General features: G+C 38.9%; 66 protein-coding genes, 10 tRNA genes and 2 pseudogenes. 24 read left to right on the top strand and 54 right to left on the bottom strand.

From position 1 onward, the window contains the following. Positions 1 to 158: 158 nt before the first annotated feature. Positions 159 to 2,849, bottom strand: coding sequence for a TonB-dependent receptor (locus tag I6F40_RS14400; protein WP_197193113.1), 2,691 nt, complete (start codon positions 2,847 to 2,849; stop codon positions 159 to 161). 619 nt (positions 2,850 to 3,468) lie between these two features. Next, complete coding sequence (locus I6F40_RS14395) at positions 3,469 to 3,894, bottom strand: hypothetical protein (protein ID WP_197193112.1); 426 nt, start codon at positions 3,892 to 3,894, stop codon at positions 3,469 to 3,471. Between the two features lie 339 nt (positions 3,895 to 4,233). Here I6F40_RS14395 and ccoN point away from each other — a divergent pair, with 339 nt between their 5' ends. From ccoN to ttcA, 11 genes are all read left to right on the top strand, one after another. Next, positions 4,234 to 5,667 (top strand): cytochrome-c oxidase, cbb3-type subunit I, encoded by a 1,434-nt coding sequence (gene ccoN, locus I6F40_RS14390; protein WP_024594372.1) that lies wholly within the window; start codon positions 4,234 to 4,236, stop codon positions 5,665 to 5,667. 12 nt (positions 5,668 to 5,679) lie between these two features. Then, entirely contained in the window at positions 5,680 to 6,354 is a 675-nt protein-coding gene (ccoO, locus tag I6F40_RS14385) for a cytochrome-c oxidase, cbb3-type subunit II (protein WP_197193111.1), read from the top strand. Positions 6,355 to 6,359: 5 nt separating this feature from the next. Next, positions 6,360 to 6,545, top strand: coding sequence for a cbb3-type cytochrome oxidase subunit 3 (locus tag I6F40_RS14380; protein WP_010554061.1), 186 nt, complete (start codon positions 6,360 to 6,362; stop codon positions 6,543 to 6,545). Further along, the gene (gene ccoP, locus I6F40_RS14375) at positions 6,542 to 7,594 is read left to right on the top strand and encodes a cytochrome-c oxidase, cbb3-type subunit III (RefSeq protein ID WP_197193110.1); all 1,053 of its coding nucleotides are present in this window, start codon (positions 6,542 to 6,544) and stop codon (positions 7,592 to 7,594) included. Before I6F40_RS14380 ends, ccoP begins: the two co-directional genes overlap by 4 nt. Before the next feature lie 149 nt (positions 7,595 to 7,743). Continuing rightward, complete coding sequence (locus I6F40_RS14370; protein ID WP_197193109.1) at positions 7,744 to 8,235, top strand: FixH family protein; 492 nt, start codon at positions 7,744 to 7,746, stop codon at positions 8,233 to 8,235. Positions 8,236 to 8,243: 8 nt separating this feature from the next. Next, positions 8,244 to 10,619, top strand: a complete 2,376-nt coding sequence (locus I6F40_RS14365; RefSeq protein WP_197193108.1) for a heavy metal translocating P-type ATPase — start codon at positions 8,244 to 8,246, stop codon at positions 10,617 to 10,619. Then, on the top strand, positions 10,616 to 10,783 hold the full coding sequence (gene ccoS / locus I6F40_RS14360; protein ID WP_002963071.1) for a cbb3-type cytochrome oxidase assembly protein CcoS: 168 nt from the start codon (positions 10,616 to 10,618) through the stop codon (positions 10,781 to 10,783). The genes I6F40_RS14365 and ccoS overlap by 4 nt, the downstream gene beginning before the upstream one ends. Next, positions 10,776 to 11,447 carry a sulfite exporter TauE/SafE family protein gene (locus I6F40_RS14355; protein ID WP_197193115.1) on the top strand — a complete coding sequence of 224 codons (672 nt, stop codon included), beginning with the start codon at positions 10,776 to 10,778 and terminating at the stop codon, positions 11,445 to 11,447. Before ccoS ends, I6F40_RS14355 begins: the two co-directional genes overlap by 8 nt. A gap of 67 nt (positions 11,448 to 11,514) precedes the next feature. Further along, positions 11,515 to 12,252, top strand: a complete 738-nt coding sequence (locus I6F40_RS14350; protein ID WP_197193107.1) for an FNR family transcription factor — start codon at positions 11,515 to 11,517, stop codon at positions 12,250 to 12,252. A gap of 103 nt (positions 12,253 to 12,355) precedes the next feature. Beyond that, positions 12,356 to 13,282, top strand: coding sequence for a universal stress protein UspE (uspE, locus tag I6F40_RS14345; RefSeq protein ID WP_197193106.1), 927 nt, complete (start codon positions 12,356 to 12,358; stop codon positions 13,280 to 13,282). A gap of 264 nt (positions 13,283 to 13,546) precedes the next feature. Further along, positions 13,547 to 14,461: a tRNA 2-thiocytidine(32) synthetase TtcA gene (gene ttcA, locus I6F40_RS14340; RefSeq protein WP_197193105.1), complete on the top strand. Its 915-nt coding sequence runs from the start codon at positions 13,547 to 13,549 to the stop codon at positions 14,459 to 14,461. An 82-nt stretch (positions 14,462 to 14,543) separates the two neighbouring features. Here the strand turns inward: ttcA and I6F40_RS14335 are convergent, their stop codons facing one another. The 8 genes from I6F40_RS14335 to I6F40_RS14300 all read right to left on the bottom strand — a co-directional run bounded on the left by I6F40_RS14335 (position 14,544) and on the right by I6F40_RS14300 (position 31,431). Then, positions 14,544 to 15,605 carry a hypothetical protein gene (locus I6F40_RS14335; protein WP_197193104.1) on the bottom strand — a complete coding sequence of 354 codons (1,062 nt, stop codon included), beginning with the start codon at positions 15,603 to 15,605 and terminating at the stop codon, positions 14,544 to 14,546. A gap of 56 nt (positions 15,606 to 15,661) precedes the next feature. Further along, the gene (locus I6F40_RS14330; RefSeq protein WP_197193103.1) at positions 15,662 to 16,732 is read right to left on the bottom strand and encodes a hypothetical protein; all 1,071 of its coding nucleotides are present in this window, start codon (positions 16,730 to 16,732) and stop codon (positions 15,662 to 15,664) included. Between the two features lie 294 nt (positions 16,733 to 17,026). After that, a complete protein-coding gene (locus tag I6F40_RS14325; protein ID WP_197193102.1) occupies positions 17,027 to 18,352 on the bottom strand; it encodes a methyl-accepting chemotaxis protein in 1,326 nt (441 codons plus the stop codon). 119 nt (positions 18,353 to 18,471) lie between these two features. Then, a complete protein-coding gene (recD, locus tag I6F40_RS14320) occupies positions 18,472 to 20,520 on the bottom strand; it encodes an exodeoxyribonuclease V subunit alpha (RefSeq protein WP_197193101.1) in 2,049 nt (682 codons plus the stop codon). Beyond that, positions 20,517 to 24,095: an exodeoxyribonuclease V subunit beta gene (gene recB, locus I6F40_RS14315; protein WP_197193100.1), complete on the bottom strand. Its 3,579-nt coding sequence runs from the start codon at positions 24,093 to 24,095 to the stop codon at positions 20,517 to 20,519. Before recB ends, recD begins: the two co-directional genes overlap by 4 nt. Next, entirely contained in the window at positions 24,082 to 27,381 is a 3,300-nt protein-coding gene (gene recC / locus I6F40_RS14310) for an exodeoxyribonuclease V subunit gamma (protein WP_197193099.1), read from the bottom strand. Before recC ends, recB begins: the two co-directional genes overlap by 14 nt. A gap of 434 nt (positions 27,382 to 27,815) precedes the next feature. After that, on the bottom strand, positions 27,816 to 30,185 hold the full coding sequence (locus tag I6F40_RS14305; RefSeq protein ID WP_197193098.1) for a TonB-dependent receptor domain-containing protein: 2,370 nt from the start codon (positions 30,183 to 30,185) through the stop codon (positions 27,816 to 27,818). A gap of 202 nt (positions 30,186 to 30,387) precedes the next feature. Further along, positions 30,388 to 31,431: an alkene reductase gene (locus I6F40_RS14300; protein ID WP_197193097.1), complete on the bottom strand. Its 1,044-nt coding sequence runs from the start codon at positions 31,429 to 31,431 to the stop codon at positions 30,388 to 30,390. Positions 31,432 to 31,656: 225 nt separating this feature from the next. Between I6F40_RS14300 and I6F40_RS14295 the strand changes: the two genes are divergently transcribed. Beyond that, a complete protein-coding gene (locus I6F40_RS14295) occupies positions 31,657 to 32,046 on the top strand; it encodes a DUF2750 domain-containing protein (RefSeq protein ID WP_197193096.1) in 390 nt (129 codons plus the stop codon). Between the two features lie 68 nt (positions 32,047 to 32,114). Here the strand turns inward: I6F40_RS14295 and I6F40_RS14290 are convergent, their stop codons facing one another. From I6F40_RS14290 to I6F40_RS14280, 3 genes and pseudogenes are all read right to left on the bottom strand, one after another. Continuing rightward, positions 32,115 to 32,495, bottom strand: coding sequence for an alpha/beta fold hydrolase (locus tag I6F40_RS14290; RefSeq protein ID WP_442960719.1), 381 nt, complete (start codon positions 32,493 to 32,495; stop codon positions 32,115 to 32,117). Between the two features lie 284 nt (positions 32,496 to 32,779). Then, positions 32,780 to 33,250, bottom strand: a pseudogene (locus I6F40_RS14285) (alpha/beta fold hydrolase); the annotation flags it as partial. Positions 33,251 to 33,357: 107 nt separating this feature from the next. After that, positions 33,358 to 34,683 carry an OprD family outer membrane porin gene (locus I6F40_RS14280; protein ID WP_197193095.1) on the bottom strand — a complete coding sequence of 442 codons (1,326 nt, stop codon included), beginning with the start codon at positions 34,681 to 34,683 and terminating at the stop codon, positions 33,358 to 33,360. Positions 34,684 to 35,341: 658 nt separating this feature from the next. Between I6F40_RS14280 and I6F40_RS14275 the strand changes: the two genes are divergently transcribed. Further along, positions 35,342 to 38,020: a CHASE domain-containing protein gene (locus tag I6F40_RS14275; RefSeq protein ID WP_197193094.1), complete on the top strand. Its 2,679-nt coding sequence runs from the start codon at positions 35,342 to 35,344 to the stop codon at positions 38,018 to 38,020. 70 nt (positions 38,021 to 38,090) lie between these two features. On the opposite strand, the gene I6F40_RS14270 is transcribed toward I6F40_RS14275, so the two are convergent. The 21 genes from I6F40_RS14270 to I6F40_RS14170 form a co-directional block, all read right to left on the bottom strand. Next, positions 38,091 to 38,180 (bottom strand) — tRNA-Ser (locus I6F40_RS14270). Between the two features lie 177 nt (positions 38,181 to 38,357). After that, positions 38,358 to 39,398, bottom strand: coding sequence for a quinolinate synthase NadA (gene nadA, locus I6F40_RS14265; RefSeq protein ID WP_197193093.1), 1,041 nt, complete (start codon positions 39,396 to 39,398; stop codon positions 38,358 to 38,360). A 141-nt stretch (positions 39,399 to 39,539) separates the two neighbouring features. Further along, positions 39,540 to 39,615, bottom strand: a tRNA-Lys gene (locus I6F40_RS14260). A gap of 63 nt (positions 39,616 to 39,678) precedes the next feature. After that, a tRNA-Lys gene (locus I6F40_RS14255) sits at positions 39,679 to 39,754 on the bottom strand. Between the two features lie 83 nt (positions 39,755 to 39,837). Further along, a tRNA-Lys gene (locus I6F40_RS14250) sits at positions 39,838 to 39,913 on the bottom strand. Between the two features lie 24 nt (positions 39,914 to 39,937). Further along, positions 39,938 to 40,013 (bottom strand) — tRNA-Lys (locus tag I6F40_RS14245). Between the two features lie 135 nt (positions 40,014 to 40,148). Then, positions 40,149 to 40,224: transfer RNA gene (locus I6F40_RS14240), tRNA-Lys, on the bottom strand. A gap of 84 nt (positions 40,225 to 40,308) precedes the next feature. After that, positions 40,309 to 40,384: transfer RNA gene (locus I6F40_RS14235), tRNA-Lys, on the bottom strand. An 83-nt stretch (positions 40,385 to 40,467) separates the two neighbouring features. After that, a tRNA-Lys gene (locus tag I6F40_RS14230) sits at positions 40,468 to 40,543 on the bottom strand. Positions 40,544 to 40,613: 70 nt separating this feature from the next. After that, positions 40,614 to 40,689 (bottom strand) — tRNA-Lys (locus I6F40_RS14225). Positions 40,690 to 40,915: 226 nt separating this feature from the next. Then, positions 40,916 to 41,665, bottom strand: coding sequence for a tol-pal system protein YbgF (gene ybgF, locus I6F40_RS14220; protein WP_197193092.1), 750 nt, complete (start codon positions 41,663 to 41,665; stop codon positions 40,916 to 40,918). 13 nt (positions 41,666 to 41,678) lie between these two features. After that, a complete protein-coding gene (gene pal / locus I6F40_RS14215) occupies positions 41,679 to 42,221 on the bottom strand; it encodes a peptidoglycan-associated lipoprotein Pal (protein WP_166379433.1) in 543 nt (180 codons plus the stop codon). A 34-nt stretch (positions 42,222 to 42,255) separates the two neighbouring features. Then, on the bottom strand, positions 42,256 to 43,614 hold the full coding sequence (gene tolB / locus I6F40_RS14210; protein WP_166379435.1) for a Tol-Pal system beta propeller repeat protein TolB: 1,359 nt from the start codon (positions 43,612 to 43,614) through the stop codon (positions 42,256 to 42,258). A 9-nt stretch (positions 43,615 to 43,623) separates the two neighbouring features. After that, positions 43,624 to 44,550, bottom strand: coding sequence for a cell envelope integrity protein TolA (gene tolA, locus I6F40_RS14205; RefSeq protein ID WP_197193091.1), 927 nt, complete (start codon positions 44,548 to 44,550; stop codon positions 43,624 to 43,626). Between the two features lie 4 nt (positions 44,551 to 44,554). Beyond that, on the bottom strand, positions 44,555 to 44,983 hold the full coding sequence (gene tolR / locus I6F40_RS14200; RefSeq protein WP_007580386.1) for a protein TolR: 429 nt from the start codon (positions 44,981 to 44,983) through the stop codon (positions 44,555 to 44,557). Continuing rightward, positions 44,970 to 45,674, bottom strand: coding sequence for a protein TolQ (gene tolQ / locus I6F40_RS14195; protein WP_007580384.1), 705 nt, complete (start codon positions 45,672 to 45,674; stop codon positions 44,970 to 44,972). The genes tolR and tolQ overlap by 14 nt, the downstream gene beginning before the upstream one ends. A gap of 975 nt (positions 45,675 to 46,649) precedes the next feature. Next, complete coding sequence (ruvB, locus tag I6F40_RS14190; RefSeq protein WP_197193090.1) at positions 46,650 to 47,657, bottom strand: Holliday junction branch migration DNA helicase RuvB; 1,008 nt, start codon at positions 47,655 to 47,657, stop codon at positions 46,650 to 46,652. A 7-nt stretch (positions 47,658 to 47,664) separates the two neighbouring features. Then, entirely contained in the window at positions 47,665 to 48,282 is a 618-nt protein-coding gene (gene ruvA / locus I6F40_RS14185; protein WP_002960647.1) for a Holliday junction branch migration protein RuvA, read from the bottom strand. A gap of 2 nt (positions 48,283 to 48,284) precedes the next feature. Beyond that, positions 48,285 to 48,809: a crossover junction endodeoxyribonuclease RuvC gene (ruvC, locus tag I6F40_RS14180; RefSeq protein WP_002960649.1), complete on the bottom strand. Its 525-nt coding sequence runs from the start codon at positions 48,807 to 48,809 to the stop codon at positions 48,285 to 48,287. Between the two features lie 131 nt (positions 48,810 to 48,940). Next, on the bottom strand, positions 48,941 to 51,442 hold the full coding sequence (locus tag I6F40_RS14175) for an ABC transporter permease (RefSeq protein ID WP_197193089.1): 2,502 nt from the start codon (positions 51,440 to 51,442) through the stop codon (positions 48,941 to 48,943). Beyond that, the gene (locus tag I6F40_RS14170; protein ID WP_165728877.1) at positions 51,432 to 52,145 is read right to left on the bottom strand and encodes an ABC transporter ATP-binding protein; all 714 of its coding nucleotides are present in this window, start codon (positions 52,143 to 52,145) and stop codon (positions 51,432 to 51,434) included. The genes I6F40_RS14175 and I6F40_RS14170 overlap by 11 nt, the downstream gene beginning before the upstream one ends. Here I6F40_RS14170 and I6F40_RS14165 point away from each other — a divergent pair, their 5' ends adjacent. After that, on the top strand, positions 52,146 to 52,769 hold the full coding sequence (locus I6F40_RS14165) for an arylesterase (protein ID WP_197193088.1): 624 nt from the start codon (positions 52,146 to 52,148) through the stop codon (positions 52,767 to 52,769). A gap of 111 nt (positions 52,770 to 52,880) precedes the next feature. Next, positions 52,881 to 52,957: transfer RNA gene (locus tag I6F40_RS14160), tRNA-Pro, on the top strand. Positions 52,958 to 53,132: 175 nt separating this feature from the next. On the opposite strand, the gene I6F40_RS14155 is transcribed toward I6F40_RS14160, so the two are convergent. Then, positions 53,133 to 53,969 carry a hypothetical protein gene (locus tag I6F40_RS14155; protein WP_197193087.1) on the bottom strand — a complete coding sequence of 279 codons (837 nt, stop codon included), beginning with the start codon at positions 53,967 to 53,969 and terminating at the stop codon, positions 53,133 to 53,135. A 357-nt stretch (positions 53,970 to 54,326) separates the two neighbouring features. Between I6F40_RS14155 and I6F40_RS14150 the strand changes: the two genes are divergently transcribed. From I6F40_RS14150 to I6F40_RS14140, 3 genes are all read left to right on the top strand, one after another. Next, complete coding sequence (locus I6F40_RS14150; protein ID WP_024593047.1) at positions 54,327 to 55,985, top strand: Hsp70 family protein; 1,659 nt, start codon at positions 54,327 to 54,329, stop codon at positions 55,983 to 55,985. 88 nt (positions 55,986 to 56,073) lie between these two features. Beyond that, complete coding sequence (locus I6F40_RS14145; protein WP_024593048.1) at positions 56,074 to 58,176, top strand: CDC27 family protein; 2,103 nt, start codon at positions 56,074 to 56,076, stop codon at positions 58,174 to 58,176. Continuing rightward, a complete protein-coding gene (locus I6F40_RS14140) occupies positions 58,169 to 58,924 on the top strand; it encodes a DUF1266 domain-containing protein (RefSeq protein WP_024593049.1) in 756 nt (251 codons plus the stop codon). Before I6F40_RS14145 ends, I6F40_RS14140 begins: the two co-directional genes overlap by 8 nt. 91 nt (positions 58,925 to 59,015) lie before the next feature. On the opposite strand, the gene I6F40_RS14135 is transcribed toward I6F40_RS14140, so the two are convergent. Both I6F40_RS14135 and I6F40_RS14130 read right to left on the bottom strand, forming a co-directional pair. After that, on the bottom strand, positions 59,016 to 59,264 hold the full coding sequence (locus I6F40_RS14135; protein WP_007580368.1) for a hypothetical protein: 249 nt from the start codon (positions 59,262 to 59,264) through the stop codon (positions 59,016 to 59,018). 103 nt (positions 59,265 to 59,367) lie between these two features. Further along, positions 59,368 to 61,005 carry a cyanophycinase gene (locus tag I6F40_RS14130; RefSeq protein WP_197193086.1) on the bottom strand — a complete coding sequence of 546 codons (1,638 nt, stop codon included), beginning with the start codon at positions 61,003 to 61,005 and terminating at the stop codon, positions 59,368 to 59,370. Between the two features lie 263 nt (positions 61,006 to 61,268). Here I6F40_RS14130 and I6F40_RS14125 point away from each other — a divergent pair, with 263 nt between their 5' ends. The 3 genes from I6F40_RS14125 to I6F40_RS14115 all read left to right on the top strand — a co-directional run bounded on the left by I6F40_RS14125 (position 61,269) and on the right by I6F40_RS14115 (position 63,267). After that, complete coding sequence (locus tag I6F40_RS14125) at positions 61,269 to 61,856, top strand: hypothetical protein (protein WP_197193085.1); 588 nt, start codon at positions 61,269 to 61,271, stop codon at positions 61,854 to 61,856. 96 nt (positions 61,857 to 61,952) lie between these two features. Beyond that, entirely contained in the window at positions 61,953 to 62,867 is a 915-nt protein-coding gene (locus I6F40_RS14120; protein WP_197193084.1) for a zinc dependent phospholipase C family protein, read from the top strand. A gap of 1 nt (position 62,868) precedes the next feature. Then, positions 62,869 to 63,267 carry a hypothetical protein gene (locus tag I6F40_RS14115; RefSeq protein ID WP_197193083.1) on the top strand — a complete coding sequence of 133 codons (399 nt, stop codon included), beginning with the start codon at positions 62,869 to 62,871 and terminating at the stop codon, positions 63,265 to 63,267. Positions 63,268 to 63,346: 79 nt separating this feature from the next. Here I6F40_RS14115 and I6F40_RS14110 read toward each other — a convergent pair. Then, positions 63,347 to 63,745, bottom strand: a pseudogene (locus I6F40_RS14110) (EAL domain-containing protein); the annotation flags it as partial. 79 nt (positions 63,746 to 63,824) lie between these two features. Beyond that, positions 63,825 to 66,674 carry a UvrD-helicase domain-containing protein gene (locus tag I6F40_RS14105; RefSeq protein WP_197193082.1) on the bottom strand — a complete coding sequence of 950 codons (2,850 nt, stop codon included), beginning with the start codon at positions 66,672 to 66,674 and terminating at the stop codon, positions 63,825 to 63,827. 283 nt (positions 66,675 to 66,957) lie between these two features. Between I6F40_RS14105 and I6F40_RS14100 the strand changes: the two genes are divergently transcribed. Beyond that, the gene (locus tag I6F40_RS14100) at positions 66,958 to 67,695 is read left to right on the top strand and encodes a hypothetical protein (protein ID WP_197193081.1); all 738 of its coding nucleotides are present in this window, start codon (positions 66,958 to 66,960) and stop codon (positions 67,693 to 67,695) included. 114 nt (positions 67,696 to 67,809) lie between these two features. After that, positions 67,810 to 68,730, top strand: a complete 921-nt coding sequence (locus I6F40_RS14095) for a M14 family metallopeptidase (RefSeq protein ID WP_197193080.1) — start codon at positions 67,810 to 67,812, stop codon at positions 68,728 to 68,730. 67 nt (positions 68,731 to 68,797) lie between these two features. Here I6F40_RS14095 and ccoG read toward each other — a convergent pair whose 3' ends face one another. From ccoG to I6F40_RS14045, 10 genes are all read right to left on the bottom strand, one after another. Next, entirely contained in the window at positions 68,798 to 70,180 is a 1,383-nt protein-coding gene (ccoG, locus tag I6F40_RS14090) for a cytochrome c oxidase accessory protein CcoG (RefSeq protein ID WP_197193079.1), read from the bottom strand. A gap of 145 nt (positions 70,181 to 70,325) precedes the next feature. Next, positions 70,326 to 71,744: a sigma-54 interaction domain-containing protein gene (locus tag I6F40_RS14085; protein ID WP_197193078.1), complete on the bottom strand. Its 1,419-nt coding sequence runs from the start codon at positions 71,742 to 71,744 to the stop codon at positions 70,326 to 70,328. A gap of 93 nt (positions 71,745 to 71,837) precedes the next feature. Next, complete coding sequence (locus I6F40_RS14080; protein ID WP_197193077.1) at positions 71,838 to 73,142, bottom strand: ABC1 kinase family protein; 1,305 nt, start codon at positions 73,140 to 73,142, stop codon at positions 71,838 to 71,840. 68 nt (positions 73,143 to 73,210) lie between these two features. Continuing rightward, positions 73,211 to 73,765, bottom strand: coding sequence for a DUF1439 domain-containing protein (locus tag I6F40_RS14075; RefSeq protein WP_165728869.1), 555 nt, complete (start codon positions 73,763 to 73,765; stop codon positions 73,211 to 73,213). An 86-nt stretch (positions 73,766 to 73,851) separates the two neighbouring features. Beyond that, the gene (locus tag I6F40_RS14070; protein WP_197193076.1) at positions 73,852 to 76,533 is read right to left on the bottom strand and encodes a DUF349 domain-containing protein; all 2,682 of its coding nucleotides are present in this window, start codon (positions 76,531 to 76,533) and stop codon (positions 73,852 to 73,854) included. Beyond that, positions 76,523 to 76,804 carry a YeaC family protein gene (locus I6F40_RS14065; protein WP_007378333.1) on the bottom strand — a complete coding sequence of 94 codons (282 nt, stop codon included), beginning with the start codon at positions 76,802 to 76,804 and terminating at the stop codon, positions 76,523 to 76,525. Before I6F40_RS14065 ends, I6F40_RS14070 begins: the two co-directional genes overlap by 11 nt. A gap of 1 nt (position 76,805) precedes the next feature. Continuing rightward, the gene (locus tag I6F40_RS14060) at positions 76,806 to 77,132 is read right to left on the bottom strand and encodes a hypothetical protein (protein ID WP_024593065.1); all 327 of its coding nucleotides are present in this window, start codon (positions 77,130 to 77,132) and stop codon (positions 76,806 to 76,808) included. Between the two features lie 139 nt (positions 77,133 to 77,271). After that, the gene (locus I6F40_RS14055; RefSeq protein WP_197193075.1) at positions 77,272 to 78,774 is read right to left on the bottom strand and encodes an alanine/glycine:cation symporter family protein; all 1,503 of its coding nucleotides are present in this window, start codon (positions 78,772 to 78,774) and stop codon (positions 77,272 to 77,274) included. Between the two features lie 376 nt (positions 78,775 to 79,150). Beyond that, the gene (locus I6F40_RS14050; RefSeq protein ID WP_165728872.1) at positions 79,151 to 80,278 is read right to left on the bottom strand and encodes a M14 family metallopeptidase; all 1,128 of its coding nucleotides are present in this window, start codon (positions 80,276 to 80,278) and stop codon (positions 79,151 to 79,153) included. 183 nt (positions 80,279 to 80,461) lie between these two features. Next, positions 80,462 to 81,904 (bottom strand): glyceraldehyde-3-phosphate dehydrogenase, encoded by a 1,443-nt coding sequence (locus I6F40_RS14045; protein ID WP_007580346.1) that lies wholly within the window; start codon positions 81,902 to 81,904, stop codon positions 80,462 to 80,464. Positions 81,905 to 82,078: 174 nt separating this feature from the next. Between I6F40_RS14045 and I6F40_RS14040 the strand changes: the two genes are divergently transcribed. Next, the gene (locus tag I6F40_RS14040) at positions 82,079 to 82,879 is read left to right on the top strand and encodes a DUF2989 domain-containing protein (RefSeq protein ID WP_197193074.1); all 801 of its coding nucleotides are present in this window, start codon (positions 82,079 to 82,081) and stop codon (positions 82,877 to 82,879) included. A gap of 239 nt (positions 82,880 to 83,118) precedes the next feature. Here I6F40_RS14040 and ihfA read toward each other — a convergent pair whose 3' ends face one another. From ihfA to I6F40_RS14015, 5 genes are all read right to left on the bottom strand, one after another. Beyond that, positions 83,119 to 83,418, bottom strand: a complete 300-nt coding sequence (gene ihfA / locus I6F40_RS14035) for an integration host factor subunit alpha (protein ID WP_002960690.1) — start codon at positions 83,416 to 83,418, stop codon at positions 83,119 to 83,121. 2 nt (positions 83,419 to 83,420) lie between these two features. Beyond that, the gene (gene pheT / locus I6F40_RS14030; protein WP_197193073.1) at positions 83,421 to 85,808 is read right to left on the bottom strand and encodes a phenylalanine--tRNA ligase subunit beta; all 2,388 of its coding nucleotides are present in this window, start codon (positions 85,806 to 85,808) and stop codon (positions 83,421 to 83,423) included. A 15-nt stretch (positions 85,809 to 85,823) separates the two neighbouring features. Further along, positions 85,824 to 86,804, bottom strand: a complete 981-nt coding sequence (gene pheS / locus I6F40_RS14025; protein WP_197193072.1) for a phenylalanine--tRNA ligase subunit alpha — start codon at positions 86,802 to 86,804, stop codon at positions 85,824 to 85,826. A 347-nt stretch (positions 86,805 to 87,151) separates the two neighbouring features. Next, complete coding sequence (gene hda / locus I6F40_RS14020) at positions 87,152 to 87,862, bottom strand: DnaA regulatory inactivator Hda (protein WP_197193114.1); 711 nt, start codon at positions 87,860 to 87,862, stop codon at positions 87,152 to 87,154. Further along, complete coding sequence (locus I6F40_RS14015; protein ID WP_197193071.1) at positions 87,862 to 88,917, bottom strand: DUF2066 domain-containing protein; 1,056 nt, start codon at positions 88,915 to 88,917, stop codon at positions 87,862 to 87,864. The genes hda and I6F40_RS14015 overlap by 1 nt, the downstream gene beginning before the upstream one ends. Between the last annotated feature and the right edge of the window lie 647 nt (positions 88,918 to 89,564).

Below are 89,564 nucleotides of genomic sequence, written 5' to 3'. Positions count from 1 at the left end.
CTCAGTAGTAAGGTGTAATTCTTTAATAAATTCAGACATAAAAATAGGCCACAACTTCTGTTGTAGCCTATTATGAGCCCTTTGAAAGATCGTTCAATTAGCTTAAACGATCTGCATTAAGTAAATACTGAGCCTTAATACGATTAATGTGCTAGATATTATAGTTTAATATTGATACCAGCAAATAAACGACGACCTAATGTGTCGTAAGTGTACGGATCAGTATTTGAATCGTAATTACCTGTGTAGTACGGAGGCTCTTTATCAAACATGTTATTAATACCAGCAGAAACAGTTAACACGTCATTGATCATGTAAGAACCACTAATATCATGATACACAATTGATGGTGTCGTTGGTGCTACACATTCACTCTGATCAAGTCTACAAGTAAAGCTATCCATCCCAGCAACGTAACGTGCTTCGTAAGTAGCATCCCAGCTATCACCACTTACTGTTAAGTGAAGATTTGATTTAATATCAGCATAGCCACCGCTACCATTTGTAATGTAACCTTGATAATCAATTACAGCACCAGTATCAACAACATATTCATCTAAATACGTTGTATCCAAGCCTGTTTTCCATGCTAAACCTAATGCATCAAATGAATACTTTAAGTTTAAATCTATGCCTGATGTTTTCTCAGAACCAATATTACGTAATTGATTATTAAATACGATACGACCATCTGTACGTACAAAAGCACCTGTATTTTCACATAATGCCGTTCCAGTACCGTTAGGATTGATACACTGATCTACAACAAATTGGCTCGTGTAGGTACTAATTGCATTTTCAATTTCAATATCGTAATAATCTACAGTCATTGAAAAACCGTCAAGCCATTGTGGCTCATAAACAACACCAAACGTTAGTGTGTCTGCTTCTTCAGGTGTTAAAGCAGCATTACCACCCACAGTAACTTCAGCTTGATCATCAGCACCAGGGTAAGTAACGCCATCATAAGATATTGCTTTACCAGAATATAATTCATCTACTGTAGGAGCACGGAATGCTGTTGAACGAACAGCACGCATCATTAGTTCATCTGTTGCTCGCCAAGTTAGACCTAGTTTCCAAGTATTATCTGAACCAAATGTGCTGTAGTCAAATGCACGTATTGCTGCACTTAGCTCAACACTTTCAGCAAAAGGAGCATCAGCAAGTAATGGTATTGCAAATTCAACATAGGCTTCATCTACATTAAAACCACCACTTGTTGGATCAATGCGAGGATCGTTACCTAAGCCTTGTGCCGCTATTGAATCTGGATCCTGCCATGCTTTTTCTTGACGGTGTTCAACACCTGCTGCAAACGCAGCATAACCGGCAGGTAGCTCAAACATTTCACCTGAAAGAGAGCCTGATACAATAAATAGCTGACTCCCGCCAGATTCTTGCTCTTTATAAATATATTGACTCACATTGGATTGAGCCCAAGCAGCTTCACTTAAAGGATTGAATGTTCCGGCTTCTACATCTGCTGTTAGAGATGAGACATTATGAAGATTACTTGTTTTACTTACTGAATCATTACGGCCGAAGTTAGCTGAAATATCCCAAGAGTAATCATTAATTACACCTTCAGCACCCACTACAATTCGAACAGTATCAACTGTTTGAGAGTAGTTGCGTGTACCGCTTTCACTCATTCTGCGACGGTAACTAATTGGGTCACCAGCAGCGTAGTTTGTAGCTGTTGTCACATACTTACCATCAGCATCCTTTACAAATGCGTTATTTGCAACTTCACGTTTGTCGTAGGTTTGTCCTAATAGACTGTCACCCATAGTGCTTGGGTCATAATCAAACGCAAAGTTAATTGGTTGTGGCGCTAATTGCTGCTCTGACCAACGTTTAGTGTAAGTAAATTCACTAAAAAAGCTTGTATCGTCAGATAGTTCATACGTTCCAAGACCTGTAATATTTAACCTGTTCATTGGTGTGTATAAGTAACTGCTACTTGCGTAGTTATATGCATCTGCAGCTGTTGAATAGCGATGCAAACTCCCACCTAAACCGCTCAAGCCACTATCATTAGCAACTCCAGTTTGTTCAATTTCATTTTTTTTATTCAAAATACCAGTAGTCACATTACTTTGAATATGGCCACCTTCACTGAATGAAGAGCCACCACAATATAAACCGTTTTCATCTTCAAGTATTGGACAACTTGAAAAATCACGATTACTTTGGCTTGCTTCACCACGATTTGTATATTGTGCACCAAAAACAATATTACCTTTATCGAATGAAGTACCAACTGTAAAGTCAATAGAATTTTCAGTTGCATCGTGCTTTGATGTCATTGCAGTGTTTACGTTTAAATCTAAGCCTTCAAAATCATTTTTCAGAATGATATTTACAACACCAGCAACTGCGTCGGTACCATAAACAGCAGATGCGCCATCTTTAAGTACTTCTATCTGCTTGATCATAGAAACCGGGATAGTGTTTAAATCAACTGTAGAAGCAGCGCCAGTACCTGAGTTAATCATACGGCGTCCATTTACAAGTACCAAAGTACGTGCAGAGCCTAACCCGCGTAAGTTAATAGATGCATTACCGCCTGAACCATTATTAACACCAGGATTAGTCATTGCACCGCCTGTAGCGGTCATTTGCTGAAGAACACTATCAACCGATGTAGCGCCAGAAGCTCTGATCTCATCAGCACCAATTAGTGTAACTGGGCTAGCGGTTTCCATGTCAGAACGCTTAATACGAGAACCCGTTACTTGAATTTTTTCGATTGATTTTGCAGCTTCGTCTGCTGCTAAAACTTGCACACTTGAGAACATTGGGATCGCTGCAATTACAGCTAAACCAAGAGTTGATTTTTTCATGAAAGAACCCTACTTGTTGAAATTTACCTTTATTGGTAATGCTCACTTGTTATAAGAATAGTGAGTTAGGCGGGCAACTTAGGCGCCTTTAACTGAACGAAAACTTAACGACTGTTTATTTTATATATAACAACAAAATAGAACAACTTTATTAGGAACATACGTTACAACTTGTTTCATTGTTAACAAATAAATACATAACCATATCAAGGCATTGAGTGCAAATAAAAAATTAAGCAATACAGATGAAATCAAACCGCACCACTTTGTAATTAAATGTAATTAATCGAATGATGTACCAAATTTAGATAAATTAACAAGTTAATCACAGTGCATTATTAAAACCGCAAAACTAAATGTTAATTACTAACCATATTTATGCATGCTTAGCGATTAAATAGTCTGATTTAGCTACTTTAGGACGTTTTTTGATTAGATTTTTTATTCAGTCGCAATTAAAGTTGAACTTTTTTAGAGCACTCATTCACCATTGAAGCTTTATCAGTATCAAAACCTAAAAAGGCAATTTTATTGATCTTGTCACTCAAATAATCGTATGTATAAGAAACGAACTCACACCAAAAATGTAAGCTGTATGCAAGAGTTTGCAGCCGCAACTTTAATAAGTTACGTAAAAAGAATAATTGAGAGTTTGTATTACAGAGGTGGCATTATCTTTAACGGTTAACTCTAAATTCCAGAGCATATTTTGCTCGGAACAAATGCCAACCATTGCATTACTTTGCCACAGGCCATCGTGTTGTTTAAATTGTTGAGGAATGTAGCCCATATACATAGTAATGCCTTTAAGCTTGGCATCTTCAATTGTAACGTTTGCAGGTAAATCACTAAAAATAGTAAATGGGGTCTCGGGGGAAAGGGTTTTCTCGCTTAACCATACTTTAACATCATTTGAAAAAGTACACGGTAAATTGACTTCGCACTGGGCGTTTTTAAGAAATTTTTCATCTGTATTTTTAGAAAAATCACACGCTGTTAATAAAAAAAACACCGCCGTGAATAAACTTAACCTATATATAAGCATAACAATTTCGCACTAAAAAAAAGCAAATACTAATAATCGCGACTGCAAATAACAAGTGCGAGTGTTACTATTAGACCAAATAAGGCACAAACTGTATCAAAAAATAAACAACAAGCTCACAAACATTGATTGATGTCATAATTTTATGTAATTGACCTATCTTTTTTAGGCCAAAAAATTTATCATTTCACCCGCAAAAAATAAGGGTTTCTCAAGTTTTTTTTCTGAAGCTTTCATGTATTGAAAGTTTTAGATAACACGCTTGAGAAAATAGTAGGCCCCACTTTTAAAGGTGGGTAATTCATTTCTAAACGCATTTATTGCAGCGGAAGCCAGAAAATGAGCCAAACAGTAGCATCACAAACTGAGTATAACTATAAGGTTGTACGCCAATTCGCTATTATGACAGTGATTTGGGGCATCGTTGGCATGAGTATTGGGGTTCTGATTGCTGCCCAATTAGCTTGGCCAGCACTTAACTTTGATACACCATGGTTAACTTACTCTCGACTACGTCCGTTACACACGAACGCAGTAATTTTCGCATTTGGTACCAGTGCACTTTTTGCGACGTCTTATTACGTCGTACAACGTACTTGTCAAACGCGTCTTTTCTCAGACAAACTTGCCGCCTTTTCTTTTTGGGGTTGGCAGCTAGTTATTGTATTAGCTGTAATAACGCTACCTTTAGGTATTACTAGCTCAAAAGAATATGCAGAACTTGAATGGCCAATCGATATTTTAATCGCTGTGGTTTGGATTGTTTACGCAGTTGTATTCTTTGGTACTTTAATCAAGCGTAAAGTGTCGCATATTTATGTTGCTAACTGGTTCTACGCTGGCTTTATTATTACTGTTGCAGTCCTTCATATTGTAAACAGTATGGCAGTGCCTGTGTCGTTAACTAAATCATACTCAATCTATGCAGGTGCGGTAGATGCGATGGTTCAGTGGTGGTATGGTCATAACGCTGTAGGCTTCCTACTAACTGCTGGTTTCTTGGGTATGATGTATTACTTTGTACCAAAACAAGCAGGTCGTCCGGTGTATTCATACCGTTTATCGGTAGTTCACTTTTGGGCTTTAATTTCATTATATATCTGGGCTGGTCCTCATCACCTTCACTACACAGCGCTTCCTGATTGGACGCAAAGTTTAGGTATGGTTATGTCTATTATCCTATTCGTACCGTCTTGGGGTGGTATGATTAACGGTATTATGACGCTATCTGGCGCGTGGCATAAACTACGTACCGACCCAGTACTGCGTTTCTTAGTTGTTTCATTGTCTTTCTACGGTATGTCTACGTTTGAAGGTCCTATGATGGCAATTAAATCTGTAAATGCGTTATCTCACTACACAGATTGGACAATCGGCCACGTACACTCAGGTGCGCTAGGTTGGGTTGCTATGATTTCAATTGGTGCTATTTATCACTTAATTCCTGCATTATTCGCGCAAGGTCGTATGTATAGCGTTAAATTGGTTAATACCCACTTCTGGTTACACACTGTAGGTGTTGTTTTATACATTGTTGCAATGTGGATTTCAGGTGTAATGCAAGGTCTAATGTGGCGCGCAGTAAATGCTGACGGTACATTGATGTATAGCTTTGTGCAGTCTTTAGAAGCGTCGCATCCTTTCTATATTATGCGCTTTGTAGGCGGTGTATTCATCGTAACAGGTATGTTAGTTATGGCTTATAACGTTTACCGTACTATTTCAGCTGAGAAAGAATCTCTGAAACTAGACGCGCAAGCACAATTAGCATAACGGAGTGAGATGATGAGCAAGAAAAATTCACAAAACAAACATGAAATAGTAGAAAAGAACGTTGGCCTTATGGCTATTCTGACTGTTTTTGCTATTAGCTTTGGCGCGTTAGTTGAGATCACTCCGCTAATGTTCCAAGACGATACAACTAAGCCTGTAGAAGGTTTACGCCCTCTTAACGCTTTAGAAATGGAAGGCCGCGACCTTTACGTGCGTGAAGGTTGTTCTAACTGTCACTCGCAAATGATTCGTCCTTTTCGTGATGAAGTTGAACGTTATGGTCACTACTCTGTAGCCGGTGAATCTGTTTGGGATCATCCGTTTTTATGGGGTTCTAAACGTACTGGTCCTGACTTAGCTCGTGTTGGTAAGCGTTACTCAGATGATTGGCACTATGCTCACTTAGTTGATCCACGTGCAGTGGTTCCTGAGTCGAACATGCCAGGCTTTCCTTGGTTAGCAGAGAATACGGTTGATACCAGCCTCACTCTGAAAAAACTACAAATTTTCCGTGATACTTTTGCTATTAACCCAGAAAACCCTAAACATCCGGGTCTAGGTTATGGCAGCGACGAAGAGCTTCTAGCTGATGTTGATAAAGTTAATGCTATGAATGACGGCAAAGGCGCAACAGAAATACAAGCTCTCATCGCGTATTTACAGCAACTTGGCACCCACTTGAAGTAAAAATTATGGATTACGGAACATACAGAGGCATTTTGACTCTGGTAATTTTAGTATTGTTTATTGTGATTGTTGCATGGGCATATAGCAAGCGAAGCAAAACTCGTTTTGACAGCGCCGCTAATGCCATTTTCGAAGATGAAAAAAAACATGACAACACACTCTCTAACGAGGAAAAGGAGTCTGAAAAATGACTAGCTTTTGGAGTATTTGGGTTATTGTATTAACCCTTGCATGCTTATGCATCATTTTTGGCCTGTTAGTTTGGAACTTAAAAAACTACGCTGGCGTAAAAGAAGGTGAAAGCTGTGGACATGAATTTGACGGCATTGAAGAGCTAAATAATCCACTACCTAAATGGTGGACTTACATGTTTTTCGCAACCTTTATTTGGTCTGTATACTATCTTGCGGCTTACCCGGGTTTAGGCAACTGGGAAGGTTTAGGTAAATGGACGAGCTCTAATCAAGGTATTACCTCTTTAGCTGAATCTAAAGAAGCGATTGCTAAAGCGAAAGAAGAAGGTCGCTTTGTAAAACTTGATAAAGAGTACGAAGCTGCACAAGAACGCTTCGGTCCTATTTTTAATAGACTGGCGCAGGTACCTGTTTTAGATTTAGTTAATTCTAAGTTTGAAGGTGACGCTGCGCAGCAAGTTGCTCTTGAAAATGGCGACAAACATGAGCAAACAGATGGTCAATTAGCCATCGAAATTGGTCAGCGTTTATTCTCACAAAACTGTGCGCAATGTCACGGCTCTGATGCACGTGGTGGTACTGGCTTCCCTAACCTAACTGATAAAGATTGGTTATATGGCGGCACACCAGACAAAATTAGAGAAACACTGCTTAATGGCCGTATTGCAGCAATGCCAGCTTGGGGTCCAGCTCTTGGCGAGCAAGGCGTTAAAGAAATGACAGCACATGTGCTGAGCCTTTCTGGTCGTACTGTTAACCAAAAAGATGCAACCGCAGGTGCAGCAAAATTTGCAATGATGTGTGCTGCATGTCATGGCGCTGATGGTAAAGGGTCTGTTGCTAATAATATAATGGTATCCGGGGTATCTCCTGGCGCGCCAAACTTGACTGATAACATATGGTTATACGGTGGCTCTCAACGTGCAGTTGAAGAAACACTTAACCACGGTCGTGCTGGTGTAATGCCAGCATGGAAAGATATTTTAGGTGAAGAAAAAATTCACTTATTAACTGCTTATGTTTATAGCTTATCGCAAGATAAATAAGCATACAGTTAATAAAATGTTTATAAATTAATTTATTTAATTCAATAGATTAATCCAGATCAAAAAAGCCTCCACTGTGAGGCTTTTTTTTAGTCTTTTACGTATAATTCCTATAAAATAACGCTTCCTAAACTAATTTTAGAGACACTATGCAACCTACTCCGTGGTATAAAAATTTTTGGCCTTGGTTTTTAATCTTTTTTCCGTTAGTTGCCATTATTGGCTGTATTAGCTTATTTATTACAGCAATAGGTAACGGCCCAGACATGGTTGTTGACGACTACTACAAAAAAGGTAAAGCAATCAACTTAGAACTGACTAAGTTTGAGAAAGCAAAGGCACTTTATTTACATGGTGAGTTAAATGTAACTAACGAACGTGTAAGCTTTAAATTTACAAAAGGCGACAGCAGCAATGTGCATGTGTTAAAACTCTCGTTTTACCATCGCACCATAAAAGCGCATGATTTTACAGCTACTCTAACGCCTAATGCGAATCAAGAATTTACTGCACTACTTGATAATTACACACCAGGTGCTTACTCAGTATTTATTGAACCAATTGATGGCAGTTGGAAAATGAAAGAAAATATAACGTTACCAACTGAACAGACCGTTTTAGTTACTCCTAATTATAAGTAGTCATAACTATGTCTAACTCTTGTTTTCATTGCCTTGAGAGTGTGCCAAATGGATTTAGTGCAAGCGTTATAATTGACGACAAAGCCCAGCCAATGTGTTGCATTGGCTGCCAAGCTGTTGCACAAAATATTGTTGACCAAGGTATGACCGATTACTACAAATACCGCACCGTACGTGCCGGTAAAGTAGAACAGCTAGTACCTGAGCAACTCGCATTTATAAAAAGTTATGACAACGAAGACATCCAAGACGAATTTATAGCGACTAACGATAATATCTCAGAGGTATTACTGAGCGTTGAAGGTATAACCTGCGCTGCTTGTGCATGGCTTATCGAAAAACAACTTTTAAATTTAAACACAGTTAAACGTGTTGATGTAAATACATCAACCAACCGCGCGATGATTCAGTGGGATAAAACCAGAACCCCATTGAGTGAAGTAATTACCTCCTTAGCTAAGATTGGTTACAAAGCCTATCCATTTCAAGCCGATACTGAAGCACAACAAAAACAGCAAACTGCAAAAGCCTATATTCGCCGTTTAGGTGTAGCAGGCTTGATGACCATGCAAGTAATGATGTTTGCATTTGCCATGTACTTTGGCATGTTTTCAGGTATGGACAGTAATTTTGAGCAGTATTTTAGGTGGATCAGCTTAGTACTTGCCTCTCCCGTTGTTCTATATAGCGCACTGCCCTTTTTAACCAATGCTATAAATGGCTTAAAAGCTAAACAACTCAATATGGATTTACCTGTCTCGCTGGCTATTTTTGGTGCATTTGGTGCAAGCTGTTACGCTACATTTATGGAAGTGGGCGAGGTATATTTTGAATCTGTATGTATGTTTACCTTTTTGCTGTTATTGGGAAAATACCTTGAATTTAGAGCACGTTTAAAAGCGAGCGAGTTTACTGCAAACTTACAAAAACTACTGCCATTAACAGCGCGCACTATTAACGAAAGTGGTGACGAGCTTATAATTGCAGCAAAAAAACTAAAACTTAATGACATCGTACTTATTAAAGCGGGTGAGACAATTCCTGCCGATGGCGAACTCATTAAAGGTAAAACCACGGTTGATGAATCAATGATGACCGGTGAACATCTACCCGTAACTAAATTTATTGGTCACAATGTTTATGCCGGTTGCGTTAACCACGATGGTGTTATTGAAATAAAAATCAATAAAATTGGCCAAAATACACTTTTAAATCAAATTATACGCCTACAACACAACGCACTTACTAAGCGGCCTAAGCTGGTTGAAATTACTGATAAAGTAGCACAGTGGTTTATTGCGTGTTTACTCATATTTGCTTCGCTTACTGCTATTGGTTGGTACCAAATTGATCCAGAACACGCATTTTGGATCACTATTTCGGTTTTAGTTGCTACCTGCCCGTGTGCCCTGAGTTTAGCCATACCTACCGCGCTTACATGTGCAGTGGCAACGCTTACCCGCAAAGGCGTATTAATAAAACAAGCGCATGTGCTTGAAACGCTCTCACAAATTACTTTATTTGCATTTGATAAAACAGGCACACTTACGCAAGGTAAATTTAGCCTTGATGAAGTAGATATAATCGATAAACAATATACAAAAGCGCAAGTGCTAGATATAGCAGCCATGCTAGAGCGTTATTCTGAGCACCCTATCGCCAGTGCATTTGATGAGATTACGTCAGCTCACCGCTGTCTTAATAACGTTGAAGTACATCCAGGACTGGGAATTAGCGCACAAGATGCAACTAATCATTACGCAATTGGTAAAAGTGGTTGGTTTAATAGCAAAAAATCGAATGCACAAGCGAGCTTGTATATAAATAAGCAAGTTGTTGCACGCTTTTACTTTGTTGATAAAGTAAAAAGCGATGCTAAAAAGCTCATAGACTCACTTCAATCGCAAAACTTAACCTGTCACATGTTAACCGGCGACGCGTCAGATGCTGGGCAAAAAGTAGCTAAGCAACTTAAACTTGAAAGTGTGCAACTTGGATGTTCTCCACAAGATAAACAAACCGCCGTTGAGCAATGGTCTTCACAAAACGAAGTGGTTGCAATGGTTGGTGATGGTGTAAACGACAGCCCGGTATTTGCCAGTGCGCATTTATCTATCGCTATGGAAACCGGCGCAGACATATCAAAAAATAGCGCCGATGTAGTGCTCCTTAATAGCGATTTAGCCTCAATCGATCACTTACTTAATGTCGCTAAACAAACCAGGCGCATTATTAAGCAAAACCTTGCGCTTTCTTTATTGTATAATGCTTCTATATTACCACTTGCAGCATTGGGCTTAGTTGCTCCGTGGATGGCTGTGATTGGCATGTCTGCCAGCTCAATTATTGTGATAAGCAATTCACTAAGGCTATTAAAGTTATGAGCATAATTTACATTTTGATTCCTATCGCCATTTTATTTGTAATTATCGCTATTGGTGTATTTTTTTGGGCTGTAAAAAGCGAGCAGTTTTCTGACTTAAACAAGCAAGGTCATAGTATTTTGTTTGAAGATGACAAAGAGCAACACAACAAAAGTAATGATTGACCCTCTTTATACCAGCGCATTTTTAATGGGACTAATCGGTAGCGGTCATTGCATTGCTATGTGTGGTGGCATTGCAAGCTCATTACAACTGGCTAGTGATAAACGCAAAACATTTACCTATTCATTTGCCTATAATGTTGGACGTGCTCTGAGCTACATGGCAGCAGGCGCACTTGTTGCTGGTATTAGTAGCCAATTTGCAAGGCAAAACACCTCCTTTTCTTTAGTACTTTCGTTCATTGCAGCTATTTTTATGCTCCTTGTCGGCGTGTATATAATGCGCTTGGGCCCTACTTTACAATGGTTAGAGAAAATTGGTAAAACCTTGGTGTGGCAACACATTGTTAAGCTAAATAAATATTTAATGCCTATTAACTCTTCTTTTAAAGCCCTAGGTTACGGTGCTTTGTGGGGATGGCTACCTTGTGGGCTTGTATACTCAGCGCTTACATGGGCGATGACTAGCCCAAGTGCCCTAGACGGTGCCTTAGTTATGCTTTGCTTCGCTTTGGGTACTTTTCCCGCGATGATCACGTTAGGCGTTACCGCGCAAAAACTAAATACTATTATTAACCATCCATGGACCCGAATTGTATTAGGCAGTGTTATAATTTGGTATGGTATCTACTTATTGATTATTGCAACTGACAAGCTGGTACATTAATCTATTCGCAATATTAACCTTTAAGGTTATTTTGCAGTCGTGTATAAAAATTTAAACGGATTAAATTATGGATTTCTCTCAAAGTCGCGCTAAAGGTAATTGTGCTATTAGCTGTAATAACTGCAGTATTAGTCAATTGTGTTTGCCATTTTCACTCAATGGCCAAGAAATGGACAAGCTTGACGAAATTATTGAGCGAAAAAAACCACTCCATAAAGGCGACTATCTATTTGAATCAGGTGCACCTTTACAGGCTATTTATGCGGTTCGTTCTGGTTCATTTAAATCGTACACGTTATCGGAGCGAGGTGATGAGCAAATTACCGGCTTTCATTTAGCGGGCGACCTAGTTGGCTTTGACGCAATAAGTAAAATGACTCATCCCAGTTTTTCGCAAGCACTTGAAACGTCAATGATATGTGAAATCCCATTCGATACTCTTGATGAACTATCAGGAAAATTACCAAAGCTTCGCCAACAAATAATGCGCTTAATGAGCAGTGAAATTACATACGATCAAGAAATGCTGTTATTACTCAATAAAAAATCAGCAGAGGAACGCTTAGCTAGTTTCATTTATAACCTGTCAGAGCGTTTTGGTGAGCGTGGTTTTTCGCGTAAGGAATTTAGATTTACGATGACTCGCGGTGAAATAGGCAATTACTTAGGCCTTACAGTAGAAACCATTAGCCGTTTATTAAGCCGTTTTCAAAAAGCTGACTTAATTAAAGTAGAGGGTAAATTTATTACTATTTTAGATAATGATGCCTTGGCTAAAACAGCAGCAATAGTTAAGCCTCGCTAAATTAAATAGTTTGATTTAGAACAACAATTTATATGCTACCCCTTTAACTGTTTTATATTTACGTTACACTAAATGTACACCCGTTAGGTAAATGGAGTAGCATATGAACACTATTAAACGCATTATTGCGGTTATTGACCCCACCAAAGATGATCAACACGGTTTAGCACGTTCAATAGATTTAGCTAAAAAGTCTGGCGCAAGTATTACCGCTTTTATGACGGTTTATGACTTTTCTTATGAAATGACAACCATGCTCTCAGGCGATGAACGCGAAGCTATGCGTAATGCTGTGCTTAAAGAGCGCAGGCTTTGGCTCAATGATTTAATATCTCCTTACAAAAATGTAAATATTGAAACTCAAGTTATATGGCACAACCGCCCATACGAAGCCATAATTGATACTGTAATTAGGCAAAAATACGACTTAGTCATTAAAAGCACACATCAACATGGTGCACTTAAATCCGTTATTTTTACCCCGACCGATTGGCACTTAGTACGCAAATGCCCAGCTCCGGTATTATTTGTAAAAGAAATGGCATGGCCAGCAAACGGTAATATTTTAGCTGCAGTAAATGCAGTTAGTGAAAACGAAGAACATGTAGCACTTAATAAACGCGTTATTAAAGATGCACAATATTTATGTGAACTTGCCAACGCAAAACTTAATTTAGTTAATGCTTATCCTGCAACACCCATAAATATAGCAATCGAAATTCCTGAGTTTAACCCAGGACTTTATAACGAATCAGTTAAAAAGCACCATCATGAATCAACCCATGCACTTGCTGCAGAGTTTAATTTAAATCCAGAGCAATGTTTTATTGAAGAAGGCCTGCCAGAGGATGTAATCCCTGATGTAGCGAAGCGGTTAAATAGCGAATTAGTTGTTATTGGTACTGTAGGTCGCACGGGCTTAAGCGCCGCTCTTGTAGGTAATACAGCTGAGCATGTAATTGACAGTTTAGACTGCGATGTACTCGCATTAAAACCCGATGGTTACGTAAGCCCGCTGGCAAAAAATTAAATTAGGGGGCTGCTTATCAACATGTAGATATATTAATTGCCATTACTCCAGAAAAAACAAGTGAAATCGAGTAAAGCTTCCGCGCCCTACCACCTCTTCTTTATTTACAAGTAGGCAAGGAGAGCACCCGTTATTTGCAATAAATACGATGTTTAATTTTCTTTAAATTACATCCTAAACTCGCATATTCAGGTGGTTTGGGTATAATACGCCCCTTTATTTTTAGCAAATAACTTTGCTGTATTGTTTTACTAGGGGGCGTAATTGTCACACTCAGATCAAGCTAAAGCTCAATTTAACTTAAATAAGCTGCAAAAGCGTTTACGTCGCCAAACTGGTCAAGCCGTTATGGACTTCAATATGATTGAAGAAGGTGACCGTATAATGGTGTGTTTATCAGGTGGCAAAGACAGCTACACAATGCTTGAAATGCTTCAGCATTTAAAACGTGTAGCACCTATAAAGTTTGATCTGGTTGTTGTAAATCTTGATCAAAAACAACCCGATTTCCCTGAACATGTACTACCTCAATACCTTGATAAACTAGATGTTGAATATAAAATTGTAGAAGAAGATACCTACAGTATTGTTACCGATATTATTCCTGAAGGTAAAACAACCTGTTCACTTTGCTCTCGTTTACGCCGTGGTATTTTATACCGCACAGCAAAAGAGCTAGGCGCCACTAAAATAGCCCTTGGGCATCACCGCGATGACATGATTGAAACCTTATTTTTAAACATGTTTTATGGTGGGAAACTAAAAAGCATGCCGGCTAAATTAATGAGTGATAACGGTGAGCACATGGTTATTCGCCCGCTTGCATACTGCAAAGAAACTGATATAGCCCAATACGCATTTGCACAAGGCTACCCTATAATCCCGTGTAACCTTTGTGGCTCGCAAGAAAACTTACAACGTAAGCATACAAAAACTATGCTCGCTAAATGGGATGCAGAGCACCCTGGCCGTATTGAGAGTATTTTTACAGCCATGCAAAACGTCGTGCCTTCACATTTAGCTGATGCCGACTTATTTGATTTTGAAAACTTAAAAACAGGTGAAGTAATTGATGGTGGCGATATCGCCCTTGATAAACCAGACATTCCTAAAGTGCCTGTTACTAATGAGCTTGATGAAAAAGAAGCACCAAGTGTAGTTACTATAAATCTAAGCTAACATATCTAAGCTAACAAATTTAAGGGGGTTGTATTTATGTACAACCCCCTTAAATTTACTAATTCAGCATTGCGTTCTATTTTTAACTCTCAGCTAAGCCTTGTAAAAATTCCAAACTTAACTTTTCTTGTGCATTAGCCTGATATGGTAATTGCTGCAAGCTATCGTACGAGAAATCGTTAATATCAAAATGACTTATTTCACTATTCCCAAAGCTATTTCGCTCACCTGGGCTTGGCGACATTCTCTCAATAACAAAGTCGCTTAAGCGCATATCTGTAATGCCTTGTGGTAACACCGACCAATGAGCTTTCAAATTAAGAGTTTGGCTTCCCGTCGTTAACCGCTCTTTAGATACTAAATGAGCAAGTGGTGTATCGCCACTGTATAAATTAGCCCTAACACGATACAAACCACTTTTTACTACCGCTATGTTAGCTGGCAAAATCATGTTTTCGTTTTGTGCATAAGCAGTTTCAAAACCTGTTAAAGTTGCACTTGGCGGCATATATTGAATTTGCGCAACCACTGGAACTTTTTTACCGGCAACATCGCCCTCTACAAACACTTGTAAGCTACGAGGGTAATCATCTTCTCCTTTAAATGTAATAATTACTTCACCGTCACGCGCATTGCCTGTATGGGTATTTAACACTTCTTTTGTATCTGTATTTGCAAGCTCAACGACCACTTTCCCAAGCCCTTGAGCGCTTACCATTATTGTTATTTCTTCTGGGTATACAAAACGATATTGCTTAAGACTTAACGTTAAAGCATCACCACTTTCATCAATAGGGCTCGATACGGGGTAGAATTGATTTGGCTTTAATCGGTCTTCATCTAATGGACTCAATGGCTGAGAATAAGGAGGAAATTTAAGTGCACTTTCATATTGCATAACCACTTGCTGCGCTGCTTTTGTTAAGTCTTCATTAAACGCGATTTGTTTTTTTGATTGTGTTTTTTTTGCTGTAGGTACATCTATAGGTATCACTTTTACAGGCGATAAATCAGCTACGCTCGCACTGTGTTTAACCTGAGGTGTTATTGGCTCAGCAACTTTATGAGCATCATTTTTACCTGTAAACCATAGTGAGAATAAAATAGTGCTAATAATTAAAGCAACGACATAAAATTTTTTCATTTTTATATTTCAATCTTTTATAAGGCGTATAGTTTTTTTACTAGACGCCTTGTATGTTATGGAATCACATTATAAATAAGTGCTGATGCACTTAAATTATTTGAATCCTTAATATAACGATATTGTTTTTTCCAAAACCAACTACCTGTGGTTTTATCAAACGTATTAAACCCTACGTTATTACCTTCAACATTTACGTTATTCATGGCTATCGTTACATTACCTTTACGCTGCGCGTTATGAATTTCGTTATGGCTATAACTGTCACTCATCATCATTGGATAATGGTTTGGCATAAAGCTACTAACAGCATCACCTTGCGATTTTAAATGCCCATCTGTATCAATACTGCTGCTACAACTTCCAAACGAGCCAGCCGAACTGGCACCACATGAGGAGTGCGATGCCACAACCGAATCATCATTACCTTTTAAAAATCCACCTGTTAAACCTAAATAAGCATTACCATCTGCCACAAAGCGTAATCTAGGTGTACGTGCATCAGGAAATGGAGATATTTGACGAGCATTATTTACTTTTAAATCGTGTAATACGCCAACGGCCTCGGTTACATCACTTCCTAGCCACCATTTGAGTGCTGCATCGACCGCAAAGTTCCATGATGCGCCAGTTAAAGCACTAACAGCTACGTCAGCCAGCTCACTTCCACCACCCGCGCCTGCTAAATCAAACGTAGCAACAATATTAAGCGGCTCTAAATCTTCGTTTTCTAACCAGTTTTCTTGATTATCAATAATATGGCGTGCAACTAAGTCTCCTGTTGAATGTGTTACAAATACACACCCATCACTGCATAAATTAGAGCGTGAAATTTGCTTTAACTTTGGCCACACCCAATCGGTAGCAATTTTACCTTCAATACGTTCATAAGCAGGCCAATCAATTCGCTCATCTGCACGATTATTCCAGTACGATTGCCAATATGTTTCACCATCATTAATTACATCGCTTCCTGATTTATTGGTTATTTGCGAGGTTTGTAAGCCATGAATTAATATAATTTTGTAGTCTTTACTCGCTGCAGAAAAGCTCATTAATATAGCTAAACCCGCAACGATCAGGCGGCTCGGCTTAATTAATTTGTGTGTGCGCTTTGTGTTGTTCATACAATTCCTTAATGTTGTGTACTTAATATTTTATTATCATTTAAGGTGTTCATGTTGGTTTACATAAGCTTGTCAGCTTAGGTGTTCACTAGTATTAGGAACAACTAACGAAAATGCAACAATATATTATCATTACATATGGGTGAAAATTTATTTCAACCTAATTAATGAGTTAACAAAGCTATACTTGTTAAATTTGAAATTATCAGATGATTTTCAAGGGGGGTGTTGAGGTAGTAAGATTAAAACGAGCACCATTAAAAGTGCCCACTTTAGAATAAGGACGTAACTAATCTAGCCGTTAGCTTTGAGTTCACTGGTAAATTGTCCAATCGCATTCACAACTTCTTGTGCACCTTGTTGGATCTCTTGCATCACTTCACCCGATTCTTTAGATAACGCCAATCCTTGCTCTGCCTTCTCTTTACCTTTTTCTATTACAGCCACCGTATTTTGGGTTTGTGATTGGTTACGCTGTACTACTTCTACAATTTCTTCTGTTGCTTTTGAGGTACGCGATGCAAGCAATCGAACCTCGTCTGCAACCACAGCAAAGCCTCGCCCCTGCTCGCCAGCTCTAGCCGCTTCAATTGCCGCATTTAGTGCCAATAAATTTGTTTGTTCCGCAATGCTACTAATGCTTTGTACAATACTCGATATTTGCTGCGACTGCTGATCAAGCGCTGAAATCTCACTCGCAGCTTGCTCCATGTTAATAGCCAACTCCGTCATTACAGCAACCGTATCTTGTATAACGCTCGCGCCTTGTTCAGCTTTTTTGTCAGTTTGGGTTGAGGTGCTATAGGCAATTTCGGCCGCTTGTGAAATTGCAATCTCTTGATTTACTTGATCAGTGATAACAGTCGCAAACTTCATCACTTTATAAAGCTCATTAGCATCATTAGATATCGGGTTATATGACGCTTCTAGCCATACAATATTGCCATGTTTATCAACACGCTTAAAACGCTCAGCAATAAACTTACCTTCTCTTAATTTAGCCCAAAATTGCAGATACTCTTGGGAGTTATACTCTGAAGCCTCACAAAACGTACGATGATGCTTACCTAGTATTTCACTTTCTTGGTAACCCATTGCAGCCAAAAACTGATCATTTGCTTTTAAGACATGGCCCTCTAAATCAAATTCAATTACCGCCATAGAGCGATATATCGCTTTAATAGTATCGCTTTGCTCGCGGGAGGCTGTGATTGTTTTGGTTAAATCACTAGCGAATATAGAAAAATAAAGAAGCTGATCTTGCTCACCTTTCACTGGGTGTACAATTAAGCGTAGCCACTCTGCTTCGCCATCAAAACGGGTAATTTGTAATGTCCCCCCCCAATGGCCTTCGGCTTTAATTGCTTGTTGTAAGCTTGTAAAATCTTTAGATTGGCGTGACTGCTCAGTAATAAAATCATTAAAGGGATTATTAGTTAACGTATCTTCGTCATAGCCAAGCTTTTGCAAAAATAAATCATTGGCATGAGAAATACGCCCATCATAAAGAATGTTTAGTACTAACATCTCTCGGTAAAGCCCTTCCCACACTTGTTTTAACGGATAGAGCTCTGCTTTTAAAGAGGTTATTTCATTTTGTTTATTTTTAGAAAAAAACATTAATATCCTTACTAATACATTCAATATAAAATTAATTTTAGTATAGAAGACATTTATTATAACGCGATAAATAACAAGTAGTTTGAAGCTAAATTATTAATCAAAAATACAAACTAAGCTTAAAATTGTAACCTTTCATACAAACCAGATGCTCTTGATACACTTTTATTCATTGCAAGTAGTAGTACTTTTTTATCAGCCACCAGCTCGAAGGTGTTTTTAGCACGGGTTATTCCCGTATACACTAATTGTCTGTTAATACCCATGCGCGCTTGTTTTAGCGGTGGCAGTACCATAGCGGTGTAACTAAACTCTGAGCCTTGTGATTTATGAATGGTCATCACATATACTTTATCGTGCGCAGGGAGTCGTGCAGGTGAAAATGCTCGCTGATTACCTTGCTCATCAATAAATATGGCTTTAAGTTGCCCACTTTCATCGGGCATCAAAATACCAATATCACCGTTAAATAACTTAAGTTGGTAATCGTTTTGGCTCACCATAATAGGCATACCCGTATAGTGGTGAGTATTAGGACTTACCGTAATTAGACCTTGCTGTTGCAATATGCGCTCTATTCGTTGATTTAAACTATGAACGCCGTAATCGCCCTCTCGTACCGCTGCTAAAAGCTGATAACTAGCAAAAGCGGCATGCACCTGTGCAACACTTGCACCTTGGGCTATCAAGTTAAGGTACTTTGCATAATGACTTCCTGCACTTTTAACGAGCTTTTCAATCGGTTTTGCTACAAAGTCGTAATCTAAAGTTACATTGTTAAAGCGCCCTTCAGTACTTTCTTGCTCTACGTAATTTAAAATACCGGTGTTATTGGTGTTTACCGCAAGTGCGAGTTGACCAATGCCGCTTTGTGCGTCAAATCGATAACTGTGCTGTAAAAAGGCAATGCAATCCGCGAGTTTAAATTGACTCGTACTTTGCGCTTCGAGCTTAGGCTCATTATTAAAACATAAGCTATTTAGCTCATCACAACGTGCTTGCGAGTAGCTTGGCGTTTGCCCAAGTGTTAAACTTTGGCATAAATCGCTCATTACGCTGCCGGTATCAACCGAGGCAAGCTGATCTTTATCACCTAAAAGTATTAATCGAGCATGTGCAGGCAGTGCTTCTATTAATTTAGCCATCAGTGATAAATCGACCATACTGGCTTCATCAATAATTAGTACATCTAAATGCAGCGGATTGCTTTTGTTATGCCTAAATTTATTAGTAAACGGTTTTACACCCAATAAGCGATGAATAGTTTGCGCGTTTTGCGGTATTAACGTTTTTATATTATCAGGAATTGTTGTGAGCTTATTTTTAGCACCCAATATTGATTCACTCAACCTAGCAGCGGCCTTACCTGTAGGGGCCACAAGTTTAATGCTAAGTGGTGCTATTTTATAAAGCGACTGTAAAATAGCGAGTAGCTTAGTCACTGTAGTAGTTTTACCTGTGCCAGGACCGCCCGTGATCACACTAAAGCCTTTGGTTGCGGCGATCGCGCACGCCACTTTTTGCCAATCAGTTTCAATTGTTGAATCCGCAGGAAAATAGGTATTTAAAAGTTCAGCCAATACTTCATTATTAATATTGAGCTTTCGCTCGCTCATACTTAATAGTCTATCTGCGAGTGTTTGCTCATAACCTGCAAGGCGCGCAAAATAAAGTCGCTCGTTAAATAGTTGCAATGGTTTATTTTCGCCTACGCTTTCATGGCTTTGTAAGTAACTGAGCGCTGTTTGTACATTAAAGTCATCACTAAACGGGCTTAGCGTACTGGGTACATTGCCATCGAGTTTATTAAAGTCACTTTTGCGCAAGTTAAAAGGATTGCTCCAATCAACTTCATTTAAGGTTAGGCAGCTATGCTGGCTTTGCTGCGATAAGCACAGCAATAAAATAATATAAAACAGTTCATTGTGAGTTTGCTCAATGTCATTAGCACACAGTAATTCAGCGAGCTTCACATCAACTACACGCAGTCGATTTTGCGCTAATAAATACTCAAGTAACGGGACTTCGGTAATCGTATTATTTAACACAATGTCCTCTAATGGGGCATCTTGTGCTACATTTTTTGAAGTAAGAGGCTCTGCGGCTTCATTATTAAGTGTCTCGTCAATATCGTCAAACAATCCAGGTTGCTCATTTAAATCGCTCATAGCATAGCTCCTTGGCTAAATAAGCCATCTAAAATAGTTACTTGCTCTACAGTTAGCTTTTTAAAGTACACGCCTTGCCCTGCCGGCATTCCACGTAAAAACGTGTAATACACGCCGCCTAAATGGGTTTCTATTGAGTAACCAGCTATACGTTGTTTTAATAAACGATGCAGTGCTACGGTGTAAATTAAATACTGTAAATGATACTGATGACTGCTCATAGCTTGCTCAAGCATATCGCCTTCGTAATCAGCTGGCGTACTGCCTAAATAATTAGACTTATAATCTAAAATATAATACTTGCCTTGGTAGCAAAATATTAAATCGACAAAGCCTTTTAACAAGCCCTTTACGTGCGAAAATTCAAGCTTACTTTGCGTAAAGCCAAAATGTTTAACCAGCATTTCGTTTAGCTTTGGTGCACTTAAGCTCTCAAGTGGTAAATTAAACTCCATTTCGACTAGGCAGTCATTGGGTGTAAGCACACCTAATGAAAGAAGGCTGTTTTCTAGAGAGCTTTTATCTAGGGGGCACGCAAGAACATCAAGCACCCACTTTTCAGCCACTTCTCGCCATTGCTCACCTATGTGATACTTTTCAAGGCTGCGCTTAACTACCTCAGATAAGTTTTGCTCGGTATTAGTTGGGTGAACTATTGGGCTAATAAAATCTATTTGTTCAAATATTTCGTGCAAACAGCTACCCGGCTTTGGCCCTTTAGGAAAACTATAAGGTGATGGCAGTTCGTCCTCTTGCACTGCAAACTCGTCTTTTTCGTGATCTTCATCACTTCGCCCTGGGGCTAATTGGTCGCTATGCTTTTTAAAGCTTAACGCACTAAAGCTGGTTGCTCGCCAGTTACGCTCAATATTTGCCGTTACTCTATTAACACTTAATGTTTGCTGCGCAATTTTACTATTACTAAAACAAAGCGTGCCCTGCTCTAATAATGTTTGTGAGGTAAATTGCTGATAGCTCATCGCACTATTAGCGTCGCAAAACTCACTTAAATGCGTGCGCCATGTTTGGCTACTGGCAAGTTCAAGCCCTGCAAATAAAACATGCCCAAGTGCACTACTTTGCATAGCCAAGCGGCTACTTTGTCCTTGCCCAATGTTATAAACACCAAGCGCACAAAAATGTACGGCGCGAGTAAGCGCTACATAAAGCAGGCGTAAATCTTCAGCTAGGCGTTCTTGCTCTGCTTTTTGCAGGGCATCTTCGTCTTTACTTAAATCGTAAACTAGCTTGCCATTATTATGATAAAGCGCTTCTTTTGTTTCGCGATAGCCACTGGCAAACGGCATAAATACCAGTGGGTATTCAAGCCCTTTTGAGGCATGCATAGTGACAATTTTAACTAAATTGGCGTCACTTTCTAGGCGCACTTGTACTGTTTCGCCATCTTGTTGGCTTACCTTTTGTGCAAACCATCGCAGCAAACGCAGCGTGCCTTCAAGCTCTATTTGTTTTTGCTGAAGTATTTCGCCCAAGTGCCTAAAGTCCGTCAGCCAACGCTCAACGTTATACCCTAAACCTTGCCATTTAGCGCTAAGCTGGTTATGGCTCATTAAGCGCTCAAGCATGGCCATAGCGCCTTGCTTGTTCCAAATGTGGCTAAGTTGTGCAAAAAAGTTTAAATGCTCTTGCCATTTATTTTCATCATCGGCGAGTGCATGTATTTCGTTATAACTTAAACAAAATAATGGACCAGCTAAAACACCGCGCAGCAATGACTCGTCATATTGACCATGCAGCGCTGTTAAAAAGTTAAGTAGGTGATGGCTAAGCTCTTGGCTAAAAACGCTTTCTCGTGATAAATACACGCTGGCTATTTTGGCTTCGCTAAGCGCTTTTTTCATTATTTGCGCTTCAACACGGTCGCGCACTAATATACAAATATCGGCAGCGCTTACAGGGTTACTGCCAATACACGCGTCCCCCTGTTTTGCTTTTTCAAGCAGGGTCACTATTTTATTCGCAAAGTGAGTGGCTAAATGTGCTTGCCCTACACCTTTGTTAGTTGGTTTGTTTTTTTCGTCTGCGGCTTCATCTACAAATACATTAAATTCGAATGCGGTAGCGGGTTTGCCATCAATTAAAAAAGAGTCTTCTGCCTTTTTACCTTTAGCAGCTACTGCGTTAAACGGTATAGCATCGTTATAAATAAAGCTATTAGCGTGTTTGCCAAATAAGCTATTAACGCTATTTACTATATCGGTACTTGAGCGAAAGTTAGTACCCAGCGTAAATTGCTGATCAATCTGCACTGCCTCTTTTGCGCCAATATACGTAAAAATATCAGCGCCCCTAAAGCCATAAATAGCCTGCTTAGGATCGCCTATCATGGCAAGCGTGGTATTTTGTTGCCCGTAAATTCTACTAAAAATACCGTACTGAATCGGATCGGTATCTTGAAATTCATCAATCATGGCAACCGGAAACAACTGCGCAATTTTTTGCGCCAGTACGTCGCCTTGCTCGTTATTAAGTGCACTGTGTAAATTAGTCAATAAGTCATCGGGGGTGATCACGCTTTGCTCTTGCTTGCGTTTCACTATGGCGGCTTTTACCCAGCGTGCGGCGTGTTGTATAACCGCTATTTTAAGCCCTTGGTTTATTGTGTTATTAAGGGCGGCAAGCTCGTCAAACTGACTCAGTAATGGATGCGTAAATAATGGCTGATTTTTTTTATAATTACCTGCATCGCTTAAGTTTTCGCTACTCCACACTTCAAACGAATACTTGCTAGTGCCAAACTCAAAAAACAAATCGCCACCTAAACAAAATGCTTCAAGCGCAGCAAGGCTGCCTTTTCGTGCTGGCGTTTTAGACCCACTTAAACCCGAGCCTTTAATAGCTCCTATAAACTCTTGCTCTAATACTGCTTTTTTAAATGCGGGTACACGGGTTATGTATTCATCGCGTGCTTTCCATACATCATCTAAATTTATTTGTGGTGTAATGTGCGCATTAGCTTTATTTAAAATGCTCGCCACTTGAGAAAACAAAGCCTCTGGTGCGGCAAACACATCTAAAATAGCATCGGTGCGTTCTTTATTAAGTGGGTATACAAACGCACGCCAAAAATCTTTAATGGTTTCGAGCAGTATGTCGCGCTCATCTAAAATAAATTCGAGATTAAACGCCACACCCGACTCAAACGCATGTTGTTTTAGCATCCGCTGACAAAAGCCATGAATAGTAAAAATAGCGGCTTCGTCCATTGATTTAGCAGCTGCATCGAGTAAATCAAAGGCGCGGTGTTTATCGTCAATTTTGGCAATTACGCCTTCAATGAGTTCGTCATTTGGGTTTTGCCCAAGCAATGCGTCGCGCGCAGTAATAATTCGGCTGCGTACGCGGTCTTTAATTTCTTGGGTGGCAGCGTCGGTAAAGGTTACTACCAAAATTTGCTCAACACTGAGCGGCGTATTTAACTCACCTTCTATTTGCATACCTAGTAAGTAACGTAAATACAGCCCCGTAATCGTATAGGTTTTGCCGGTACCCGCACTGGCTTCTATTAAACTTTGACCAATGAGCGGCATAGTAAGAGGATTAAGCGCTTGCATGGTCACTCTCCTTTGCGTGTTCAAATAAAGGCGTGAGCAATTTATCACTCCATTTTATAAATTCTTCTTGGCAGTCGTTTAGCGATTGCACCGTTAAGCGAATATACGGGTTTTCGCCCTCGCCTCGCCCTATGTATTGCGGGCTAAATTTGCTCATTGCTTTTGTTATATCGCCGCCGCTTTTAACGTATTCATAACCACTTACCGGAAAAAACGGCACCGGCTCTGCGCGCAGTGCTTTATATAACTCAAACCAATCAAGTAGCAATGCATCGGCATCGGCTTTGCCTATGGGCGCAAAGGTAATTTGCTTATCAAGCCCAAGTAACAATGTTTCTACTTGTTGATCCATACTTTGCGCTGCAAGGTGATAAATAAAGCCTTTAATTAAATCTTTCGCTTTAATACTCGCGCTGCGATAAAACACTTGTTTTTGCAAATAAACATGATTGAGCCAGCCCTCTATTTTGGTGCCTTCAATGGTAAGCAAAACTTCTATTGGCTCACTTTTTCCGCCTTTAATGTGCTCTTTTACTTGCCCTGCAAGCGCATCAACTCGGTGCTCCATACTCTCAAATATGAGGCTGCCTACATTGGCTTGAGGTAACTCACCTCGCTGCAGTATTTGTTCGGTACTTAGTGGTTGCTCGTTTATATTGGCTTTAAGTATTTCATCAAGGTAAAAATAACGGCGCAGCGCATCTAAACTAAATGGCTCCTCGTCTTTTGCTACTTCGTTAAATTGTGGCAGGCGTAAACCTAGTGTTTGTTGATAAAAGCTCTCCTGTGCGCTGCACACACTTCTAATAAACACATCAAGATCTAACTGCTCTGGCACAACAACATCAAGCGCAATAACCGGCTGTGGTTTAATTGACTCACTTGGCAGCCAAATTGGGTTGTAACTGTGGTTGCTCAGCACAGTATTGGCTTGCTCATCGGCTAAATAATAATGACTATTAAAGGGCTGTAAATGCTGCTGATTGATTAGACATGCGGGCAGCGTTTTATCGCTTTTATCGCTTAATACAAAGCTGCGCCCTATGTATTCTAACAGCTCGCTTACAAGGGTTGATGGCATGCGCGGTTGGTTATCAAAACACGAGCGACCAATGTAACTCATGTATAGGTTGTCGCGGGCACTCAGTATCGCCTCTAAAAATAAGTAACGGTCATCTAATTTACGTGATCGGTCACCTTTTTGCTTTTTAGAGTAAGGCACTAAGTCAAAACCAATGGGTTGTACGTTACGCGGGTAGTCAGCATCGTTTAAGCCCAGCATGCATACCACTTTAAATGGTACGGCGCGCATGGGCATAAGCGTACAAAAGTTTACTTGCCCAACCAAAAATCGCTGCCCTACGCCTTTTTCTTGAATGCCTTGTTTAACTAAGTAACTAACAATACGCTGCGAAACCGCTTTGCTGTAATCACCATTGTCGTGGTGTTTTTGTAACTCTTCGAGCACGTTTTGAAGTACTAATAAATCCCAGCTGTCGTCGCTTTCACTTTCGTATATGGCGTTTAATAGCTCGCTTAAAATATGCGCTTTATTGGTGAGCGTATCATCGGGCGTTAGCTGCTCTTTAAAGCTTTGCAGTACATCAATAAAGTGCACGAGCTTGTTGAGTGTATCAAGCGCCATGCCTTCTACTTCATCAGCGCTGTAAATACCGTTAAACGGGCATTGTTCGTCGCGCATGGCAATACCAAGCAGTAAACGGTTGAGCCCATGTTGCCAGGTATTTAAATCGATAGCGGGCAAATCAAAGCTGCTTTTATGCGCTGCGTTTATACCCCATTTAACGCCTACACGTTCAAGCCAGTATTGAATTTGCTCGTATTCGTGCGCTTCAAGCCCAAATTTTTCGGCTATTTGCGTCACTTGTAATAAATCGAGAATATCCGACACACCAAAGCGCGAAAACGGTAAGTTAGCTAAACTCGCAAATGAACTAAGGACGGGTTTTTCTTGCTCTATGGCTAAATCGGCCAGTGCGTAAGGAATGAAGCGGCTGCCTTGTGCCCCGCCAAATACGGCTTCAATGTAAGGGCTGTAAGTGCCCACATCGGGCATCATGACGATTATGTCTTTGGGGGTAAGCGTTGGGTTTTGATTAAATAAGTTAAGTAAGTAGTCGTGCAAGCGCTCAACTTCTCTAAGCGGTGTATGGCAATCGCTTAGCGTAATACTGGTGTCGGTTGCACTGATTGGTAACTTACCTTCGTCGTTTATAAACCACTCTTTGTTATCGGTCAGCGATTCACCTTTAAACGCAAGCTGATAAATCTCGCTTTGTACTTGCCCTAGTAAGGTGTCGTCAAACACATCAATAAAACCATCTATCCAACGGGCATCTAACTGTACGAGTTGCTCAAAATAGTCGCGACCTAATTTACCCCACGACGATAACAACGGATTACCTATAAAGTAGTATTCTTCATCTGGATTGGTTTGTTTTTTTTGTTGCGCTTCCACCAGCGGCATTTTGGCGTATTTAGCGCTTATTTTAGCTGCTGTTTTTTCATCTATAATATCGCCCCAGTAATGCTCACTCGGGTTAAAAAAGAATAATATAACCTCGGTTTTTTTACTCAGCGCTTCAAATACGTCTAGCTGGGAGCTGGCAATCGCCGATATACCAAATAAGCTAATGCGTTGTGGCAGTAAGCTATTGTCCATAGTCTCAAGTGCTGCTAGTAGCTGCCCTTGCATATTAGCGCGATGAAATTGGCTTTGCCCAAGGTCTTGGCTTAGCTTTACAATGCGTCGCCATAAGTCAGGTTGCCATGGGGCAATGGTTACATCCACGTCATCAAGTTCATCTTTTCCGCTATCCCATGTGGCTATCCAGTGCGGTCGGTACATTAAATATTGGTCGTACACATCGGCTATTTTTTCGCACAGCGCAAAGGTTTTTTGCCCGTCAATATCGCCTTCTAAATAGGTCTTTAGCGGCAAATATAATGGCTCGTCAATACAGTTTGGTAAAATTGCAAACAGTTTCCAAGCAAGGTTAGGTTTATTAAACGCCGACTCTTTAGGGACATTTGGCAGCAATTGCTGATACAACTGCCAAATAAAGCTCGATGGCAGCGGAAAATCGACCTGCGCTGCAACCCCTAAGTTTTCGCTCAAACCTATTTTTAACCACTGCGACATACCCGGCGATTGCACTAGCACCACTTCTTTGTCGAACGGGCTTTGCAATGGGTTTACTTTTAACAGCTGGTGGAACTGCGCTTGCAGGGCTTCCATCCGGTTTGATTGAATAATATTTAGCATATAACACTGACCTTGCTTGAGATAAAACCAGTGTAAGATATTTTCAATATTAGGGGTAGTTATTCACTAAAATTGGTTCTAATAAATCAATGCGTTAGTCATTAAATAGTCAAAAAGCCCATCAGTGATGGGCTTTGTTTTAATTCAATTGTTAATCCTAGGGTCTGTTGATCTTTCAAGGTTAAATTTGCAACAGTCTGTTTGGTATTTAGGCAAGGCAGAGCCTATGTAGTGTAGTTATTCCCCATAAATGGGCGATAACGTAGCATTAATGCCAAACAGGCGCTGCCCAAAGGGTTCTTTCTAGGGGCTATTTACTCTTTGTTGCTCGGTTTTTACTTAGCCCCTAGGTTACAAACCTCGCGCCGCGATTAAATAGCCCCTAGTTTGAACAAATTTTAATCCGCAAAGATCAACAGACCCTAGACTTTAACTTAAAAGTCAGCGGTAAATGTAACTGCTGCGGAGCGAGGCGCACCAATGTAATAAGTAGAGCCGTTACCGGTACCACCTGCTAAGTAGCTTTTGTCGGTAACGTTATAAACAACAAATGATACGTCAATGGCTTTAAACGGGCCGGCATCTACGTCAGTTGAATAACCTGCATTAAAATCAAGTACGGTGTAGCCGTCTACTTTATTACGCGCGCGCGTGTCTTCATCTTGCCATGCACCTAAGCGCTCACCGGTGTATTTAGCCGATAAACCAACGCGAAAGCCATCGCTAAAGTAATCGGTAGACACCACAAATAAATCTTCTGATGAATCTATTATGCTGTCGCCTTTTCTAAAGCTCGGTACTACATCATTACCACTTTCATCTCTTAATATTATACCCTGTGAATCGTATGCATTTGGATCATCCGATGAATACTCAGAACTGCTATTCGTATACGACGAGTACACGCTCCAGCTTGGTGTTAGCATATAGCTTGCTGCAAGCTCGAGCCCATTTGAGTCAATACCCCCTACATTTACGTACGAGCCATTTGTACCAATCGTGTAATCAATGCCGTCTGTGCCACTACCAGGGGCAATAAAGGTAATGCGATTATCAAACTTAACACTGTAAGCCGTTGCTGTAATAGTTAATCTGTCGGCTTGGTAACGTACACCAAAGTCGATATTGTCGGCAGTTTCTGGCTCTATGTTTGTAAGTGTTGAGCTGTCCCGCTCAAGCACACCGTCTTTTATTGCGGAAAAATTCTCGCTGTAACTGGCAAATAATTCTGTGCTGTTATTTAGCTGATACAATACACCCCCGCTAAATAGCACGTCTGAGTCGCTATCTACTTTATCTGATCTTTCGTTAGCAAAGTGGTCGTACTTTTGTAATTCAACTAAATATTGTTTTGCACCAATATTTAATATTAAGTCACCAAAATTAATCGAGTCTTGTAGGTACCATTTGAATGTATCGGTATCAAAAGTGTTTTTGTATTGTGTCCAGTAAGGCGTGCTATCAAAGTGATGATAGATACGCGCGTCAATTACTTTGTGCCAATCACGCGACTCGTCACGCTCGCTTTGCTCATACCAAAAGCCCGCTTCTATATCGTGATCACCAAATGTAGCTTGGTAATTTGCCGTTACACCTAAACGATCTTTGTTGTAATGCGTATGGCGGTAAGACATAACAGGCGTTGCTGTTGCATCGTAACACGCAGGATTTAAACCAGGACCCGACTCCCATGGCCAGCTCAAACTTTGCGTACAATCGGCATTTGGTGCAAGCGGGTTGCCTTCACTATCAGCAAAACCATAAGGGCCTGCATTAGTGCCGCCCTCGGTTGTTGGGTCGCCATTTTCATCAACAGGCGTTGTTAAGTAAGGTGGGATCCAATCGCCGCGACCTGAATTTTTATGATAATAAGGACTAACGGTTAATAATGAAGTTGGCGAAATCGCGTATTCAAATTTTAAATAGCCTAAGGTATTTTCACGAAGCGTTCCCCAACCTTCTGCAAACATTTGGTCAAAATGCGGAACTCCCGTCCAATTCCATGTTAGCTGATCCCAATCGGGTGTTTGTTCAAACTGCTCAAGGCTTACGCTGTTATAGTTTGTCTCGCTTACATCATCGTAAGACAAACGACCAGTGAGTGTTAAGTCGTTAAAATTAGATACAAACTTAACCTCAGCGTGTTGGTTGTCTTTGCCCCCATTACTGCCAGAACCAATCCAGCGGCTTGTATCTGTTTGCGAGTAACTTACGTACGCTTGTGTGTTATTAAAAACAGTGCCTGTTTCGTGTTTAATGTAATAACGCGTGGCATCGTGGCTGCCTGATGTATACGCAAAGGTAGTGCCTTTTTCAAGGCTTGGGTCTTTACTTACAAAGTTAAATGTCCCGCCTAGTGCTTCAAGTGAAGCCGATTTAATATCAGACGTACCTTGACCAACTTCAACCGTTGCTAGGTTTTCGCTATCTAGGTAACGGTTAGCTTTAGCACCACCGCCATAATTAGAGCCACCATTGGGAATGCCATCAACGGTCATACCTAATTGTTGTTGGTTTCCATCAATACTAAAACCACGCATGGTGATCGTAGTAGACCAATCGTCGCCACCAAATGCATCACCTTCGTTTATGCTAATACCTGGTAAATTATCAATAACTGATAATATGCTCGATACCGAACTTTGTTGCTCAAGCATTGCAGGCTCAATAACATTGTTAGCGTAGCTTGTTGGTTTAGCAACCACTGTTACTTCTTCTATGGTGTTGTCGTTAGCATGAACAGATGTTGATACAGCCATGGCAATAGCCATGCTCAAAAGCGATTTGTTTTTTAAAGCGTACATTGTTGTCCCGTTTAGTTTTAATTATGAAATATGAAAACGCGGACAGTATGAATTTTAAATATGACAACGAGGATGAACTTTATTTACATAAAAATTAAACAAATATGGAAGATTTATGGCGGGAATATGTACAAAAAAAGACACCCAAAGGTTTAACTTTGGGTGTCTTAATTATTTTCTAGAACTTATTACAAATAGTAATTTATTTCAATTCAGCTAGCATTTCATCGCTGTATGGTACTAACTCTTCACCGTTTGCAATTTTGCTAATGTAATCTGGGTTTGCAATAAGTGGGCGACCAATAGCGATTAAGTCAAACTTAGCATCGTTAATAGCTTCTTTTGCTGACTCAAAACTATAACTACCTACGCCTACTAATGTACCTTTGTAGCCTGCGCGTAAAAATTCAGAGATGCTTTTGCCTTCAAGCGAGTCAAAGCGCATGCTGTCGTCAAAAATACCGCCGTGTAAGTACGCTAATTCTCTGCTTTCAAGTTCTGTTAATAAGTAATCAAATACCGCTTTATCGCGGCTATCTTCGCTCATATTAAAGTAAGCACCCGGTGTTAATCTAAGTGCAGTACGATCACTGCCTACAGCAGCAATAACCGCATCGGTTACTTCTAGTGCAAAACGCGACATGTTTTCAGGCGTTTGACCATATTCGTCGCTGCGTGTATTTGCAGCGTAATGTAAAAATTGGTCCACTAAATAACCGTTAGCACCGTGAATCTCTACCCCATCAAAGCCTGCTTCAATTGCGTTTTCAGCAGCTTTTGCGAAATCAGCAACTAGACTTTTAATATCATCAGTAGTGGCTGCTTTTGGTGTGATGTATGTAAGCTCACGCATACGAGGGACAGAGCCTTCAACGCCAATTGCTGATGGAGCAAGTACATCGCCATCAAAAAAGTGAGGGTGTGCAACACGGCCAACATGCCATAGCTGTGCAAACATTTTGCCGCCATTAGCGTGCACAGCGTCAGTTACTTTTTTCCAACCTTGAATTTGCTCGCTGGTAAATAAACCCGGAGTATTTGGGTAACCTTGTCCATCTGGACGAATAATAGTTGCTTCACTAATAATTAAACCGGTTTCGGCACGGCTAGCATAATATTCAACCATATCTTGTGTTGGCACTAGGTTATCGTCAGCCATACAACGCGTTAATGGCGCCATAAGTACGCGGTTTTTAAGCTCAATCGTGTTATTTAATTTAAACGGAGCAAGTAGATCAGTTGTCATTTTTCAATCCTTCATTAAGTATATGCTTACTACAATGTGGCCTTTTTACAAACATTCAAGCTTATTTTTGAATGATCGCTCAAATTAGTGAGAAATTATACTGATCAATCTACAAATTAGATCTGCATTGCTGAAATTAAATAGCAACTTTTCAACACTCTGTCATATAACTCGATATACTTGTGTGCATATAATTTAGATATAGTAATTAAAAGTGAGCTAATTATGACAACGCCAAATTTAAGCGAAAAACACGCAGTAATTTTAGGACTTGGAGCAAAAAAACGCTTAGCCTATATGTTCGAAACCGTACAACAGTTTAAGCAAGTATGGATTTTAAACGATGATGATGGCTGCGTTATGCTTGCCAACGAAGATGACGACTGTGTTCCTGTTTGGCCAACTCGCGAATTTGCAGAGGCATGGGCTACTGGCGAATGGGCTGGCTGCAGCGCTAAAGCAATCCCACTTGCTGACTGGTTTAGTCGCTGGACACCGGGTCTTGAGGAAGATGACTTACTTATTGCTGCCTTCCCTACAGAGGAAGATGATGGCACGATATTGTTTTCAGATGAGTTTGAAAAACAATTAAAAGCGCCAAAGCAAAAATATTAAGGTTCAAAGCCTAAATACTCAGAGTTCTAAAATTTATAAACGCGGCACTTAATTTAGTAGCCGCGTTTTTATTGGCAATATCTAAAGTTCAAATAAGCCTGCGTAATTGCATCTGGATTTTCTACTTGCGGATAATGCCCAAGCTCTACAAACTCTTGTACGCGCGCATTGGGAATAAGCTTTTTATAATGCTCAATCATATGCTTACCAGAGATGGGGTCTTCTGCGCCTGCTATAAACGTAAGTGGTATATTACTATTTATGATGGCACCAACCCAGCGTGCTCGGTTTTGCTGCCTCTGCTTTATATAACTAATGAGTTTGGGCATTACGGCTAAGCCATCTTTATAAATTAGCAGCTCCCAAAGTGTGTCTACCACTTGTTTTGAAGGCGGTGTACTTTTACCAAAAATAGTAAGTAGATTATTGGCAAATTTTTGTTTATTCATTAATTTTGGTACTACCCAACCTAGGGCGTGTTGATCTTTTCGGGTTGAAATTTGTTCAATCTAGGGGCGATTAAATCGCGGCGCGAGGTTTGTAACCTAGTGGGCTAAGTAAAAACCGAGCAACAAAGAGTTAATCGTCCCTAGAAAGAACCCAAAGGGCAGCGCATGTTTGGTATTTATGCTGCGTTATCGCCTATTTATGGGGAATAACCACACTACACAGGCTCTGCCTTGCCTAAAAAACAAACATGCTGCTGTAAATTTAACCACCACAGTTCAACACACCCTAGCTTTGAAAGTAAAAGCTTTTGTATAAATAAGGGTTTATGAACCTCAGGAAATAACCCACCATTTAAAAAACACACACTGTTTATTTTAAAGTCACTTTGGCTAACGACTTGCCTTGCTAACAACTCTTGAGCCACAGTATCACCATAATCATGAGCTAGTATATGCACGCCATTAATATTTAAATGCTTTAAAAATTTCGTGTATAAGTCGGCTTGCTCGGTAATTTTATAAATAGCGTTTATTGGTTTATCTGACAAACCAAAACCTAGCATATCGAGTGTAATTACAAAATAATGTTCACTAAGGGTTTGCCACATACCTCCCCAATCCCAGCTAGCACTTGGAAAGCCATGTATTAAAAGCAGCGCAGGCTTAGTTATATCGCCAGCTGTTTTAGTAAAAATTTGATGACCATTAATTTGAGTAAATTGACCCTGTGATTGCCACTGTTGAAGAGAAAACATATATTAGCTTAATTTTTATTATTAATTTGTTAGTTTTATCATAAAGGTAATTAAAAAAGGAAACAAAACCAATGCATAAAATTTGCATTGGCTTATTAAAAGTCATGTTAAAATTTAATAGTGTAATCTACATAAACTCGATGGTCAGCTCTATCGCCTTTAACACCATCAACACTGCCTGACTTTTCGGTTGTATAATCTACAAATAACCAACGTAAGCTTAAGCCTTTTATTTTCTCAACTTTATAGCGGGTATCTACAGCCCAATATTTTTCGTCGGCTGTGCCACCTAACTTACCCAACGCAGAGTTTTCAGCATCGCTGCCGTCTGTGTAGTAAAATTTAGTTGTTAAGCCAGGCGATACTGCTTTCAAATCAATTCCTAAACGAGCTTGCCATGATGTTTCATTTTGGTTTGTTAAATCGGCACCGATTAATGAGCGAGTTGGAAATGGGTTTGTACCATGATCACCTCTGAAATTATCTTCAATCCAAGCATCACTCACTTTAGTAAATGCCGCACCTACACTCCAAATATCTTTTTTCCAATCAGCATCTAGGTAATAGGCAAATCCATCGTTTTTACTTTTGGTTAAGCCTGTTAATGCACCAGGTGTATCTTCATCATCTAAATCGCCGCCCTCTGCGCCTGTTACAAATAAATCACCATCATCTTGTGAGGTAAATATGCCAGTTGAAAGGGTTAACTTACTTTGTTCAAATTTAATGTCGTAACTGATTTTTAATGCGATTTTACTTAGATAATCGTGCGAATTTAAGTATTCAGCCTCTAATATTAGATTGTCTTTTTTATGCGTAGCACCTACGCCCCAAATTACACTAATAGCGCCAGTTTCCGATTGATCGGTAGAAAAGTCTTCCCATCTATCGTCGTGTCGACGGCTCCATTTGTCGTAAACGTAACCGTATAATTTAGTGTTGCCAATTTTATAATCGCCAAAAACACCTCTAAAAGTATTAGGAATAGCCCGACTCCCAGAGCTTTTAAGTAACATACTTTTGGTTTTTTGCCCGCCCACTTTAACGTAACCGTTATTGCCCAATTTAAAATCTAAAAAATATTGACCAAATTTAGAAAAGCTATCGTCAACTCCACCGCTCTCACTACCTGCTGGTAAAATATTACCTGCGGCTGAACCCGTAGAATTAATATTCATTACGGTGTAAGTCGATACACCCACACTCAATAAATCGTTTATATAACCCGATGTGTAATTGAGCTCTATACCTTGAGCAAAAGTTGAATCGTCACTTGCGTCGTTATCGTAGTCACGATCAAAATAAATTGATCTAAGTTTTATATTAAATTCATCTTGTTCTGTCAGCCCATTAACAGCGGCATACGAAGGAATAGAAATACATGTTAATACTGCGGCTATTGCCGCAAGTAATTTAGATACTCGGTGAGCCATAGTTATCTCCGTTACCTTATTTTGTTTAAGTTTTCACTGTGCAGTACATAGCAGCGTGTATTTTTTCGACCTACACGGCAAACATGTCATAAGGTAATTACATTTTAAGTAATCACGTTTTCTTTCACGCTACTAAAATATAGAACAATATAAGTTTTTAATGTTTTAATTTTCATATTATGAAATATTAAGTGTTTGTTTTGTTTCGGATGAATTACAAAAGTAAGGTGAGCATGGTCTCTTGCTTACTCGTACCTATGACGATAGCTCCCTTTAAAAACATCATAACATTGGTAAAATTTTACTTTATTTAAACTTATCAAAGTAAAGTTATGAGCAAAAACTAAAAGCTATCTGTTGTTTTATGAGCAGCAAATTTCCACTAAAAAATCAATAAATATAAAAATCAGCACCCTTTAGCCAATACTTTTGTTGTTGGCTATAAAGTAGCAAAGAACATGTAAATTATTATATTTATATACATGTTCATTTTATCTTGATGAGTAAAATCAACTCTTACATTACATCTACTCTAAACCTTTATTAAATATATATATTCTAATTAATAACAAAGTTGTATCCTGAATAATAAGTGCTATATTTATTTCGATGATAAAACAGATATACGTTCAGTATATTCATAATAAAGGATGGGTTAATGTTTTCAGGACGACCGATTAGTAAAAGATTATTAATCTCAGTGCTTACTCATGCTATTTTTTTCATCAGTGGTATTGTATTAACTTACTTTGCCCACACTGCACATCAAGATGCTGTTAATAACAAAATAAATGAAGCTCTTAACAACCGCCTTTCTTCACTATCAACAGGCGTTACTAGCAGATTCGACTTATATAAATATGGGCTATACGGTTTAAAAGGATTTATACATGGCATTGGCGTTAATAATTTAAGCTACCAAACAATTTCTAATTACTCTAACAGTCGCAACTATGCCCAAGAGTTCCCAGGTGCGAATGGTATTGGTTTTATAAGAAAAGTGAATGCCGAAAACTTAGCCCAATTCTTAAAAACTGCAAAATACGATCGACCTAGCCAAATATTCAAACTAAATAAACTAGCTAACGAAAGTGGTGAGCACTTTATTATTCAGTATATATTTCCTGAGCAAAGTAATTCACGGGCTCTAGGACTCGATATTGCATCGGAAAGTACACGTAAAGAAGCAGCATTAAACTCTGCAATTAATAATCAAGTTCAATTATCGGCACCTATAACGTTAGTCCAAGCAGATAAAGAATCTCAACAGGGTTTTTTAATTTTATTGCCCGTTTATAACAACATTATTATTCCTACAAATAAAAGCCAACGTTTAGAGCAATTGCTTGGATGGACTTACTCTCCTTTACTCATCAATAATATTTTAAACTCACTTTCACAAGCCGATGAAAATAGATTAGTGATCAGTGATATAGGTAAAAACGCTAATGTCGATTTTTTTAGTTATGGAACTGTAAGCGAGACTGCTAGTTACCAATCAACTAAAGTGATTGAAGTTATGGGGAGAACATGGAAAATTACACTTAGTGCCTCAGATGCGTTTATTAAAACACTCCATTTACCAAATAAATACCAGGCTATTGTCAATGGTATTTTTTATACGCTTATTTGTATATTTATAACCTTTATCGTTCAGCTATTTTTTTACCGTAGAGAACAAAGAACACAACGAAGAATCACTAAAGCTAAACAAAATAAGCATCTGCTGCAACAAACAAATTTAAAATTAGAAAAAGAAGTAAAATTACGCACTAAAGAAATTGCCGATATAAGTATGCTTCAACAAAGTATTTTAAACAGTGCCAGTTATTCAATTATTGCGACCGATATAAACGGCTTAATTACTTTATTTAATCCCGCCTCTGAAAAGTTATTAGGCTATAAAGCGCAAGATATTATTGGAATTGAGAATCCGGGCATTTTTCATTTAAAAGAAGAAATTATAAAAAAAGCTAAACAACTTAGTACTGAATTGAATAAACCCGTATCTCCTGGTTTTGAAGTGTTTATCTTAAAAGCAACGGCTACAGAGCCTGATATCAATCAGTGGACATACATTTCTTCTACAGGCGAGCACATACAAGTTAATATAAGTGTTACCTCTTTATTAAATAACGAAAATGAAATTGTTGGCTATTTGGGTGTAGCATACGATTTGACCGAACAAATTAATCATGAACAAGCCCTTGGGCATGCTAAAGAGTTAGCTGAACAGGCATCACAGGCTAAATCTGAATTTTTAGCAAATATGAGTCACGAAATACGCACACCTATGAATGGCATACTAGGTACATTACAGTTACTACAAGAGCAGCCATTGAATGAAAAATCAAAAGAGTATTTAAAAAAATCACTTTATTCGACCCGCTCACTCACCACTATTATCAATGATATCCTCGACTTTTCTAAAATTGAAGCCGGGAAGCTTTCATTAGAATATAAATCGTTTGACCTTTTTGAACTTATTCACCACTTAGAGTCTGATCTTGGCCTGCAAGCCAGTGATAAAAATATATATCTTAAATTTATAATTAATATTGAGCATAAGCATTGGGTAGGCGACCCCGTTAGGCTCAGACAAATATTTTTAAACCTAATATCTAATGCGATTAAGTTTACGTCGCAAGGTGGCGTTACAGTAACGTTTTGGCTAACCGACGAAAACAAAATATGTTGTTGTATATCCGACACCGGAATTGGAATTTCTGAGCAAGCAATAGAGCGATTATTTGAGCGCTTTGAACAAGCAGAGCAGTCAACCACGCGTGAATATGGCGGTACAGGTCTTGGCTTACCTATTACTAAATCATTAATAGGTTTAATGAATGGCGAAATTAAAGTAACAAGCCAATTAGATTCAGGTAGTCAATTTTATGTGTACTTATCATTAAAACAAGCACAGATTGATGAAAGCACATTAATAACAAAAAATGTTGAGCTTCCTGACCTATCTGGAAAAACTATTTTATTAGCTGAAGATAATAAAATAAATCAGCTTGTTGCATCTGCGATGCTTGAGCCTACAAAAGCCACCATTATTATTGCCAACAATGGGTTAGAAGCAATCTCATTATACGAGTCACACAAGCCAGACATTATCTTTATGGACATTCAAATGCCTAAAATGGATGGTCTTCAGGCATGTAAAAAAATTAAGGCGCTTAATAATGAACAAATTGTTATCGCGTTAACCGCTAATGTTTTTACAGAGCAAAAAGAAATATACAGGCAGTTATTTGATGGTTACGTTTCAAAGCCAATTGAAAAAAATGAGCTTGTAAGCATGTTATCAACACTCTATTTAGTTAATAGTTAGTCATTACAAAGGCATTAAAAAACCCAGTTACTAATACCTTTCGATATTAGTAACTGGGCTCTAAGAATAATGGTGGAGGGAGAGGGATTCGAACCCTCGTTAGGGATAAACCTAAACACACTTTCCAGGCGTGCGCCTTCAGCCACTCAGCCATCCCTCCACAGTGCTGCAATTGTGTAATGCAACAGCGCGCTATAGTATGAAATAGACTCTTAAGGTGCAAGGAATTTTTAAATTTGGGCCTTTAAATGCTTACTAATCAAGCAACACATACCTATAGGCACAAAAAAACGGCTAAATCTAAGACTTAACCGTTTTTAATTTATACTTTTAAAAGTTACTTAGCCATGCTCGCAGTAAATTCAAGCATGCGATTAAGTGACTTAAGTGCGCCTTCGCGTAAATCCATATCAACGAATACTTCTTTACCTTTAGGGCTTATGAGGGCTTCCTCAATCGCTTTTAAGCCATTCATTGCCATCCAAGGGCAATGTGCGCAACTTTTACATGAAGCGCCCTCACCTGCCGTTGGAGCCGCAAAAAACTCTTTATCTGGGCATAGTTGCTGCATTTTATAAAAGATGCCGCGATCGGTTGCTACAATAAACTTTTTATTGTTCATTGTTTGCGCTGCTTTAATTAATTGGCTCGTAGAGCCAACCGAATCGGCAAGTGCAACAATTTCTGCTGGTGACTCAGGATGAACTAATACGCCTGCATCTGGGTGCAGTGCTTTCATATCTTTTAGAGCTTTAGTTTTAAATTCGTCATGTACGATACACGCACCATTCCACATAAGCATATCAGCACCGGTATTTTTTTGAATATAACTACCAAGGTGCTTATCTGGGCCCCAAATGATTTTTTCGCCTTGCTCATCAAGGTGCTCTACTATTTCAAGTGCACATGATGAGGTTACAATCCAATCTGCACGTGCTTTAACAGCCGTAGAGGTGTTTGCATATACAACCACTTTACGGTCAGGGTGCTGATCGCAAAACGCAGAGAACTCGTCTATCGGGCAGCCAATGTCTAACGAACACGTCGCTTCAAGCGTAGGCATAACAACCGTTTTATTTGGCGTTAAAATTTTGGCGGTCTCGCCCATAAATTTTACGCCCGCGACGATAATCATATCTGCATCGTGACGTGCGCCAAAACGCGCCATTTCTAGCGAGTCGGCAACGCAGCCGCCGGTTTCTTCAGCAAGTGCTTGAATTTCAGGATCGGTATAATAATGGGCAACAAGTACAGCATTTTTGTCTTTTAGTAATTGTTTTATACGCGCTTTATATTCGCCTTGCTCGTCTTGTGTTAACGGTGCTGGCTTAGGGGGGAAAATATAACCTTCAGGCATAATAGTTTGAGCTAGACTCATGTTCTCGACCACTTATCTACAGTGCATTAATTAGGGCGAATTATACGAGAATATGAAAGCAAATAACAGCAAACTAGTAAGGCTGTTTATAAAAAATAAAGTGGGAAATTAAAAAAGAATATAAAGGAAAGTATTAGAGAGTGGTGGGTCATGATGGATTTGAACCATCGACCAATTGATTAAAAGTCAACTGCTCTACCAACTGAGCTAATGACCCGCTCTAATATAAATCTGCTTTGTAAAAAGCTGCGTAAATCCGCCGATTAATACTTTCATAGAATGGTGGGTTATGATGGATTTGAACCATCGACCAATTGATTAAAAGTCAACTGCTCTACCAACTGAGCTAATAACCCGCTCTATGCACTTATTCAATTAAGAATGAAGCCTACGTATATACGCCGACTGATGCCAAACACTATTCACAAGGAATAAAGAATGGTGGGTCATGATGGATTTGAACCATCGACCAATTGATTAAAAGTCAACTGCTCTACCAACTGAGCTAATGACCCGCTCTTATATAACTTTTCATAGAATGGTGGGTTATGATGGATTTGAACCATCGACCAATTGATTAAAAGTCAACTGCTCTACCAACTGAGCTAATAACCCGCTCTATGCACTTATTCAATTATGAATGAAGCTTACGTAAATCCGCCGATTTATACCAAACAGTATTCACAAGGAATAAAGGATGGTGGGTCATGATGGATTTGAACCATCGACCAATTGATTAAAAGTCAACNATGGTGGGTCATGATGGATTTGAACCATCGACCAATTGATTAAAAGTCAACTGCTCTACCAACTGAGCTAATGACCCGCTCTATTGTTGCGTTTAAATGCAACTTATTACTTTACGTAAATCCGTCGATTGGAACCAATCACTATTCAAAGGAATAAAGAATGGTGGGTTATGATGGATTTGAACCATCGACCAATTGATTAAAAGTCAACTGCTCTACCAACTGAGCTAATAACCCGTTCCAGTTGCTAACTTATTTCTAAGTTAAGCCTGCGTAAATCCGCCGATTGATGCCAAACACTATTCACAAGGAATAAAGAATGGTGGGTCATGATGGATTTGAACCATCGACCAATTGATTAAAAGTCAACTGCTCTACCAACTGAGCTAATGACCCGCTCTGACGTTGCGTTTTATAACAACTTAGTATTCTACGTAAATCCGCCGATAAAAGACCATTCTAAGAATGGTGGGTTATGATGGATTTGAACCATCGACCAATTGATTAAAAGTCAACTGCTCTACCAACTGAGCTAATAACCCGCTCTTTTCGTCGCATTTCGAGTGGGGTAACCATTCGTTTGCTGCGGGCGCTTATAATACTTATTTATAAAATGAGTGCAACCGAAATTGTCTCTTTTTTTAAGTTTTTATGTCTAGATGCACAAAATTAAACCGTTTGTGCTCAAACTACATGCAAATCCAAGATTCTTCGAGAGTTTCCATGTAGTTTGCTCGCCTTAACTAGAAATTTAATCGCCAGTGAACTTTAGTTTCCTAAACGATCAGTTGCTAGTTTTGCAGCAGTTGTACTCGGGTATTGATTGATAAGATCGCTCAATATTCTCTGTGCTTGTGCTGTTGAACCTTGATCCTGTAAAAGCGTGCCTAACTTTAACATTGCATCAGGGCGTTTATTTGAATTTGGGAATTCGTTAACAACCACTTTAAAGTGCTCCACCGCTTTTACGCCGTCATTCTTAATAGTAAGCAACTGCCCTAGCCAATAATGCGCGTTAGACGCATAGACAGAATTTGGATAAGTAGTTAAAAACGTTTGAAACTCAGGAATTGCTTGATCATAGCGTTTATCTTTCATTATTAACGCGACAGCACGCTCATACGCTTCGTTTTCAGACAAATCATTGCTGTAGGTCTGTGCATCGTTTGGCTGCGTATGATTAGCTACAGGAGCTGCTGCTGGCTGTGTATAAGCTTGGCTCACGCGGTTTTCAATTTCTTGATACAGCTCACGCTGACGCTGCAGTACTTTTTCGAGCTTGTAGCTTTGCTCTTCGGTTACACCTCGAATTTGGCTTACTTCGTCTTGTAACAAGTTAAGCTGTTGCTGTAACTCAACTTGCAAAAAGTTACGCGACTGCATCATATTCTCAAGCGACGCTAATCGCTTCTCAATACTTGATTGTGAACTCGCAGCTTCTGAAACAGGAGCGGGAGCAGCCATTAACTGGGTGCTCCCGCTCAATATCATGGCTGCCAAAATGATTTTCGGCTTCATAATATCTCTTATCTTAGTAAACTAGTACCGCACGGCGGTTTTTAGCGAAAGCTGATTCAGTGCGAGACTTAACCATTGGCTTCTCTTCACCGTAGCTTACTACTGACATTTGGCTAGCTGAAACACCTAAGCTTAATAGGTATTTTTCAACTGCTTGGCCACGGTGCTCACCTAGTGCAATATTGTACTCAGGAGTACCGCGCTCATCTGCGTGGCCTTCGATTAGTACTTTAACAGATGAGTTTTGAACTAAAAACTCAGCATGTGCACGAAGTAAGTCTGCATACTTGCTTTCAACTGTTGCAGTATCAAAATCGAAGTAGATTACTTGCTCTTGACGAAGTGCTTCATATTTTTGACGAAGTTGCTCTTCGGCTTGTTGTTCTGGAGAAATTGTCGCTACTTCAACTGTATCATTGTTCATTGATTGCTCAACAACGCCTTGATTTGATTGATTTGCAGCACCTTCGTCTATATCTGAAGATGAGCTACAAGCTGCTAATGTCATTACTGGCACAGCAATTAGCAGGCCTTTAAGTATTTTGTTAAGTTGCATTGAGTAGATTCCTATTTTGAGTAAACCAGTAATATTACTGTAAGTATGGCGACCAAGCTGGTGCCTTTACTTGTCCGTCTAGCACAGGTAACCGTGCTTTAAAACGGCCGTCCATCGATACTAGCGCAAGTACCTGTTTATTATTATGAAGCGTGCTATATATAATCATCGAACCATTTGGCGCTATGCTCGGTGATTCATCTAGGCGTGTTCTTGTTAATACTTGGAACGCACCTGTAGCCAGCTCTTTCTTAGCAAGATGGTACTGCCCGTTAGTACGGTTAACCATCACTAATTCTTTTCCATCTGGAGATATAGAACCGGCAAGATTCATATCTCCATCAAAGGTGAGTCGTTGTGACCGACCTGTTTTTAAATTTAACTTATAAATCTGAGCATTACCACCCCTTTCAGATGTAAATACGATATCTTGACCATTTGGATGCCAAGATGGCTCAGTATCTATGCTACGGTGATTTGTTAAGCGTGTTTCTTTGCGTGTAGCTAAGTCAAGCATGTAGATTTCTGTTGCACCCGTTTTATCCTTAGAAAGCACTAATAATAGCCTTTTACCATCTGGTGAGAACTGCGGGGCACCATTAATACCACGGTAACTTGCTATTATTTCGCGTTTACCGGTGTATATATCTTGAATATAAATCTGGCTTTGACGGTTTTCAAACGTTACGTACGCTAGCTTAGTACCATCTGGTGACCATGCTGGCGACATCAATGGCTCTTTTGAGCGAAGTAACACCTGCTCATTAAAACCATCATAATCAGCAACAACGAGTTGATACGGCTTAGGGTCATTATCTCGTACTATTACATAAGCAATTTTAGTTAAAAATGCACCTTTCTCGCCAGTCAATTTTTCGTAAATAACATCACTGATTCGGTGCGAGTAACGGCGGAAGCCACTTTCACCAATAACACTTTCACGCGCTTCTAAAATATGACCTTGGCTTTTAATTAATTTACCATTGCTCATCATTTGTGTATTGCCACCGGTAATTTGGCCGCGAATAACATCAACCAACTCATAACGAACCAAGTAACGCCCATTAGTTTGCTGTTCAACTTCGCCGACCAATATGGCTTCAACCCCTTTATTAACCCAAGATGCGTAATCAATCTCGCCATCTTTACTTGGCTGTTGTGGCATTTGCGCTACATCTACAGGTTTAAATTTTCCGCTGCGCATTAAATCGGCAGCAATAACACTGCTTAATTCTTCAGGGATTGGACCTATACCTTGATATTTAAAAGGTACTATAGCGATAGGTCTTGCACCATCTACACCCTCAGTTATTACAATTTCAAGGGCTGCATTAGCAACACCCATAAACCCAAAAAGTAACACTAAACAGGCTGTCTTTATTTTGTTGAACATATCATTCCTTTAAAATTCTGGCTTGATTGTTAAATTGATATTCTTAAGTTGTTCGAATACGTCTTTATCTTTAGATACCGGTAATGTGTCGGCCATACGCACAGCTCTTAATGCAGCTTCACATACCAACTTGTCGCCGCCTAATGATTTAACTTGAGTCACCAAACCATTAAAGCCTAAACGAATATTGACTCGGCACTGTTGGTTTTTCATTTTTTGATCAATCAGAAGGTTTTGCTGAATACGCGCCATAATTAATGCACGGTACTTATCAACTTCGCTCACCACTTGTTGCTGACGTATTTTACTACGGGCAGCCTGCTCTTTGGCAAGTTGCTCTTGTAACATTTGCTCTTGCATTGCTTGCTGGCGTTTACGTTCTGCCTCGGCTGCACGCTCTTTAGCTTCCTCTTCACGTTTTTTACGTTCAGCTTCTGCTTTTTTAAGTGCGTCTTCTTCGGTTTTACGTTTATCAGCAGCTGCTTTTGCTGCACTTTCAGCTTCTTGCTTTTGCTTCTCAGCTTGCTTAGCTTTAGCGCGCTCTTTTTGCTCGATAGCACGTGCTTTTTTAGCTTGTGCTTGCGCCTCGGCAGTTTCTTTTTCTTTAGCTTTACGCTCTAGCTCTAGCTTTTTAATATGCCTAGATTCAGATTCGCGTTGCTTACGTGCATTTGCCGCTCTGCGTTCTAAATCGCGGATACGTTTGTCTTCAGCACTTTTTTTATCTTTTTCTTTCTTTTGAAGCTCAGCAATTTTTTGCTCAACTTGCTTTTGATCAACTGTAACAGCCGACACCGCTTTATCTGGCGTAGGTATAGCCGAATTAAGCGTTACTTCCATTACTTTAGGTGCTGGCGGATGAATATTTGCAGACGCATACAAAAAACCACCAATTCCTAAATGAAGTACTATCGATTTTACTACTGAACTATTCATACAGCTACTTCCCCTCAAAGGATTCAGTCATTAATCCTACTGATGGTACGCCTGCGTTTTTCAAAAAATCCATTAGTAATAATACTTCTTGATACGACACCTTACCCGAGCCTTTGATCATGACCGGCACATCAGGGTTTTTCATTAACTGTAATTTTATAACCGCAGCTACATCAAGTGCTTCCATAGGTTCTTCTGGATCAGTACCTACGCTTACATAATATTTACCCTCTGCATCAATTGAAGCAATAATGGGCGGAGTATCTTTAGTATCAACTAAATCAGACTCTTCCATTTTAGGTAAATCAACTTTTACACCATGTGTAATAAGCGGTGCTGTTGCCATAAATATAATAAGTAATACCAACATTACATCAATGTAAGGTACTACATTAATTTCTGCGACCGGACGGCGCTTTTTACGCTGATACATTCGCTTGTGCCTCTATTTGTGTAGCTGCTTGACGGTGTAAAATATTAGCAAACTCTTCCATAAAGTTAATATAGTGAGACTCAAGCTTTTCAACACTGTTTGAAAAACGGTTATAAGCAATAACGGCCGGGATTGCCGCGAATAAACCCATAGCAGTCGCAATAAGTGCCTCTGCAATACCGGGTGCTACCATTTGTAATGTAGCTTGCTTAACTTCACCTAGTGCAATAAAGGCATTCATAATACCCCACACTGTACCAAACAAACCGATATACGGACTAATAGAACCTACCGTTGCTAAAAACGATAAGCTAGATTCAATTTTTTCAATTTCACGAGAAAGCGCAACACGCATAGAACGGTGCGTCCCTTCCATAACAATACTCGCACTTTGAAATGTATTCTTTTTATGACGAGCAAACTCTTTAAAGCCTGAAGTAAATAAGGCTTCAATTCCTTGAGACTGACCGCTGCGTGACGATATTTCGTTATACAATTTGCTTAAATCAATACCGGACCAAAATTTTTGCTCAAATTTCTTAGCATTTGATAGTGCATCTGATATTGCTTTTTTACGCTGAAATATAATTGTCCACGACATTACAGACATGGCAACTAGCCCTAACATTACTAACTGAACAAGCAAACTTGCTTCTAAAATTAGATCTAAAAAATTAAGCCCTGATCCCACGTTAAACTCCTAAGTAATTTCAAAATACGGCAAATTGATTAATTTGTGTAGATATGACCGCTTACACGGCCAAAAGTTGCATCTAGTGTATCTACTCCATTTCAAGCTGACAACGATATTGCTATGAATAGGCAACAAAAAACGTTAAAAAACAGCTTTAGTTAGCATTTCCCTTTGCTTCAGCAGTTTATTTAATCTTTTAAATAAACTCGCTAACTATAAATATGCGTAAATATATAAGCAAAACGTCATAAAATGCGTCGTTTATTCAAAATAAGAGCATAAACACTCAAAAGTTGTCAGCCCCGTCTTAATGTAATAGTAAAACTAATACCGAGCCACAATGAAAGTCATCACTTAAGCTATAAATTTCATAACCTTATAAATTTAACGATTAATTAACGCGCAAGATTAAAACAACAATAAAATTCACCGGATTAGTTTTTATAATCTGAAAATACAAATTTTCTAGTTTGAATAAAAAGGTGATCTTACGTATTATTCTCCCATACCGAACTAGCGCACTGAATGAGATAGCTTCATTAAGCCAAGTTCTTAGTAATATGATATTTTATCGTATTACATTGTTTTACTCTTTCTGGATAAAACCAAATTAAGTAAAACGTAGTTCCCTGGATTACTTCCTTCAACTTGTTGTTTGCCCGCATTTTTTGCGGGCTTTTTTTGCCTGCAATTTACTACGCTACACACTATATTTATAAACTAATAATCGCTTTACTCAATCTACGATAAGTAATTCGCTTACTAGTTTGAGCGAAAGGCAGGATAGCTTCGCGAGTCTTAACGCCCTGTGAATTAACAGTTAACCATAAAGCGCATAAATTTTTAAGTAACATTTGCAACAGTGTGTTGAGGTTTTGGGTAAAATACCAACTTGTATAAATATTTGAAAGAAAGGGGTACTAAGTCAATTACCTGCTGCGCAATAAACCACAGCAAGTAATGTGTATGAGGCTAGTCTTTTTTAGGAAGTAAACCAAAGTGATGGTATGCACTGTCAGACACTATTCGCCCACGCGGAGTACGCTGAATAAATCCTTGCTGAATTAAAAATGGTTCTATCACATCTTCTATTGTTTCACGCTCTTCACCAATAGCTGCAGCAACATTGTCGAGCCCTACTGGGCCGCCCATAAATTTTTCAATTATGGCGAGTAAATATTTGCGATCCATATAATCAAAGCCACTTTTATCTACGTCAATCATATCAAGCGCTTGCTTAGCTACTTCGGCGTTTACTGTACCGTCAGATTTTACCTGTGTGTAATCGCGTACACGACGTAATAAACGGTTTGCAATACGTGGTGTACCGCGCGAGCGTTGTGCAATTTCGGTTGCGCCATTGTCACACATTTCTAAACCAAGATAATGTGCAGAGCGCCCGACTATGTGCGACAAATCTTCTACAGAATAAAACTCTAATCGCTGCACAATACCAAAACGGTCACGTAGTGGCGATGTAAGCGAGCCTGCTCGCGTAGTGGCACCAATAAGTGTAAATGCAGGTAAGTCTAATTTAATAGAACGCGCAGCTGGGCCTTCACCAATCATTATATCAAGCTGGTAGTCTTCCATTGCTGGATACAGTATTTCTTCAACTTGCGGGCTTAGCCTGTGTATTTCATCGATAAAAAGTACATCGCCTTCTTCTAAATTGGTAAGTAGTGCAGCTAAATCGCCTGCTTTTTCAAGTACAGGGCCTGATGTTGTTTTAATACTTACGTGTAATTCGTTGGCGACAATATTTGCAAGCGTGGTTTTACCAAGCCCAGGTGGGCCAAATATTAATAAATGATCGAGCGCTTCACCACGGGTTCGGGCAGCTTCAATAAAAATTTCCATTTGTTGCTTAACATGAGGCTGGCCTCTGTAGTCGGCTAAAAGTTTAGGCCTTATTGCACGATCTATAGAGTCTTCATTTGTTTTTTCAGTCGCATCAATTAAGCGATCCGCTTCAATCATGGGTTACTCACAACATTGATTTTAAAGATTCTCTAATAAGAACCTCAGTAGACATATCGGGTTTGCTTATCGATTTTACTGCTTTTTGAGCTTGTGGCAATTTATAACCTAATGCAAGCAGTGCCGATACGGCATCATCGGCTGCGTTATTAGCTATTGTCGCATCGCTCATTGGCTCTATTACTGCGCTGTCGCTAAATGGCGTAAATAAATCATTACCCCAATCTTTTAATCTGTCTTTCATTTCGAGTACTAAACGCTCGGCTGTTTTTTTACCTACACCGGGTAATTTAACTAGCGACGTTGAGTCTTCGTTATTTACACAGCTTACAAATTGCTTTGCCGACATGCCCGATAAAATAGCTAAGCCAAGTTTTGGACCAACGCCATTTGCTTTTAATAGCTCTCTAAACAAGGCACGCTCAACTTTATTATTAAAACCAAATAATAGCTGAGCATCTTCACGCACTACAAAGTGGGTGTAAACAATCGCGTTTTCACCAATTTTTGGTAAATCGTAAAAACAGGTCATTGGCATTTGTACTTCGTAACCGACACCACTTACTTCGAGTAATATTTCTGGTGGCTGTTTTTCGACTAAAATACCATTTAAGCGGCCTATCATAGTTATTTCCTTAATCGTCCTCTAACGGTTTTGCTTGCGCTACCCGCTAGTTTAATTAAATTTTGTTCTGAGTGAGCGTGGCAAATCGCAATAGCGAGTGCATCAGCTGCATCGGCCTGTGGCGTACCGGGTAGTTTTAAAATATTTTTTACCATGTGTTGCACTTGAGTTTTATCTGCACCACCGTTACCTACTACTGCTTGCTTAATTTGCCTAGCTGAATATTCAAATACGGGCAAGTCGGCCATTGCAGCGCCTACAATAGCAGCGCCTCTAGCTTGGCCAAGCTTTAAAGCAGAATCGGGGTTATGCGCCATAAATACTTTTTCGATGGCAAAGGTTTCTGGTGAAAACTGCTCAATAAGCTGTGTAATGCCTTGGTAGATCATTTTAAGTCTAACCGGAAAAGGATGATCAGCTAGCTTAATACAGCCACTGCCTAAGTATGTAAATTTAGAACCTTGGTGGGCAACAACGCCATATCCGGTCAAACGTGAACCAGGATCGATCCCTAAAATAATGGCCAAACTTGCATTCTCATTATTGTTATTTTTAAATTACGCTAATAATGCCAGAGCACTGTATAAATTACCAGTACAAAGAAAACAAAAATGCCCACGTGTTAGGTGGGCATTAGAAGGAGCATGTTAGTTTAAGCTTACCCTAGGGCACGCACTAATCCTTGAGTGTTTTGTTTAAGTGTTCGAGCAATCATTAAATAGCCTAAACCTGCTACAAATACTCCGCCCGCTACCGGCCCAATAATCCATATATGTGGGTGTAGCTTACCGGCTAAATCAAACATTTGTTGCTGCACAATTAAAAGTGCTATATCACTAAAAAATGCTGCGACTAAACCGGCTAAACCACCGAGTAATAAAAACTCATACAAGGTCGCGTTTTTAATTAATCGGCTTTTAGCACCAAGTGTTCGTAGTATTACAATTTCTTGCATACGTTCACCCAAGCTAGCTTGCACTTGCGATATAAGTACAAGCGCTCCACACAGCACTACAATAGCCAGTACAAAGCCAATGGCGAGCGATACTTGCGAAATAGTTGTTTGTATTTGCTTAACAAAGTTATCAATGTCAATGGCTGTAATAGTTGGGTAAGTGCGCAGTAACTGGCTAAAGTCACGCTTTTGCTCTGGGTTTATGCGTACCGACGAAATATACGTTGCCGGAAAATCTGCAAGTACATCTGGGCTTAAAATAATAAAAAAGTTAGGTTTAAGCGTAGCCCAATTAACTTTACGAACACTGGTAATTTTAGCGTCGAACGACTGCGAACCAATTAAAAATGTAAGCGTGTCGCCTATTTCAACATCTAAACGCTCAAGCATCGACTCCTCTACTGAGGCTTCGGCTGTTGCATTTTCACCAAACCACGCGCCTTGTGTTACTTCGTTTTGATCTGGTACATCCTTAAGCCATGTAAGGTTTAGCTCACGGCCAATACCGGCACGTGCTTCTTCGTCTTTTTTCTCGTTGTCTTGCAGCGATACAGAACGTGCTACCAACTCGCCGTTCACCGCATTTACGCGCCCACGAATAGTGGGATAAAACTCTGATACTTGAATATCTTTTTGAGCTAAATATTCATTAATTGGCTCAAGCTCATTTTGCGTAATATTAACTAAAAACGCATTAGGCGCATCGGCAGGAAGTTGCGACTGCCAATCAGATATCATGTCGTTTTTAAGTACCACTAAAAACAGCAGTAATTTAATCGCTAACGAAAAACTAATTAACTGTACCGCGTTCACATTTGCACGCTTTTGAATAGATGCAATTGCAAGCGACCAACTGTTACCTGGCTTAAGCCCTAATTTTCGACCGCCACCAAATATTAATTTAGATATCAAAAACAACACACCAATTAGCGCAAGCGTTGAGGCAAACAAAATAAGCGTTATTTTTATGTTGTTACTAAATAACCACATTAATAAAAACACAGTTAGCGCACTCATGCCTAAATGCACACGACTTACTGCCAACTTGTCACCTAAGTTACGGCGCAGCACTCTAAGCGGTGGAATATCAAATAAATCAAATAACGGTTTAATAGAAAACATAACAGCACAAATTACGCCAGTGCTAATAGCCACCAGCCACGGTTTAAAGCCACCTAAAGGTAGCTCTGTGCCCATACTTTTTGATAAGTAACTTGTTGCTGTTTCTTGCAAGCCATAACCAATTAAAAGCCCAATGCTTACCGCCATTGCACATACAAGCAATAAATGGAGCATGTATATTTTGCGGATCATTGAACGGCTACCGCCTAGCGTTTTCATCATCGCTACTGGGTCGTATTGTCGTTCACAATAACGTTTTGCTGAAACGGCTATAGCCACTGCGGCTAAAATAATACCTAATAGGCCGGCAAGTAATAAAAAGCTCTCTGCACGGTTTAAACTATTTGAAATAGGTGATTGACGGTCTTTAACGCCGTACCATTGTTGGTTTTCTTTCATTTGTGGTTTAAGCCACTCGTAAAAGCTATTTATATCGGCCTCACTACCTGCATAAAGTTGGCGATAATAAACACGACTACCTGGCTGCACAACTTCGGTTTTTGCCACATCGCCAATATTAATAAGCACGCGGCGGCTGCTCGAAAATACATTAAATGGCGCATCGGGCTCTTCTACAATCACTTTTGAAACATTAAATAATGCAGCGCCAAGCTCTACTTGCGCGCCTATATCAATATTTAAACTGTAAAATACTGATTCACTTAGCCACACATTACCAGGCGTTGGTCCGCTATTAGCAACCTTAGTTTCACCTGTTAAAGTGTCTTTAACTTTTAACTGCCCTTTTAGCGGATACGCATTAGATGCCGCTTTTACTGAGCTAAACTGCATTTCATCATCGGCAAACAACATAGTGTCGAAATACACCATTTGTGCCGTTTTTAAATTTTGGCTTTGTGCTTTAGTAATAAAAGCAGTGTCGAGAACATGATCGCTTGCAAGAACACGGTCTGCAGCAATAAAAGCACTGCTTTTTTGCGCAATACTTTGCCCTATTCGCTCAGTAACCATCGACAGTGTAAGCACGGTTAAAACAGCAAGTGCGATAGCCGCGCTTATAACGGTTAACTCACCACGGCGAAATTCTCGCGAAAATAACTTAAGCGCTAACTTAACCCACATCGGCAACGTCCTCTACTTCGCTTTTTACCAGTAAACCCGCTTCTATTTGAATAATATGCTCACATTTTTGTGCAAGCCCTTCATCGTGAGTAACTAAAATAAGCGTAGTGCCATGTTGAGTATTTAAATCGAATAATAAGGATTCAATCATTTTACCGTTTTTGCTGTCTAAGTTAGCCGAAGGCTCATCAGCAAACAGTATTTTAGGTGTACCAATAAATGCTCGCGCAATAGCAACACGTTGTTGCTCACCGCCAGATAGCTGCGACGGATAATGATCAATTCGATGGCTCAAACCTACTTTTTCAAGTAAGGCAATTGCTTGCTCTTTCGCATCACTTTCGCCAGCAAGTTCTGCTGGAAGCATAACGTTTTCTAGTGCAGTTAAGCTTTGTACTAACATAAACGATTGAAACACAAATCCAATTTTAGCCGCGCGCAGTGCAGCACGTTCTTCTTCATCTAAATTGTGTAATGGCTCGCCATCTAAAAATATTTCGCCGCTGCTTGCAGTGTCCAGCCCTGCTAATAAACTGAGTAACGTAGATTTACCAGAGCCCGATGTGCCAACAATAGCAACAGACTCGCCATGCTTGACATTAAAGCTGATGTCGCTGAGGATGGGCAGCTCACCTTCAAAGGTAGAGACTACTTTAGACAAACCATTAACCTGAATTATATTTAATTGAGAAAGCGCTGACATATGACTCATTCAATCCTACGTTTAGTATTCATTTTATTTTTAGTTACCAAACCGCTGAGCGCAGCAGCCGACAACACGATTTTAATACTCGGTGACAGTTTAAGCGCAGCCTACGGACTTCAACAAGAAGAAGGCTGGGTAAAATTGTTACAAGATAAATACGACGACGAACAAGCCGACATAGAACTTATCAACGCCAGTATTAGTGGCGAAACATCTGGCGGCGCGCTGCGCCGTTTAGATGCATTGCTTGAGCAATACGAACCCTCTCATGTACTTATTGAGCTAGGTGCTAACGACGGTTTACGTGGTTTTCCAGTTAAAAAAATGCAAACTAACTTAACGTCTCTTATTCAAAAAAGCCAAGCAGCTAATGCGATGACCGCATTAATGGAGATTTACATTCCCCCTAATTACGGCCCGCGCTACAGCAAAATGTTTACAGACACTTTTACAGACGTTAGCGAAGAAACAAATGCATATTTAATGAACTTTTTTATGCTAGATATTGCCAGCCAATCTGATCTAATGCAAAACGATAGTTTACACCCTAACAAAAAAGCCCAGCCATTAATACGAGATGAGATGTATGACTCGATCAAAAAGTGGTTAAATAAAGACTAGCCAATTAATACACCGCAAGAGTGCTACTTTATGCCTCTTGCGTAATAAACATCCAAACAAACAATCGCTTATTGATTTTTAAAAAAATACACGTACTATTGCATACAAAGTCGGTATGTGGCGCAGCTTGGTAGCGCACTGTCATGGGGTGGCAGGGGTCGAGAGTTCGAATCTCTCCATACCGACCAATTAAATCCTTCCTAGAATAATGAGCTATAAATAATACTATATACTTTATCCTATTATTAAATTGTAGTTATTGCTTACATATCGCACATTTATCGAACTCTACCTATTTCAATTTATTTCCACACTTGCGGTCTGGCTGCGTGGAATATAGGAATAGAGCTAATGGCACCAAAATTACATTCGATCCATATGATTCCATAAGTACCTTTGCTTACTGTTAATTTCTATCTCTAAATTTAATACTGCTAGATGGATTCTATGAATAGTCTTTTTCATCTCATCAAATATTTTCATATTCACATCCCTATCAGTAAAGATATTCTCACCACTTTTTGTTCGTCCATTTCGATGAACACAATCATGCCTATAGCTAATAAGCCTCTCTAAGGAACTTCTATTTTCTTTACCAATGACATCATTAATTTTTAGATTGAATACCCCTTCGAATAATGCAGATACAACACCTATGTTATGAAATAAAAGTTCATCTAGCCTTGAGTTGACTTTTTGAAGTGGTAAATTCTTATTGGTTAAAAAGTCCACTAAAGTAAACTTTTCACTCTTCAAATCCTTTGAGCTTTCAATAAACTTCAAAAAGCAACCGAAGTTACTATTTATATAAAACTTAAATAGATCAGATAAATATGTTTCTAAAATTGTTATTGAGTGTGTGAAAAAAAGTCGTCCTATGAAATCTGTATAGTTTACATCAGCTTCTTGAAGCTCATTTAACGAATAAATTGCATTTATATATGCTCTTTTCAGTGTGTAATCATCATCGGTTGCTAGAAGTGCTTCGTTATTCGCAACAAAAAACGCAGCTGAACTAACGTCATAATTAACTATAATATTTCTGTTATCACCACACCGTTTACAGGCATTTGTTATTAAATCTTCACCTATATTATCTTTAGAACTACCAGGTGTAGGCACATTAAAATCGTCTATATAATGTTTAAAATAAACTTCTTCACCACATTTGCTACATGCAAATTGAATGTAAAGTTCCATAATCTCTCCTTGCTAAACTTTAAGGTTTTATAATACCCCCCTTAATGCTGTTTGAAAGTAAGTTACTCTTTAATATTTAATAACCTGACTTCACTAACAGTAAATCTGCACAGTTCTTAAGTAATACCTAGAATGTGGCTGTTCTTCAATTAAGTTTTCCTTATACATTAAATAAACACCCGCTCGTTGACATTTTGAATAAAATAAAGTTAAGCGTATAATTTTCAATCAGATATTAATAATAGGTTTTTAATTAAACTGTACAATGGCATCGGTGCGAAACTAAGTTGAATTTAAGGCTCTGTATTAAGTAACTTAGCATAGCGATGATTTAAGTCATTCAGTAAGGGAAATAAAATGAAAATAGGGATAGATCTCGGTACAACTCATAGCGTAGTGGGAATATGGCAAGATAACGCGGTTAAGTTAATTCCGGATATGGAGGGTAATGTGCTCGTTCCTTCAATTGTTGGCTTGTCGGAAGACAATTATATTCTTGTAGGCCAAGCCGCTAGGGATCGATTAGCAACACACCCTGCACATACCATTTCAGAATTTAAACGTTTTATGGGCACTGATAAAACCTTTTCATTGGGCGAACAAAATTATAGCGCAACGGAATTATCTGCCATTTTATTAAAAAGCCTAAAAGAGCAAGCCGAACATTATTTGCAAGAGCCAATCACTGAGGCTGTTATTTCGGTACCTGCCTATTTTAATAATAAACAACGCCAAGCAACGCAACAAGCCGCTTTGCTTGCAGGTTTAAAAGTTGAGCGATTACTTAACGAACCCACCGCCGCCGCACTCGCTTATGGGCTCGATAATAAAGACTGTGAGCAAACTTACTTAGTACTGGACCTTGGTGGCGGTACATTTGATGTGTCGGTTATTGAGGTGTTTAACGATATTTTTGAAATACACGCCTCAGCAGGTGATAACTACCTAGGCGGTAACGACTTTACTAACGTAATTGAAGAAGACCTTTATAAGAAAAATGATTTATACAGAGGTTTTTTCTCAGATAGTGAAAATCGTAATATTTGGTCTTTGTGTGAGCGCTTAAAGTGCCAATTAACTAACGAGCCAGTAGCGAGTTTTAACTTTGAATATAAAGAAAAAACATACCCATATACTCTCACGCTCGAAGATTACCGTACATTGTGTAGCGAGTTAATAGAACGTATTAAGTTTCCTATTAACCGTGCTATGTCTGACGCCGATTTAACACTTGAAGACGTTGATGGGCTTATTCTTGTTGGTGGCGCTACACGTATGCCTATTTTTCAGCAGCAAATTAGTCGTGTATTTTCACGTATACCACAAACCCAATATAACCCTGACCATGCTATTGCCACCGGTGCTGCAATTCAGGCAGGTATGAGCGCACGTGATAAAGAATTAAAAGATGTAATAATGACTGATGTTTGCCCATTCACTTTAGGAGTTGAGGTAAATAATAAACATGGTCAGTCTGAGTTTTTACCTATTATAGAGCGTAACGCAACTATTCCCGTAAGCGAAACTCGTTCTGTTTATTCAGCTCACCCAGAACAAGAAAAAGTCCTAATTAAAATTTACCAAGGTGAACATTACCTCCCTAAAGATAATGTTTTTTTAGGTGATTTAGAAATAGAGCTTGAGCAGTTAAATATAGTACAAGAGTTATATTTAACTTATACCTACGACCTGAATGGTGTACTTGAGGTTGAAGTGACTAATGTTGCAAGTGGCAAAAAATACCGTACTTATGTAGGTGAAAATGAAGAAAGCCTGAGCGAAAGTGAATTGCGTGAACGTTTTGCACGACTTAACGCACTTAAGGTTTTGCCTAAAGATAAACTGGTAAATACTGCATTTAAAGCAAAATTAGAGCGCTTGTTTCAAGAAAACCTAGGAGATAAAAGGCGTGAAATTGGCGAGGCTATTGGCCAATTTATGGAAGTATTGGAAACACACGATAACCACAAAATAGAACGTATGATCGAAAATATAAAGCGCTATCTTAGTTATTAAAATTAGCTATTAAAGTTAGTTATTAAAGTTAACTAATAAAAAATAGTTTCAGTTAAAAAATTACATGCATTAAATAAAGAGTGAAGTAATGAACCATTGGAAAATATTAGGCATTGAAGCCACAACAGATAAACGCCTTATTAAACTCGCTTATACAGAGCTGCTAAAAAAAACATCGCCAGCTGAGTTCCCTCAAGAATTTAAAGATTTACGCAAAGCATACGAGTTAGCCATTAAAGAGGCTAAACAACCTACTCAAAATGAAGACAAAGCACCCAATCAAGTATTTGAAGACGAGTACGAAAAACAAGGGGTTACTAACGAGTCATTTTTTGATGAAGAAGCGCCCTCCTCTGCATCTACAGAAGTTGAAATTGTTAAGCCTCAACCAATTGAACTCAATTGTGTTCGCTCTATTGCAGAGCTGCAAATAGCGCTCAATGAATTATATTGTAATGTGTCATCTCGTAGCGATGTTGAACAATGGAAGTTATTATTTTCAGCCCCATTATTTTGGGATGTTGATCAAAGTCAGCAAGTCTTATTCACTTTAATTGATTTCTTGTCAGAGCATTACTTTTTATCTGCCACGGTATTTAAGTTTTTAGATGAGAGTATAAAAATCTCTAGCGAACTCGTCACTAGTAAAAATAATCACTACCGTGAACTTGCTATTGCACTGCACCATTATATTCAGAGCCTACCACTGCGTATAGAATCACCATCAAATATTGATGAGGATATTAGCTTTGAACAACTGCATCAGCATCTTCAGTTACGTAACTTAATAGAAGAACAATGTATATATTCTAAGCTGACAGCAAAGCAGCTAATGATATTAATGCAGCGAGTCAATTTGGTATTTTATAATGACGAGTCACTTTATCTTTATGTGGCTAACTATTTATGGACATTGGATGCATACACAGAAATCAGTAAGTTAGTTGGCTCGTTACCGCCACCTACCGATGCAAGCATAGAACACCTGCGAGATTTACAAGCACACGCAGAATTTAAGCTTGAAAACTATGATATTGCACTCACTATTTATCTTGCGCAGCGAGAACTTATAAAAAGTTTTTATGCGATGAAGATGACTAAAGAGATTGGTCTGTGTTATTTGCACCTTAAAGATTATGAAAAAGCTTATATATTTTTAAACTCTTATTTTTATATTCGTCCTGAGGAAATAGACCTTCGCTCTGCTTTGATTATCGCTCGTCGACACTACATAAAAGATCTTAAAAAAAATGAGGAAAGTAACGCGCTTAAAATAGCGACGTTGCAATTTGAAAATGGTCGCTATCAAGATGCGTTAATAACGACTCAAACATACTCTTTGGTTTTTGACGCTAATTGTAATTATTTGCAAGCTTTATGCCTTGCTAAGCTAGAACGCTTAGATGAAGCATTTGACGTTTTTATCGCCTTTATGAATCTTCATTTACAAAAGCTGGTAGATCCTTGGCCACTACTCGTTGATTTATTTATCTACTGCCCAGACTCAATTGATTTTAATTTGATAATGGAAACTATAGCTAAAAAAATACAGCCATCTCCTAATAAGTTTTACAAAACCCCTCGTGTACTAGGTTCTGTACAAGAGAATATATACTCACAATTAGAACTCAAAACATTAGATCTCCCAGCGACTGACCATGATGGAAAACCCACTAAACCAATGGGTTACGCCCTATATCCAGATTTAGAGTATAAACAGCAATATGCTTGGGCAATGCTACATGCGTTAATGGCTAAATTAGTAAATATCGAAAACGAAGCTGTTAAGAAGCAAGTAAAACAAGCCGCTATTTATGCGATTAAACAAGCTATGCCAAAAATCACACACCAACCAAGTTGGAGCTTAAAGTTTATTCACTTAGCTTTTGATATAGATGATTTTGATACCTGTATTAAGCTTGTAAACATTGCAATTAGCGAGTTTTCTAATTTACCACAAGCTTACTATTACAAAGGCCGATCGCTAGCGGCGTTAGAGCAATATAATGAAGCAATACCCGTATTACTATTAGCTGCAGATAAATATGGTGATCAGAGGCTTGGGATATACTCACTTGAATTTGCAGTGGAGTGTTGTGAAAAGCTCGTTGAACTTGGGCAACCAATGCATGCTAATTACAACGATATATGCTTAAAACTACAAACAACAAAGGAGATTGTAGATGCATAATCAAAGTGAAGTACCTTGTGTAATTAAGGATGATACGGACTTAAGCTCAGAGCAAAAATTATGGCTTATTAGCCTCTCAGGGCACCTTTCAATGCAAAATGGCTATTCATTGGATGTCCTAAAACATCATAATAAAAACTATACTGACGAGGCTATTGCTAAAGGAAATTTAAGTATTTTAGATAATGGTTATGGCGTTACAACAAAAGAAGAATTGATTGAAACTTTAAATGTTTTTTATAACACGTCAAATAGCCAAGTTTTTATGAGCTGCATGGCTGAACTCACCAGAAATGATTTATTAGCAACATACAACATTGAAGATAAATTTACCGCCTATCAAAATACGCCTATAGGTATTATGTCTGACTGGGCAGGAATACATAAAATCTCACTGGCTCGTTGTGGTATTAGAGCTTTTGATATTGGTCGCTATGCTTTTTTGTGTCGTTGTGGTGTTACCATTAATTTTTTAACTGAAGAAGAAGCATGGTGTTACCTCAAGCATATTGGAAAACTGGCACAGACCTTATTTGTTAGCTGGCAAGAATATGCAACTAGTTATGTAGTTGGTCGGTGTATATGGCAGAAAATTAAAACTCAAGAAATGTACAGCGAGCCAAACCCTGATTTTAATTTTAGTCATGATTTATTTGAAAAAATAAATGATACGGCTGCTACATTGCAAAGTATATTAGCTGATGACGAGCACCCATGGTGCCAATTAGATTGGAAAATAGACTTTTGATCCCAATTGAAACTACAATATTTTGATTTTATAAATACAGATTGAATAACTCCTTTTGCAGCAGAGTTATTCAGTCTAGTTAGTATCAGTATTAGTGCTTGCGTCCTACACCATTACGTACCATGTCTTGGCCTGTTTGGAATACGTCTTCTGTAATCATGCGTGCTAAAAGTAGCTTTTGATTATCGTCAAACACAGCAACAAAACGGCTGCCATCTTTGTTATTAGTGGCCATACCAACACCGGCAACACCTTTAAGTCCAAAACCACCGTTTTCGACATCTATTAAAAAGCTTTCTAGTTCGGCTAAAGTATCAATTACGTCATTTTCATTATTCATTTTAAAACTCTTTTAGTAAGGCCTTGGCTAGGCTTTTAAATCATTATGGTGGCTATTTTATAGAGAAGAGCCAAAAACTTAAACCCTTGGCTCAGGTTAGTAACTAAATCGACTTTATAGCTAACTCTAAATTGCTTAGCGCACAACCAAACTCTTTTGCATTAACGCGATGATACTGCGTGTCACTCGTTGCAGTAAGGCTAATTATAAACTCATCTTGTTGGGCTACCGCACTTTGCTCTTGGCTTAGGCACATCGCTTGAGTAAGTGATCGCAGTTTTGAATTTGTTAAAATTGAGCCAAAACGCTGCACTGGCAGTGGAGGTATTTTTATAGCGGGTAACGCCTCATCTATTGTGCGCTTGCTTAGAGTAAACGTGTTATTGGTAATTTCAATTACACTGCTTGTAGGCCAATACGAGTAGCTATAGCTCTTACTCTCAGGTGGTGCTTTACCTTGGTTAGCTAAATGCACTACACCACTTTTGCCTATTACGGTTATTAAACTACCTTCTGGCGATTTAATAACAACCAAAGCTGTATTTTCATCAATACCAAAGCCATGCTGCATTTGTGTTTTAGTATTACTCGCTTCGCTATTATTTAGCGCAGCTGCGAGTCTAAACGTGCGGTTTTGTTCGCTAAATTGAGTATCTATAACACCAAAATTAAAGCTGCCAAGTCCACCAGCATTAGTGTTATTTTCACCTTTACGAAGTGCCTCAAGGCTTGTCGTATTTGTAAGCATACCCGTCACTTTACTTTGGATTGCTGCGCCCGCGCCTTCACCTACAATTACCGGGCGAGTTTGCAATGCTTGCGTCCACGGGTATGGATTATTGTTTTGATCAAATAATACCTTGTGAGTTAATGCTGCATTACCGCTATTAAACATCACACCGGTACTATTTTTAATAAGTGATACAAGTGCATTAGTGCCACTTTTGCATAAAGCGTATTCGGCCTTTGTACGATCGGGGTAAATTGCTTCACGGTTATACACATTCATTAATGTATTTCTGAGAGCGGGTAATTCATCGCACGAGTTACTCGTAATCGCTTTAGCAAGTGCTGGCGTTAGTGCTAACCATTGAGTGCTTATATTTGATTGTGCTAAAAGACTCTGCGCTACATCTGCCGACTCATAAGGGTCGCGGCTCGATGCCGTAATAGCAAGTATGGTGGGTTTTGCGTTATTAACTTTTAAACTGCCCGACACAAATTGTAAAATACTATTAGTCGCGACCTCAATATTAAAATCGGTATTTACTTGCTCTTTTAAGCGCTCACCGTTTTTATCAAGTAGCGGCACTTCTAGCATATCAAATACAAAGTTGTATTCTTGCTGAGTCAGGCTTTCTAATTGCTGGTTATTTATATCGCGCCATAGCCATAATAAACCTGTTTTTGATACGCTATTTGATGATTTACTTTGTATGGCTTTAAGTGTTTTTAATACAGCCGTTTTTGCCTCAACGTTATTATTAGGCCAGTGCTGCGTGATGTTTTTTATTTGAGAGTTGCTAACAGCATATAAATTATGTGACTTACCATCAATAGCAGTCTCTTTTTGGCAATTGCTAAGCTTTGCGCTAGTACAGGTAGTAAGCTCTGACCCCACTAAAATTAAAGTTTGGCTTTGCTCTTGAGCCACTGCATTTATTGAAAACCCAGCACCAAACAATACCACTAACATACCTAGTAACTTAGGCTGTTGATCACGTAAAAATGCACATATCATAATGTAAACTCTAATATAAATTATAAAACTAATGTGTTGTAGTTTAACAGCTAGCCACTTGAGCCTAAATATATTTTTATAAATGTTAAATAATTCAAGCCCCCTGAAAAGCGATAGCGTTAAGTGCTTCATTTAAATAAATTGTTTAGCTTACATGCTTGCACTTATAAATATTAACTAAACAAATTTAAACGGATCATTTATTGATCAAACTCATTGTTTAAATTACGGTGGTGCATTGTTTTATGTAACTAGGGTGAAATATGGACTTTTCTAATGAAGAGATAAATTTTTTTGCTGAGTTATTCAAACCAAATACAAAGCAACGTTCCCCTCGTGACCATATGCTTACAATGAAAAGCTCTATACCCGCGAGTATTGCTCACCTTTTTACCCACGCTAATCTAACTTTGCTTGCTGAAGTTGCTAATTACCAACTTTGGTTTCCCCTGCAATTAAAAATTGATGAGTTAGGTGTAATTAACCCCACTTTGAGCGCACCAGAGGTAATTGATACAAAAGGTACTCAGCGCAGTTGGCGTTGGAGTGAGCTAAATATTAAAAGCCAAGGTTTTAATATTGAATCAATTTCCAGTACGGGCATATTTTTAAAACCATTGAAAAATGGAAAAAGCTTAAACAAATTACAGCACATGAGCTTTAACTTGCCCAACAAAGAAAACATATCGATAGATGTAGAACCCGTTAGGCAAAGTAGCCTAGGGATTGCAGCAAAAATCACTCAGATTCATAGCGGGCAAGAGCAATTACGCGCCTATTTATTTGAAGAACATAAACGCCAGTACGCTAAGCTGTACGAAAATGGACAACTAATTGAACAGTTAATTTAGTCTCTTTTAAACACTCAACAGCACTTCACTTGGCTTTATTTAACCCCCTCTCAATGTTAATCTGTCCCCCTATTAATAAATCATAAGGATATGACAATGCCAGGTGCTTTTGCGCACATCACAGCCGTTAATATTGCAACGCAAACCAAATCACTCGCTAAAATGGATATGCCTAAAAAGGCAAAACTTATTTTAAGCCAACGCCAAGCATACCTTGAACTAGGCTGTGTAGCCCCCGATTATCCTTACTTAGCAGTAGCGCAGCCTAGCCAAAATGCGTGGGCCGACCTAATGCACTATGAGCACACAGGCGATTTACTTAAAGCCATGATTGAATACTGCAAAACACTTGAAAGTGAAGCATTTGAAAAGTGTTTTGCTTGGTTATGCGGTTATATAGCCCATGTTGCTGCGGATATAACGGTGCATCCGGTTGTTGAATTAAAAGTTGGCCCGTATGAGCAAAATCAAACGGCGCACCGTGCCTGCGAAATGAATCAAGATGCATTTATTTGGCAGCGTTTAAATTTAGGTGAGTTAGGTTATGCTGACCGCGTGCAACAAAATATTGGATCTTGTACTAACAAAGACGATAATTTTGATACCGATATTGCAAAAATTTGGCAACATGCTTTATTAACGGTTCACCCAAGCTACGCTGCACAACACGCTCCTAACTTTAATTCATGGCATAACGGTTTTCAGCTTGTAGTAAATAATGTTGAGGAAAGCTATCGATTATTTGCCTGCGCACGCCATGTTGCTGCTGATTTAGGTTTGTTTTATCCTCGCCCAAACGAAGTTGACTCCACTTTTATTGAACAACTAAAAACGCCGCACGAGCCTATGCATTACAACGATATTTTTGACTTTGCCGTTAGCAATATTCAGCACTACATAACCGTTATTGCCAATGCCGTATTTTTAGATACTGATTGCAGTGCAATTAAAAATTGGAACCTAGATACAGGCTACGATGAGCACAACACAATGACGGTATGGAGCAAATAACATGAAACACTTACTCTGCATAAGCTTAATTGTATTACTTAGCGGTTGTTACACTTCAAAAAATAACAATCCAGAAGTGATGGCCGATTTAGCCTCGCAATTAAAAGATATTGCTACCGCTGTAGACGGCACTTTAAAGTTTAGTGAAACCCCCTATTCATCCTCTGATGAGTTATTAAAAGCTGCCGTTAATAACGATTTAAGCAAACTTACGCCCTTTAACGAGTACACGTTTATTGTGGATGTACAAGATGATAACGCCGTATTACTTTTATGTGATGCTGACACTGCTTTAATTGAAGATGCAGGCTGTACTGCGCAATCAGACATACAGCATTGGAAGTCGGGAGCTGTCCAACAGTGCAAAATAACTATAAACGCCCAACAACTCTGTAATTAGCTAATAAAACCAAGCTAGCTTTATAGAACATGCATAGCTTTTAGGTGAGCATGTTCTATATAGTGGCCACTAAATACATTTAAAGTTGAGCTGTCACTTCTTTAGGGTTAAACACTAAGCCATGGCGGTTAACATGTTCTGCAAATTTTTCGGCTGGCATTGGTTTAGCAAAGTAATAGCCCTGAAATTCTCTACACCCCATTTGCGCCATTATTGCTACTTGCTCTTAGGTTTCTACACCTTCGGCTACACACTTAATATCAAGCTCTTTACACATAGCATGTACTGCCTTAACTAAACTTTTTTGACGCTTTGAGCTCGTTACTTGGCTTATTAATGAGCGATCTAACTTGAGTTTGTTAATTGGGTAGTCGGCAAGGCGTGCAATATTAGAATATCCCACCCCAAAATCATCGACCGAAATAGTAAAACCCCACGATTGCAGTGTTTGCATAAGCTTTAACGAATGGGCTTGGTTTGGCTAAAATCAATCAGGGATATAATTTCTATTTACATTGTTCTATAAAATAGACAGGTGTAAACCTGCTTATTAGCCGTTAAGCACTTATTTTTCGTGTGTTTTTACAGTTGTCATCTTTAAGAGCAAAACCACTGCACCCTAAAAATTCACCGTGCTTAGATTTGCGTTTGCGCATTTCGCGCCCACACTTTTCACAAATTGGGTGCTGGGTTTTACATTCTGTATTCACACATTGTGAGTATGTGTTTTTATCAACCGATGGGCTACTACAGCTTTTACACACTCGCAATTTAGTTTCGCAAATTTGCGTGTTAGTACAACTATAATAATCACCATATTGGCCAGTTCTAGGCACTATTAACCCGTCACTGCACGTACTACATTCTCTTTGCTTTAGTTGCGGCTTATTAAATAGTGCGGAACCAATTTGAATGGGGTAATCATCATTTATTAATTCTTTTATAAATGCGGAGCATGCATAAGGGTCGGCAATTAAATACGCTTTATGTTTAGCGCGTGTAATGCCTACATAAAGCAAACGCCTTTCTTCTGAGTGAGTGAATTCATCTTGCTTTGGTAATAACGACTCCACCAGCAAGTTATTTTGATTGTTGCTCGGAAACCCTAATTTACCTTGTTCAAAACCAATAATAATACAGTAATCGGCTTCAAGCCCTTTGGCACTATGCAATGTCCAAAAATGGAGAGGGTTTGTATGCTTTTTATCTTTTAAATGCTGTTGCACGCTATTTAACATGTATCGGTATCGACTAAGTATGGCAATGCTGGCTAACCCATCATTTTTTTGAATAGTGCTTATGCTTTGCTGTACTTTTATTTCTATCGATTTAGTACCTTGGTATAAATCGTCTAATAAAATAACTTGTGGTGTGGTTACTTGTGTATGTGTGCTGATCTGCTTTTTATATTGCTCAGGGTTTTGCATTACAAAACGCCCTGCTACATCGCTAATACTATTGTTATATCTAAATGTTTTTTGCAACATAGTGAGTGAGTGGCTACCCACTAACTCACTAAAGCGCGTAGTAAGGGCTAAATTACCTCCCGAGAACCGATAAATTGCTTGCCAGTCATCACCAACAGCAGTAAAGCGTATTCCTTTGCCATATTTTAATATCGCATTTAAAAAACCCATACGCGCACTTGATATATCTTGAAACTCATCAACTAAAATGTGGCTCCACGGAACATTAAAATCTCCGCTTACTACTGCCTTCGTTGCTTGAATAATCATGTCGTCAAAATCAATGGCATTTTGCGCGTTTAGTTCATTTATATAAGCATCATGAATTTGCACTAACAAGTTTGCATATTGTTGATAGTTTTTAATACCACTTTGCTTAATGCGCTGCGCTATTTGCTTATTACTTAATTGCTCTACACGGATAGCTTGTAAGCATTTTATGTACTTATCAATGCCTTGCTGTAACTGTCCTGAGTTATTTAAAGTATGAAATATTTCATCGTTACTTAAAGGTGTTAATTCAACATTATGCTGCTTTAATTGCTTTGCGAGGGTTTGCTCTAGCTTTCCTTCTACCCAGTTGTAATGAAAGGTCTCGAGTAAGGTGGTGCCATTTTGTTTATGCAGTTTGCGCTTAAATGCAATTTGCTCGTTATAGTGTTTTTTATCTATATCGGCACGTGCATTCCCTTGCCTATCAATGCCAAAGTGCTCTAAGTAAATATCGTATTGAGGTATATAAAAGTCTGGTTGGTATTGCCCACTTAGCTCGGCGCCTTGGCTAAAGTGATAATTCACCTCATAACTATGCGGTACGCAATTCAAATGTAGCCAGTTTGAAATAAGCACTTCCTGATAACTTTTTACTTTATGACCAGCAAGGCTGCGGTATTCGTTATCGCGTATGTATCGCTCGTACTGTGCATTATCTTTAAAGCTAAATATATCAATCGGCTCATGGAGTAAATCTATAAATGCTTTTAAAAACGGTGGTTCAGTTTGTATTTTTTTACTTACCCATCCAGTTAACCAACTATTTAATTGAACTGGGTCAGTTGCAAATTTTGATAATTCGATTGGCTTTTTAGCACTTTGTAATAATTTAAGCCCAAGCGCATGAAACGTTAAAATAGTGGGTGCTTTGGTATGCAATTTTGCATGCATGGCGCGCTTAATAAAGCGCTCTTTAAGCTCATTCGCTGCTGTTTTATTATAGGCCAGCACCAAAATTTGCTCAGGCTTGGCAATATTGCATGCTATTAAATCTAAAGACTTTGCTACCATCACAGATGTTTTACCTGTGCCTGCTGCCGCTAATACTAAATTTTTATCGTTATCGCGTATTACCGCTAAGCGCTGCTCTGTTGTTAATGGGTTTGACTCTACTTGATTAAAAAAGTCATTTTTAAGAGTTAGTTGTTTTTTTTCATATTTATGGCGCAACTGTGCAATTGCATCGTGAGTATTGGGTGTAGTGCTCAGTATATTTAAAAATTTAATACTACTTGGCGATAAGTGTTGTTGCCACACACTTGTACTTTTAGCGTACTGCTTGGTAAGCAAAAACACATCATTGTTAAGTGTTTTTATGGAACTATCACGTAAAAACTCATCTAAAGCATAACGCTTGAGCGAAATCTTTGCGTTATTTACCTTTTGCTCAAGCAAGGCTGAAAATTGCGTGTTAAGGGCAGTATTTAAAGTGTTCGCTTGTGCTTTGTTTAAAAAGCTAATTGATGTATTGCTGCTGTCGCACAAATTAATTTTGGCACTAAATAAACTATTTTTAAGTATTGAGTAATTATAAAAGTCTTTAATTAAAAATGTTCGTGCGGGAGCACGTCTAAAATGCACAACAAGGTGCTCTTGTTCAATACTTACGTGTTTAATACGGGTAAAAAAACGGCCTAGCCAACTTGGAGTAGCAATATACTGCGCCATAATACTCAATATGAAAATATGCTTTAATTGATTGTAACACACTCTTTTATAATAAATTTAGCGCCAAGTTAGTGTTTATTTAATAAGCAATTTGAATAGTGGATTGGTTTTTAAAACTTAGGATTTAATGTTTTATTTACAACCATTAACAAATCTAAACATTTACAAGCGCCTTGTTGTGTAACAATGCACAAATACAAACTGGTCACGGCATATAATTGTAAAAACTATTCTTAATTAAACAATTACTTACTGCCTAATTAAGTGGCTTAAAGGAGCTAACATGCTTAAAAAATGCATTACCACAACGGCTTTAATTTTAGCATTATGCGCTTGCACGTCAGAAACAGAGTCGGATTTAATAAAAACAAAAGGTATTTGGGCAGGTTTTGAACTAGTTTCTGATGGTAACCGCACGCGTGTTAACGCAGAACTAAATGCAGGCGATGCTAATGGCTCTAACATTGTTTTAAGCGATAGCGACTCATTACAAGCTGTTGTTAATAACACTGCTATTGTACTTACAAAAGATACCGACTTTTTAGACGTTGATTACCAAGCATACATAAATGCCACTGACGATAACCAACAGTTTGATATAAAATTTAAACGGGACGATGGTATAAATGCTAATTCGAGCGTGGAGTTGCCTTTAAATTTTATTATTTTAACCCCGAGTAACAATCAAAATTTTGATATTAATAGTCCCCTTACAGTTCAGTTAGATGGCACTGATCCTAATAGTACTAGCCAAGTAGAACTTAGCAGTAGCTGCACTAACAATAATAATGAAACACTTTTACAATCAACGCTTTTTGCGCTTAACACTTCGCGCCTTGAAATAAATCTGCAAAGTTTAGATGTGTTTAGCAGCTCGCAAGTAGATCAAAGTAAAACGTGTGATTTAACAATTAGTGTGAAACGCGATCGATTCGGTAGTATTTCGGGTGAATACGCAAACCAAAGCTATATTAAATCCCAGCAATCGCGCGCTATAAAAAATATGACTTTAACGTTTTAATTTGCACGCTAATTTACTCAACGTTAAGCTACGCCTTTATTAAGTAACTCTACCAATTGTAATTGCCCTCCTTATTTATAGGAGAACTAATAACAATTGATATAAAGGTTTATTATGACTAACAGCACATACCCTATTGGCACACCTGGACAAAAATGGAATAACAGCGATAAAGCCCAGTGGTTAGCACGCCAAAACATCAAACGCAGTTACCAAAACGAAGTCGTAACGCTAATTAATGACCTTAAGAGCACCTTAGATATAGAGCAATACGGCGAGCTTAATTACACCGCTGGCACTTACCCATTATATATATTAAAAACACCTAACTTTAATGCTAATAAACCAACTGTTTTAATCACCGGTGGTGTACATGGCTACGAAACCAGTGGCGTACATGGCGCACTTAGGTTTGCTAAAACATCCGCTATGCAATATTGCGAACAGTTTAATATTATTGTTGCCCCCTGCATTAGCCCTTGGGGATATGAGACTATAAACCGCTGGAACCCAGACGCTATTGATCCTAATCGCTCATTTTACGAGGGCAGCCCAGCTCAAGAATCAGCAGCTATTATGGCGTTTGTAAAATCATTAGGTACTGACTTAATCGCTCATATTGATTTACACGAAACAACAGATAGTGATAACAGTGAATTTAGACCTGCACTCGCTGCGCGTGAAGGCACTACAAATACTAACTGGAACATACCTGACGGGTTTTATTTAGTTGCAGATACCAAAAAGCCTGAGCCGGAGTTTCAAAAAGTCATTATAGAAGACGTTGCAAAGGTCACTCATATTGCACCGAGCGATGAAAATAACCAGTTAATAGGCGTACCTCAAGAGCAATTTGGTGTAATTAACTATGCAGCTCGAGAGTTAGGTTTATGTATGGGCTTTACTGATGCACCCTATGTAACCACTACCGAAGTGTACCCAGATAGCCCAACAGCCACCGATGAAGAATGTATTTTGGCACAAGTAGCCGTTATAACAAGCGCACTGAAATATATAAGTGCAAACACGCAATAAAAACTGCATATAAAAAATGCCCAAGGAGAATATCTACTTGGGCATTTTTTATGAAACTTTACCAATCTTAGTTTTTATAAAACTGACTGTCTTTGGTTATGGTAATACTGACATCTTCCTGCGCTGTTACAATAAATTGTAACTTACTCACTTTACGCTCAATACCGTAACCATCGGCTGTTACAGTAACGGGGACTCTTTTCATCGCACCCGGTTGTACAAGCGTAGATCTCGGACTTGAGAGCGTTGCTCCTGGTAAACCCTCTATGGCAATACTGTAATGCAGTGCTTGCTGAGTTTTATTAATAATAGTAAGTGTATAAGGGTTTTCTACAAGGCCCTCGTAGTTCACTCTGTAGAGCGCATTCCTATCGCGTAGTACTGAGGCTTCTATTGGTGTACGTTGCAGCATCCATGCAAACATCGAAATCATTAACAAAGCCGTTAATGCGCCGTATCCTACTAGTTTTAACCTAAATGGATTGGTTTTTTTACCTTCCATTTGTTTTTCACTGGCGTATTTAATTAAGCCTTTTTCGTAACCAAATTTCTCCATGGTATCGTCGCAGGCATCAATACATAAGCCACAGTTTATACATTCATATTGCAATCCATTTCGAATGTCTATTCCTGCAGGGCATACCTCTACACACAAGTTACAGTCTACACAGTCACCTAAGTTAAGCTCTTTTGGATCAGCTTTGCGTTTACGTGGCCCTCGGCTTTCACCTCGCTCGTTATCATATGTAACAAGCAACGTATCTTTATCAAACATAACAGCCTGAAAACGAGAATAAGGGCAAGCAATTGTGCACATTTTTTCGCGTAAAAACCCTGCATTGCCATAAGTACAAAAAGCGAATAAAAACACCCAAAAGCTCGTTATACCTGACCATTCAAACGTAAGCATTTCCATATACAAACTTTTTGCCGGAATAAAATACGCCATAAACGAGGTGGCGGTTAAAACGGAAATAACAATCCACGCACTGTGCTTAGTAATTTTTTTGCGCCAAGTACTTAACGTCCACTGAGATTTATCTAATTTAATTCGCTGATTTCGAGTGCCTTCAATGCGCTGCTCTACCCACGAAAACATGAGCATCCATATTGTTTGCGGGCATGTATAACCACACCAAACCCGACCAAGCCAGTTAGTTACAAAAAATAATGCAAAAGCCCCCACCATAAATAGCAGGGCTAAAATCATAAAATCTTGAGGAAGGAGTGTTAGACCAAAAATAGTAAAAGTTTGCGTTGCCACATCAAGCAGCACAGCTTGTTGTCCGTTGAATTGGATCCACGGTATTGCAATAAAAGTTAGCATTAACAGCCAACCTAAATTACGGCGTATGCGCTGAAAAAATCCTTTTTGCTCGCGGATATAAATTGGCCCTTCGGTGTTATAGGGCTTAATGATCATGTCTTCTTCTTTAATATCAAACTTCATAGTACTTGCTTCATAATGACGGGTATTATGCAAGTAAATGCAACTTTCAGACCAAACTGAAACTTTAACTATGCCATTGATAATAAACAGCTTATTTCAGCGAATAAAAACAAAATTCGCGATATTAAGCGCATTTCGCGATATATCACGAATTTTTAGTAATCCCTAACTTTCGCATTTTTGAGCGTAGTGTACTCTCAGGTAAGCCCAGTTTAACGGCCGCTCCTTTATCTCCCGATATTTGCCAGTGCGATAACGCGAGAACAGAGGTTATATGCTGCTTTTGAGCCTCATCGAGCGTAAGCGAAGGGTTAATAACTACTTCACCACCCGCTTGCAAAGGCTGACTTAGCTGTAAAACAGCCTGATTAGATAAAATAGCTTCGCGTTCAAGTACATTTTGCAGCTCTCTAATATTGCCTGGCCAATTGTAGGCTTGCAGCTGTGTAATTGCTTTTTTACTTAGCCCTTTTAAGTGTTTACCCAGTCGTTTATTTATCTGCGCAATTAAATTAGCGCATAAATAAGGAATATCCTCTTTTCGATCTTTAAGGGCGGGTACTTTTATAGGAAATACATTAAGCCGATAATACAAATCAATTCTAAACGTGCCTTTTTGTACCATTTCCCACAGGTCGCGGTTAGTCGCTGCAATCACTCTAATATTTACTTTTAGCGTATTGCTGCCACCCACACGTTCAAACTCTTGTTCTTGCAGGACTCTCAGTAATTTACTTTGCGCTTCAAGTGGAAGCTCTGCTATTTCATCTAAAAACAAGGTGCCTTTATCAGCAAGTTCAAAACGCCCTTTACGGCGTTCATTTGCACCTGTAAACGCGCCTTTTTCATGGCCAAAAAGTTCCGATTCTAGCAAACTTGGGGTAAATGCGGCGCAATTTACTTTTATAAAGGCTTGTTCGCTACGCTTGCTTAGTCGATACAAATTACGAGCTACTAATTCTTTACCCGTGCCATTTTCGCCAAGTATAAGCACTGTGCTGTCGGTTTCACTTACCAGTTTTATTTGATCTAACATGGTTTGAAATATATGACTTTGTCCAACTAGCCCTGAGTCTTGCCAATCTTCGTTAAGTTCTGCAATTAAGTAGTTGTTTTCATCTTTTAGCTGCTCACTTAAATGCTTTACTTGCTCAAGTGCCTCTTGCAGTGCATTTTGTGTTTGCTGTTGCAGTGATATGTCGCGAAATATCGCTACAGCACCAATTAACTCATCATTTTGATAAACCGGTGTTGAGGTGTATTCTACTGCAAATGAGCTACCGTCTTTACGCCAAAAAACTTCATTTTTAACTTCACGACGCTTTCCGTCAAACATGGTGCAGTAAATTTGGCATTCATCAGCGGGATAAGGTGTGCCATCAGCATGAGTATGGTGATGATATTGATGTATTTTTTTACCTAATAGTTCCTCAGCGCACCAGCCTGTCATGCGCTCAGCGGCAGGATTAACAAACACCGCATTACCCGACAGGTCAAAACCGTATATGCCCTCACCTACTGCGTTTAGCAATAATTTAGGATCGTTTAAAAATTGTTTTATCATAAATGCACCTCGCGAAATATCGCGAGCATTATGGCAATTTTATACATTAAGTGCACTCATTACTTAAAATGCACTTACGTGTAAATTAAAACGCTATAAATAGTGCTGAAATAGCGTTTTTACATCTATTTTTGCACCTAGCCTTGCGGCTATTAAGTAAAGCCCTGCAAGTTTTCGGTGAATAAATAGCGCATCAACGGGCGGTGTATGCCATTGCTGAGATTGCCCACTAAGAGCAAGCCCTGCATTTTTAATTTTGAGCGCTAGTTCGCTATTTTTAAAATCAAATTCCCCCTCTGCTCTCAGTGGCTCGCACGCCATTAAGAATAAATCAATGACGTTGTTTTTATATTCATCAACTAAGTCATTTTTAAAATAACCAATGTGTGAAGCCGCTCTAAGTACACCTTCTCTGTTGTTTTCACTACCCGCTTTAAATAAAGCTAAATAAGCGCGGCTAAGCTCGGTTGATATTTCTCGCGTTGCACCAAAATCAAACAAAACAATTTTTTGTGTATCAAGCTGATAATGAAAGTTGGCAAAGTTAGGGTCTGTTTGAATGAGTTTAAATTCAAACATCTCTTTAAAAAACAAATCAATTAGCTGTGCTGCAACAAAGCTTTTCTGTTTATTAGGTAGCTCTGTAATACTCTCAATTGGCTCAGCCTTTATATATTCCATCGTAAGTACTTGCTGCGTACTATGCTCTGGATATACGTTAGGTACTTTAAAATGGGGATTAGTTGCTAATGCATTTTTATAACGTGTTAAATAATCAGCCTCCAGCTTATAATCAGCTTCGGCCAATAACTGAGCTTTGGCTTCACTAATAAGCGGTTTAATATTAAGATCTTTTGGCAATAATCGAGAAAGCGTTAATAACGAAATAACATTGTCGACATCGCTCACAACACTTTTTGCAATACCAGGATATTGAATTTTAACAGCCAGTTGCTCACCATTCTCCTTATAAGCTAAATGTACTTGCCCAATAGAAGCCGCAGCAAAAGGTCTTAATTCAATATGAGAAAAACGCGCTAGCCAGTCATCCCCCCATTGCTCTTTTAATACCTCTACAAGTTGCTTATGAGGCATTGGGTTGGCATCTGAGCGTAGCAAAGCAAGTAATTGAGCTAATTCAGGACTGAGCAAGTCACCGGCATCCATTGAGAGTAATTGCCCTAGCTTCATTGCAGCACCACGTAAATGTGAGAGCTGTGTAGCTAGTTTTTCAATATTTTTAGGTTGTAGTAATAAACTTTTGTTATCCCAACCTTTGCCCGTTAGTGCGCTCTTAGCACCATCAACTAGCATGTTGGTTGCAACACCTGTTGCTAGTGAGCCTAATTTTGCAAAGCGAGAAAGTCGAGAGGTGGGAACAGTTCGAGGAGCCGCCATAATATTAAAACCTTATTAGCCTGAGAGTCAGGCTAATAAGTACGTATATTTTAAGTAGGTCGATCTACTTATAAACTAGGTACTAGCTTAATTGCGCCTTCAACAATTTGTATATCAAGCGGTAGCTTGCTTAATAAAACCATTTTAGGATCGTCCATATTTAATGTATAAACAGGATTTACTGCTAAAAAGGCATTAATTACTTCCATTGCTTGGCTATCAAGTGCGCCTAAATTACCGCTAAAACCACCGGCATCTACACTCGAATCAAGTAACTTAATATTACGTAAAAACACCGCATTTTTCTCACTGTCGTAAAATGGGCTGCCTTCAATTTGAAGCTGTAAACGTACTGGGTATTTTAACGCAAAAGCGTTAATTTCTGCGCTTGTGTCAGCACCAAGTACAACCACATCACGATTTTCTGGACCAATGTTTACGCTCAAATCATTTACATCAAACTGAACTGGTAAGCCCATTAAGCTCACTTTTTCACTTAGTTTTGGTAATTGCTTACTAAGTACAGACTCAACCTCTGAGTTAGTAAATGAATATACTGATATGCCTTGCGTGGTATTACAAGCAGTTAAAAATAACGCTGCAATAATAACTAAAATTCTCATGAGAACCCTTTTATTTATAATGAAGTAATGATGCTTATAAAAAAGCCGCTATTAAAGCGGCTTATTAAAATACTAACCAGTATATATTAAGCTGCAAGTATCGCTTTAAGTCGCATTAGTGTGTCAGGTTCAACTGAACCACCACTGAGCGCTAGTAACTGTTTTAAATAATAGTTTAAATCAGCATGTTCGCCACGATGTTTGTCATCTAGCATGGCTACTTGTTCTGCCATTCTAAGTGACTTATCAGTTGAGCTTACGTTCGCTAGTATTTCCATGCGCGTAATAAGCTGTTCAGTATTTAATGTTGTTTTAAGCGGTGCTTGGTACTGACTTGGTAACGCTTCATTGTTCTCAAGTGCTGTAATTAGTGCATCTAAATTAGCTTGCTCTGATTTGCTTGTAAGCAATGCAAGTTTATCGTCAATGGCCGCTAGTAGCTTAGTCACTTTTGGCGCTAACGATCTAAATTGCGTGTACCCTTTCACTTTTGTTTCTAGGTCGTGTAGCTGCGCTCTTTGATTTACATCGCTAAGTGCTGCTTCAAGCTCAGCAAGTTCTGCAACGGCTTGTTTATCTGACTCATTTTGATCAAGTTTTTGCTGCTCAAATTCACTACTGCGCTTAGTAAATGTTTCATCGTTAAATTGACGAAATTTTTGCCATAACGCATTTTCAGCTTTCAAGCCTGCAAAACCAATGGTTTGCCATTGTTGCTGCATTTGCTTCAACTCTTGGCATGCAGCGGCTAAATCATCACTGTGTGACAGCTGCTCTGCTTTTTCTACTAACTCATTTTTAAGTGCAGCATTACTTTTATGAAATGCATTTAATAAAGCCAGTACTTGCTGTTGCTCATTTTTATAACGATCGTTTAATGTACGGTATGTTTTAGGATCAACTTTACCTACACTGCGCCACGCTTTGTTTAAACGATTGTATTGGCTTTCATATTGCTTCCAATCAAAATCATCCTCAGCAGTAGGCTGTAAATGAAGTGCATGCATATCGCTAATAATACTTTCGCGTTGTGCTTTAGATGCTTCGCGTTGTACTTCTTGCTCTGCGAAGTAACTACGACAAGGTGCAAATAACAGCTCGATTTTTTCATCAAACTGAGTGCCTTGTTGCTTCTCTTCGTCTGTATCTAAACGACCTAACTCATTCCAACGTTTACGTAGTGCTTTTACCTGCTCAGCACGTTGTTGTGGGTCAGTACACTCTTCACTTACTAATGCGCTTACTTCTTCTAATAAAGCTTCACGCTTTGGTGCAGCAGCGTATTTTTGCCAATCTTTAGCGTCTGCAAGTTGCGCTTCAAGCTCTGCTTTTATGTTTACAAGCGGCTGTTGGTATTGTTCAGTAAGGGTATTAAATAACTCTTCAAACCCTTTAAATACGCCAAAAGCAACATTAAAACGACCTTCTTCAATTAGGCGTTTAACATCACGTGCTTTGCGTTTTGCTTGGCTTTGATTTTTTTCAAGCGGCTTAACGAGTTCATTCATTGGTGCTAAAAATTGCTTTTTATGCGTGTTTAGCTGTGTTTTAAACGTACTTTGCAGTGCGCCATCTAATATATTTAAATGATTACGCGCTGCTTTAAAGCCATTGTTAAACTCAGTTAAAGTAACATCGTACTGCGCTAAGTCTTCTGCTGGTTTAATTTCACACAATGCTGTAAAAGCGAGCTTGTACTCTTTAATGGCAGCGGTTAGCTCAGGTAGCTTAGCAACTTGAGTAAATAACTTTTCTAACTTACTTACAGCAAGTTTTGATTGCGTGTTATTAGCAAGCTCTGTTTCGCTAATAGCGTGCTTAGCTTGCGCTACTTTTGCATCAAGCCAATCTTGTTGAATTTGCTCTGGCGTTTCAAGACCAAGTTGTAAGGCATTTTCAATTTCTTCGCTTAACGCTTCAAGCGTTGCAAGTGCTAGTAATTGGCGCTGTTGTTGCGCTAATTGTTGCTGCTCTTTATCGTGTATCGCTTTTAGCTGCTCAATGTGTGCATCTAACTTAGTGGTAATCGAAGTATATTTTTCATCAAGCAACTTAACACGGTCATCACTTAACCATTTAAGCTCAAGTGCTTGCCACTGAGCCATTAGCTCGCCCGCTTGTGGATTAACAACACCAAAGTCTGTTTTTTCACGCAAAGCATTTAACTTCGCTAAAATAATACGTGTTGCACCCTCTACTTCAAGTGGCTTTTCTATTGCTAGACGTTCATTTTCAATATGCGTTTCAAGTGCTGTTTTTGCGCCACCCTTTGCATGTTTTACTAATGGCTTAATTAATTGATGAGTAATAACAAGTTCAACTAATTGACTTTGTAGCTCTTCGCTACCTTCTTTAAATGCTTTTTCTACTAGTTTTGGATTTGCTAAACGTTTTAATAATTTAACGCGTACTTGCAGCTCTTTTTCTGCAAACGCTAACTTTTCTAGTGTTTTTACTGGCGCAAAGCGCTCAATATATTCATTTTTAATTTGCGGTGTTAGTGCACTTTCGCTATTTAAAACAGCATTTGATATTTGCAGCTCTGCTATATCTTTTAATGCCTGATCTTGTTTATACGCTTTCCACCAAAGTGGTAAATCGTTTACTTTTTGTAGTGCTTTGCGGCGTATTTCAGCTGAGCTATCTTCAAGTGCTAACGTGTTTAATATGGTTGCATCACGTTCAATGTCTAATTTTTCGATAGCATCAAGACGTACTTGTTGCTTAGGGTGTTTCCACTTCGGTGTAAAAAGGTGCTTAAAGATCATGTTCACTAAACCTAGCTATTTCGTTGTCTGATTTGAATTCTTTTTGTAGTTGAGCTTTTGTCTTTTGGATCATTTCACCATTAGCACCAATCGTAAATTGCTCATTAGATTGAGCCACCTTTGCTTGATACAACATAACCAACTGCACTGTTTGTTGCTTTTGCTCATCTGATAAAACGGTGCCGTCTGGCCATTTGCCAGTAGAAGCACCGTATTGTAAGCGTTCGAATAATTCGGGAGTAATATTTTGTACAAGATTGTCGATATTCATGTCATTTTTTCTTTTTTAGAGTCACTAAAATAATACGGTTTATAATATACCAAATACAACCTACGCCAATTGCGGCAGTATAAGCATACCACTGAAGCGTTTCTTCTTGCGGTTGTAAAAAGTACAAACAGAAAAAACCACCTAAAAATAAGATAAGCGCCAAAAAGGAGTGATTTAGAAACATCTGCTTTTTTTTAATTCGCTGTTCGCGTTGAAGCTGTAAAACTTGCTCGTCGTTTAGCTCTGCAATGTTACTTTCACAATGCGGACATTGTTTATGTTTATCTGAAATTGATTTTGCACATTTTGGGCAACGAATAATCGCCATACTTCTCTCCATACTACGCATAAAAAAAGCGCCTTTCGGCGCCTTTATTGTACTTGTTTTATTTCTCGTTGTCTTTTTTGAATTTAAACCAATAAGTGATTTAGAAACGATAAACATCCAAGTTACTCACTAAGTTTAATTACTCAGCGTCTTTTGACTGTTTTGCTAGGCGTTTTTCCCAAAAAGTGGCATTTTTAATGCCTAATTTAACTGGGTCAAATATGATTTTTCCGCCCTTTTTCTTCTGTTCTTCATAATCACTTAAACATAATAAAGCAGGCTTAGCTACGAAGAAAATAGCTAAAATACCTAATATGTTAATCCAAGCCATTAAGCCAACGCCAATATCACCAATAGTCCAAATATAACCTGAATTGTTGACCATGCCGTATGCAACCATAAACATAATCACAAATTTCACGATAACAAGCGGAATACTGCCTTTAAAATAACGATTTAAGTAAGCAATATTAGTTTCTGCAATAAAGTAATAAGCAAGTATTGTAGTAAAGGCAAAGAAGAATAATGCAATACCCACAAATGCTTGTCCAAAACTGCCAAATACACTAAATAAAGCCATTTGAGTAAAGGCTGCTGAGCCTACTTCAGTGGCTGCATCAACATTTTGTACAATAAACTGTCCTGCTGGTAACTCACCCACAACATTGTATTGCTGCGTTATTAAAATCATCAACGCTGTTGCTGTACACACAAAAATAGTATCAACATAAACAGAAAAGGCTTGTACTAACCCCTGTTGAGCAGGATGATCTACTTCTGCAGCAGCTGCTGCATGAGGCCCAGTACCTTGGCCTGCTTCATTAGAATATATACCACGTTTGACGCCCCAACCAATAGCAGCACCAAAACCGGCCTGCGCAGTAAATGCATCACTAATAATTAAATAAAATATATCGCCCACTTTATCTAAGTTTATAAATACAACGATTAGTGCTAATACTATGTAACCAAGCGCCATAAATGGCACTACAATTTGCGTAAAATTCGCAATACGCTTTATACCGCCAAAAATAATAAATGCTAAAACAATAAGGATAATTGCCAATGCGACTAACTTAAAGCTGCCTACGTCACCAAAGCTAGTAGTGACCATATTTCCATCGCCAAATACTTGGGTAAACGCATTACCTACCGCATTTGCTTGTACGCCGGGCAGAAAAACACCACAGGCAATAATTGCCGAAACAGCAAATAACACAGCTAGCCATTTTTGCCCTAAACAACGGTCAAAATAATATGCTGGGCCACCACGATATTGCCCGTTTTCTTCTGTTTTATAAATTTGGCCTAAAGTAGATTCTGCGTATGCGGTACTTGCTCCTAGAAAAGCAACAACCCACATCCAAAAAATAGCACCTGGCCCACCAAAACCGATAGCTGCTGCAACACCTGCGATATTACCTACACCTACTCGTCCAGATAACGATACTGCAAGGGCTTGAAAAGATGAGATACCTTTATCTGACGTGTTAGGACTAAATAATAGTTTACACATTTCTTTAAAATGTCTAACTTGAGCAAATCGAGTTAACACTGAATAAAACAAGCCTGCGCCTAGGCATAAATAGATGAGTGCATTACTCCAAACAACATCATTAACAGCGCTTACAAAAGCTTCCATGGATATCCTCTATAGTTATATTTATTATTTTTAATTACGAGACTCAGCTTTAGCTACTACGCAACATAAGTTTCACGAAATAAGGTTTTACCTTTCCCGTCCCGACTCATTATTTAATTAATCTTAACTTAAGTACCCCAACCTTGTTAACACTTAATTTTCAAAATATCTAATTACGTAGCTATTGTAATGCACCACGTCAGTTGTATTTAAATGAAAGTAGATTGATTTGTACCGATACGGTGATGATACGCGGCGAAGAAACGTTAAAAACGTTTTGGAATGAAGTTGCTATATGATTATTATTTTTTGTAAAAGGGGGTTTACTAAAAGTAAAAAGGGCATCAAAACTATTGATACCCTTCAAATAAACGTTTTATCTTAAATTATCAACAACATTAACAATAGCCGCTAATGTATCTTGACCAAACTGATATGAACGACGGTCAGACCAGCCGTAATCTGGATCTGGTAAATCGTTGTTATCTTTAAATGGCATTTCAATTGTGTACGTTAATGCTTTAAATTCTTCAGCTGTAGCTGATGAGCCTACTGTAAGGTTAGCTTGGCCGGGCTCATCTTTTGGATAGCCATGTTCATCTTGAAACTCTGGAGTAATAGTTAAAAGCGCTGCTTTAAAGCTATCTTCTAGGCCTTTAAGGCGTGCATCGTAACTTGGAATACCTTCACTGCCTGCAACAAAGTTATACGGGATAGCTTCATCACCGTGTATATCAAGGTGCATATCTAGGCCAGCTTCACGCATTTTATTAAGTACTAGGTAAACTTCAGGGCTATTTTCCATGCTTGGTGTTTGCCATTCACGATTTAAGTTAACACCTTTAGCATTAGTACGCAGATGTCCGCGTGCGCTGCCGTCAGGGTTCATATTTGGTACAACGTAAAATACTGCTTTAGATAATAGTGCAGCTGCATGTGGGTCTTCGTCATCAAGTAATTTGTGCAATAGCCCTTCTACATACCACTGCGCCATTGTTTCACCTGGATGTTGACGTGCTGTGATCCAGATGTTTTTCTTATCTTCACTTGGCTCACCAATTTTAAGCACACTCATATCGCGGCCATCTAGTGTTTCACCGAGCGTTATTAGTTGGCAAGCGCCTTGGCTTTGTGCCCAAGACAATAAATCTAAATGACGGTCGTAACTGTATGGTGCAAAGTAAGCAAAATATACGCTGCCGCACTCTGGTTCAATTTCAAAGCTTAATGTGCCATTTTCATAGTTTGATGGTACACGAAACCATGTTTGACGGTCATATGATGCAACGGCTTGATACCCTTCCCAACCATCTGGGTAAGCTGATTTATCAAGCTCATTAATATTTAACTTATGCAATTGGTAAGGTGTTGTTTCAAGACGAAAGTGAAACCACTGATAAAATTCAGACTGGTGATCTTTATTAATTTCTAATTGAATATTTAAAGGATCGGTGGCTTCAATAACTTTGATATTACCACTGTCGAAATTGCTGCTGATTTTCATGAAAAAACCTTTAGGTTGAATAAGTTTATCTGCTTATTAATTCACAGAACTGACATTATTTTGTAAATAGTAAAACGAATGTGCATTTTCTTAATTAAAGCCTATCACAAGGCATACGCTTTAAAAATAATACACGACCAAAAAAGCCAGCAACATGCTGGCTTTTAAGTCACTGCAAATAAATTAGCGAGGTAAGCTTGGGAATGACACTTCGGCCATATCGCGCATACAACGAACTACTTGGCAGCTGTAACCAAACTCATTGTCGTACCATACATATAAAACAATACGGTTATCTTCAACAATCGTTGCTTGTGAATCAACAACACCTGCGTAACGGCTACCTACTAAATCGGTAGAAACAATTTCCGTTGATGCTGTGTAATCAATTTGGTCACGTAAGTCTGAATGAAGTGCAGTATCGCGTAAAAATGCGTTTAGCTCTTCAACTGATGTGCTTGTTGCTAAGTTAAGGTTCAAAATAGCTAGCGACACATTAGGTGTAGGTACGCGGATTGCGTTACCTGTTAATTTGCCTTCAAGCTCTGGTAATGCTTTTGAAACCGCTTTTGCAGCCCCTGTCTCAGTAATTACCATGTTAAGTGCTGCGGCACGGCCACGGCGCTCTGCTTTGTGGTAGTTATCAATAAGGTTTTGATCGTTCGTGTACGAGTGTACAGTTTCAACATGGCCATTATTAATACCAAACTTATCGTTTAGTGCTTTAAGCGTTGGTGTAATTGCATTGGTTGTACAGCTTGCTGCACAAACAATTTTATCTTCGGGTAAAATATCTTTGTTATTAACACCATATACGATGTTTTTGATATTACCTTTTGCAGGAGCTGTTAATAATACTTTTGCAGCGCCCTTACACTCTAGATGCTGGCCAAGGCCCGCTTCGTCTTTCCAAATACCGGTGTTATCAACAATTAATGCATTGTCGATACCGTATTGAGTGTAATCAATTTCGCTAGGAGAGTTGGCGTAAATAACCTGAATGTAGCTACCGTTGGCTTTAATTGCGTTACGTTCTTTATCAATAGTGATTGAGCCATTGAATGGACCGTGAATTGAATCACGACGCAGTAAGCTTGCACGCTTTTCAAGATCACCATCTTTACCGCCACGCACAACAATAGCGCGCAAACGTAAATCTGAATATGGACCTGATTTTTCAATTAATAAACGCGCTAGTAAACGACCAATACGACCAAAACCATACAATACAACATCGCGTGGTTCTTTCGCTGGTAAGTCAGCTATTTCTGCAAGTTCATCTTTTACAAATTCTTCTACTGAGCGGCCTTTTGCAGCTTCAGTGAACAAATAACTATATGCAAGCTTACCAATATCAATACGTGCAGAGTTTAATTCCATTTTGCTGATAGCTTCTAAAAATGGGAAGCTTTCACGCAAACGTAATTTAGTGCCTTCAAACTGAGCAACGGTTTTGTGAGATTTGATAATATCTATAGTACTGGCATTTACGAGAGGACGGCCATATACAGCGATTTCAATACCACGATTACGGTAAAGTTTACCAATGATTGGTTGCATGCTTTCTGCGTAATCTTGGCGCTCTTGCCAACTATTTGTGTATTCTAACTCGTGAGATGAGGTCATTTTATTTACCTAAGTTTATCATTTTGAACGGATAGCCTTTAAAAATGCACTATATTTTGAGAGTAATGCACTTCAGGCTGGGCTATTCTAATTTAATCTGAAGTTATTCTCTACTGTTAGGCGTTAAATGATTGCGTTAGAATAACAAGGTAGATATTCATTTGGGGTTAAGGGATGCTTAAAAAAGCAAGTGTACTATTGGGTTTGCTAACGTTGACAGGGTGTGAAGAGCCCTTGACACTCGCACAAGTGTGCAAAGAAACACCTGGCTTTTGTAGCGACTTAAACAAAGACAGTCACTGCAAGGATGAGCGTTCTGATGTAATTATCAAACGTTACATAGAATACAAAGACCCTACTGATGAAAATAAATACCAATTACTCAAAGACTTTGAATCCTATAACCAATGTATAACTGTGGCTGCCAAAATTGAACATATTAAGTTAAAAGCTAAAAAAACGTCACGTATTGACGGTCAATTAACGAGCATTAAAGAAATGACTCGGTTATACCAAGATACCCAAAATACGAACCATCCAGGTTTGCTCTACTACCAATGGTCACGAAATAATAACCAAAACGCACTGACTAAATTATTGGCGATAGAAAATGACAAAAGTGTAACTCAAAGTGCCAAAATGCAATTTTTTTTAGCATCGTACTATATTAAGTTCGACGATGAAAAAACCATCGATTTGCTTTATAAAACTCTAGAGCTCAATAAAAAAGACAACGTACCGAATCCTGAAGTGTATACATCACTTATTAGTCTTTTTTATAAACATGATAAATTTAAGCATGCATATATATTTTCTAAAGTAGCGCAAATGTCGGGGATTGAAAATATTGACGTGTTTGAAATTGAGCAGCAATTAATAACGAATGGTAAAAGCTTAGACAGCCTAGATGTACTTGCAGAGCAAACATTTCAGCAAATAATGGCAGGTGATTTTGTATCTCCTCGAGAGTTTTAATTTATAATCGCAAAAATAACCTAATACCAATCTGCTTATATATGGGGTCTATTTAACGTTAAGGAAATTACGCTAGAACTAGGCAAAAATTTTTGTATCTAGTTGTTCTAAATAAAACATTTTTAACGACGTTATAGTGCAATTTAATTCGTTAAATTGATCAAAGATTTATGCAGGTTGGTATAATTTAATAACTAGGTTATTCAGGCAAATAAAAAGGCAGCTTACGCTGCCTTTTTTTATTTTGCTTTGCTTGTGCCCACTTCTACGCGGGTTTTAAGCTTTTGACCTGGTCGAAAAGTCACCACGCGACGTGCCGAAATAGGAATATCTTCGCCTGTTTTCGGGTTGCGGCCTGGTCTTTCTTTTTTGTCTCGAAGATCAAAGTTACCAAATCCAGAGAGCTTAACCTGCTCGCCTTTTTCTAGCGCTGAGCGGATTTCTTCAAAAAACGCTTCAACTAAATCTTTGGCATCTTTTTTATTGATCCCGAGCTTTTCAAATAGGTGTTCAGCTATGTCGGCTTTAGTAAGCGCCATATCTAGTCCCTCAACGATGCATTAAACTGTTCGGCCAATTCGGCCACCACGTTATCAACTACTAGATTGATATCTTTCTCTTCGAGTGTTCTATCAACCGCTTGCAGTGTTAGAGCAATCGCCAAACTCTTATAATTTGGCTCAATACCTTTGCCCTTATACACATCGAATAAGTTTAGGTCAACCAATTGATTTCCGCCAACTTTTTCGATCACGCTTAAAATGTCGCCAGATTTAACGCTGTCTGCCACTAAAATCGCGATGTCGCGGCGATTTGAAGGGAATTTAGACACCCCTTCTGCTTGCGGTAAATTTCTTTTTTCTATTGCTGACATTTCAATTTCAAAAACAAAAGTTGCGTTGTTGATATCTAACGACTTTTGAGCTTGAGGATGTAAAGCACCAAAAAAACCAACCTTTTTGCCATCAACATATATTACAGCTGATTGACCAGGGTGAAGTCCATCTGACTGCTCGGCTTTAATTTCAAAGCGAGTAACGTCATTAGTAATTGCAAGTAAGGCTTCAACATCACCCTTTAAATCGTAAAAATCAACGTTACGTTTTTCTTCAACCCAATGTTCACCATTTACAAGACCCGTAATAACGCCGCCAATAACCGGTACTTGGTAAACACCATTTTCTGCACTTTCGTCGCTTATAAATTTAAGACCATGTTCGAATAAACGAATACGAGGCTGTTGGCGATTTTGGTTATACGCTACAGACGCTAATAAACCCGGCATTAAACTTACACGCATCGCTGACATTTCAATTGAAATAGGATGCGGTAATACCATTGCTTTACACTCTGGGTGTAAAATAGCTTGAGCTTTAGGGTCTACAAAACTGTATGTAATTGCTTCTTGGTAACCACGAGTCACTAGCGTATTACGAAATTTGCTAAGCGCAATAGTTGCTTCGTTATGCGTGGTCATTTTAAGTTTTGCCGTTGGTGCAACATTTGGAATACTGTTGTAACCGTAAACACGTGCTACTTCTTCAATTAAATCTTCTTCGATGCGAATATCAAAACGGTAGCTTGGTACGTCCGCACTCCAGCTTTCATTTTCTACTTTAACATCAAGACCTAAACGCGTAAGAATGTCAGTTACTTTAGCATCTTCAATATGATGACCAATAACACGGTCTAAACGCGCACGACGAAGACGTACTTCAGTCACTTTTGGTAGTTTATCAGCCGCTACAGCTTCAACAACTGGACCTGCTTGACCACCTACAATCTCAAGTAGAAGTGCTGTTGCACGTTCCATCGCATCATGTTGTAGAGCAAAATCAACACCGCGTTCATAACGGTGTGAAGCATCAGTGTGTAAACCGTAGCTACGTGCTTGCCCTGCAATTGCTACAGGATTAAAGAACGCGCTTTCAAGTAATATATCAGATGTTTTATCTGTAACACCTGATTGCTCACCACCAAAAATACCCGCTATTGCAAGTGCTTTATTATGATCGGCTATCACAAGTGTTGTCTCGTTTAGTTTAGCGGTATTACCGTCTAGTAAAACAAGTTCTTCACCTGCGTTTGCACTACGAACTTTAATACCACCTTCAATCGCATTTAAATCAAACGCGTGCATTGGGTGACCAAGTTCAAGTAATACATAGTTAGTAACATCAACTACAGGGTCGATTGATCGTACGCCACTACGACGTAGCTTTTCAACCATCCAAAGCGGTGTTTCTGCATCAAGATTAATGCCTTTTATCACACGACCAAGGTAACGAGGACATGCATCTTCGTTAACTAGCTCAATTGATACTTTATCATCAATTGTTGGAGTAACCGCAGGGATATCTAATACATTTACGTCAATACTGTTTAACACACCTACTTCACGTGCAAGGCCTTTAATACCTAAACAGTCGCCACGGTTTGGCGTTAAATCAACATCAATAATATTATCGTCAAGACCTAGGTAATCACGTAAATCAGTGCCAATTGGTGCGTCGCTTGGTAATTCCATAATGCCGTCGCCTTCTTCGCTAATACCTAGCTCAACAAAAGCACATAGCATTCCGTTTGAAGGTTGACCGCGTAGTTTGGCTTTTTTAATCTTAAAGTCACCAGGCAGTACAGCGCCTACAGTTGCAACAGCAACCTTAATACCTAAACGACAATTTGGTGCACCACACACGATATCAAGTAGCTCATCGCCACCTACGTTAATTTTGGTAACACGCAGTTTATCTGCATCAGGGTGTTGTCCACATTCAACAACTTCACCCACAACTACACCATTAAATTTGGCAGCAGCAGGCTCTACACCATCAACTTCTAGACCAGCCATTGAAAGCTGTTCCGAAAGAGCTTGCGTATCAATAGCAGGATTAACCCACTCTCTTAACCACTTTTCACTAAATTTCATTTTATTATTTCACTCTTAACGGAACTGGTTCAGGAATTTTAAGTCATTTTCGAAAAATGCACGCAAATCGTTTACGCCATAGCGCAACATAGTTAAACGCTCTACACCCATGCCAAAAGCAAAGCCGGTGTATTTTTCTGGGTCAATGCCCACAGACTTAAGTACATTTGGATGTACCATGCCGCAGCCTAGTACTTCTAACCACTTACCGTCTTTACCCATAACATCTACTTCAGCCGAAGGTTCTGTAAACGGGAAGAATGAAGGACGGAAACGAATTTCCATATCTTCTTCAAAGAAGTTACGTAAAAAATCATGCAAAATACCCTTAAGCTCAGTAAAGCTAACATCGGTATCAACCATCAAACCTTCAACCTGATGGAACATAGGTGTATGTGTTTGATCGTAGTCGTTACGATATACACGCCCAGGTGAAATAATGCGCAGTGGTGGCTGCTCAGTTTCCATAGTACGAATTTGCACGCCACTTGTTTGTGTACGTAGTACTAATTTAGGATTGAAATAAAAGGTATCGTGGTCAGCACGAGCAGGATGATGCTCAGGAATATTTAGCGCATCAAAGTTATGAAAATCGTCTTCGATTTCTGGACCTGATTTAACTTCAAATCCTAACTCACCAAAAAAGCTTTCTATACGCTCAATAGTGCGCGTAACTGGGTGTAAACCGCCAGCAGGCATAACACGCCCTGGTAGTGTTACATCTATAGTTTCAGCAGCTAGTTTTTCTTCAAGTGCCTTACCTGCTAACAATTCACGCTTTTCGTTAATAGCAGCTTGTACATCTTGTTTAGCTTGGTTTATAACTTGGCCCGCTTCTTTACGTTCTTCAGGTGCTATTTTACCTAACGTTTTAAGTAAGCTAGTAATTTCGCCTTTTTTACCAAGGTAATTAACCCTGATATCTTCTAACTGCGCTATTTCACTGGCACTGGCTACCGCCTCAAGTGCTTGCGCTAATATGTTTTCTAAGTTCATTCGATACCTGATCTTTCACAGAAGGTGATTGCTTAAGAGCGTGTTGGCCTTTCAAGATTGCTTTACAACAGTGTTATTGGTTCTTAAACGAGGCTAAGCACTGCGGTGTAGTTTCCTACATCATCATGCTGTAACGCAAAATAAAGACCAAATACATGCTGCCTGAAGTGCTTTACTGTGGGAGGCTTATTTTTTTGTTGCTCGGATTTTGTATACAAATACTATGCTACAAACCTTGCGACGTGATTAAAAACACTCTTAAGTAAAACAAATTCCAATCAGGAAAGGTAAACACGCTCTGATAATAGCTTATGATAACTGAAAGCAGGGTCTAGATTCTAGACCTACTAGAGCTTTAACGTTGATTTTATAAAAGGAATAGTTAATTTTCGTTGTGCGGCCATCGATGCATGATCTAATTTATCGAGTACATCTAATAAAGCACGCATATCACGACTTAAACGCGTTAATAAAAAGCGTGCACACTCATCACTTAATTCAAGGCCACGCATATGAGCGCGCTTAACAAGTGCTTGGGCTTTATCGTCATCACTCATAGAGCGAATTTGAAAAGTTGTACCCCACGTTAAACGAGATTCTAAGTCGGGCAGCGTAATATTAAGCATACTTGGAAGTAAATCGGCAGTTACTACTAACATTTTACCAGGCTCGTTAAATCGGTTAAAAAAGTTAAATAGTGCTTTTTCCCATGCATCATTGCCTGCAACTAAATGCACGTCATCAATACATAGAACATCAAGTGCTTCTAAACCGTCTAATACCATAGGTCCAAAGTCAATTACTTCGCGCATAGACAGCAGCATATTAGATAGGCCACGCTCTTGTGCTTTAATGCAGGTTGCATACAAAAGGTGAGACTTACCCGAATCACCTAACCCACATAGATAAGTGTACTGAAAAGTTTTTGGTAGCTTCGAGAAGCTATCTTTTAAATGATTAACCTCTAAGGAGTCTTCACCACCAAAGTACGATGCAAATGTTTCGTCATCCGGTAAGGTAACCGGTAATGCCATTTGCATCGGCTCAGACATTATCATTATGGCGTTACCCATTGATACTCTAAGCTATTTTTATCGACAACATGATAAAAAGCGCGCGGATCCTCATAATCTTTAAATGAGGAGTCTAACCCCAGCCCTTTTTTAAGATCGCTTAGATTACCAGTGTGATTTAGTTTAAATTCTACAAATTCTGGTGTTTTACGAACAATTTTAACTTGCGTTACAACGCTTAAGTTCAATAATCTTTGTTTTGCTAATTCAACATCAACAAAACTTTGCGTGCCTTTTAATGTTAGCGTGGCCGCGGCTTGTTCATAATAAGCATTTGGATCAATAGCGTACTCGCTTGCAAGGCCACGTGCTAGGGTATCGATCATTTGGCTCACTATTTGCTGCTTATCACCGGTTAATCTATTTGAATCAAATTGGTCATCATTAGTAAAACGCCAATCTAAAATCCAATTTTCGCTATCTGCTTCTTTATACATTCTTGCTGTAATACTTCGCTCAGCACTGTAGCGTCTAGAGGCCTCTTCTACTGGTTCTGAAAAGTTACCCCATACCTCAGGAATACCTACTAAACGTCTATCTTGTAAATCAAGTAATGGCACAACGACAGGTAGACCACGGCGTCCTGCTTTGTCATAAATTAACTGCTCTAATTGCGGGTAACTTTCTTGTGTTACTAATTCTCTGCGCCAATTGTCTTCAATACCTAACCATATTGCGACTAATGGCCGTTGTACTCCCCACAGAGGTAAATTTAACTCTTTGATTAACGCATTGATCTTTCGAGCTTCAAATTTAACAACGAGTTTCAATTGTCCATTTACTCTCTCGTCATATTCAAACTTGAGCATATAGTCAGAAATATCTTTAGTGCGTTGCTGTGCTAATTTATTTTGATCCGCAGTTTCATCTCCGCTTACTTTCACTAAAACATTGAGCAAAGCTTTACGACTCGCAGCTAATCGAGTGTCTCGTGTTTTGTCATCCACTTTTAAAATATCTTGATATAGATCAGTTACTTCAACTGCCGACACAGAAAAACAAAATAAAATGGATATGGCGCTAATTAATAATCTATACACAGGCTGTTAGTTCTTGGTTTTAAACTGATTTGATCCTAAATCAAAGACAGTAACAAAGCAAAATTAAATTTGTTATCTAAGGAAATGAAAGTAATTAGCTTTTATAGAAAGTAAAAAAGATTAAATATGAATAAGATAGTTGAGTGAGTTGTACGCTATTCACCTACATTTAACTTTACTACACTTTTCAAAACGCGAACCTCTCGGGTTTAGTTAGATCATGAAGGTATTTAATGTAAGTACTTGATGATTTTATGGTATAGATTATTCGTTATTCGCTCGCATTTAACCTTTCTTCAGACGTAAAAAATCGTTAGATACGGGCTCTCTACAATGTGAAGTCGGTGGGCTACGCAGTAGGATGTCGTAGTGCCCACAGCAGTGGAAAGTCACAGTGAAAATGCTATTGTATTCGCCGACTGGGGTATTAAGGGATTTTGCTGTGATTTTAACGGCGGGAGTCGCTTCGCTCGCCCGACCTACGTGATGCGTGTTGATGTGAGTGCGCATTAATTACACGTATTTTACTTTTCTGCAGACGTAAAAAAGCCCGAATCGTTAGATTCGGGCTTTCTACAATTTGAAGCCTGGTAATGTCCTACTTTCACATAGCAAATGCTACACTATCATCGGCGCTGTTTCGTTTC

It is taken from the genome of Pseudoalteromonas sp. SWXJ133, assembly GCF_015864365.1.
In the GTDB taxonomy this organism is placed as follows: Bacteria; Pseudomonadota; Gammaproteobacteria; order Enterobacterales; family Alteromonadaceae; genus Pseudoalteromonas; species Pseudoalteromonas arctica.
The sequence above is the reverse complement of the archived record's forward strand: the minus strand, read 5'-3'. Positions and strand labels throughout refer to the sequence as shown.

Coding starts and splice junctions, on each gene's coding strand:
- I6F40_RS14400 (WP_197193113.1), bottom strand. CDS start 2,849: ATGAAAAAATCAACTCTTGGTTTAGCTGTAATTGCAGCGATCCCAATG.
- I6F40_RS14395 (WP_197193112.1), bottom strand. CDS start 3,894: ATGCTTATATATAGGTTAAGTTTATTCACGGCGGTGTTTTTTTTATTA.
- ccoN (WP_024594372.1), top strand. CDS start 4,234: ATGAGCCAAACAGTAGCATCACAAACTGAGTATAACTATAAGGTTGTA.
- ccoO (WP_197193111.1), top strand. CDS start 5,680: ATGAGCAAGAAAAATTCACAAAACAAACATGAAATAGTAGAAAAGAAC.
- I6F40_RS14380 (WP_010554061.1), top strand. CDS start 6,360: ATGGATTACGGAACATACAGAGGCATTTTGACTCTGGTAATTTTAGTA.
- ccoP (WP_197193110.1), top strand. CDS start 6,542: ATGACTAGCTTTTGGAGTATTTGGGTTATTGTATTAACCCTTGCATGC.
- I6F40_RS14370 (WP_197193109.1), top strand. CDS start 7,744: ATGCAACCTACTCCGTGGTATAAAAATTTTTGGCCTTGGTTTTTAATC.
- I6F40_RS14365 (WP_197193108.1), top strand. CDS start 8,244: ATGTCTAACTCTTGTTTTCATTGCCTTGAGAGTGTGCCAAATGGATTT.
- ccoS (WP_002963071.1), top strand. CDS start 10,616: ATGAGCATAATTTACATTTTGATTCCTATCGCCATTTTATTTGTAATT.
- I6F40_RS14355 (WP_197193115.1), top strand. CDS start 10,776: ATGATTGACCCTCTTTATACCAGCGCATTTTTAATGGGACTAATCGGT.
- I6F40_RS14350 (WP_197193107.1), top strand. CDS start 11,515: ATGGATTTCTCTCAAAGTCGCGCTAAAGGTAATTGTGCTATTAGCTGT.
- uspE (WP_197193106.1), top strand. CDS start 12,356: ATGAACACTATTAAACGCATTATTGCGGTTATTGACCCCACCAAAGAT.
- I6F40_RS14335 (WP_197193104.1), bottom strand. CDS start 15,605: ATGAAAAAATTTTATGTCGTTGCTTTAATTATTAGCACTATTTTATTC.
- I6F40_RS14330 (WP_197193103.1), bottom strand. CDS start 16,732: ATGAACAACACAAAGCGCACACACAAATTAATTAAGCCGAGCCGCCTG.
- I6F40_RS14325 (WP_197193102.1), bottom strand. CDS start 18,352: ATGTTTTTTTCTAAAAATAAACAAAATGAAATAACCTCTTTAAAAGCA.
- recD (WP_197193101.1), bottom strand. CDS start 20,520: ATGAGCGATTTAAATGAGCAACCTGGATTGTTTGACGATATTGACGAG.
- recB (WP_197193100.1), bottom strand. CDS start 24,095: ATGCAAGCGCTTAATCCTCTTACTATGCCGCTCATTGGTCAAAGTTTA.
- recC (WP_197193099.1), bottom strand. CDS start 27,381: ATGCTAAATATTATTCAATCAAACCGGATGGAAGCCCTGCAAGCGCAG.
- I6F40_RS14305 (WP_197193098.1), bottom strand. CDS start 30,185: ATGTACGCTTTAAAAAACAAATCGCTTTTGAGCATGGCTATTGCCATG.
- I6F40_RS14300 (WP_197193097.1), bottom strand. CDS start 31,431: ATGACAACTGATCTACTTGCTCCGTTTAAATTAAATAACACGATTGAG.
- I6F40_RS14295 (WP_197193096.1), top strand. CDS start 31,657: ATGACAACGCCAAATTTAAGCGAAAAACACGCAGTAATTTTAGGACTT.
- I6F40_RS14290 (WP_442960719.1), bottom strand. CDS start 32,495: ATGAATAAACAAAAATTTGCCAATAATCTACTTACTATTTTTGGTAAA.
- I6F40_RS14280 (WP_197193095.1), bottom strand. CDS start 34,683: ATGGCTCACCGAGTATCTAAATTACTTGCGGCAATAGCCGCAGTATTA.
- I6F40_RS14275 (WP_197193094.1), top strand. CDS start 35,342: ATGTTTTCAGGACGACCGATTAGTAAAAGATTATTAATCTCAGTGCTT.
- nadA (WP_197193093.1), bottom strand. CDS start 39,398: ATGAGTCTAGCTCAAACTATTATGCCTGAAGGTTATATTTTCCCCCCT.
- ybgF (WP_197193092.1), bottom strand. CDS start 41,665: ATGAAGCCGAAAATCATTTTGGCAGCCATGATATTGAGCGGGAGCACC.
- pal (WP_166379433.1), bottom strand. CDS start 42,221: ATGCAACTTAACAAAATACTTAAAGGCCTGCTAATTGCTGTGCCAGTA.
- tolB (WP_166379435.1), bottom strand. CDS start 43,614: ATGTTCAACAAAATAAAGACAGCCTGTTTAGTGTTACTTTTTGGGTTT.
- tolA (WP_197193091.1), bottom strand. CDS start 44,550: ATGAATAGTTCAGTAGTAAAATCGATAGTACTTCATTTAGGAATTGGT.
- tolR (WP_007580386.1), bottom strand. CDS start 44,983: ATGTATCAGCGTAAAAAGCGCCGTCCGGTCGCAGAAATTAATGTAGTA.
- ruvB (WP_197193090.1), bottom strand. CDS start 47,657: ATGATTGAAGCGGATCGCTTAATTGATGCGACTGAAAAAACAAATGAA.
- ruvA (WP_002960647.1), bottom strand. CDS start 48,282: ATGATAGGCCGCTTAAATGGTATTTTAGTCGAAAAACAGCCACCAGAA.
- I6F40_RS14175 (WP_197193089.1), bottom strand. CDS start 51,442: ATGTGGGTTAAGTTAGCGCTTAAGTTATTTTCGCGAGAATTTCGCCGT.
- I6F40_RS14170 (WP_165728877.1), bottom strand. CDS start 52,145: ATGTCAGCGCTTTCTCAATTAAATATAATTCAGGTTAATGGTTTGTCT.
- I6F40_RS14165 (WP_197193088.1), top strand. CDS start 52,146: ATGACTCATTCAATCCTACGTTTAGTATTCATTTTATTTTTAGTTACC.
- I6F40_RS14155 (WP_197193087.1), bottom strand. CDS start 53,969: ATGGAACTTTACATTCAATTTGCATGTAGCAAATGTGGTGAAGAAGTT.
- I6F40_RS14150 (WP_024593047.1), top strand. CDS start 54,327: ATGAAAATAGGGATAGATCTCGGTACAACTCATAGCGTAGTGGGAATA.
- I6F40_RS14145 (WP_024593048.1), top strand. CDS start 56,074: ATGAACCATTGGAAAATATTAGGCATTGAAGCCACAACAGATAAACGC.
- I6F40_RS14140 (WP_024593049.1), top strand. CDS start 58,169: ATGCATAATCAAAGTGAAGTACCTTGTGTAATTAAGGATGATACGGAC.
- I6F40_RS14135 (WP_007580368.1), bottom strand. CDS start 59,264: ATGAATAATGAAAATGACGTAATTGATACTTTAGCCGAACTAGAAAGC.
- I6F40_RS14130 (WP_197193086.1), bottom strand. CDS start 61,005: ATGATATGTGCATTTTTACGTGATCAACAGCCTAAGTTACTAGGTATG.
- I6F40_RS14125 (WP_197193085.1), top strand. CDS start 61,269: ATGGACTTTTCTAATGAAGAGATAAATTTTTTTGCTGAGTTATTCAAA.
- I6F40_RS14120 (WP_197193084.1), top strand. CDS start 61,953: ATGCCAGGTGCTTTTGCGCACATCACAGCCGTTAATATTGCAACGCAA.
- I6F40_RS14115 (WP_197193083.1), top strand. CDS start 62,869: ATGAAACACTTACTCTGCATAAGCTTAATTGTATTACTTAGCGGTTGT.
- I6F40_RS14105 (WP_197193082.1), bottom strand. CDS start 66,674: ATGGCGCAGTATATTGCTACTCCAAGTTGGCTAGGCCGTTTTTTTACC.
- I6F40_RS14100 (WP_197193081.1), top strand. CDS start 66,958: ATGCTTAAAAAATGCATTACCACAACGGCTTTAATTTTAGCATTATGC.
- I6F40_RS14095 (WP_197193080.1), top strand. CDS start 67,810: ATGACTAACAGCACATACCCTATTGGCACACCTGGACAAAAATGGAAT.
- ccoG (WP_197193079.1), bottom strand. CDS start 70,180: ATGAAGTTTGATATTAAAGAAGAAGACATGATCATTAAGCCCTATAAC.
- I6F40_RS14085 (WP_197193078.1), bottom strand. CDS start 71,744: ATGATAAAACAATTTTTAAACGATCCTAAATTATTGCTAAACGCAGTA.
- I6F40_RS14080 (WP_197193077.1), bottom strand. CDS start 73,142: ATGGCGGCTCCTCGAACTGTTCCCACCTCTCGACTTTCTCGCTTTGCA.
- I6F40_RS14075 (WP_165728869.1), bottom strand. CDS start 73,765: ATGAGAATTTTAGTTATTATTGCAGCGTTATTTTTAACTGCTTGTAAT.
- I6F40_RS14070 (WP_197193076.1), bottom strand. CDS start 76,533: ATGATCTTTAAGCACCTTTTTACACCGAAGTGGAAACACCCTAAGCAA.
- I6F40_RS14065 (WP_007378333.1), bottom strand. CDS start 76,804: ATGAATATCGACAATCTTGTACAAAATATTACTCCCGAATTATTCGAA.
- I6F40_RS14060 (WP_024593065.1), bottom strand. CDS start 77,132: ATGGCGATTATTCGTTGCCCAAAATGTGCAAAATCAATTTCAGATAAA.
- I6F40_RS14055 (WP_197193075.1), bottom strand. CDS start 78,774: ATGGAAGCTTTTGTAAGCGCTGTTAATGATGTTGTTTGGAGTAATGCA.
- I6F40_RS14050 (WP_165728872.1), bottom strand. CDS start 80,278: ATGAAAATCAGCAGCAATTTCGACAGTGGTAATATCAAAGTTATTGAA.
- I6F40_RS14045 (WP_007580346.1), bottom strand. CDS start 81,904: ATGACCTCATCTCACGAGTTAGAATACACAAATAGTTGGCAAGAGCGC.
- I6F40_RS14040 (WP_197193074.1), top strand. CDS start 82,079: ATGCTTAAAAAAGCAAGTGTACTATTGGGTTTGCTAACGTTGACAGGG.
- ihfA (WP_002960690.1), bottom strand. CDS start 83,418: ATGGCGCTTACTAAAGCCGACATAGCTGAACACCTATTTGAAAAGCTC.
- pheT (WP_197193073.1), bottom strand. CDS start 85,808: ATGAAATTTAGTGAAAAGTGGTTAAGAGAGTGGGTTAATCCTGCTATT.
- pheS (WP_197193072.1), bottom strand. CDS start 86,804: ATGAACTTAGAAAACATATTAGCGCAAGCACTTGAGGCGGTAGCCAGT.
- hda (WP_197193114.1), bottom strand. CDS start 87,862: ATGATAATGTCTGAGCCGATGCAAATGGCATTACCGGTTACCTTACCG.